General features: G+C 68.2%; 122 protein-coding genes, 2 tRNA genes and 2 pseudogenes (1 of these 126 cut by a window edge). 66 read left to right on the top strand and 60 right to left on the bottom strand.

Features of this window, described 5'->3' with window-relative positions; translation table 11 throughout:
* The 3 genes in view from NO345_RS07100 to NO345_RS07090 are tightly spaced (at most 49 nt apart) and all read right to left on the bottom strand, a layout consistent with a single transcriptional unit that may run on beyond the window.
* Positions 1–756, bottom strand: the 5' portion of a protein-coding gene (locus NO345_RS07100) for an AIR synthase family protein (protein WP_256297822.1). Its footprint begins 255 nt before the window's first position; the window shows 756 of its 1,011 coding nt (coding positions 1–756); it begins with the start codon at positions 754–756; the stop codon falls past the left edge of the window.
* A 49-nt stretch (positions 757–805) separates the two neighbouring features.
* Positions 806–1,207: an arsenate-mycothiol transferase ArsC gene (locus NO345_RS07095; protein WP_256297820.1), complete on the bottom strand. Its 402-nt coding sequence runs from the start codon at positions 1,205–1,207 to the stop codon at positions 806–808.
* Positions 1,204–1,626, bottom strand: a complete 423-nt coding sequence (locus NO345_RS07090) for an ArsR/SmtB family transcription factor (protein ID WP_256297819.1) — start codon at positions 1,624–1,626, stop codon at positions 1,204–1,206. Before NO345_RS07090 ends, NO345_RS07095 begins: the two co-directional genes overlap by 4 nt.
* A 202-nt stretch (positions 1,627–1,828) precedes the next feature.
* On the opposite strand from NO345_RS07090, the gene psmA reads away from it, so the two are divergent.
* The 3 genes from psmA (at position 1,829) to NO345_RS07075 (ending at position 3,863) form a co-directional block, all read left to right on the top strand.
* Positions 1,829–2,575, top strand: coding sequence for an archaeal proteasome endopeptidase complex subunit alpha (gene psmA / locus NO345_RS07085; protein ID WP_256297817.1), 747 nt, complete (start codon positions 1,829–1,831; stop codon positions 2,573–2,575).
* Positions 2,572–3,261, top strand: coding sequence for an archaeal proteasome endopeptidase complex subunit beta (psmB, locus tag NO345_RS07080; protein WP_256297815.1), 690 nt, complete (start codon positions 2,572–2,574; stop codon positions 3,259–3,261). Before psmA ends, psmB begins: the two co-directional genes overlap by 4 nt.
* Before the next feature lie 161 nt (positions 3,262–3,422).
* The gene (locus tag NO345_RS07075) at positions 3,423–3,863 is read left to right on the top strand and encodes a hypothetical protein (RefSeq protein WP_256297813.1); all 441 of its coding nucleotides are present in this window, start codon (positions 3,423–3,425) and stop codon (positions 3,861–3,863) included.
* Positions 3,864–3,911: 48 nt separating this feature from the next.
* Here NO345_RS07075 and NO345_RS07070 read toward each other — a convergent pair whose 3' ends face one another.
* From NO345_RS07070 to NO345_RS07060, 3 genes are all read right to left on the bottom strand, one after another.
* Positions 3,912–4,778, bottom strand: a complete 867-nt coding sequence (locus tag NO345_RS07070) for a DMT family transporter (RefSeq protein WP_256297812.1) — start codon at positions 4,776–4,778, stop codon at positions 3,912–3,914.
* Between the two features lie 141 nt (positions 4,779–4,919).
* Positions 4,920–5,510 carry a 50S ribosomal protein L15e gene (locus tag NO345_RS07065; protein ID WP_256297810.1) on the bottom strand — a complete coding sequence of 197 codons (591 nt, stop codon included), beginning with the start codon at positions 5,508–5,510 and terminating at the stop codon, positions 4,920–4,922.
* Between the two features lie 158 nt (positions 5,511–5,668).
* A complete protein-coding gene (locus NO345_RS07060) occupies positions 5,669–6,214 on the bottom strand; it encodes a hypothetical protein (RefSeq protein WP_256297808.1) in 546 nt (181 codons plus the stop codon).
* 149 nt (positions 6,215–6,363) lie between these two features.
* Between NO345_RS07060 and NO345_RS07055 the strand changes: the two genes are divergently transcribed.
* Together NO345_RS07055 and NO345_RS07050 are read left to right on the top strand one after the other, a co-directional pair.
* A complete protein-coding gene (locus tag NO345_RS07055) occupies positions 6,364–7,188 on the top strand; it encodes a helix-turn-helix transcriptional regulator (protein ID WP_256297806.1) in 825 nt (274 codons plus the stop codon).
* A 160-nt stretch (positions 7,189–7,348) separates the two neighbouring features.
* Positions 7,349–7,951 (top strand): OsmC family protein, encoded by a 603-nt coding sequence (locus NO345_RS07050; protein ID WP_256297804.1) that lies wholly within the window; start codon positions 7,349–7,351, stop codon positions 7,949–7,951.
* 34 nt (positions 7,952–7,985) lie between these two features.
* Here the strand turns inward: NO345_RS07050 and NO345_RS07045 are convergent, their stop codons facing one another.
* Positions 7,986–9,800 (bottom strand): ribosome biogenesis/translation initiation ATPase RLI, encoded by a 1,815-nt coding sequence (locus NO345_RS07045; protein ID WP_256297802.1) that lies wholly within the window; start codon positions 9,798–9,800, stop codon positions 7,986–7,988.
* Between the two features lie 3 nt (positions 9,801–9,803).
* Positions 9,804–10,142 carry an EMC6-like membrane protein gene (locus NO345_RS07040; RefSeq protein ID WP_256297800.1) on the bottom strand — a complete coding sequence of 113 codons (339 nt, stop codon included), beginning with the start codon at positions 10,140–10,142 and terminating at the stop codon, positions 9,804–9,806.
* A 113-nt stretch (positions 10,143–10,255) separates the two neighbouring features.
* On the opposite strand from NO345_RS07040, the gene NO345_RS07035 reads away from it, so the two are divergent.
* From NO345_RS07035 to npdG, 4 genes are all read left to right on the top strand, one after another.
* Positions 10,256–10,549, top strand: coding sequence for an ArsR family transcriptional regulator (locus NO345_RS07035; protein WP_256297798.1), 294 nt, complete (start codon positions 10,256–10,258; stop codon positions 10,547–10,549).
* Positions 10,550–10,669: 120 nt separating this feature from the next.
* Positions 10,670–11,191: a hypothetical protein gene (locus tag NO345_RS07030; RefSeq protein WP_256297796.1), complete on the top strand. Its 522-nt coding sequence runs from the start codon at positions 10,670–10,672 to the stop codon at positions 11,189–11,191.
* Between the two features lie 90 nt (positions 11,192–11,281).
* Positions 11,282–11,689 carry a hypothetical protein gene (locus tag NO345_RS07025; RefSeq protein WP_256297794.1) on the top strand — a complete coding sequence of 136 codons (408 nt, stop codon included), beginning with the start codon at positions 11,282–11,284 and terminating at the stop codon, positions 11,687–11,689.
* A 138-nt stretch (positions 11,690–11,827) separates the two neighbouring features.
* On the top strand, positions 11,828–12,496 hold the full coding sequence (gene npdG, locus NO345_RS07020; RefSeq protein WP_256297792.1) for an NADPH-dependent F420 reductase: 669 nt from the start codon (positions 11,828–11,830) through the stop codon (positions 12,494–12,496).
* A 75-nt stretch (positions 12,497–12,571) separates the two neighbouring features.
* Here the strand turns inward: npdG and NO345_RS07015 are convergent, their stop codons facing one another.
* On the bottom strand, positions 12,572–12,841 hold the full coding sequence (locus NO345_RS07015) for a thioredoxin family protein (protein ID WP_256297790.1): 270 nt from the start codon (positions 12,839–12,841) through the stop codon (positions 12,572–12,574).
* 125 nt (positions 12,842–12,966) lie between these two features.
* Between NO345_RS07015 and NO345_RS07010 the strand changes: the two genes are divergently transcribed.
* From NO345_RS07010 to NO345_RS06985, 6 genes are all read left to right on the top strand, one after another.
* Positions 12,967–13,128 (top strand): preprotein translocase subunit Sec61beta, encoded by a 162-nt coding sequence (locus tag NO345_RS07010; RefSeq protein WP_256297788.1) that lies wholly within the window; start codon positions 12,967–12,969, stop codon positions 13,126–13,128.
* A gap of 80 nt (positions 13,129–13,208) precedes the next feature.
* Positions 13,209–13,817, top strand: a complete 609-nt coding sequence (gene pdxT, locus NO345_RS07005; RefSeq protein WP_256297787.1) for a pyridoxal 5'-phosphate synthase glutaminase subunit PdxT — start codon at positions 13,209–13,211, stop codon at positions 13,815–13,817.
* A gap of 39 nt (positions 13,818–13,856) precedes the next feature.
* Positions 13,857–14,306: a bifunctional nuclease family protein gene (locus tag NO345_RS07000; RefSeq protein ID WP_256297786.1), complete on the top strand. Its 450-nt coding sequence runs from the start codon at positions 13,857–13,859 to the stop codon at positions 14,304–14,306.
* Between the two features lie 35 nt (positions 14,307–14,341).
* Positions 14,342–14,626, top strand: coding sequence for a phosphoribosyl-ATP diphosphatase (gene hisE, locus NO345_RS06995; RefSeq protein ID WP_368407870.1), 285 nt, complete (start codon positions 14,342–14,344; stop codon positions 14,624–14,626).
* 100 nt (positions 14,627–14,726) lie between these two features.
* On the top strand, positions 14,727–15,839 hold the full coding sequence (locus NO345_RS06990) for an N-acetylmuramoyl-L-alanine amidase (RefSeq protein WP_256297784.1): 1,113 nt from the start codon (positions 14,727–14,729) through the stop codon (positions 15,837–15,839).
* Positions 15,840–15,936: 97 nt separating this feature from the next.
* Complete coding sequence (locus tag NO345_RS06985; protein WP_256297783.1) at positions 15,937–16,905, top strand: NOG1 family protein; 969 nt, start codon at positions 15,937–15,939, stop codon at positions 16,903–16,905.
* Here the strand turns inward: NO345_RS06985 and NO345_RS06980 are convergent.
* Positions 16,902–18,278 carry a TIGR00341 family protein gene (locus NO345_RS06980; RefSeq protein ID WP_256297781.1) on the bottom strand — a complete coding sequence of 459 codons (1,377 nt, stop codon included), beginning with the start codon at positions 18,276–18,278 and terminating at the stop codon, positions 16,902–16,904. The two genes, NO345_RS06985 and NO345_RS06980, sit on opposite strands and share 4 nt — an antisense overlap.
* Positions 18,279–18,473: 195 nt before the next feature.
* Entirely contained in the window at positions 18,474–18,746 is a 273-nt protein-coding gene (locus NO345_RS06975) for a hypothetical protein (RefSeq protein ID WP_256297780.1), read from the bottom strand.
* Positions 18,747–18,837: 91 nt separating this feature from the next.
* On the opposite strand from NO345_RS06975, the gene engB reads away from it, so the two are divergent.
* Both engB and NO345_RS06965 read left to right on the top strand, forming a co-directional pair.
* A complete protein-coding gene (gene engB / locus NO345_RS06970) occupies positions 18,838–19,455 on the top strand; it encodes a GTP-binding protein EngB (RefSeq protein ID WP_256297778.1) in 618 nt (205 codons plus the stop codon).
* Between the two features lie 40 nt (positions 19,456–19,495).
* Positions 19,496–19,942, top strand: coding sequence for an NUDIX domain-containing protein (locus NO345_RS06965; RefSeq protein ID WP_256297776.1), 447 nt, complete (start codon positions 19,496–19,498; stop codon positions 19,940–19,942).
* Positions 19,943–20,175: 233 nt separating this feature from the next.
* Here NO345_RS06965 and NO345_RS06960 read toward each other — a convergent pair whose 3' ends face one another.
* Positions 20,176–21,435 (bottom strand): eIF2B alpha/beta/delta subunit family protein, encoded by a 1,260-nt coding sequence (locus NO345_RS06960; protein ID WP_256297774.1) that lies wholly within the window; start codon positions 21,433–21,435, stop codon positions 20,176–20,178.
* A 131-nt stretch (positions 21,436–21,566) separates the two neighbouring features.
* Between NO345_RS06960 and NO345_RS06955 the strand changes: the two genes are divergently transcribed.
* Together NO345_RS06955 and NO345_RS06950 are read left to right on the top strand one after the other, a co-directional pair.
* On the top strand, positions 21,567–22,328 hold the full coding sequence (locus NO345_RS06955; protein WP_256297772.1) for a coenzyme F420-0:L-glutamate ligase: 762 nt from the start codon (positions 21,567–21,569) through the stop codon (positions 22,326–22,328).
* Positions 22,321–23,310 (top strand): 5,10-methylenetetrahydromethanopterin reductase, encoded by a 990-nt coding sequence (locus tag NO345_RS06950; RefSeq protein ID WP_256297770.1) that lies wholly within the window; start codon positions 22,321–22,323, stop codon positions 23,308–23,310. Before NO345_RS06955 ends, NO345_RS06950 begins: the two co-directional genes overlap by 8 nt.
* On the opposite strand, the gene NO345_RS06945 is transcribed toward NO345_RS06950, so the two are convergent.
* Entirely contained in the window at positions 23,261–23,494 is a 234-nt protein-coding gene (locus NO345_RS06945; protein ID WP_256297768.1) for a DUF8024 family protein, read from the bottom strand. The genes NO345_RS06950 and NO345_RS06945 overlap by 50 nt on opposite strands.
* 72 nt (positions 23,495–23,566) lie before the next feature.
* Between NO345_RS06945 and NO345_RS06940 the strand changes: the two genes are divergently transcribed.
* The 5 genes from NO345_RS06940 (at position 23,567) to yciH (ending at position 28,681) form a co-directional block, all read left to right on the top strand.
* On the top strand, positions 23,567–23,830 hold the full coding sequence (locus tag NO345_RS06940; protein WP_256297766.1) for a DUF7573 domain-containing protein: 264 nt from the start codon (positions 23,567–23,569) through the stop codon (positions 23,828–23,830).
* Positions 23,831–24,031: 201 nt separating this feature from the next.
* Positions 24,032–25,024 carry an AAA family ATPase gene (locus tag NO345_RS06935; RefSeq protein ID WP_256297764.1) on the top strand — a complete coding sequence of 331 codons (993 nt, stop codon included), beginning with the start codon at positions 24,032–24,034 and terminating at the stop codon, positions 25,022–25,024.
* Entirely contained in the window at positions 25,021–26,028 is a 1,008-nt protein-coding gene (locus NO345_RS06930; RefSeq protein ID WP_256297762.1) for a DUF58 domain-containing protein, read from the top strand. Before NO345_RS06935 ends, NO345_RS06930 begins: the two co-directional genes overlap by 4 nt.
* Positions 26,025–28,304: a transglutaminase TgpA family protein gene (locus NO345_RS06925; protein WP_256297760.1), complete on the top strand. Its 2,280-nt coding sequence runs from the start codon at positions 26,025–26,027 to the stop codon at positions 28,302–28,304. The genes NO345_RS06930 and NO345_RS06925 overlap by 4 nt, the downstream gene beginning before the upstream one ends.
* 83 nt (positions 28,305–28,387) lie before the next feature.
* On the top strand, positions 28,388–28,681 hold the full coding sequence (gene yciH, locus NO345_RS06920) for a stress response translation initiation inhibitor YciH (protein WP_089733931.1): 294 nt from the start codon (positions 28,388–28,390) through the stop codon (positions 28,679–28,681).
* Between the two features lie 46 nt (positions 28,682–28,727).
* Here the strand turns inward: yciH and NO345_RS06915 are convergent, their stop codons facing one another.
* The 8 genes from NO345_RS06915 to NO345_RS06880 all read right to left on the bottom strand — a co-directional run bounded on the left by NO345_RS06915 (position 28,728) and on the right by NO345_RS06880 (position 34,104).
* Positions 28,728–29,066, bottom strand: a complete 339-nt coding sequence (locus NO345_RS06915) for a rhodanese-like domain-containing protein (RefSeq protein ID WP_256297753.1) — start codon at positions 29,064–29,066, stop codon at positions 28,728–28,730.
* A gap of 184 nt (positions 29,067–29,250) precedes the next feature.
* On the bottom strand, positions 29,251–29,787 hold the full coding sequence (locus NO345_RS06910; RefSeq protein ID WP_256297751.1) for an NUDIX hydrolase: 537 nt from the start codon (positions 29,785–29,787) through the stop codon (positions 29,251–29,253).
* Positions 29,780–30,157 carry a hypothetical protein gene (locus NO345_RS06905; RefSeq protein WP_256297749.1) on the bottom strand — a complete coding sequence of 126 codons (378 nt, stop codon included), beginning with the start codon at positions 30,155–30,157 and terminating at the stop codon, positions 29,780–29,782. Before NO345_RS06905 ends, NO345_RS06910 begins: the two co-directional genes overlap by 8 nt.
* 37 nt (positions 30,158–30,194) lie before the next feature.
* A complete protein-coding gene (locus NO345_RS06900; protein WP_256297747.1) occupies positions 30,195–30,608 on the bottom strand; it encodes a DUF5809 family protein in 414 nt (137 codons plus the stop codon).
* A gap of 24 nt (positions 30,609–30,632) precedes the next feature.
* Positions 30,633–31,055, bottom strand: coding sequence for a DUF5810 domain-containing protein (locus NO345_RS06895; RefSeq protein WP_256297745.1), 423 nt, complete (start codon positions 31,053–31,055; stop codon positions 30,633–30,635).
* A gap of 41 nt (positions 31,056–31,096) precedes the next feature.
* Positions 31,097–31,570, bottom strand: coding sequence for a ribosomal protein S18-alanine N-acetyltransferase (gene rimI / locus NO345_RS06890; RefSeq protein ID WP_256297743.1), 474 nt, complete (start codon positions 31,568–31,570; stop codon positions 31,097–31,099).
* Positions 31,567–32,055, bottom strand: a complete 489-nt coding sequence (locus NO345_RS06885; RefSeq protein ID WP_256297741.1) for an HPP family protein — start codon at positions 32,053–32,055, stop codon at positions 31,567–31,569. The genes rimI and NO345_RS06885 overlap by 4 nt, the downstream gene beginning before the upstream one ends.
* Before the next feature lie 75 nt (positions 32,056–32,130).
* The gene (locus NO345_RS06880; RefSeq protein ID WP_256297739.1) at positions 32,131–34,104 is read right to left on the bottom strand and encodes an aconitate hydratase; all 1,974 of its coding nucleotides are present in this window, start codon (positions 34,102–34,104) and stop codon (positions 32,131–32,133) included.
* Positions 34,105–34,258: 154 nt separating this feature from the next.
* Between NO345_RS06880 and NO345_RS06875 the strand changes: the two genes are divergently transcribed.
* On the top strand, positions 34,259–34,738 hold the full coding sequence (locus NO345_RS06875) for a deoxyuridine 5'-triphosphate nucleotidohydrolase (protein WP_256297737.1): 480 nt from the start codon (positions 34,259–34,261) through the stop codon (positions 34,736–34,738).
* 24 nt (positions 34,739–34,762) lie between these two features.
* Here NO345_RS06875 and NO345_RS06870 read toward each other — a convergent pair whose 3' ends face one another.
* The 3 genes from NO345_RS06870 to NO345_RS06860 all read right to left on the bottom strand — a co-directional run bounded on the left by NO345_RS06870 (position 34,763) and on the right by NO345_RS06860 (position 36,789).
* Positions 34,763–35,563 carry a hypothetical protein gene (locus NO345_RS06870; protein WP_256297735.1) on the bottom strand — a complete coding sequence of 267 codons (801 nt, stop codon included), beginning with the start codon at positions 35,561–35,563 and terminating at the stop codon, positions 34,763–34,765.
* A gap of 94 nt (positions 35,564–35,657) precedes the next feature.
* Positions 35,658–35,993, bottom strand: a complete 336-nt coding sequence (locus NO345_RS19785) for a CHY zinc finger protein (RefSeq protein ID WP_256297733.1) — start codon at positions 35,991–35,993, stop codon at positions 35,658–35,660.
* Positions 35,994–36,138: 145 nt separating this feature from the next.
* Positions 36,139–36,789 (bottom strand): helix-turn-helix domain-containing protein, encoded by a 651-nt coding sequence (locus NO345_RS06860; protein WP_256297731.1) that lies wholly within the window; start codon positions 36,787–36,789, stop codon positions 36,139–36,141.
* A gap of 295 nt (positions 36,790–37,084) precedes the next feature.
* Between NO345_RS06860 and NO345_RS06855 the strand changes: the two genes are divergently transcribed.
* Positions 37,085–38,530, top strand: coding sequence for an MATE family efflux transporter (locus NO345_RS06855; protein WP_256297730.1), 1,446 nt, complete (start codon positions 37,085–37,087; stop codon positions 38,528–38,530).
* A 5-nt stretch (positions 38,531–38,535) separates the two neighbouring features.
* On the opposite strand, the gene NO345_RS06850 is transcribed toward NO345_RS06855, so the two are convergent.
* The 8 genes from NO345_RS06850 to NO345_RS06815 form a co-directional block, all read right to left on the bottom strand.
* Positions 38,536–39,321, bottom strand: coding sequence for an HpcH/HpaI aldolase family protein (locus NO345_RS06850; RefSeq protein WP_256297728.1), 786 nt, complete (start codon positions 39,319–39,321; stop codon positions 38,536–38,538).
* Positions 39,322–39,464: 143 nt separating this feature from the next.
* Positions 39,465–39,537, bottom strand: a tRNA-Arg gene (locus NO345_RS06845).
* A gap of 157 nt (positions 39,538–39,694) precedes the next feature.
* A tRNA-Arg gene (locus NO345_RS06840) sits at positions 39,695–39,826 on the bottom strand.
* A 102-nt stretch (positions 39,827–39,928) separates the two neighbouring features.
* A complete protein-coding gene (locus NO345_RS06835) occupies positions 39,929–41,350 on the bottom strand; it encodes an MATE family efflux transporter (RefSeq protein ID WP_256299546.1) in 1,422 nt (473 codons plus the stop codon).
* A gap of 78 nt (positions 41,351–41,428) precedes the next feature.
* Entirely contained in the window at positions 41,429–43,933 is a 2,505-nt protein-coding gene (locus tag NO345_RS06830; protein WP_256297726.1) for an efflux RND transporter permease subunit, read from the bottom strand.
* A gap of 2 nt (positions 43,934–43,935) precedes the next feature.
* Complete coding sequence (locus tag NO345_RS06825) at positions 43,936–47,823, bottom strand: COG1361 S-layer family protein (protein WP_256297724.1); 3,888 nt, start codon at positions 47,821–47,823, stop codon at positions 43,936–43,938.
* A gap of 201 nt (positions 47,824–48,024) precedes the next feature.
* A complete protein-coding gene (locus NO345_RS06820; RefSeq protein WP_256297722.1) occupies positions 48,025–48,603 on the bottom strand; it encodes a 2Fe-2S iron-sulfur cluster-binding protein in 579 nt (192 codons plus the stop codon).
* A 73-nt stretch (positions 48,604–48,676) separates the two neighbouring features.
* Complete coding sequence (locus NO345_RS06815; protein WP_256297720.1) at positions 48,677–49,087, bottom strand: ribbon-helix-helix domain-containing protein; 411 nt, start codon at positions 49,085–49,087, stop codon at positions 48,677–48,679.
* A 234-nt stretch (positions 49,088–49,321) separates the two neighbouring features.
* Here NO345_RS06815 and NO345_RS06810 point away from each other — a divergent pair, with 234 nt between their 5' ends.
* From NO345_RS06810 to NO345_RS06800, 3 genes are all read left to right on the top strand, one after another.
* Complete coding sequence (locus NO345_RS06810; RefSeq protein ID WP_256297718.1) at positions 49,322–50,662, top strand: APC family permease; 1,341 nt, start codon at positions 49,322–49,324, stop codon at positions 50,660–50,662.
* A 23-nt stretch (positions 50,663–50,685) separates the two neighbouring features.
* Positions 50,686–51,855: a 3-hydroxyacyl-CoA dehydrogenase gene (locus NO345_RS06805; RefSeq protein ID WP_256297716.1), complete on the top strand. Its 1,170-nt coding sequence runs from the start codon at positions 50,686–50,688 to the stop codon at positions 51,853–51,855.
* Positions 51,856–51,970: 115 nt separating this feature from the next.
* On the top strand, positions 51,971–52,177 hold the full coding sequence (locus tag NO345_RS06800; RefSeq protein WP_256297714.1) for a hypothetical protein: 207 nt from the start codon (positions 51,971–51,973) through the stop codon (positions 52,175–52,177).
* 109 nt (positions 52,178–52,286) lie between these two features.
* Here the strand turns inward: NO345_RS06800 and NO345_RS19780 are convergent, their stop codons facing one another.
* From NO345_RS19780 to NO345_RS06785, 3 genes are all read right to left on the bottom strand, one after another.
* Complete coding sequence (locus NO345_RS19780; protein ID WP_256297712.1) at positions 52,287–53,939, bottom strand: thiamine pyrophosphate-binding protein; 1,653 nt, start codon at positions 53,937–53,939, stop codon at positions 52,287–52,289.
* 229 nt (positions 53,940–54,168) lie between these two features.
* Positions 54,169–55,080 (bottom strand): decarboxylating 6-phosphogluconate dehydrogenase, encoded by a 912-nt coding sequence (locus tag NO345_RS06790; protein ID WP_256297710.1) that lies wholly within the window; start codon positions 55,078–55,080, stop codon positions 54,169–54,171.
* 300 nt (positions 55,081–55,380) lie between these two features.
* Entirely contained in the window at positions 55,381–55,557 is a 177-nt protein-coding gene (locus tag NO345_RS06785; protein ID WP_256297708.1) for a hypothetical protein, read from the bottom strand.
* Between the two features lie 150 nt (positions 55,558–55,707).
* Here NO345_RS06785 and NO345_RS06780 point away from each other — a divergent pair, with 150 nt between their 5' ends.
* The 4 genes from NO345_RS06780 to NO345_RS06765 all read left to right on the top strand — a co-directional run bounded on the left by NO345_RS06780 (position 55,708) and on the right by NO345_RS06765 (position 57,471).
* On the top strand, positions 55,708–56,145 hold the full coding sequence (locus NO345_RS06780; RefSeq protein ID WP_256297706.1) for a PaaI family thioesterase: 438 nt from the start codon (positions 55,708–55,710) through the stop codon (positions 56,143–56,145).
* 69 nt (positions 56,146–56,214) lie between these two features.
* Positions 56,215–56,556: a DUF6199 family natural product biosynthesis protein gene (locus NO345_RS06775; protein WP_256297704.1), complete on the top strand. Its 342-nt coding sequence runs from the start codon at positions 56,215–56,217 to the stop codon at positions 56,554–56,556.
* 75 nt (positions 56,557–56,631) lie between these two features.
* Positions 56,632–56,811 (top strand): DUF7535 family protein, encoded by a 180-nt coding sequence (locus NO345_RS06770; protein WP_256297702.1) that lies wholly within the window; start codon positions 56,632–56,634, stop codon positions 56,809–56,811.
* Between the two features lie 63 nt (positions 56,812–56,874).
* Positions 56,875–57,471 (top strand): hypothetical protein, encoded by a 597-nt coding sequence (locus NO345_RS06765; RefSeq protein ID WP_256297700.1) that lies wholly within the window; start codon positions 56,875–56,877, stop codon positions 57,469–57,471.
* A 9-nt stretch (positions 57,472–57,480) separates the two neighbouring features.
* Here NO345_RS06765 and kynU read toward each other — a convergent pair whose 3' ends face one another.
* Together kynU and NO345_RS06755 are read right to left on the bottom strand one after the other, a co-directional pair.
* Positions 57,481–58,779 (bottom strand): kynureninase, encoded by a 1,299-nt coding sequence (gene kynU / locus NO345_RS06760; protein ID WP_256297698.1) that lies wholly within the window; start codon positions 58,777–58,779, stop codon positions 57,481–57,483.
* A gap of 576 nt (positions 58,780–59,355) precedes the next feature.
* Positions 59,356–59,535, bottom strand: a complete 180-nt coding sequence (locus NO345_RS06755; protein WP_256297696.1) for a hypothetical protein — start codon at positions 59,533–59,535, stop codon at positions 59,356–59,358.
* Between the two features lie 118 nt (positions 59,536–59,653).
* Here NO345_RS06755 and mutS point away from each other — a divergent pair, with 118 nt between their 5' ends.
* The 3 genes from mutS (at position 59,654) to NO345_RS06740 (ending at position 64,262) form a co-directional block, all read left to right on the top strand.
* Complete coding sequence (mutS, locus tag NO345_RS06750) at positions 59,654–62,290, top strand: DNA mismatch repair protein MutS (protein WP_256297694.1); 2,637 nt, start codon at positions 59,654–59,656, stop codon at positions 62,288–62,290.
* Positions 62,291–62,643: 353 nt separating this feature from the next.
* The gene (locus NO345_RS06745; protein ID WP_256297692.1) at positions 62,644–63,072 is read left to right on the top strand and encodes a universal stress protein; all 429 of its coding nucleotides are present in this window, start codon (positions 62,644–62,646) and stop codon (positions 63,070–63,072) included.
* Between the two features lie 101 nt (positions 63,073–63,173).
* Positions 63,174–64,262 carry a sensor histidine kinase gene (locus tag NO345_RS06740; protein ID WP_256297691.1) on the top strand — a complete coding sequence of 363 codons (1,089 nt, stop codon included), beginning with the start codon at positions 63,174–63,176 and terminating at the stop codon, positions 64,260–64,262.
* A 78-nt stretch (positions 64,263–64,340) separates the two neighbouring features.
* On the opposite strand, the gene NO345_RS06735 is transcribed toward NO345_RS06740, so the two are convergent.
* Complete coding sequence (locus NO345_RS06735) at positions 64,341–65,138, bottom strand: alpha/beta fold hydrolase (RefSeq protein WP_256297689.1); 798 nt, start codon at positions 65,136–65,138, stop codon at positions 64,341–64,343.
* 114 nt (positions 65,139–65,252) lie between these two features.
* Here NO345_RS06735 and NO345_RS06730 point away from each other — a divergent pair, with 114 nt between their 5' ends.
* From NO345_RS06730 to NO345_RS06715, 4 genes are read left to right on the top strand one after another with little or no spacing between them, the layout of a single operon-like run.
* Positions 65,253–66,350 (top strand): DHH family phosphoesterase, encoded by a 1,098-nt coding sequence (locus NO345_RS06730; protein WP_256297688.1) that lies wholly within the window; start codon positions 65,253–65,255, stop codon positions 66,348–66,350.
* Between the two features lie 57 nt (positions 66,351–66,407).
* The gene (locus NO345_RS06725; protein WP_256297686.1) at positions 66,408–67,088 is read left to right on the top strand and encodes a hypothetical protein; all 681 of its coding nucleotides are present in this window, start codon (positions 66,408–66,410) and stop codon (positions 67,086–67,088) included.
* Between the two features lie 58 nt (positions 67,089–67,146).
* Entirely contained in the window at positions 67,147–67,416 is a 270-nt protein-coding gene (locus NO345_RS06720; RefSeq protein WP_256297684.1) for a type II toxin-antitoxin system HicB family antitoxin, read from the top strand.
* Positions 67,417–67,668 (top strand): type II toxin-antitoxin system HicA family toxin, encoded by a 252-nt coding sequence (locus NO345_RS06715; protein ID WP_256297682.1) that lies wholly within the window; start codon positions 67,417–67,419, stop codon positions 67,666–67,668.
* Positions 67,669–67,694: 26 nt separating this feature from the next.
* On the opposite strand, the gene NO345_RS06710 is transcribed toward NO345_RS06715, so the two are convergent.
* The 6 genes from NO345_RS06710 to NO345_RS06685 form a co-directional block, all read right to left on the bottom strand.
* The gene (locus NO345_RS06710) at positions 67,695–68,615 is read right to left on the bottom strand and encodes a carbohydrate kinase family protein (RefSeq protein ID WP_256297680.1); all 921 of its coding nucleotides are present in this window, start codon (positions 68,613–68,615) and stop codon (positions 67,695–67,697) included.
* Positions 68,616–69,041, bottom strand: a complete 426-nt coding sequence (locus NO345_RS06705) for a DUF5807 family protein (protein WP_256297679.1) — start codon at positions 69,039–69,041, stop codon at positions 68,616–68,618.
* Between the two features lie 388 nt (positions 69,042–69,429).
* Positions 69,430–70,029, bottom strand: a complete 600-nt coding sequence (locus NO345_RS06700) for a flagellin (RefSeq protein ID WP_256297677.1) — start codon at positions 70,027–70,029, stop codon at positions 69,430–69,432.
* A 3-nt stretch (positions 70,030–70,032) separates the two neighbouring features.
* Positions 70,033–70,611: a flagellin gene (locus NO345_RS06695; RefSeq protein WP_256297675.1), complete on the bottom strand. Its 579-nt coding sequence runs from the start codon at positions 70,609–70,611 to the stop codon at positions 70,033–70,035.
* A gap of 219 nt (positions 70,612–70,830) precedes the next feature.
* A complete protein-coding gene (locus tag NO345_RS06690) occupies positions 70,831–71,277 on the bottom strand; it encodes a DUF7500 family protein (RefSeq protein ID WP_256297673.1) in 447 nt (148 codons plus the stop codon).
* A gap of 41 nt (positions 71,278–71,318) precedes the next feature.
* A complete protein-coding gene (locus NO345_RS06685) occupies positions 71,319–71,894 on the bottom strand; it encodes a flagellin (RefSeq protein WP_256297671.1) in 576 nt (191 codons plus the stop codon).
* 436 nt (positions 71,895–72,330) lie between these two features.
* On the opposite strand from NO345_RS06685, the gene NO345_RS06680 reads away from it, so the two are divergent.
* From NO345_RS06680 to NO345_RS06640, 9 genes are all read left to right on the top strand, one after another.
* Positions 72,331–73,437 (top strand): FlaD/FlaE family flagellar protein, encoded by a 1,107-nt coding sequence (locus NO345_RS06680; RefSeq protein ID WP_256297669.1) that lies wholly within the window; start codon positions 72,331–72,333, stop codon positions 73,435–73,437.
* Between the two features lie 2 nt (positions 73,438–73,439).
* A complete protein-coding gene (arlF, locus tag NO345_RS06675; protein WP_256297668.1) occupies positions 73,440–73,871 on the top strand; it encodes an archaellum stator protein ArlF in 432 nt (143 codons plus the stop codon).
* A 1-nt stretch (position 73,872) separates the two neighbouring features.
* Complete coding sequence (gene arlG / locus NO345_RS06670) at positions 73,873–74,322, top strand: archaellum stator protein ArlG (protein WP_256297666.1); 450 nt, start codon at positions 73,873–73,875, stop codon at positions 74,320–74,322.
* Positions 74,319–75,047, top strand: a complete 729-nt coding sequence (gene arlH, locus NO345_RS06665) for an archaellum protein ArlH (RefSeq protein WP_256297664.1) — start codon at positions 74,319–74,321, stop codon at positions 75,045–75,047. Before arlG ends, arlH begins: the two co-directional genes overlap by 4 nt.
* Position 75,048: 1 nt before the next feature.
* Positions 75,049–76,713, top strand: coding sequence for an archaellum flagellar ATPase motor FlaI (gene flaI / locus NO345_RS06660; protein WP_256297662.1), 1,665 nt, complete (start codon positions 75,049–75,051; stop codon positions 76,711–76,713).
* Position 76,714: 1 nt separating this feature from the next.
* Positions 76,715–78,433, top strand: coding sequence for an archaellar assembly protein ArlJ/FlaJ (arlJ, locus tag NO345_RS06655; protein ID WP_256297660.1), 1,719 nt, complete (start codon positions 76,715–76,717; stop codon positions 78,431–78,433).
* Between the two features lie 93 nt (positions 78,434–78,526).
* Entirely contained in the window at positions 78,527–78,967 is a 441-nt protein-coding gene (locus NO345_RS06650; protein ID WP_256297658.1) for a DUF5518 domain-containing protein, read from the top strand.
* A 107-nt stretch (positions 78,968–79,074) separates the two neighbouring features.
* A complete protein-coding gene (locus NO345_RS06645) occupies positions 79,075–79,518 on the top strand; it encodes a FlaD/FlaE family flagellar protein (protein WP_256297656.1) in 444 nt (147 codons plus the stop codon).
* 295 nt (positions 79,519–79,813) lie between these two features.
* The gene (locus NO345_RS06640; protein WP_256297655.1) at positions 79,814–80,314 is read left to right on the top strand and encodes a PadR family transcriptional regulator; all 501 of its coding nucleotides are present in this window, start codon (positions 79,814–79,816) and stop codon (positions 80,312–80,314) included.
* On the opposite strand, the gene NO345_RS06635 is transcribed toward NO345_RS06640, so the two are convergent.
* The 3 genes from NO345_RS06635 to NO345_RS06625 all read right to left on the bottom strand — a co-directional run bounded on the left by NO345_RS06635 (position 80,311) and on the right by NO345_RS06625 (position 81,596).
* Positions 80,311–80,745, bottom strand: coding sequence for a DUF7112 family protein (locus NO345_RS06635; RefSeq protein WP_256297653.1), 435 nt, complete (start codon positions 80,743–80,745; stop codon positions 80,311–80,313). The genes NO345_RS06640 and NO345_RS06635 overlap by 4 nt on opposite strands.
* Positions 80,746–80,886: 141 nt before the next feature.
* A complete protein-coding gene (locus NO345_RS06630; protein WP_256297651.1) occupies positions 80,887–81,303 on the bottom strand; it encodes a 30S ribosomal protein S6e in 417 nt (138 codons plus the stop codon).
* 74 nt (positions 81,304–81,377) lie between these two features.
* Positions 81,378–81,596, bottom strand: a complete 219-nt coding sequence (locus tag NO345_RS06625) for a hypothetical protein (protein WP_256297649.1) — start codon at positions 81,594–81,596, stop codon at positions 81,378–81,380.
* Positions 81,597–81,692: 96 nt separating this feature from the next.
* On the opposite strand from NO345_RS06625, the gene NO345_RS06620 reads away from it, so the two are divergent.
* Positions 81,693–82,025 (top strand): WNWW family protein, encoded by a 333-nt coding sequence (locus NO345_RS06620; RefSeq protein WP_497007329.1) that lies wholly within the window; start codon positions 81,693–81,695, stop codon positions 82,023–82,025.
* On the opposite strand, the gene NO345_RS06615 is transcribed toward NO345_RS06620, so the two are convergent.
* Positions 82,022–82,978 carry a sodium:calcium antiporter gene (locus NO345_RS06615; RefSeq protein WP_256297645.1) on the bottom strand — a complete coding sequence of 319 codons (957 nt, stop codon included), beginning with the start codon at positions 82,976–82,978 and terminating at the stop codon, positions 82,022–82,024. The genes NO345_RS06620 and NO345_RS06615 overlap by 4 nt on opposite strands.
* A gap of 207 nt (positions 82,979–83,185) precedes the next feature.
* Between NO345_RS06615 and NO345_RS06610 the strand changes: the two genes are divergently transcribed.
* Positions 83,186–84,418, top strand: a complete 1,233-nt coding sequence (locus NO345_RS06610; RefSeq protein ID WP_256297643.1) for an MBL fold metallo-hydrolase — start codon at positions 83,186–83,188, stop codon at positions 84,416–84,418.
* A 21-nt stretch (positions 84,419–84,439) separates the two neighbouring features.
* Here NO345_RS06610 and NO345_RS06605 read toward each other — a convergent pair whose 3' ends face one another.
* Both NO345_RS06605 and NO345_RS06600 read right to left on the bottom strand, forming a co-directional pair.
* Complete coding sequence (locus tag NO345_RS06605; RefSeq protein WP_256297641.1) at positions 84,440–85,453, bottom strand: hypothetical protein; 1,014 nt, start codon at positions 85,451–85,453, stop codon at positions 84,440–84,442.
* Positions 85,454–85,497: 44 nt separating this feature from the next.
* Positions 85,498–86,343, bottom strand: coding sequence for an alpha/beta fold hydrolase (locus tag NO345_RS06600; RefSeq protein WP_256297639.1), 846 nt, complete (start codon positions 86,341–86,343; stop codon positions 85,498–85,500).
* 126 nt (positions 86,344–86,469) lie between these two features.
* Between NO345_RS06600 and NO345_RS06595 the strand changes: the two genes are divergently transcribed.
* Complete coding sequence (locus NO345_RS06595; RefSeq protein WP_256297637.1) at positions 86,470–87,243, top strand: class I SAM-dependent methyltransferase; 774 nt, start codon at positions 86,470–86,472, stop codon at positions 87,241–87,243.
* A gap of 105 nt (positions 87,244–87,348) precedes the next feature.
* Here the strand turns inward: NO345_RS06595 and NO345_RS06590 are convergent, their stop codons facing one another.
* Entirely contained in the window at positions 87,349–88,314 is a 966-nt protein-coding gene (locus NO345_RS06590) for a cation diffusion facilitator family transporter (RefSeq protein ID WP_256297635.1), read from the bottom strand.
* Positions 88,315–88,719: 405 nt separating this feature from the next.
* Between NO345_RS06590 and NO345_RS06585 the strand changes: the two genes are divergently transcribed.
* Entirely contained in the window at positions 88,720–89,559 is an 840-nt protein-coding gene (locus tag NO345_RS06585) for a VOC family protein (RefSeq protein ID WP_256299545.1), read from the top strand.
* A 129-nt stretch (positions 89,560–89,688) separates the two neighbouring features.
* On the opposite strand, the gene NO345_RS06580 is transcribed toward NO345_RS06585, so the two are convergent.
* The 8 genes from NO345_RS06580 to NO345_RS06545 form a co-directional block, all read right to left on the bottom strand.
* On the bottom strand, positions 89,689–90,765 hold the full coding sequence (locus NO345_RS06580) for a LeuA family protein (protein ID WP_256297633.1): 1,077 nt from the start codon (positions 90,763–90,765) through the stop codon (positions 89,689–89,691).
* A complete protein-coding gene (locus NO345_RS06575) occupies positions 90,762–92,096 on the bottom strand; it encodes a CaiB/BaiF CoA transferase family protein (RefSeq protein ID WP_256297631.1) in 1,335 nt (444 codons plus the stop codon). The genes NO345_RS06580 and NO345_RS06575 overlap by 4 nt, the downstream gene beginning before the upstream one ends.
* A 39-nt stretch (positions 92,097–92,135) precedes the next feature.
* Positions 92,136–93,266 (bottom strand): ABC transporter ATP-binding protein, encoded by a 1,131-nt coding sequence (locus tag NO345_RS06570; protein WP_256297629.1) that lies wholly within the window; start codon positions 93,264–93,266, stop codon positions 92,136–92,138.
* Positions 93,266–94,141 carry a carbohydrate ABC transporter permease gene (locus NO345_RS06565; RefSeq protein WP_256297628.1) on the bottom strand — a complete coding sequence of 292 codons (876 nt, stop codon included), beginning with the start codon at positions 94,139–94,141 and terminating at the stop codon, positions 93,266–93,268. The genes NO345_RS06570 and NO345_RS06565 overlap by 1 nt, the downstream gene beginning before the upstream one ends.
* Positions 94,141–95,049 (bottom strand): carbohydrate ABC transporter permease, encoded by a 909-nt coding sequence (locus tag NO345_RS06560; RefSeq protein WP_256297626.1) that lies wholly within the window; start codon positions 95,047–95,049, stop codon positions 94,141–94,143. The genes NO345_RS06565 and NO345_RS06560 overlap by 1 nt, the downstream gene beginning before the upstream one ends.
* Positions 95,050–95,068: 19 nt before the next feature.
* Entirely contained in the window at positions 95,069–96,379 is a 1,311-nt protein-coding gene (locus NO345_RS06555; protein ID WP_256297624.1) for an ABC transporter substrate-binding protein, read from the bottom strand.
* A gap of 70 nt (positions 96,380–96,449) precedes the next feature.
* Entirely contained in the window at positions 96,450–97,124 is a 675-nt protein-coding gene (locus NO345_RS06550) for a helix-turn-helix domain-containing protein (RefSeq protein ID WP_256297622.1), read from the bottom strand.
* Positions 97,125–97,352: 228 nt separating this feature from the next.
* Positions 97,353–98,309: an oxidoreductase gene (locus tag NO345_RS06545; protein WP_256297620.1), complete on the bottom strand. Its 957-nt coding sequence runs from the start codon at positions 98,307–98,309 to the stop codon at positions 97,353–97,355.
* Between the two features lie 119 nt (positions 98,310–98,428).
* Here NO345_RS06545 and NO345_RS06540 point away from each other — a divergent pair, with 119 nt between their 5' ends.
* Both NO345_RS06540 and NO345_RS06535 read left to right on the top strand, forming a co-directional pair.
* Positions 98,429–99,112: a nucleotidyltransferase domain-containing protein gene (locus tag NO345_RS06540; protein WP_256297618.1), complete on the top strand. Its 684-nt coding sequence runs from the start codon at positions 98,429–98,431 to the stop codon at positions 99,110–99,112.
* A gap of 3 nt (positions 99,113–99,115) precedes the next feature.
* Positions 99,116–99,616, top strand: a complete 501-nt coding sequence (locus tag NO345_RS06535; protein WP_256297616.1) for a DUF8154 family protein — start codon at positions 99,116–99,118, stop codon at positions 99,614–99,616.
* 165 nt (positions 99,617–99,781) lie between these two features.
* On the opposite strand, the gene NO345_RS06530 is transcribed toward NO345_RS06535, so the two are convergent.
* Entirely contained in the window at positions 99,782–100,564 is a 783-nt protein-coding gene (locus NO345_RS06530; RefSeq protein WP_256297614.1) for a methionyl-tRNA formyltransferase, read from the bottom strand.
* A gap of 151 nt (positions 100,565–100,715) precedes the next feature.
* Between NO345_RS06530 and NO345_RS06525 the strand changes: the two genes are divergently transcribed.
* From NO345_RS06525 to NO345_RS06475, 11 genes and pseudogenes are all read left to right on the top strand, one after another.
* Positions 100,716–101,579 carry an undecaprenyl-diphosphate phosphatase gene (locus NO345_RS06525; RefSeq protein WP_256297612.1) on the top strand — a complete coding sequence of 288 codons (864 nt, stop codon included), beginning with the start codon at positions 100,716–100,718 and terminating at the stop codon, positions 101,577–101,579.
* Positions 101,580–101,692: 113 nt separating this feature from the next.
* Positions 101,693–102,097 (top strand): hypothetical protein, encoded by a 405-nt coding sequence (locus NO345_RS06520; RefSeq protein ID WP_256297610.1) that lies wholly within the window; start codon positions 101,693–101,695, stop codon positions 102,095–102,097.
* 122 nt (positions 102,098–102,219) lie between these two features.
* Positions 102,220–102,750, top strand: a complete 531-nt coding sequence (locus NO345_RS06515; protein ID WP_256297609.1) for a DUF7342 family protein — start codon at positions 102,220–102,222, stop codon at positions 102,748–102,750.
* 3 nt (positions 102,751–102,753) lie between these two features.
* Positions 102,754–102,996 (top strand): annotated as a pseudogene (locus NO345_RS06510) (hypothetical protein); the annotation flags it as partial.
* Between the two features lie 97 nt (positions 102,997–103,093).
* Positions 103,094–103,381 (top strand): amphi-Trp domain-containing protein, encoded by a 288-nt coding sequence (locus NO345_RS06505; RefSeq protein ID WP_256297605.1) that lies wholly within the window; start codon positions 103,094–103,096, stop codon positions 103,379–103,381.
* Between the two features lie 200 nt (positions 103,382–103,581).
* A pseudogene (locus tag NO345_RS06500) lies at positions 103,582–103,797 on the top strand (hypothetical protein); the annotation flags it as partial.
* Positions 103,798–104,109: 312 nt separating this feature from the next.
* Positions 104,110–105,243, top strand: a complete 1,134-nt coding sequence (locus NO345_RS06495; protein WP_256297601.1) for an ABC transporter substrate-binding protein — start codon at positions 104,110–104,112, stop codon at positions 105,241–105,243.
* Between the two features lie 30 nt (positions 105,244–105,273).
* On the top strand, positions 105,274–106,383 hold the full coding sequence (locus tag NO345_RS06490) for an ABC transporter ATP-binding protein (protein ID WP_256297599.1): 1,110 nt from the start codon (positions 105,274–105,276) through the stop codon (positions 106,381–106,383).
* Entirely contained in the window at positions 106,380–107,288 is a 909-nt protein-coding gene (locus NO345_RS06485; protein WP_256297597.1) for an ABC transporter permease, read from the top strand. The genes NO345_RS06490 and NO345_RS06485 overlap by 4 nt, the downstream gene beginning before the upstream one ends.
* Position 107,289: 1 nt before the next feature.
* On the top strand, positions 107,290–108,153 hold the full coding sequence (locus NO345_RS06480) for an ABC transporter permease (protein WP_256297596.1): 864 nt from the start codon (positions 107,290–107,292) through the stop codon (positions 108,151–108,153).
* Positions 108,154–108,316: 163 nt separating this feature from the next.
* Positions 108,317–108,721 carry a winged helix-turn-helix domain-containing protein gene (locus NO345_RS06475; RefSeq protein ID WP_256297593.1) on the top strand — a complete coding sequence of 135 codons (405 nt, stop codon included), beginning with the start codon at positions 108,317–108,319 and terminating at the stop codon, positions 108,719–108,721.
* The last annotated feature ends 144 nt before the right edge of the window (positions 108,722–108,865 follow it).

Here is a 108,865-nt window from a genome sequence, read left to right as displayed (position 1 = left end):
CGTGACGGGCGTCGCCGCCGACTCCACGTCGATGCGGACGCCCGCGCCCCCGGCGAGTTCGACGAGCGCGCCGGCCAGCCCGCACTCGGTCGCGTCGTGCATCGCGGTGACGGGGCCGCTCGCCGCCGCCAGGAGCGCGTCGCGGACGTGCTCGGTCGAGGGCAGGCGCTCGGCCTGCCGGGCGAGCAGGTCGTCCGGGAGGTCGATCGCCTCGGGGAACAGCGCGGCGAACAGCGCCGTCGCCTCCACCGCGGGCCCGTGGGTGACGAGCAGGTGGTCGCCGGGTCGTGCGCCGTCCGGGCGGATCACGTCGTCGTGGTCGCCGACGCCGAGGACCGTCGCGCCGCCGACCCAGGGGAACGAGCAGCCGGCGTACCTGGCGGTGTGTCCCGTCAGCACCGTGGTCCCGAGGTCGTCGAGTTCGTCCGCCATCGTCCCCCAGACGGTCGCGAACTCGTCGTCGCGCAGCTCGGGCGGGAGCGAGAACGAGACGGCGAGGTGGCTCGGTGGAACCCCGGAGACGGCCACGTCGGCGAGGACGACGCCGAGCGCGAACTCCGCGGCGCGTTCCCAGCCGAGACCCGGCAGAAGGGAGACGGGGTCGGTCGCCGCGACGACGGCCTGCCCGCCCACGTCGAGGACGCCGAAGTCGACGCCGTGTCGGGGGCCGAGCGCCACGTCCTCCCGGTCGGCCCCGAGGTTCGGGTAGATCACCTCGTCGAAGAACGAGCGGTCTATCTTCCCGCGGTCTGTCATCGCCCGGAACTACCGGGCGGGGGTGGAAAGGCGTACCGTTCGGCCGCCGTCAGCTCCCCTCGAGTTCGTCGAACAGCGCCACGACCCGTCGCTCGACCTCGTCCCGGATGTCGGCGACCTCGTCGGGGGACCTCCCGTCGGGGTCGGTGAGGTCCCAGTCGCGCACGTCGACCGTGGTGTCGAGCGAGAGCGTCGAACAGCCCATCGTCGCGACCACGTCGCAGGATTCGAGCTCGTCGTCGTCCACCTCGCGGGGCGTGCGGTCCGAGAGGTCGATGCCCACGTCGGCCATCGCGTCGACGACCTCGTCGTGGACGTGGTCGGCGGGGAGCGTGCCGCCGGTGACGATCTCCCAGTCGAGGCCGCGACGGTCCCGCTCGCGCTCTGCGAACGCGGTCGCCATCTGGCTGCGGCCGGCGTTCTGCACGCAGACGAAGCCGAGGGTCGTCATTCGGAGCCACCCCCAGCCCCGGTGGTTGTGTCGTCGGACCCGGGAACGACCGCCGCGAGCAGCGCCTCGGCGCGGTCGGTCGTCCGGTAGTAGCGCCAGCGCCCCTCCTTCCGGCGGGCGACGAGCCCGGCGTCGGTCAGCGTCGATAGCGCGTGGCTCACCGCGCTGTCGCTGACGTCGACGAGCGGTTCGAGCTCGCAGACGCAGAGTTCGTCCTCGGCGGCGTCGAGCAGCCGCACGATGTCGAGCCGCGTCTCCGTCGAGAGCGCGTCGAAGACGGCGGTGTCGGTCGGTGTCCGGTCGAGGGTCGCCCGCTCGCGGACCGCGTCCAGTTCCCGGATCCGGGCGTCGACGTCGCCGTCGCAGCAGCTCCCGCGTTCGTCGGTGATGAGTCGTTCCAGCCGCTCCGTCGTTGCCATATTCACAGATGAACAGCTGTTCATATGAGTGTTCGGGTCGGTGTCGACCTCCCGGTGTCGCGACGCACTCGCCCTTGCCGAGTGCAACGTCGTTATGGGGCTGGGAGACCTGGGTGGAGATACGCAGTTGTCCCCACCCCGCCGCCGGGGAGTACAAAAAAGTACTTAAAAACACGTCGCTAACTTCAGGTTAACGCAGACAATGCAAGGTCAGAACCAGCAGCAGGCGTACGACCGAGGGATCACTATCTTCTCGCCGGACGGACGTCTCTACCAGGTCGAGTACGCACGCGAGGCCGTCAAGCGCGGCAGCGCGAGCGTCGGGATTCGAACGCCGGAGGGCGTCGTCCTCGTGGCCGAGCGTCGCAGTCGCTCGCCGCTGATGGAGCGCGACTCCGTCGAGAAGCTCCACAAGATAGACGACCACGTCGGCATCGCGAGCGCCGGGCACGTCGCCGACGCCCGCCAGCTCATCGACGTGGCCCGCCGGCAGGCGCAGGTCAACCAGCTCCGCTACGGCGAGACCATCGGGGTCGAGACGCTGACGAAGACCGTCACGGACCACATCCAGCAGTACACCCAGACCGGCGGCGCGCGACCGTTCGGCGTCGCGCTGCTCGTCGGCGGCATCGACGACGGCGAACCCCGCCTCTTCGAGACGGACCCGTCCGGCACCCCGTACGAGTGGAAGGCCATCGCCATCGGCGGCAACCGCGAGGAGATCCAGGGCTACCTCGAGAAGGAGTACGACGACGACCTCACGCTCCAGGAGGGTATCGACCTCGCCATCGAGGCCATGGCCGTCGGCGAGGAGGACGGCTTCCCGCCGGAGGGACTGGCCATCTCCACGATAGCGACCGAAAGCGGTGAGTACCGGACCCTCGAACTGGACGAGATAGAGAACCGTCTCGCGGAACTCGACCTCCTCACGGAGGGTGACGACGAATGAAGCTCGACAACACCGACCCCTACGAACCCGAACTCGGCGCGTCCGAGTGGCGAGAACAGGCCGGCGACGAACAGAACGTCAACAAGACCGGGACGACCACCATCGGTATCGCGACCGACGGGGGCGTCCTCATCGCGACCGACCGCCGGGCCAGCCTCGGCGGCCGCTTCGTCTCGAACAAGCAGGTCGTGAAGGTCGAGGAGATCCACCCGACCGCGGCGATGACGCTCGTCGGCAGCGTCGGCGGCGCACAGTCGTTCATCAAGTCCCTCCGCGCCGAGGTCAACCTCTACGAGACCCGCCGCGGCGACGACATGAGCATCGAGGCGCTCGCCACGCTCGCGGGCAACTTCGCCCGCGGCGGTCCGTTCTTCGCCATCAACCCCATCCTCGGTGGCGTCGACGACGAGGGCAGCCACGTCTACTCCATCGACCCCGCCGGCGGCGTCATGAAGGACGACTACACCGTCACCGGCTCCGGGATGATGGTCGCCTACGGCCTGCTCGAGGGCGAGTGGCACGAGGACATCGAGATGGACGAGGCCCGCCGCCTCGCCGCCCGCGCCGTCCACAGCGCCGCGGAGCGCGACACCGGCTCCGGCAACGGGCTCGTCCTCTGTGAGGTCACGGCGGACGGCGTCGACATCACCGAGTACGACGGCTTCCCGGACGAAGACGAGCTGTAAGTCGACGAGCCGTCCCGCGTCTTCTTCGAGTCGCCCGACCCCAGCAGCGACGCTGCCACGAGCGGACCTTCGGTTAAATCCCTAGCCAAGCTGGATAGGGCCACCCCACGGTAAGATGCTTGGCTGCACGTTGAATGAGCGCGAGCGGCGTTCGGTCCACCATGGAACGAACCGAACACGACGTTCGCGGTACACTCGACACGGCCACGGACCTTACGCTCGCGTTCCTCGGCATCGTCGTCGTCGCGTTCCCGACCGCCGCGCTCGCGGACGGGATACTCGGGGACCCGCTCGGCCCAGGCGTGCTCGCCCTCACGGCCGCGGTCGGCGTCCTCGGTGCCGCCCTGTTCGTCGACCGCGGGTGGTCACACCGCAGCTTCGCCCGGTTCATCGGTCTCACCGTCGTCAGCATGCCGTTCTGGCTCCTCGGCGTCGGCACGATGATGTCGCTCCTCGGCGTCGAGGCACCGGCCGGGAGCCGCGAGCCGTTCCTGCTCGCGTGGCTGTTTGGCCTCGCCACCGCGTACGTCCGCGTGTACGCCGACCGCGTCGACCTCCCGACCATCGACGAACACGGCGAGTCGGCCGACGGCCCGTCGTGAGTGGTGACCCACGGACTGGTTCTGTGCCGGGAGTGGCGCGCCGCTGGCTCACCCGAGCGTGATGAGCGCGACGCCCGCGATGGCGACGCTGGCGGCGGCCAGCCGGAGCCGGAAGTTCGGCTCCTCCAGCACGACCCCGCCGAGGAGCACCGCGACGACCGCCTGCGCGTTGACGATGGGCGAGGCGACGCTCGCGGGCAGCGTCGTGAAGGAGAGCGAGATGACGTGCTGGCCGACCGCGACGACGGCCCCGAAGGCGACGAACTTCCACCAGTCGGCGGCCATCGCCGCCCGGTCGAGCTTCGGGAGCGCGAGCGGGACGACCCCGACGAACGTGGTGACGAGCATGACGACGACGAACGCGGCGGGGTCGACGCCAAGCTCCTGCAGCACGACGCGTTTCCCCACGTCGACGACCCCGAACGTCGCCGCGCTGAGCAGCGCGAGCTGGGCGGGACGGGCTCGCACGGCCCGCTCGAGCGGCTCCAGCAGCGTGCCGGGCTCGTAGTTCACGAGGTAGAGCCCGAGCGTGACGACGACGATACCCGTGATCTGCACCGTCGAGAGGCGTTCGTGCAGGACCAGCACCTCGATGGGCAGGACGAACGCGGGGACGACCTTGCTGATCGGCGCGACGTAGCTCACGTCACCGGTCGAGAGCGCCCGGAAGAACGCGAGCAGCGCGACCACGACGCCGACCGAAACCGCCAGCGACGCCACGAACCCGGGCACGGTCGTCGGCACGGGCGGGCCGTCCGTCGTCGCCACGGCGACCGGGAGGTACCAGACCACGGCGGCGGCGTACACGCCGAACATGTACACCGACGCCGGGTACGCGGCGAAGTAGCGCTTCACGCCGAACATGTAGGCACCCAAGAGGACCGCCGCGAACAGCGCGAGGGCGATACCGTTCACGCTCAGGCCTCTCGCCCGGGCCGGGATGAACCGACCGGTTCCGGCAGTCGGTCGTGGGTGGCTGCGGGCACGGACGTGCTGCCACGGCGACCGGCGCACGCGTCGCTGGTCGGTCCGCGAAACCGAAAGAAGGTGGCGTGGTTACTTGCCGCGGCCGCGACCGGAGGTGTTCGAGGGACGGGTGTGCTCGGTACCCTTGCCCTTGAACGTCAGGCCACGGTTCTGCTTGCCGGCGCTGGTGAGGCCGCGGAAGGCGCGACCCGTGTGGCTGTCGTCGCAGATCCAGCCGAGGTCGTCGTCGTTCTCGATGGCCGGGTGCTCGGGGTCGACCATGATCACTTCGTGCCACTTCTGGGAGCCGTCCTCACCGACCCAGTAGGAGTTGAGCACGCGCAGGTTCGGGTACTTGCGGGCGCAGCGCTCCTCGGCGATGCGCTGGATGTTCTTCCGGCGGCCGATGCGGTTGACGCCCTGGCGCTTGGACCGGCGGCCGGCCTTGTGGCGCTGCTTGCGGGCGTTCCCCTTGCGGACCGAGACGCGGGCGACGACGACGCCCTGCTTGGCCTTGTAGCCCAGCTCGCGGGCCTTGTCCAGCCGGGTCGGGCGGTCGACGCGTTCGATCGCGCCCTCCTGTCGCCAGTCCTGTTTTCGTTGCCACTGCAGCTCGGCGAGCTTCCCGTCGTCCGGGTCCCGCCAGGCTTCCTTGATGTGGGAGTAGAAGCTTCGTGCCATGTGTGTATCACCACGGGCGTTGTCCGGTTCAGTTCGCGTCGGCGAACCACATTCCGATGACCTGTTGTGCGCAGGTGCCCGCTGGAGCCCGTCCGCCAGCGAGTTACCCGAAATTCTCCACTGAGGGGGTTAAGGGCTTCGAAAGCCGGTCGCGGTACTCACGCCGTCGAGACCGTCCAGCAGTCCTCCGAGAGCGCTCGGCCAGCGGGGTAGCCACGCAGTTCGCGGACCAGCGTGTCCCCCCGAAGCCGGTAGGTGACGCGGTGGGCGGTCGCGTCGGCGGGCTGCTCGGTCGCGGTTCCGGTCCGCGTGGGCTCGACGCCCTCGACGGCCATGTCGACCTCGTAGCCGTCGTCCGCCGCCGTGGTCTCGGTGACACTGATGGAGGCGATGGCCGCGTAGCTGTCGTCCGTCGCCACCACGTACACCTCCTCGAACTCGCGGAGGTAGTCGACGACGGACGACTCGGTGAGGGCCGCCGGTCGGGCCGGGAGCCCGTCGATGTCCGGTTCCGTCGGGCAGTTCTCGGTGAACGAATCCGCGCTGGTCGCAGTGGCCGTGTCGGTCGGCGTCGCGGTCCGGTTCGTCGCCGGGTCCGGGCTGTTCGTCCCGTCACCGCCCGATTCGCCGTCGCCGAGACAGCCGGTGAGGGTGGCGCTTCCGAGCGCGGTCGCGGTCGCTGCGAGGAGGGCGCGGCGTCGCATGGTCGAACCGTCAGTCTCGCCCGGTAAGTGTCTTGAGGGGAGGGGTGCAACCGCGCCCCGTTCGGGGTGACCGGTCAGCCACACACGCCCGCACCCAGCTCCACAGACGGTTACCCAACAGTTTTTGACGCGCTGGGCGTAGCCAGAGTATGGAGATAGGTACCAACCCACATGGCATTGGCGATAGGTCGATCGCGGACGTCGCCTACCTCGCACGGTCGGCGCACCGCATCCCCACACTCATCGTGCTGACCGACCGACCGCGCAGCCGCTCCGAGCTCTGCGAGCTGGCGAACGTGTCCTCGTCCACCATGCGACGGACGCTGGGCGAGTTCGAGGACCGGCTCTGGGTCCGCAAGGACGGCTACCGGTACGTGGCGACGCGGCTGGGCGAGGCCGTCGCCGACGGCGTCGCGGAACTGCTCGAACGGCTAGAGACGGAACGGAAGCTGCGGGACGTCTGGCACTGGCTCCCCGACGTTGTCGCCGGGCTCCCGGTCGAGAGCTGGGCCGAGCTGACCGTGACGGTCGCGACCCCCGACTTCCCGTACCGACCGGTGAACCGGTTCGAGTCGCTCCTCCGGGGGACGGAGACGCTGCGCTGTATCCGCCCCGAGGTCGCCCTGATGGAGCCCTGTTTCGACGTGCTCTGCCGACGGGTCGACGACGGGCTGGACACGACCATCGTCGACCGACTGAACTGCCACACGTACTTCTGCTCGACGTATCCCGAGCGCTGTACCGAGCTGTTGGAGCGGGAGAACTTCACCGTCCTCGAACACGACGGCCTCCCACCGTACGGAACCGCGCTGCTCGACGACCGCATCGCCATCAGCTGTTACGAACGGGAGAGCGGGACGGTCCAGGCGCTCGTCGACACCGCGAACCCGACCGTCCGGAAATGGGCACGGGAGGTCTACGAGCGCCACAGCAGCGAGGCCAGACCGTTCGAACCCGCACCGCTCGCCGGCTGATGCCGGAACGATAGGGCGTGCCGTCCCGGCAGTCCCCGACTCGCCGGCAGTCCGTAGCACGTTCGCAGTGACCGCAGGGCCGGGACCCCCCGCCGAGATCGCGCGAGCTAACTACAACCGCTCGAGGGCCGTAGCTCCGCTTGCCGGGAGGCGACAACACATGACCGACGACCAGCAGCTCATGCACGGAATCGACCTGGAGACACTCGGCGAGTTCGCCGAGCACGCGGCCACCGAGCCCGAGGCGGTCCAGCTCGGACTCGGCGCGTCGGCGACCTACGAGGGGACGGCGGCCCACAGCCTGGCGAAGATAGATTCGTACGAGCTCGGCGGCGACACCATCGCCCGCGAGACCCGCGAGTACACCGTCCCGTACGGCGGCTGGAAGGAGGTGCTCGACGCAGGCGGGTGGGTCGGGGCGACCGACCGGATCGAACCGGTCGAGGCGGCACTGTCGGCGCTGGCAGCCTGCATCAACGTCGGTATCACCATCAACGCCGCCGCCAACGGCGTCGAGATCGACCACCTCCGGACGGACGTCCGGACCGACTTCGACCCCGCGGTCCTGTTCAGTCTCGCGGAGCTCGCCGAGGCCGACTCGGTGTTCCAGAACCTGACGGCGGAGGTCGAGATCGAGGGGCCGGACCTCGACCCGGACATGGTCGACGAGTGGGCCCGGCGGGCCCCCGTCTACACGCTCGTCTCCCTCGCACAGGACGTCGAGGTGAGCCTCGAGACGCCCGTCGAGGCGGCCGACGACTGAACGGAGACCGACGACGCAGCGGACCGGTCCCGGCTCAGGCCGAGTAGTAGTACTCGCCCTCCTCCTTCTGCTGCTTGTCGAGCTGCGAGTCGGGCTTGTTGACGCGTGGTCGTTTCGTGCGCTCGTCCCGACGAAACGTCACGTCGAGGTTCGCGAGGAACTCGTTCATCCCCGAGCGCATCGGCTGGGGCGTGCCGGCGTGACCGTGCTCGGCGGGCTCGCCGTCGAACACCATCAGCCGGTCGGCGAGCAGGTCGATCATGTAGATGTCGTGGTCGATGACCATGACGGTCGCGTCCTGGCTCTCGGCGTAGCGCCGGATGGCGCTGGTCGCCTGGACGCGCTGTTCGACGTCGAGGTGCGCGGATGGCTCGTCGAGCAGGTAGAGGTCGGCCTCCTCGGAGAGACACGCCGCGATGGCGACGCGCTGGCGCTCGCCGCCGGAGAGGTCCTCCAGGTTCTGCTCCATGATGCGTTCGAGCTGGAGCGGCTGGGCGATCTCGGTGTTCCAGTACGAGGAACCGAACTGGTCCGTGATGGACATGAGGAACGTGTCGACGCGCATCGGCTGGTCGATCTCGACGTACTGCGGCTTGTAGGAGATGTCGAGCCGGAAGTCGAGCTCGCCCTCGTCCGGTTCGAGGCTGCCGTTGAGCAGCTTCGCGAGCGTGGACTTCCCGATGCCGTTCGGGCCGACGATGCCGAGCACCTCGTTCTCGTGGACGGTGCCGCCGTCGACGGTCAGCGAGAACTCGCCCTCGCCGTAGCTCATCTCGAGGTCGGGGTACTCGACGAGCACCTCGCCCTTCGCGACGGTGCGCGGGGCGTGCTCCTCGAACTGGATGGCGTTCGGCCGGATGCGCATGTTCTCGTTGTCGAGGTAGCCCTTCAGGTACTCGTTGATGCCGTTCCTGACGGATTTCGGGTCCGTGACGACACCGTACGCGCCGGGCTCACCGTAGGCGACGTGGAGGTTGTCCGCGAGCAGGTCGAGGATGGCCAGGTCGTGCTCGACGACGAGCATCGACCGGTCGCCGTCGGCCGCGAGGTCGCGGATGAGCCGCGCGGCGGTGACCCGCTGGCCGATGTCGAGGTACGGCGTGATCTCGTCGAGGAAGTAGAAGTCGGCGTCCCGGGCGAGCGTCGCGGCCAGCGCGACGCGCTGGAGCTCCCCGCCGGAGAGGTCGCCGATGTGCTGGTCCATCACGGGCCGGATGCTCAGCCGGTCGATGATGGCGTCGAGGTCGCCCCGTTCGTCGGTCGAGGCGAGCAGCTCGCGGGTGGTGCCGTCGAACTGGTTCGGGATCTGGTCGACGTACTGGGGCTTGCGGGCGACGCTGACGTCGCCGTCGCGGAGCTCGCGCAGGTACGCCTGCAGCTCGGTGCCGCGGTAGCGGTCGAGCACGTCGTCCCACGCCGGCTCGGTGCCGTAGTTGCCGAGGTTCGCCCGCATCTCGCCCGCGAGGATGCGCACCGCGGTGGTCTTCCCGATGCCGTTCGGGCCGAGGATACCGGTGACCTGTCCCTCCTGTGGGGCCGGGAGCCCGTACAGCGAGAAGGCGTTCTCGCCGTAGCGGTGTGCCGGCTCGTCGTCGAGCTCCTGGGGGAGGTTGATGATCTCGATGGCGTCGAACGGGCACTTCTCGACGCAGATACCGCAGGTCTCGCCCAGACAGATCTCCTCGGAGATCCGCACCTGGTCGGGTTTCCCCTCCATGGCGTCCTCGCCGCGGAGGGTGATGCACTCCTTGCCGGTGCGGTTCGGCGGACAGAAGTTCTTGCACTCGTAGTTGCAGCGGTCGGGCTGGCAGCGCTCCAGGTCGACCACCGCGATGCTGTCGTCGGCCATGGTTCACCCCGGCTGCTGCGCGCTGAGCATGATTCCCCACGTCACGAACCAGAAGGAGAAGGTCATGAACGCGATGAACAGGAAGTCCTTCGCCCCGAAGTCGTCCTTGTAGACGCCGAGCAGCCGCTGGAGGAGCGGCTGGACCGCGATGGCGAGGATGACGACGAGCTGTGCCGTCTGGTTCTGGGCCGCGATCGCCGCCGTCTCGGCCCCCGCGGTGAGCGAGGCCGAGACGAAGGCACCGGCGACCCCCGCCCCCGCCGACAGGGCGGTCCGCGTGACCGTATGAAAGTGCTGGTCCTCCGAGTCTGCCGTATCGGAGCCAGCCGTATCGGTAGCCATGTTCGTGGGTGTGTGAGCGCCGGTAAAAAGGCGTTCGCTTGTCTCCCGTCCTGGCAGGTGTCCGGCGGAGTCGTTGGGGTGAACTTTAAGGTCGTGGCGGTTTTCGATTCGTAATGATGAGCACAACCGGGGAGGAACTCGAGGAGCTACCGCCCAGCGCCAAGCTCGTGTACAAGGTGCTCGAATACGACGGGCCGCTCACCCAGAAGCAGATCGTCCAGGAGTCGATGCTCTCGGCCCGGACGGTCCGGTACGCACTGGAACGGCTACAGGAGATCGACCTCGTCAACCAGGACGTCTACTTCGCCGACGCTCGACAGAGCCTCTACGAGATCGAGGAGGAGAAGGTGGCGGCCGACGGCGGCGAGGCCGACTGCAACGAAGCCGAGCCCTGCTGCGCGGAGTAACGTTCTTCGACGCTCGTTCTCGAAGCACCGACCCGTCAGTTCCAGCGCCGCCGCCAGCGTCGGCCGTCGCGTCGCCGTCCGGCCACACCGACTTTATCGGAGGCGAGCGACGGTCCGGCTATGAGCGATGGTGACGGTGGACCGCCGTCGGGCGAGGACGGGCACGTCGGCGGGCCAGCCGAGCACGGAGACGAGGAGCCAGTCGGGGACGCCCGGTCGCCGGCGACGGACCCCCGGGCACCGGAGCTGGCGAACCCACGACGCCGGCTGGTGGTCGTCGGCGTCGTCGTCCTCATGCTCGCGGCGAGCATCGGCGGCGTCGCCTGGGCACTCACGCAGAGCCCGGACGGGCCGGTCGAGGCACCCGACGTGGCGTTCGATCTCTCGGTCCAGGCCGACGGCTCGGCGACGCTCGCGCACGCCGGCGGTGGCTCGCCCCGCGCGGGGAGCCTCGTCGTGGCGGTCGACGGCGACCGGGCGACGTGGGCCGACCTGCGGTTCGACACCGGCCCCGACGACCGCGTCACGGCGGGCGACTCTGTCACCCTCGTCGGCGTCGAGTCCAGCCAGACCGTCACCGTGTACTACGTCGAGGACGGGCAGGAGGTCCCGCTCGCGAACGCCACCGTCACCGCAGCGTGAACGGGGCTGCCGCCGTGACCGGCCGTCGTCCCGGCCCGGCCACCGGCCGGAGTCGAACCGCCTTTCGTGCTCGGGGACGGTAGCCTGCCCATGAACGTCAAGCGCATCGCCGTCGTCATCGTCTTCCTCGTCATCGGGAGCGTCATCGCCGGCACGCTCCAGTCGACCACCATCGCCGGCATGTCCGAGGCACAGCGCACCGCCCTCGGCATCGCGTTCTCGACCCCCGTCGGCATCGCCGTCTTCGCACTCGTCGCGAGCACGTTCGACACCGACGGCTACCTCGCGGAGCGCTCCTGGGCCGGCAAGTTCGGCGACCTCGTCTTCGTCGAACTCGCCGCCGTCATCGGCGCGCTCGCCACCGCCACCGCCCTCGAAGGCGTGATCCCGAGCGTCGCGGGCTGGGCCGGTGCCGGACTCGGCTACTTCGCCGCGTTCTTCACCTTCCTCTGGCGTGCCAGCGAGTACAACGAGACGCCCGCGCGGGACGGGGAGTAGGCGGCGAGACGAAGTTTTTCGAACTGTTCTCGCCAGTGTTTCTCGCGGACGCCCCGTCACCGGCGACCACCTCCCCGTTTCACACGTTCACCTGCCGACTCCGAACCCTTATTCACGGTCCGGGTCCACGACACGGGTATGCGAATCGCACTGCTCGGTGGCACGGGCGATATCGGCCAGGGGCTCGCGCTCCGCTGGGCCTACGATACGGACCACGAGGTACTGATCGGCTCGCGCGACGCCGAGAAGGCACGCACCGCCGCGGAGTCGTACGAGACGGAGCTCGACAGCCGGGGTGTCGACCGGACGGTGAAGGGCTTCGCGAACGAGATGGCGGCCGACCGTGCGGACGTCGTGGTACTGGCCGTTCCGCCGTACCACGTCGGTGACACCGTCGATTCGGTCGCGGAGAAGCTGGACGAGGACACCATCCTCGTCTCGCCAGCGGTGGGGATGAAGGGCGACGAGGACGGGATGCACTACCACCGTCCCGGTGCGGGCAGTGTCACCGCCATCGCGGCGGAGGCAGCGCCGGACGAGATCTCCGTGGTCGGCGCGTTCCACAACCTGTCGGCGGACCGGCTGGCCAACCTCGACGTGGAGCTGGACCTCGACACGCTGGTCGTCGGGGACGACCCGGACGCGAAGGACATCGTGCGCCAGCTCGCCGACGAGTTAGAGGGGCTGCGCTCGCTCGACGCCGGCCCGCTCGCCAACGCGGCGGAGGTCGAGAGCGTCACGCCGCTGGTCATCAACATCGCGCGCTACAACGACGGCATGCACGACGTCGGCGTGAAGTTCGAGTAGCGGGGGCTGCTGTTGCTCGCGGGAATCGAGACGTCGAAAAGGGGCACGGTGCCCCGACCACCACCGTCGGCGCGGTTATGCGCCGGCCTTCTCGAGGGCGTCCTCGAGATCTTCGCGCTGGGTGACGCCGACGAAGCGCTCGACGACGCCGTCGTCGTTCTCGACGATGAGCGTGGGAAGCGAGCGGACCTGGTACTCGTTCGCGACGTCCTGCTCCTCGTCGACGTTGATCTTCTCGACCTCGAACCGATCGGCCCAGTCCTCCTCGAGCTCGTCGAGGATGGGGTCCTGCGTCTTGCAGGGGCCACACCAGTCGGCGTAGAAGTCCTTGAGCGTGACTGCCATAATCGCACGAGTGTTCCCTCGCTGCGCGCATAAGGGTTTGGTTCGGCGAGGTGCGTACACGACCGCGGTGGCGATGCGAGGACGGTGTCGAAAGGTTTAGACGGGCACGGCGACGAACGGCTCGTATGAGCAAGGGAGAGAACACCGGTGGGCTGATGTCCAGCGCCGGGCTCGTCCGCTACTTCGACGCCGAGGACCGCAACGCCATCCAGATCGACCCCAAGACGGTCGTCGCGTTCGGCGTCTTCTTCGGCGCGCTCGTGATGGTCCTGCGCGTCGCGCTGTAGGTCGGACACCGCCGTCTCGAACGCCGGCAGCGTGACCCTGACTCGCGAGGCTTTTCCTTCGGCACCCGCTAGAGCGGGATATGACACTCGTCGCTGGCGTCGTCGCCGTCCAGGGCGACGTCTCGGAGCACGCCGACGCCATCCGCCGGGCCGGGGAGGCCCACGGTGAGGACGTCACGGTGCGCGAGATACGCGAGTCGGGTATCGTCCCGGACTGCGACCTGCTGCTCGTCCCGGGCGGCGAATCCACCACCATCTCGCGGCTGCTCCACGAGGAGGGAATCGCCCCGGAAATCGTCGCCCACGTCGGGGCCGGCAAGCCGATGCTGGCGACGTGTGCCGGACTCATCGTCGCCTCGCGCGACGCCAAGGACGACCGCGTCGAGACGCTCGACCTCGTCGACGTGAGCGTCGACCGGAACGCGTTCGGCCGGCAGAAGGACAGCTTCGAGGCTCCGCTCGACGTCGAGGGCCTCGACGAACCGTTCCCGGCCGTCTTCATCCGCGCGCCGGTCATCGACGAGGTGGGCGACGATGTCGAGGTGCTGGCGACGTGGGACGACCGCCCGGTCGCGGTGCGCGACGGCCCCGTCGTGGCGACCTCGTTCCACCCCGAGCTGACCCCCGACGTCCGTGTCCACCGGCTCGCGTTCTTCGCCGACGCCGAGGCCGAGCCCATCACCCGCTGAGAGCGGGGACTTTTCTACCTCGGTCCCCTCCGTCCCGCCATGAACGCAGCCATCGACGCGGTCCGCGTCGCCGGAACCCGCGACGGGCCCGTCCCCGTGGTCGTCCTGAGCGTCGAGGACGCCGAGGACGTGGTCCCCATCTTCATCGGCTTCGAGGAGGCCATCGCCATCGCGCGCGGCCTCGACGCCGAGGACATCGGCCGCCCGCTGACCCACGACCTCCTGCTCGACGTCGTCGAGGAGCTGGGTGGCCGGGTCACCCAGGTCGTCGTCAGCGCGGTCGAGGACGGCACCTACATCGCGGACCTCCACGTCGCCACCCCGCGGGACGACGTTGTCGTCGACGCCCGCCCGAGCGACTCGCTCGCACTCGCCGCCCGCACGAACGCCCCCATCGAGATCTCCGAGCCAGTGTTCCGGGACAGCCGCCGCGACGCCGACGAGTTCGCCGAGCTCGACGACATCCGCGAGGTGACGGAGTTCGCATGAGCGGTGACGCCACGGAGACGCCCGACGACGGCTCGATGGACGACGTGCTCGACGAGCTGTTCGCCGTCGTCGAGGACCGCAAGGAGAACCTCCCCGAGGGCTCGTACACGACCAGCCTGTTCACCCACGAGAAGGGCGAGAACGCCGTGCTGGAGAAGCTCGGTGAGGAGGCCACCGAACTCGTCCTGGCGGCGAAGGACGACGACCACGACGAGCTGGTCCACGAGAGCGCGGACATCGTCTACCACCTGCTCGTCCTGCTCTCGATGAAGGACCTGGACGTCGACGACCTGCGGGCCGAGCTCGCGGAGCGACGCTGATGGTTTGGTAACCATAAGAGATTTCCACTAGAAACTTTCGTCAACCGAACTGGTGTTCAAAAAGTTTCTTGCCCCCTCCCCTGGCACGGCATGACGTGTCATGACAGGCAACAGGCGACAGTTCCTGCGGGCGACGGCTGCGTCCCTCGGCGCACTCGCGCTCTCGGGCATGGCGGCGACGACCGCGACGGCAGCCGACCCGGCCGACGACTGGCAGCCAGCCGACCCGAGCAACTACTCGAACGCGAGTCGGAGCGCCTCGGACGTCCGCTGGGTGGTACTGCACACCATCGAGGGGAGCTACGAGGGCTGCATCAGCTGGTTCCAGAACCCCGACGCGAACGTCTCCTCGCACTACGTGGTCGGCAACCAGGCGAACCAGATCACGAAGATGGTGAACGTCGAGGACGTGGCGTGGACGCAGGGCAACGGGCCCTACAACGACACCGGCGTCTCCATCGAGATGGAGGGCTTCGCCAACCAGACCGACTTCAACGACAACATCTACCAGCAGACCGCCGACGTGGTCCGGCACGTCTGCGAGACGTACGACGTGCCGATGCAGCACCCGACGTACGACATCGCGCCCTGCTCCGCGTACGACGGGCAGGGCGGCGTCATCGGCCACGAGCAGATCCCCTCGCCGTACGACTGCTCGCAGGTCACCGACGGGAAGGTCGACCCCGGCGACACGTGGGACTGGGACTACTTCATGTCGCTCGTGACCGACGGGAGCGGCGGCGGTGGCGGTGGCGGCGGCGACCCGACCTTCGCCGACGGCGACATCGTCCACAACACGACCGACCTGAACACCCGGGAACAGCCCGCCACGAGCGCGACGCTCGTCGACACGTTCCCCGCCGACACCACCGCCGAGGTCGTCAACGGCCCCGTCGAGGCGGACGGCTACACCTGGTGGGGGCTGCACTGGCTCGACGCCGACGTGTGGGGCTGGTCCGTCGAGACCTACCTCGAAGCCGGAGGAGGCGCGACGTTCCACGACGAACAGGACGTCCAGACGACCGCCGACGTGTGGGTCCGCGAGCAGCCCGGACTCGACGCGCCGAAGGTCCAGGTGATGCCCGCGTACACCGGCGGCAACATCGTCAACGGGCCGGTCGACGAGGACGGCTACACCTGGTGGGGCGTCCACTTCGACGACGGGACCAACGTCTGGGCGTGGTGCCCCGAGGAGTGGCTGGCCGCGGTGTAGAGCGCGCCCCCGGAGCGGCGCGCACCCGCCCACCGACGCTCTCCGCGAGCGAACCCACAAGGAACGCCTTATACGTCCGCGCAGACAACGTGTGACCATGATTTTCGAGAACCTCCCGACGACCCCCCGGTCGGAGGAGCTCATCGACAAGGCGTTCTCGCGGGCGGCCCGCTCGGGGCGAGCCAAGTCCGGGCACGAGGCCCAGACCTCGATGCTCCAGACGGCGTCGAACATCCTCTCCGACAACATGGAGAACGTCGTCACGGCCTGGCCCGACTTCGACACGGTCGACCCGTTCTACTACGAGCTCGCCGACGCCATCGTCGACGTCGACGAACTGCGGCAGTCGCTCAGCGAGGTGAGCTGGGCGGCACGCAAGACCGCCGAGATCCGCTCGGAGTACGAGGGCCGGATGCGACGCAACGACGTCGACACCGCGCGCAAGCTCCGCAAGCAGGCCTTTGCTCGGCTCGCCGACGTCGTCGAGGAGGTCGAGGACGACCTGCTCCGCATCGGCGAGGCACGCGACGACCTGAAGACCCTTCCCGACATCGACCCCGACGCGCCGACCATCGTCGTCGCCGGCTACCCGAACGTCGGCAAGTCCTCGTTCGTCAACACCGTCACCCGGGCACGTGGCGAGACGGCGTCCTACCCCTTCACGACGAAGGGCATCGGCGTCGGTCACTTCGAGCGCGACCGCATCCGCTACCAGGTCGTCGACACTCCGGGGCTCCTCGACCGGCCCGCCGACGAACGCAACGACATCGAACAGCAGGCCATCTCCGCGCTCACACACCTCGGTGACTGCCTCCTGTTCATGGTCGACGCCAGCGGCGACTGCGGCTACCCGCTCGACGCACAGCTGGCGCTCCGCGACGCCGTCGCCGACGACTTCGAGGACGTCCCGCTGCTCACCGTCTGCAACAAGTCCGACCGCTCGCGCGACGTCGACGCCGACCTGTACATGAGCATCACCGAGGACGAGAACGTCCAGGGGGTCCTCGACGCCGCCGTCGAGGCCGTCGACTACGAGCTGGAGCTGCCGTTCGAGGAGTCGAACTAGGCCAGCCGCGCGAGAATCTGGTTCTGCACCGGGGCCGCAGGGAGCGACGAACGGCGCGGCTCCGTCGACCCGTGCCCACGCTCCGACACCGTCACCGCGTCGATGTACCGCACTTCGACGACGAGCCCGTCACCGTTCTGGAGCATCGCCGCAAGCCGGTCCGGAAGCTGCGGGTACGCCTGTCCGGGCGGCCTCGCGACCGTGACGACGATACGTTCCGGCCGTGGGTCGAACGCACGCTCGTAGACGTTCTCCTCGTGGACGAGTTCGACGTCGACCAGCGTCGCCTCCGGGTACTCGTCGACGGTCTCCTCGATGCCGGCTCTCATGTCGTCCTCGATGGCCGCCGTCGTGTAGGACATGTAGGTCACGCCGCCGAGGAACACCGAGAGCACCGCGATGGAGGCGACGAGCACCGCGATGCGCTGGAGCGTCACGGTCCGGGCCTCGTCCGTCCGGAACCACTGGTCGGGGCGGTAGCCCGCGTACCAGAGCGTCGCGGTGCCGGCGAGGTTGATAGAGAGGACGTTGACGAGCACCAGGACGCTCGCGCCGAGCACCACAAGTGGGAGGCCGTAGGCGATTCCGATGCCGATGACGGCCGTCGGCGGGATGAGCGCCACCGCGATCATGACGCCGACGAGCGACGCCGAGACGCCGGACCGGAGCGAGGTCGCCCCCGCGACACCGGCCCCGATGGCGACCGCGAGCGAGAGGAAATCCGGGAGCAGTCGCTCGCGGACCTGCCCGATTCCGGTCACGTCCATCGGCGGGATGAGGTGTACCTCCTTGAGCACCACCGCGAAGACGGCGGCGGCGAGGATGGCCACGACGACCCCGAGGAGCTGGAGCCGTGCCCCCCGCGTGAACAGGTCACGGTCGTCGAGAACGGTGCCGACGCTGGCCGCCATCGCCGGGCCGATGAGCGGCGCGATGACCATCGAACCGACGACGACGGCCGCCGAGTCCAGCAATATCCCGGCGGTGGCGATGACGGCGCTCACGACGGTCAGCAGGACGTACGTCGAGATATCCGGTGCCATCTGCTGCGCCTGGGCCTTCAGCTCCTCGCGCGAGATGCGGCCGCTCGTCTCCTCGTCCTCGGCGTACTCATCGCTGAGCCGCTCGAACTTCTGCGAGACGACCGTCTCGGCGTCGAGGACGACCGTGTAGGACTCCCGCTCGATACCCGCCTCCCTGAGCCGTTCGAGGATGGGTTCGACCGCCTCCGTCGGGAGCGGGAACGAGACGACCGCGGTGTACTCCCGACCGCTCACCTCGTCCGTGAGCGCGTACTCGACGCCCGCGTCGTCGAGCGCGTCGAGGACGGCCCGGCGCTTGCCCGCCGGAATCATGACCTGGACGAGTCGCACGTCACCTTCGACGCAGAACGAGCAGAAAAATCCCGTGGGTCAGGGGAGTCGGAGCTACGTCACGTGATGTGGATGGCGAGCAGGCGACGCACGACCGCCCACCGGACGACGCGTCGCACACCCGCTCGGCGTCCGGTGGCGGCAGGTCAGAGCACGCCGCTTTTGGCCCCGCGTTCCCGGATAAACCCTCGCCCATCAGGCCCACGACGCGACGTACCGCTTCCAGAACCGGAACAGCACGCGAACCGCGGCGAACGCCTGTCCGTCGCGGTGGAACCGGTACGTGCTGTACGCCGTGACGAGGAGACCGACGACGGCACCGACACCGAAGCCGAGCAGCGCCACGCGGACGGACCACGGGACGACGCCGAGGGAGAGCAACGAGAGAACACCGAACGCGATGCCGAAGGAGAGACCATCGAGGAACCCGAACGCGAGTGCGGCGACGTGGTCCGCTGCGGAGGCCATGCTCGCGCTGTCGAACGCGGGACACGTCACTCTGTGGGACCGACGCGGCCGACGAGACACCCTTTTGCCCCTCGGGCGGATACGGACGTCCATGTTCGAGAACCGTCCGAACTGTGCCCACGAGGTCGTCTTCGTCGGGCGGTCAAACGTCGGCAAGTCGACGCTCATGCGCGAGATCACCGGCCACTCCTTCGACACCGGCGGGAAACCCGGCGTCACCCGCGAGCCCAACCACTACGACTGGTCGGCCCACGACTTCGTCGTCACGGACCTGCCCGGCTTCGGCTTCATGTCCGGCGTCGAGGCCGACCGCCGCGAGGCCATCAAGGACGACATCGTCGCCTACCTCGAGGAGTACGCCGACAACTTCCTCGCCGCCGTCCTCGTCGTCGACGGCAAGAGCGCGGTCGACATCATCGACCGTCACACCACCGAGGACGAGGTCCCCTACGACGTCGAGATGTTCCACTTCCTCCGCGAACTCGGCGTCCCCACGGTCGTCGCCGTCAACAAGATGGACAAGGTCGACGACCGCGACGAACGCCTCGACGACCTCTGTGACCGCCTCGGCCTCCACCCCCCGTGGCAGCAGTGGCAGGACATCGTCGCCCCCATCACGGCGAAACAGGGCCGCATCAACGCCCTCAACGAGGCCCTCCGCGACCACCTCCACGCACAGAACCACGACGAGCTCTTCCAGTACTTCTGAGCCGACGGGGCTAACTACCCCCGTCGGAAACGAGGCAGTGATGACAGACGTGCCACACTACGTCGTCAACGTCGAAGCTGCGATTTACCGCGACGGCGACTACCTCCTCGTCGAGCGCGCTGCCGACGAAGACCACGCGAGCGGCCAGCTCGCCCTCGTCGGGGGCAAGGTCGAGGGGACCGCACACGAGACCGGCACCTTCGAGAGCACCATCCACCGCGAGGTCCGCGAGGAGGTCGACGTGGGCGTCACCGACCTCACCTACGTCCAGAGCAACGCGTTCGTCGCCGACACCGGCGCGGAGTGCCTGAACGTCGTCTTCCTCGCACGACACGACGAGGACGAGCCGGTCGTCGCCGCCCCCGAGGAGGTCGCCGCCGTCCACTGGCTCGCGCCCGGAGCCGTCGAGAGCCACCCCGACTGCCCGGAGTGGACCGCCGCGTTCGTCTCCCTCGCCGAGGAGCGACGGCAGTCACTGGGCTGGTAGCGTCTCGCAGAATGGGGCGGCTCGGATTGAGTGCCTCGTCACACGGGGCTCGGTGGGGGTAACCCTCGTCACCGCCGCCCGCCCGGAACTAGTCGGACCGACGGTTTCTCACTTGCGACTCCGGCCGACGGTTGAAGTACGAGAACGCGACCAGCACCGGCATCACCTGACGAACAGCCCACGACGGTCGAGGCGGGTGTGCGACGAGCCGTCGTGTGTAGCCGAGTCGCCTGTCAATCACGCCACTCGGAGAGTGCCGACAGTTCGTCGGCTACGGCGTCGACGTCACCGGGAGAGAGTTCGCCGCGCTCGGTGACGAACGCGTCGACGAGGTGAGCAGGGGTCTCGTCGAAGACCGGGTTGAACACCGAGACGGGGGCGTCACCGTCGTACACCGCCGAGCGACGGCCACTCTCGACGTTGACCGACGGCTCGGTGTGGATCTTGTCGGTCGACGCGACGACGTAGCAGGGCACCTCCTCGTGAGCGGCCGCGACGGCGGTCGTGCGCGTACCGACCTTGTTGACGACGACGCCATCGGGGAGGATGGTGTCGGCACCGACGAGCACCGCGTCCACCTCGCCGTCGACGATGGCCTGCGCGACGGCGGCGTCGGGCAGCAGCGTGACGGGGCAGTCGCCGACGAGTTCTTCCGCGACGCCGACGCCTTCGCCGCCGGGCTCGGACGTCGCGACGAGGACCTCTTCGGGATCGCCCTCCGCGAAGGCACGGCGGACGGTCCCCGACCGCGACAGCGTGAGGACGGTGCGGTCGCTGACGAGCGCCCCGGCCCGCACGGCCGCGTCGGTGTCGGCGGTGACGGCGCGGTGGATGCCGTCGGTCGCCGCCTCACGCACTGACGCGACGGTCCGGTCCGATTCGGCGAGGGCGCGGTTCACCCTGTTGTGCAGGACCGCCATGCTCGGTCGCGAGCGGGAGAGCCGCCGGCCGAGGTCGGCGAGCTCGTCCCACGCGTCGGCGTCGGACCCGTCCTCGGCGACGAGCGTCGCGGCCCGGTCGCGCAGCACCTCGAGCGCCCGGATGGAGAGATACGACGCGCCGTGCTCGTCGTCGGCGGTGACGCTCCGGACGGAGGGGGCGACGCGTTCGTAGGTGGGCCACAGTTCGGGCACCACGTCGCGCTCGAACATCGCCGTCGGCGGGACCCACTCGAAGGCGTCGTGCTCCTCGCTCGTCGTCACCTCGCGCGTCGTCACGTCGAAGAGGAACGGGTGGACCACCCACGTGCGGTCGAGGTCGTCGTCGTCGACCCGGACGGGGTTCCCGGCCCTGGCGAGCGTCCGCTCCGTCCCGTCGATGCCCGTCTCCTCGTCGATCTCGGTCTCGACCTGTGTCTCCGGGTCGCCCTCGGCGTAGCCGGAGACGCCGCCCCAGCGTCCCCGGTACGTCCCGACGGCGTCGCTCCGCCGCAGCAACAGCACCTCGCCGTCGTGCCGCAGGAACGCCGTCACGACGTGCGTCTCCTCGCTCATGCGTCGATGAACGCAAGCCAACGGTGTGAGTGTTGTCATCGCGTTCGATTCGGGGAGGGCGGTGACAGCCGACACGGGCGGGGCTTTCCACCACCGGGGCGCTTTTGTCCGGGCCTCCGGAACGGACTGGTATGGAGCTACTGGCGGTCCCGGACGTGCCGGAGATACGCGAGGGCGACGACCTCGCGGCCGTGATACCGGAGCGGTTCGACCTGCGTCCGGACGACGTGGTGGTGGTCGCGTCGACGGTCGTCTCGAAGGCGGAAGGACGGTTCGCAGAGCTCGCGGACTTCCCCGACGGCCCCCGGGCCCGCGAGATTGCCGGACGGCTGGAGGACATCACGGGCGACGAGAAGGACCCGCGGTTCGCACAGGCCGTCCTGGAGGAGTCGACGGAGCTGCTGATGGAGGCCCCGTTCCTGCTCACGGAGACGAAGTTCGGCCACGTCGGCGTCAACGCGGGCATCGACCGGTCGAACGTGCCGGGCCACGACCTGCTGTTGCTGCCGGAGCGGCCGAGCGAGAGCGCCGCCCGCATCCGGGAGGGGCTCCCGCACGGGAACCCGGTCGTGGTTACTGACACGTCGGGGCGGCCGTTCCGGCACGGACAGGCCGCCGTCGCCGTCGGCTGGGACGGGATGCCGGGCAACCGGGACTGGCGCGGCGAGCACGACCGCGACGGCCGCGAGCTGGGAGTCACCGTCCAGTGCGTCGTCGACGAGCTCGCCGGCGCGGCGAACCTCGTCGCGGGCGAGGGCGACGGCGGCAAGCCTATCGTCGTCGTCCGTGACTGGGCGTTCGGCGACCACGACGGGCACGACTCGGTGTTCCGGGACGTGGACAGCGACTTCGTCAGGCAGGCGCTGCGGGGGTGGGAGTTCGACGATGCGTAGACTCGGCATCGAACTCACGCCCGAGCACCCGACCGCGGAGATCGTCGAGACGGCCAAGGCCGCCGAGGACGCGGGCTTCGACACGGCGTTCGTCTCCTCGCATCACTTCAACCGCGACCCGTTCGTCGTCGCCGACCGGGTCGGGCGGGCGACCGACCTCGACGTCGGGCCGGGGGTGGCGAACCCGTACGAGACGCATCCGGTCTCGCTGGCGACCCGGATGGGGACGCTCGACGAGACGACGGACGGGCGGGCCGTGTTCGGTATCGGTGCGGGCGACCGCTCGGCGCTGTCGAACCTCGGCTACGAGCACGACCGGCCGCTCCGGCGCGTGCTGGAGACGTTCAAGGTGGCACAGCGGCTCTGGAACGGCGAGCAGGTCGACCACGACGGCACGTTCACCGCCCGGAGCGCCGAGCTGAACTTCGACGTGGGCGAGGTGCCGGTGTACGTCGGCGCGCAGGGGCCGCACATGATCCGGATGGCGGCGAAGCACGCCGACGGAGTCCTGCTCAACGCCTCGCATCCGCGGGACTTCGAGTGGGCGGCCGATCGTGTCGCGGAGGGGCTGGACGAGCGCCCCGACTCCCGCGGCGAGTTCGACTTCGCGGCCTTCGCGAGCGTCAGCGTCGCCGAGGACGAGGCGGCGGCACGTGCAGCGGCTCGACCGCCGGTCGCGTTCATCGCGGCGGGTGCCGCGGAGCCGGTGCTGGACCGCCACGACGTCGACCACGAGGTCGCCGCCAGGGTCGGCGAGCACCTCTCGGCGGGCTCGTTCGACGACGCGTTCGCTGCAGTGACAGAGCGGATGCTCGATGCGTTCTGTATCGCGGGGACGCCGGAGCAGGTCGGCGCGCGGATAGCGGAAGTGTCGACCTACGCGGACAGCTTCGTTGCCGGGAGCCCGCTGGGGCCCGACCGGTCGGTCGCGCCTACGCTCCTCGCGGGGGCTCTCGGGAGAGCGAGCGGGCGAGACCGCTGAGGAGGCCACCGGCGGCCAGCAGGCCGAACGCACCGGCTGCAAGGCCGGTCAGCACGGCACCGACGGCCATCAGCGCGATGGAGAGCGGGTCGCCGTTGGCGGCGACCTGCCCGAAGCCTTCGACGAGCTGCTCGACGTTCGCGACCGGGTCGGTCTGGAGTGCGACCGTCTCGATACTGAGCATACGCGACGGTTCGAGCGGGAGTACTTGGTTCTGTCCGTTGCCCTCAAGGGTGTTCCACCCGTACGAGAGACCATGACACGAGACGCCTCGCTGACGGAGTTCGGGGTCGGCGGGGACGACGAGGAGCCAGCGGACGGCACCACAGGTTCGGAGAGCCCCGACGGCGAAGCGACAGCGGAGTCCGGAACCATCGGCGGTCGCGACGCTCCGGATCCGGTCCGGCCGACATCGCGCTGGAGCGTCGACCCCCGGCCGTGTACCGACTGTGGCTCCCAAATCCAGCGTGCGTGGACCGAGGACGGCCGGCTGCTCTGTAGCGACTGCAAGGACTGGTAACCAGCCGGTAACCTTTGGCAGAGAGTAGCACGGCAACGTTACAAGTCCGGGAATGCTACACGTGCACACACATACCCGGCGAGGTCACCAGCGACCGGACACTAAAACCGCGACTATGGGCAACAAAAAAACTATCCCGTTACCCCACCCAGACCGAGGTAGCAGCCCTCCAGACGGACACGAGCGGTCGGAAGCACCACCATGACGGACGCCAACACTCCAGACGCTTCACACCAGCCGAGTCGACCAGAGACCACCACGGACGCACTCCCCGTGGACGAGGCCGCACAGGTCAGTCGCGACGTCCTCGCCAACGTCGAGGACGTCATCGTCGGCCACCCGGAGGAGATCGAGCACGTCTTCACCGCGATCCTCGCCCGTGGCCACGTCCTCCTCGAGGACGTCCCCGGCGTCGGGAAGACGATGCTCGCTCGCGCCATCGCGGCGTCCATCGACTGTTCGTTCAAGCGCGTCCAGTTCACGCCGGACCTGCTCCCCTCGGACATCACCGGGGTCAACGTGTTCAACCAGAAGACCCGGGAGTTCGAGTTCCAGAAGGGACCGGTGTTCGCGAACATCGTCCTCGGTGACGAGATCAACCGTGCGCCGCCGAAGACCCAGTCCGCACTCCTCGAGGCGATGGAGGAGGAGCAGGTCACCGTCGACGGGACGACCCGGAAGCTCCCACAGCCCTTCACCGTCATCGCGACCCAGAACGCGGTCGAGCCGAACCGCACCTACGAGCTCCCGCTCGCCGAGGTCGACCGCTTCATGAAGAAGCTCAACCTCGGCTACCCCTCGCAGGCCGAGGAGTCCGAGATGCTCGCCCGCGTCGTCGGCGACCACCCCATCGACTCGCTCGCCCCCGTCACCGACATCGAGACCGTCAGGCGCGCCCGTCGGACCGTCGCCGAGGTGACGGTGAAGGAGCCCGTGCGGAACTACGCGACACGCATCTCCGAGTTCACCAGAGAGCACGCGAAGCTCGGTGTCTCCCCGCGTGGGACCATCGCGCTCCTGCGTGCGGCACAGGCACGTGCGGTCCTGCGCGGTCGTGGCTACGTCATCCCCGACGACATCCAGGCCGAGGCACCGCGCGTGCTCTCCCACCGCATCAGGCTCGCCGCGAGCGGCCCCCGTGACCAGGGCGTCCAGGTCGTCGAGGAGGCCATCGAGACCGTCCCCGTCGAATGAGACTCACCAGACGCGGCATCGGCGCGGTCGTCCTCCTCGTCGTCACCGTAGCGATGGCGGTGCAGTTCGGGTCGCGTCAGCTCGGTGCCATCGTCATCCCGGTCGTCGTCGCCTGTCTCGGCGCGGTCATCCAGATCGCCCTCACCGGCCGTCCAGAGGTCGAGCGCGTCGTCCCCGACGCCGGCCACATCGGCGAGACCAGACCCGTCCGGCTCCGCTTCGACGTCTCATCGCCGGTCGCCGCACGCGTCGTCGACGAGACCCCGTCCGCCCTCGGCGCGACTGGGAACGTGTTCGATACGACCGTCGGCGACACCGTCCTCGAGTACGACGTCGAGTACCTCGCCCGCGGCGAGCACGAGCTCGGCCCGCTCACCGTCACGGTGACCGACGTGCTCGCGCTCGCGAAACGCACCTACAGCTACAGCATGTACGACTCCGTCCTCGTCTACCCCCGCGTGTACACCCTCACCGGGTCGACCAGACACGACCTGAACCTCCTGCCCGAAGGCGGCTTCGACCACAACCGCGAGGAGTTCGACCGGCTCCGGGAGTACGACCGCGGCGACTCGCTGCGCGACGTGCACTGGAAGTCGAGCGCGAAGCGCCCCACCGACGACCTCGTCGTCAAGGAGTTCCTGGCCGAGACCGACCTCGGTGACGTTCGCATCGCCGCGGAGGCCGCCGACGGCTGGGACGACGACATGGCAGAGGCGGCCGCGAGCATCGCGCTCTACCTGCTGGACAACGGCATCGCCGTCGGCATCGCGACCCCGAACGGCGAGCTCGAGGTCGCCGCCGGCGCGGACCAGCGCGAACGCCTGCTCAGCCTGCTCGCGACCGTCGGCCCCGGACAGGTTCCCGAGCACTACCGCGAGGAGGCCGACATCCGCATCACCGCGAGCGAGGGCACCGCCGTCAGCGTCCGGATGCAGGACAGCGAGGTGCCGTTCGAGCAGTTCGTGAGCGACGACGTGCCCTCGAGCCGCGAGGTGGCGGCATGAGCGCACCGACCGCCTACCGCGCCCGGAACGAGAGCGAGATCGACGACTCGGTCGACTGGTTCCGGCTCTGTGCCCTCGGTGGCCTCGCCGTGATGACCGCGACCTGGGTCGCGGTGCTGTACGACCTCACCATCACGCTCGGCGGCTCGATACCGCTGCTGCTGCTGGTGACCGGCTCCATCGCGCTCGCCGCGGTGCTCTCGCGGCTCATCGGCGAACGGGTCGCCGCCCTCCTCACGGTAGGTCTGCTCGTCGTCTCCTACGGCTCGTACATCCTCTCGACGCCGAACGGCCTGGAGCTGCTCGTCCAGGCGTGGGACAAGATCATCGCCGACTCCATCTCGCTGCTGACCGGGCTGACCATCCTTCGCCTGCGCGAGGCACAGCTCTGGGTGCTCGGGTTCGCGCCCGCCCCGGCCTTTTTCTCGTGGTACCTGGCGTTCCGGCGGCGGTACGTCCTCTCGGCCGTCGTCGGCGGGCTGGCGTTCCTCGTGCTGGTGCTGACCGGCGACGCCGCCACCGCGTTCAACGGCGGCTGGCTCCAGCGCGGGATGCTGTTCGGCGCGACGCTCGGCGGCATCGCGATGGTCGGCTTCGGCGAGCTCGAACGCCACGGCGGCTCGGTCCTGCAGGCGGACGTGCTCGTCATCCTCTTCACGCTCATGCTCATCGGGTCCGCCATCCAGCTCCCGTTCACCGGCACGGCACTCCGGCTCGTCGACGGCGGACCGACGACCGTCGAAGGCAGCCTGACGAGCTCGCCCGGCGAGACGGTCATCCAGGGCGACATCGAGCTCTCCCCCGAGGTCCGGTTCACCGTCACCGCGGACGACCCCGAGTACTGGCGCGTCGGTGTCTACGACCGCTTCACCGGCGGTTCGTGGCTCAGAACCGGACAGTCCCAGGCGTACAGCGGACAGCTGGAATCACCACCGGGTGAGACGGAGACGGTCTCACAGCTCGTCCGGATGCACTCCCGGACGAACGTGATGCCCGCGGCGAACCAGCCCGTCCGGGTCGAGGGACAGGTCCGCGAGTACACCCAGGTGACCGGCCACGGCAGCCTCCAGTCCACCGTCACGTTCCAGCCCAACGACACCTACCGCGTCGTCAGCGAGGTACCCGACGCCGAGGAGTCGACGCTCCGGAACGCCGGCACCGACTACCCTGCTGCGGTGCGGCAGGTGTACCTCACCGACGACAAACAGCCGGACTTCTCGAACGAGTTCGAGTCGCGCACCCAGGATATCGTCGACGAGGCCGGCGCGGAGAACCCCTACGAGACCGCCGTCGCCATCGAGGACTGGCTGGAGGAGAACAAGGAGTACTCGCTCGACGTGAACCGGCCGAGCGGCAACGTCGCCGAGTCGTTCCTGTTCGAGATGGAGCAGGGCTACTGCGTCTACTACGCGACCACGATGACGATGATGCTCCGCGCACAGGACATCCCGGCCCGGTACGTCGTCGGCTACACGCCAGGCCAGCAGGTCGACGAGAACCAGTGGGTCGTCCGCGGGCTCGACTCGCACGCCTGGGTCGAGGCGTACTTCCCCGACGTGGGCTGGGTCAGGTTCGACCCCACCCCCGGCGGCCCCCGGAGTGACGCCGAGGTCGCGACCATCGAGGAGGCCAGAGACGGTGGCGACGGCCAGATAGACGTCGGCGGGAGCGAGGACGCCCCGCTGACGACGACGACCGCCATCCCGACCAACCGGCCGACCGACAACGGTACCGACGGGAACGAGACGTTCCGCGACCCCGACCTGCCGGGCGTCGGCTCCGACAACCTCGGTGGCCCCGTCAACGGCACCGGCGCGACGCCGGGCGCGACCGTCGGTGAGACGGAGGGCGGCGACGGTCCGGACGGCTTCACCCCCGAACAGCAGCGCTACGCCGCCTTCGGGCTCGTCGCGATGGTCGGCCTCGCCGCCGGTGCCCACCGTGCGGGCGCGACCCGGGCGGTCCACCGCGCCGCGAAGCTGCGCTGGCAGGGGACGAGGCGCGAGCCCGAGACCGACATCGAGCGTGCCGTCGAACGGCTCGAGCTGATGCTCGAACGTCGCTACAGCCCGCGGAAACCGAGCGAGTCGCCGTCGCAGTACGTCGAGCGGCTGTCCGTCGCCGGCGTCGACAGACGTGCCGACCGCGTGGTCGAACTCCACGAGAAAGCGGTGTACGGCCCCGGCGTGAGCCGGGAGGAGGCGAACGAGGCCATCGAACTCGTCGACGAGATGGTCCGCTCGAACACACCCATCCTCCGTCGGTTCGCCGGGTGACCGGCACCACCGCCGCGACGCCCGATTTGTTGCGCACCCACCCGATAGTGTTTAATATGGCGAATTCGTAGGTCCAACCTGTAATGTCGGAAGTCTGCTCGACGTGCGGACTGCCCGAGGAACTCTGCGTCTGCGAAGACGTTGCCAAGGGCGACACTGAGATAACCATCCGCATTGACGAGCGAAGATACGGTAAAGAAGTAACGGTGATAGAAGGGTTCGACGCGAAGGACGTCGACCTCGACAGCCTCTCGTCGGACCTCAAGTCGAAGTTCGCCTGTGGGGGCACCGTCGAGGACAACCACATCGAACTCCAGGGGAATCACTCGGGCCGCATCGAGGACTTCCTCCGCGAGCGCGGGTTCAACGTCGCCTGACCCAACGGCTTCGCTTTTCCGGCTCTCTCGGCGTCGAGCGGCCGCGCTAGAACGGCGTGTCGCCCGCCTCCTCGGCGCGCTCCAGCTCCCACTCCCAGGCGGTGAGCCCGCCGGCCATGCTCTCGACGGTGCCGTCGAACCCCTCGTAGGAGGCGATGAGCCGGGCGGCCTGCACGCTCGACTTGCCGTGCGGGCACACCGTCACGACGTGGTCGTGGCCCGCGACGAGCTCGACCTCGGTCGGGAGCCGCTGGAACGGCAGGTTCGTCGAGCCGGGGATGTGCCCGCGCTTGAACGCCAGCTCGTTCCGGATGTCGACGACGAGCGGGTCGTCGCCGTCGTCCAGTCGCTCCTTTACCTCGTCGGGTCGGATCTCGCCGTCCATCGTCACGAGTGTACGCCCGGACGGAGGTAAGCCTGCTGGACTGCGAGGGTTCAAGACAGAAGGGGCGGCCAGACGCGGCGATGCAGTGACGACGGCCCGCGTCGGCCACGGCGGGTGTGCAGCGCACCGGCGCGGGAGTAGCGAGCGCCGCCTGTCCGCCCCCCAGACCAGCGCCAGGAGTGCCCTACAGCAGGCCCTCCTCCTTCGCGAGCAGCACGCCCTCGACGGTCGCGTCGTTCGTCGGCGGTGCACGCGCCCGGTCGAGTGCCTCGTCGACCGGCACGGTCCGCACCGTCAGGAACTCGTTGCTGTCGAGCTCGCGCTCGGCCGGCTCCAGCCCCTCCGCGAAGACGATGCCGCGACGGTGCCGGAGCACGCCGGTCGAGCACCAGAACTCCTGGAGCAGCGACACCCCCGCGGGGTCGAAGCCCGTCTCCTCCCGCAGCTCGCGCGCTCCCGCGGTCGTGTACGACTCGCCGTCCTCCACGATGCCCGCCGGTAGCTCCAGCTGTGTCTCGCGGATGGCCGGGCGGTACTGCTCGACGAACAGCACCTGGTCGTCGACCACGGCGACGACGACGACCGCGTCCGGCAGCTCCGCCCAGTAGTACCGCTTCTCGCTACCGTCGGGCTGTGTCAGGAGGTCGTAGCCGCCGGTGTACCAGCCGGTCTCGTACTCGGCGACCGACTCCTGCAGCGTCCACTCGTCGGGATCACTCATCGGTCTCCCGTGTGAGTTCCAGGCGGTAAACCGTGCCGTTGTGCTGGACGAAGGCCACGTCGTCGTCGACGGCGTCGGGCGAGCGCGTCCGGAGCGCGCCGAACTCGTCGAACGGCGAGTGGGTGAACGCCCCCTTGATGCCGACCGGACCCTCGTAGTAGCTCCCCGACCGGCCGTCCTCGAGCGCGGCGGACAGGTACGGGTACTGTCGCTCGGAGAAGTTCGTCACGTCGACCGTGGCGTGGTCGCTGTCGACCTCGGTCGCCGTCACGTAGTACGGGTCGCCGCTCGCGAGGAGGGAGGGCAGCGCACCGAGCGCCAGCAGCGCGAGGACCAGCCCGACCAGGAGCAGCAGGTAGCGCTGTCGCATACGCGGCGGTTGGGACGGGACGAGTAAGGGGGTTTCGTCACAGCCGCTCGTGGTAGATCCGCCCGAGCGCCTGCCGGCGGAGCGTGTCCACCGCGGCGTCCTCCTCCGCGGCGAACGTCGCGGCGACCGCCTCGTCGGCAAAGGGTGCCACGTGCCAGGCGACGTTCCCGACGTGTTCGCTTCCCGTCTCGTGGACCTCGCCGTCGAACTCGTCGGCCCAGTCCTCGTACTCCTCGCGGGTGCCGACGTGGACGGCGAGCTCGGCCGCAAAGAGCACGTCGCGGGCCGTCTCCACCACGTCCGCGTCGACGCGCTCGCGGTACTCCTCGCGGTCGAAGCGCATCGACTTCGCGACCTCCTTGACGACGAGCTGTGCGGTCGGCCCGACCCCCTCGTACACCTCGCGAGCGGTCTCCTCGGTCTCGGGGCGCAGCTCTCCGACGGTGTGCATACCTGAACAGGGGACCGGGAACGGTTACTCGCTTTCGGTGTCGGTCTCGCCCGCCGCGTCCTCGCGTTCGGTTGTGGCGTCCTCGCCGTCCTCGTGCATCTGCCGGGTCAGCTCTCTGGCCTCCTGCAGAACCTCCTCGTGGTCCGCCGTGGCCGGCCCAGGGTGGCTGTCACGGACGCCCTCGGCGACCGCGTCCTCGAAGCTGCCGTGCTGGTGGTCGTGGCCGTCGGTCGTGTCCTCGAACACCTGCTCGAACTCGGTCTCCGGCACCGCCTCGGCGACGACCGGCCCGAGCGCCTCGGGGCTCGAGGACTCCCACTCCGGTGCGTGCTCCGCGAGCCAGTCCTCGTGTGCGTCCCCGTGGAGCATCGCGGTGAACGCGAGGTGGTTCGCCAGATGCTCGGCGTCAGCGTGTGGCACCGAACAGACCGGACACTCGTATCCCATGTGCGTGGGCAAGTGTTCGGGAGGAAAGCCCTTTGCGCTTCTCACAGGTCTCTGACCATCACGAGCGCGTCCTCGCCGTCGTCGTAGTACCGGGGGACGCGCCGGAGCGCCTCGAACCCGAAGTCCTCGTACAGCGAGCGGGCGGGCTTGTTGCCGACGCGGACCTCCAGCTTGACCGAGGTGGCGTTCAGGGTCGCGAGCGTCGCGAGTGCCCGCGCGAGCAGCCGGCGACCGATGCCCTCGCCGCGGCGCGACTCGTGGACCGCGAGGTCCTTGACGTGGCCGAGCGAACGCCCGTGGTTCGGGATGGTGTCGGCGACGACGTAGCCGGTGACCTTCCCCCCTTCCGTCGCGACGAGGAACCCAGGCTCGTCGAGGAACCGCTGGAAGGCGTCGAACGGCCACGGCTGCGGGAAGACGGCCTTCTCGATGCGGAAGACGGCGAGCAGGTCCGCGTGCTCGGCCCGCCGGATGTGGAGGTCGTCGTCCTCGGCGTCCCGTGTGACGGTCGTCACGACCCGACGGTACGGCCGGCGCGATTATCAATCACGTGGGTGCCCGCCCGGAAGGCGGCGTAGAGGAGACAGACGCCGAGGACGATGACGGCCACGTCGACGACGGTCGCGAGCAGCCCCAGCGCGACGATGAGCGTGGTCGCACACGCCGGCGGGTGGACCGTCCCGGTCGCACGCATTCCGACCGCGGTGGCCGCGAGGGCGAGCACGCCCGCGAGTGCGACACGACCCTGCGCGGGGGCGAACGCCGCGGCCTCGGTCTGGACGACGAGACCGACGGCGACGGCACGGTGGGCGAGCAGCCCCGCGAGCGCGCCGACGACGTGGCCACCGACGACGCGCCGGGGGCCGGGGTCCTGCCCGTTCGTGAGCACGAACGCCGTCGGTCCGAGACTCGGGAAGACGAACGCCGCACCCGAAGCCCAGGCGACGGCGGCCGGGATCGCGAGCAACAGCCCGGCCAGTGCGTGCTTCGGGGAGTCCATCGAACCGGTGTTGTCACTCGCCCGTGTTGAGCGCGTCGAAAGAACGAGGTCGGTGCTGCAGTCGCGAGTGCGAGCTCAGTCGTCCGCGGGGGCCGCGCCGTCGCCGCCCTGGGCGCGCTGCTTCGTCCACGGGAGCTTGCCGCCGACCGCGAGCATGTCGCGCTCGCGCTCGGAGGCGTCGAGCGTCGCGGTGAACTCCCAGTCGTCGTTCACGCTGACCGTGAACTCCTCCTGGCCGGACTCGACGCCCTCGCGGATGTCGTCGACGACGGTGAGCTCGTCGCCCTGGTCGATCTTCGCGTAGGCGTCCTCGTCGATGATGAACGGGACGATGCCGAAGTTGAACAGGTTCGCCTTGTGGATGCGGGCGAAGCTCTGTGCGAAGACGGCGTCGATGCCGAGGTACATCGGACACATCGCGGCGTGCTCGCGCGAGGAGCCCTGGCCGTAGTTCTCGCCGGCGACGAGGACGCCACCGTCGGCGGCCTCGGCGCGCTCGGGGAACGTCTCGTCGATGCGGGTCAGGGTGAACTTCGCGTACTCCGGGATGTTCGACCGGTACATCAGGGCGTCCGCGTTCGCGGGCGTGATGTGGTCGGTCGTGATGTTGTCCTCCATCTTGAGGAGGTTCTCACCGGAGAGCTCGGCGTCGAGTGCGTCCTTCAGCGGGACGTCCTTGATGTTCGGGCCCTTGACGAGCTCGTCGTCGACGGCCTCGTCGGGCGTGATGAGGTCGGCCTTGGAGCCGTCGTACTCGTCGGGGAGCTCGAAGCCGGGGTCCTCGAGGTCGCCGAGCTCGTCGGCGAGGTCGCGCGGGTCGATGATCTCGCCCTTGAGCGCGGCGGCGGCGGCGACCTCCGGGGAGCAGAGGTAGACGGAGTCGTCGTCGATGCCGGAGCGGCCCTCGAAGTTGCGGTTGAAGGTGCGCAGCGAGACGGAGTCGCTGGCGGGGACGTGGCCGATGCCGATACAGGCACCACACGTCGCCTCGGAGAAGTTGACGCCGGCGGCCATCATCTCGGCGACCCAGCCGTCGCGGGCGAGCATCTCGCTTGCCTGCTTGCTGCCGGGCGCGACGATCATCTCGGTCTTCTTGTTGATCTCGCGGCCCTCGACCATCTTCGCGGCCGGGAGGATGTCCTCGTAGCCGCCGTTCGTACAGGAGCCGATCATGACCTGGCTGACCTCGACGCCCTCGACCTCGCGGACGGGGACGACGTTGTCGGGCATGGACGGCTCGGCGATGAGCGGTTCGAGGTCGGAGAGGTCGACGACGATCTCGTCGTCGTACTCGGCGTCCTCGTCGGGACCGATCTCGACGAAGTCGCCCTCGCGGTCCTGGCGGGCGAGGTAGTCCTTCGTCTTCTCGTCGGTCGGGAAGATGGAGGAGGTCGCGCCGAGCTCGGTGCCCATGTTGGTGATGGTGGTCCGCTCGGGCACGGAGAGCGTCTCGACGCCCGGCCCGGTGTACTCGAGCACCTTGCCGACGCCGCCTTTTACGGAGAGGCGACGCAGCATCTCGAGGATGACGTCCTTCGCGGTCGCCCACGCGGGGAGCTCGCCCTCGAGTCGGACGTTGACGACCTCGGGCATCTCGATGTAGTACGGCGCACCGCCCATCGCGACGGTGACGTCGATACCGCCCGCGCCGATAGCGAGCTCACCGAGTCCGCCCGGGGTCGGCGTGTGCGAGTCCGACCCGAGCATCGTCTTGCCGGGCGCGGCGAAGTTCTCCTTGTGGACGTTGTGGCAGATACCGTTGCCGGGGCGAGAGAAGTGTGCCCCGTAGGTGCCGGCGGCCGACCGGAGGAAGCGGTGGTCGTCCGTGTTCTTGAAGTCGAACTGGTATGTCTGGTGGTCGCAGTACTGCGCGGCGATCTCGGTCTGGACCTCGTCCAGCCCCATCGCCTCGAACTGCAGCCAGACCATCGTTCCCGTCGTGTCCTGTGTGAGGACCTGATCGATCTCGATACCAATCTCCTCGCCGGTTTCGAGTTCCCCCTCGACGAGGTGGTCATCGAGAATCTTCTCTGTAAGCGTCTGTCCCATAGCAAGGTGAAGTTCGGCCGCCCGCGACCATAAATCCCGCGTGTTTTGGATGGACGACCGTGCGGTTTTCGGGGCCGTGGCTGTCGATTCGCGCAATCCTTGCCGGCGCGGAGAAACGGCAACACCTTTGCCGGTATCGGACGGGCGTCGGAGTATGTACCGTTCCGGGCAGTTCGTCGCGGAGCACGTGTCGCCGACGACCGACGACCAGGTCCAGCCCAACGGCGTCGACCTCACCGTCGAGACCGTGTTCGAGCAGCGCGAGCCGGGGCGCATCCGGCACGAGGGCAAGGAGATCGGCGAACGGCAGGAGATCGAGTCCGAGCAGTACACCGACGAGGGGACGCCGACGTACTACCTCGAGGCCGGCACCTACGTCGCCCGCTACGGCGAGCAGATCGCCATCCCGTCCGGCCACGTCGGCTTCGTCTACCCGCGCTCGTCGCTGATGCGCAACTCCTGCATGCTGAACACGGCGGTCTGGGACGCCGGCTACGAGGGACGCGGCGAGGGCCTGCTACAGGTCCACCACGACGTCGAGATCGCCGAGGGGGCGCGCATCGCCCAGCTGGTGCTCGCCGAGGCCGAACACGTCGAGGAGTACGACGGCAGTTACCAGGGCGAGAACCTGTAGCGCGGCGGAGCGCGACCGCTGCGGTTACAGCGCGAGGTTCGCGTCGGAGCCGTTGCCCGCCATCCCCGCACACGGCCCGTTACCGTTGCTGCCGACGGCGGCCCGTGGTAGCTCGATGGGGTGGCTCGTGTTGAAGTCGGAGAAGCGCATCGAGACGGTGAGATCGACCTCCCGCCCGCTGGCGAAGTAGGTCGCGTTCATGTCAGACCGGAGGAGCCGTTTGGACTCCGTGTCGACGTACTGCGTGTAGGTCACGCCGGTGAACTCGACGTCGGACCCGGTGTCCCCGAGCAGCGTCTGTACGGCATCGTCGCTCGGCTCGACGACGATGACGTGGACGTCCTGTCCGCGGTACGTGTCGTTGGAGAGACGCGCGCTCGAGCTGTTGAGGAGCTCGGTGAGCACGCTGACGTTCGTCCCCGAGCGCCACGGGCTACGGTCGACGGTGGACTGCTCCCAGCTACCGCCGAGTTCGAGGCACTGCTGTTCGCCGAAGACGTAGGCGGTCGAGCCCTGTCTGGTCCGCGAGGAGTTCGTCCGGACGGTCGTCACGCTCTCGGAGACCATCCGCTGGGCGGCGACGTCGACGGTCCCGCTGGACTCGGTCACCTGCTCGTTGTCCTGGAACTCGACGGCCGTCACCATCGAGTAGTTGTACGAGTCGATGGACGCCATCTCGTTGGCGACCTCGCTCCGGATCTCCTGTCCCTCGCCGGGGCCGTCGCCGTCCTGGTCGCCGGGACCGCCGCCGATGGCGGTGCAGCCGGCGAGCGCGACGAGGAGGGCGAGCGCGAGCGGGACGAGGACGTGGGTTCGTGTGGACATTGCGGGTCGGTCGTTGCGGCGAGGGTTGCGGCCACGTCGCTACAACCTTTTTGGTCCGACCTCGCCGTCGGGGCGATCACCGGCGGATGGGGGACTACTGCCCCTCGAAGTACAGGTGGTGGTGGGCCGCACAGCCCGGGTTGAACGCGCCACCGCAGTCCGCACACGTTCCGGGCGCGGCGAGGTACTCGTTCGCGGTGAGAGTCGCACCGCAGCGGCCACAGAGCGCCGCGACCTCGTCGAACCGGTCGCGTGGCCACGGCTCGCGGGCGTGGTCGGTGACGGCGTCGTGGCACTCGAAACAGGGGAAGAAGCGTCCGCAACAGCCAAAGCGCAGCGCCAGCACGTCGTACTCCTCGTCGTAGTGTACACAGCGCGTCTCGGCGTCGACCGAGACGCCGAAGACGTGGTGCTCGGCGATTCGTCGCACGGGGAGAACGTGGGGCGGCGACGACACCTCTCTTGCGGTTCGTGGCGTCTCCGTGACGGCGCGAATCGGGGCGTTCCAGACGAGCAGCCCGACACTCGGTCGAGTGCGGCGGGGACCGATAACGGACCCGCCGACGAACGAGCTGCTACTCCTCGATGTGGTCGGAGAGCGTCTCGCGGACAAGCGTCTCCATGCCGCGCCGCAGACGTTCGGAGGCGGCCTGTCCGGAGACGCCGACCTCGTCGCCGAGGCCCCGGAGCGTGGTCTCCCGGGGGATGTCGAAGTAGCCGACATCGACGGCCCGGGAGAGGATCTCGCGCTGGGCGGGCGTGAGGTCGGCGTCCGCCGTCGTCCGGCCGACCTGCCCGCTGTGGATGGATTCGACGGTCACCGACAGCTCCGCCGCCTCGCAGGCGCGACGGAACGAGCCGAACGCGTCGCGGTCGGGGAACAGCATCTCCATCGTCCAGCCGGAGTCGTCACAGGTCGCGTCGACGAGGACGCCGTGGAGGTCTATCAAGCGGGCGTACAGGTCGACACAGGGGACGTTCTCGGGGACGACGACGCAGTAGAGTCGCTGCGAGCGCTCGTTCGCGAGGACGGTGAACGTCTCGACGGTCGGGTCGAGCGCCAGCGCGTCTTCGAACTCGTCGAGCGACTCGCCGCGCGCCCAGAAGACGACGCGCAGCGGGACGGTCGGCGAGGAGTCGAGCTTCTCGATGTCGAGACTGAGGTCGGGGACGGCAGAGAGGGCCCGGTCGAGGAGTGGGGAGTCGAGAGTGAATTGGACGAACATTAGCGTGGCTACCGGCGGGAGTCAGCAGTGGATGCGCGCTGCAGTCGGACCACGGTTCCGTAGTCGGAAGGACATGACGTAGGTGTGACCACTACTACTCGCTGGAGGTCATACCCATATATCAATGGTGCCTGAATATACAGGTTTTTCGTTGGTTTCCGCCGGGAGTGCTGAACCCGGGGCAGTGTATCAAAACACCAATAGTTGAACTTTCGAGGCGTGTCCTTGGATAGAACACAGAACCCGATTGCCGGTGAGACGCAACTCATTTGTTTCGGTTCGAAATAGGTACCGTGTGTACCGTCCGCCGAACCCCGTGCGCCTTTGCATCCTCTGGATCGGGCTCGCGCTGGCCCGCCTCGGCCTCGTCTCCCGTGAGCACGTGCGCCGGACGACGGACCTCGCGTGGCCGCGCATCGTCACGGGTCTCGCGCGGATGTCGAAGAGCGCCGTCGACGTGGCGATGGTCGGCGTCGCCGTCGGCCGCACCGCCATCGCCGGCGTCGGCTTCGCCTCCCCGTACTGGGGTGTCGCCTTCTCGCTCGGCGGCGGCTTCGCCGCGGGGACCATCGCCCTCGTCTCACAGCGCTTCGGCGGCGAGGCCTACGACGAACTCGGCGACGCAATCCGGGCGAGTGCGCTCCTCGTCGTCGCCGTCACCCTCCCCGTCACCGTGCTGTTCTGGTCGATCCCGTTCGAACTCGTCGACCTGCTGTCGAGCGAGGCCCGACCGACCGAGCTCGGCGGAGCGTACCTCAAGATCCTCGCCCTCGGGGTCCCCTTCGCCGGGCTGAACCTCGTCGGGAGCCGCATCTACATCGGCCTCGACGACGCCTGGACGCCGATGGTGCTCCGGGCCGGTGGAGCCGTCACCAACATCGCCCTCAACGCCGTGCTCATCTTCGGGCTCGGTCTCGGGGTCGAGGGCGCGGCGTGGGGCACCGTGCTCTCGAACGCACTCATCACCGGCGTCTTCGCCGTCGCGCTGGCCGCCGGCCGGCTCCCCCTGCTCGGCGACCTTCCGGTGCAGGTCTCGCCCACCGGCTCCTACGCCGTCCTCGGGGACCTCCGCGACCTCGTCCGCATCGGCCTGCCCGTCGTCGGGCGCAACCTCGTCTGGACCGTCGCCAAGTTCCCCATGCTCGCCATCGTCGGGCTGTTCGGCTCGACGGTCGTGGCCGCGTACGTCATCAGCCGGCGCATCTGGGGCCTGATGAACACGCCGGGCTGGGGCTTCGGGCTCGCCGCCAGCAGCCTCGTCGGGCAGGAACTCGGCGCGGGCGACGAGGCCGCCGCGGAGTCCTACGCCCGCGACATCGTCGCGTTCTCCGTCGCCACCTACGCCGTCGCGGCCGTCATCGTCGCCGTCTTCGCCGAGCCCATCGTCGGGCTGTTCGTCGACAGCCCGAGCGACACCGCCATCCCCGTCGCACGGGGGCTCGTCTACGCCGCCTGCGTCGCCGTCATCGCCGGCGGCGTCAAGGCCGCGACCGCCGGCCCGCTCGACGCCAGCGGCGACACCCGCTGGCCGTTCTACAGCCAGGCGATCGGGATGTTCGGCGTCGCCATCCCGCTCGCGTACCTCGGGGCGGTGACGCCGCTCGGCATCTGGGGACTCTACCTCTCCTTCCTCGCGGAGACGATCGTCCCCGCCGCCATCAACTACTGGCGGTTCTCCACGGGCAAGTGGAAGGCCATCAGCCGCGAGTACCGCCCCGACCAGCCCGTCGCCGACGACTGACCTCCTCAGCCCCACTCCTCGTCGTACGCCGACAGCAGCCGCTCGTTCCCCGCCCGCAGGAAGCCGGCGTCGTAGCCCATGACGCCGAAGTCGAAGCCCAGCTCGGCCCACGTCCCGAACCGGCCCGGGTCCGTCGCGAACACGCCGACCGGAATCCCAGCCTCCTCGGCGGCCTCGACGACCGTCTCGACGGCGTCCTCGAACGCGTCGGCCCCGTACTCGAGCGGTACGTCGAGCGCCACCGAGAGGTCCGCCGGCCCGACGAACAGCGCGTCGATGCCCTCGACGGCGGCGATCTCCGCGGCGTTCTCGAGCGCCGGCAGGGTCTCTATCTGGACGATCCTCGTGAGCGCGTCGTCCGCCCCGTCGAGGTACGCGGGCAGGTCCGCGCCGAACCCGGAGGCCCTAGTTCCCGCGGTACCGCGGATGCCCTCGGGCGGGTACGTCGACGCCGCGACCACCGCCTCGGCGTCCGCGGCGGTGTCGATTCTGGGCACCATCAGCCCGCCGACGCCGGCGTCGAGTGCCCGCTTGATCACCACCTCGTCGTTGCCCGGCACCCGGACCAGCGGGACGGTCTCGCCCGGCGCGGCGTCGATGCCCCTGACGAGGTCGCCCAGGTCGGAGACGTCGGTGGGGGCGTGCTCCATGTCCACGCAGACGAAGTCGTAGTCGTGCCTGGCCGTGAGCTCGGCGACCTCGCCGTGCGGGATGGAGACCCAGCCGCCAGTTACCTGCTCGCCGCTCCTGAACTGGTCCTTCAGTCGGTCGAATCGCTGGAGGCGTTCCATGCCGGGCGTTCGGAGAGAGGTGTGAAGGGTGTTTGGCTGGCGGTAGGTATGCAGGAAAACGGACCCGACGGGACTCCCGCGAGTGAGCGTTAGCGAGTGAGTGGGAGTCCCGTCGGGAGAGCGACCGAAGTGAAACGAGGGAACGGACCCGACGGGATTTGAACCCGCGACATCTTGGTCCGGAACCAAGCACTCTGTCCACTGAGCTACGGGCCCTCACCTACGCATAGCCCACCCGCTGTGATAACCGTTGTGAACTGGACATTCTGCCGGTATCGGGGATATAAGACAGCAACATAAACCCGACGGGACCGAGGGAACGCGGAGCGTTCGCGGGGGTCGTCGGGGGACCGACCGAAGTGAAACAAGGGAACGGACCCGACGGGACTCCCGTTCGCTCGCTGGCGCTCGCTCACGGGAGGTTGTCAGAGCTTGCTCTGACAGAATTTGAACCCGCGACATCTTGGTCCGGAACCAAGCACTCTGTCCACTGAGCTACGGGCCCTCACCTACGCATAGCCCATCCGCTGTGATAACCGTTATGAACTGAGCAATCCCCCAGGTTCGGAGCGCTTCGAACGGGCTCAGCAGAGGGTATCGGAACCGCTCACTCCTCGCCGGCGGCGGGCGACGGCGACTCGCCGACGCCCTTCTCGATGTACGCCTCCTTCCAGGTGCCCCGGGTGAACCAGAGTGCGGCGGCGATCCCCCCGACGATGTTGCCGAGGGCCATGCCGGTCCAGAAGCCGTCGGGGCCGAGGCCGTAGCCGGTGAAGTCGGTGAACGGGACGGTCCCGATGAGTGGGATGGGGTCGAACGCGAGGACGCCGACGGTGGCGACGCGGCCGATCCAGAGCGCGACGAGTGAGAACGCGAGCGCGGTCTTGGTGTTACCCGCGCCGCGGTAGGCCCCGAGGACGACCTGGAGGACGCCGATGAAGGCGAACTCGAAGGCGCGGACGCGGATGTAGTCGGCGCTGTAGTCGATGGTGGCGGTGGCGTTGTCGATGTTCTCGTTGACGAAGGCGTTCACGAGCGGTTCGGGGAAGAGGTAGACGACGACGGCGACGACGAGGAGGATGCCGGCCGCGACCGTGGCGGCGAGGTGGACGGCGCGCTCGGCGCGGGCGGCGTTGCCGGCCCCGAGGTTCTGGCCGACCATGGTGTTGGTGGCGCGGCCGAGTCCCATCGCGGGGAGGAAGATGAGCGAGGCGATGCGGTTGCCGAGGCCGTAGGCGGCGACGACGGGCGGCGCGAACAGGACGATCATCGCGGTCAGCGTGACCATGGCGAAGGCGCTGGCGGACTGTTCGAGCGCGGTGGGGACGCCGAGGCGGACGATGTCGCGGACGACGTCGAGGTCGGGTCTGAGGTGGGAGACGTCGACGTCGGGGCCGGCGTCGGTGAAGAAGAGGATGTAGATGCCGAGGATGGAGCCGAGCCCGCGGGAGGCGACGGTGGCGATGGCCGCGCCCTGGATGCCGAGCTGGGGGACGGGACCGACGCCGAAGATGAGGATGGGGTCGATGACGACGTTGACCGCGACGCTGGCGAGCATGACCCGCATCGGGGTCTTGGTGTCGCCGTAGCCGCGCATGACCGACGAGAAGACGAAGAAGCCGAACATGAAGACGATGCCGAGGAAGAACACCTCCATGTAGTCGGCTGCGAGCGGGATGACGGCCTCCTTGGTCTCCTGCTGGCTGGGCAGGGCGGCGAGCATGTCCTCGGTGAGGAGGTAGCCGACGATGCCGAGCCCGATGGCGAGCACGGAGACGAACGAGAGGGTCTGCCCCGCGACGCGGCCGGCGGAGTGGTCGCTGTCGGCCCCCGTGTACTGCGCGACGAGGATGCTCCCTGCTGCGGTGAACCCGCCGGCGAGCGAGATGAGCAGGAAGATGAGGGGGAAGGCGAGGCTGATGGCGGCCAGCGCGTCGGTGTCGAACTGGCCGAGCCAGAACGTGTCGGCGATGTTGTACGTGACCTGGAGGAGCTGGAGGGCGACGATGGGCCAGGCGAGCCGGAACATCGGTCGCACCAGTCCGCCCTCCGTGATGCTGTCGGACGGCTGAGTGCTCACTGTCCTTCGAAACGAAACAGATCGATTTCAATCTGTTGAATCGGGGCGAGCGGTGTGAACGAAACCCGTCCGGCTGGCGTGGAGGTCGGCCCCGGTGAGCCGACCCCAGACGACCAGTGCGGAGGGCGTGACGACGATGGCGGTGAGGTAGGAGTAGAACACGCTGAGTGCGGTGAGCAGGCCGAACTGACCGAGGACGGGCGTGATGGCGAGCACGAGCACGCCGGTCCCGGCGGTCGTCGTGAGCATGCTCCCGGTGAGCGCGCCGCCGGTGCCCCGGACGGTGGCGTCGATGGCGGGCAGCACCGCCGCGCGTGCCTCGAACTCGTCGACGAACCGGTGGACGATGTGGGCGGAGTAGTCGATGCCGAGCCCGAGCGTGATGGAGAGGATGGTCGCGGTGAGCGCGTTGAACGGCACGCCGAAGAAGCGCATCGACCCGGCGATGAGCCCGAGCGTCACCGCGATGGGGACGAGGTTGACGACCCCGAGGGAGGGCCGCCCGGCGAGCAGCTGGTAGACGACGACGAGGAAGACGGCGGTCAGCGCGAAGGCGATGACGAGGCTCCGGAGGGCGGACGCGAGGATGGTGTCGGCGATGTCCTGGAAGACGACCGTCGCGCCCGTCGCGGTCGCCTCGAACCGGAAGCGGTCGGCCTGCTCGCGGGCGTCGGCCGTGATCTCGGCCTGCTCGGCGTCGGCCTCGACGGTGTAGACGATGCGGGTGCTCCGGAAGTCCTCGGTGAGGAAGCGTCGCGCCTGGTCGCCCGACTCGGAGTCGAGCAGCACCTCGTACACCCGTTCGAGGTTGCGCTCCGGGATGCCGTCGTCGTCGGGGTCGTTCCGGTCGACGAGCCGGCGGAACGACTCCGAGCGGTTCTGGTGCGTCCGAATGACCCCGAGGATGCTCTCCGAGCGGGCCTCCCGGTTCTCGGTGACGAAGGAGTCGGGCGGGTCGCGGTTCGCGCGCTGGATGGCCTCCAGCGCGTCGTTCCGGCGCATCGGCCCCTCGACGTAGACGACGACGGTGTCGTCCTCGGCGGCGGCGAAGTTCGCCTCGAGGAAGTTCGTCGTCCCCGTCACGGTGTACTCGCCGGGTGCGAACGGCTCCGGCAGGTCGTCGAGGAACGCCGCCGTCTCCTCGGGCGGGAGGAAGTCCTCGTCGGAGAACGAGGTGTCGACGCCGGTGCCGTAGTAGCCGGTGCCCGCCGTCAGCGCGGCGACGAGCAGGAGGAAGACGACGGGGGCGCGTCGGGCGACCTCGATGCCGACCGGAAGGATCGCTCCGAGCGCGGAGCCCTCCTGTGCGAGCGGGCGCTGGCTGAACTGCGGGATGGGCGTCCGGGCGACGATTCGGTCCGCGAACACCTTCGCGGCCGGGAGGAACACGCCGAAGATGCAGAACGTGAACGTGATGCCGACGGCGGCGACGATGCCGAACTCGCGGATGGGTGCGAGTCCGCTCGTCACGTTCGACGAGAAGCCGATGACCGTCGTCGCGGTGACGATGCCGAAGGCGACGAGCAGCTGGCGCGCCGCGACCCGCATCGACGCCTCGATGCCCGTGCCGGTGACGCGCTCCTCGCGGTAGCGGTTGATGGTGTGGATGCCGAAGTCGATGCCGACCGCGAGCAGCAGCGGCGGGACGGCGATGAGGAGCTGCGAGAAGGCGATGTCGGCCAATCCCAGAAAACCGATGGTCCAGACGAGCGCCATCGCCAGCGACACCAGCCCGAGCAGCAGGTCGACCAGGTCGCGGTAGGCGACGACGAGGAAGACGAGGATGAGCAGAACCGCCGCCGGGACGACGATGAGCAGCGAGTCGCCGATGATGGTCGAGAACTCCTCGGAGAGGATGCCGGCCCCGAAGACGACGATGTCGCCGCCGCCCGCCTCGACGACGCGCTCGGTGCGGAGCTGGATGTCGGTCAGCGGGCTGGTGCCACCGGCCCCCGCCGTCGACTCCAGCCCCGCCGGGATGCGGTGGCGCACGACCGTGATGGACGCCGACGCGCTGGCGGACTGCGCGTTGAAGTCCTCGCTCAGCGACGCCGTAAAGCCCGGCGACGCGGCCGCCCGCCGGACCGCCCTGTCGATCTCGCGCTCGGTCGCCCCCTCGACTGCGCGGACCTCGGCCTCGAGTCCGCTCGCCTCGGGGTCGAGCGTCCGTGCGACGGTCCGGGCGGGGCTGGCGATGGACGACACGCGGAGCGACTCGCGGTCCTCGATGCGTTCGAGCGTTCGGAGCATCCGCAACAGCTCCTCGCGGGCCAGCACGTTCCCCGACCGGTGGATGAGCTGGGTCGTCCCCTCGTCGGGCTCGAACACCGGCTGGAAGTCGCGGTTCACCCGGTCGAGGGCGACCTGCGCCGGGCTGTCCTCGGTGAACTGCTCGGTGCCGGCCTCCGTCGAGACGTTCCCGAGCCCCGCCGCGAACAGCAGGGTCACGAGCAGGAAGACCGCGACGACGGCCCCAGGCCGGTCGACCACGAGGTCGGCGACCCGGTCCGTGGCGGCGTCGACCCGCGACACCGTCAGTCGCCCCCGTCGGGTACGTCGTCCCCGTCGGGCTCGTCGTCCCCGTCGCCCGTGCCGTCTGCCCTGTCGGCTGCTCCGTCCTCCCCGCTCGCGTCTCCGAGCCCTGCGCCGTCCGTATCGTCATCGGCGGCGGCGTCGCGTCCACCGTTCGTCTCCGCCTCGTCGTCCTCGCCGTCGGACTCCTCCGCGGCGCGGCGACCCCACAGGAACAGCCCGACGAGGAACAGCACGAGCACGACCACCAGCACGACGGCCCACCACGGGAAGCCGTCCCCCGGCGGCTGTGCGACGGTGACGGGCACGGTGAGGCTCCGCGAGAGCTCCGTCTCGCCGTCGGGCTGCTCGTACTGGAAGTCGATGGAGAGCGGGTAGTCCTTCGTGACGGCGTCGCCCGCCGCGGACACGCGGAACTGCAGTTCGACCGTCTCGTTCGGCGCGAGCCGGTCGACAAACGCCTGGTCGTCGGGTACCGACAGCGGCTCGTTGGCGAACAGCTTCGCGTTCACGTTCCGGACGACCTGGTCGCGGTTGTTCGTCACGAGCAGCGTCACCGCCCGGGTGCCGCCGGTCGGGACGGTCGCGTTACCCGGTCTGACGAGGAACGCGTCGCGCTGCCCGGCGACGGGGACGGCCGCGACGAGCGGGTCGCTCCGTCTCGCCTCGTCGTCGGCGTTCTGGTACACCACCCGGACGGTGAGCCGGCGCGGCGTGCTCTCGGCGTCGGAGACGACCGACGCAGGAACCCGGAACGACGCGTTCTCGCCGGCCTCGAGCGTCCCCACCGAAATCTCGGCCTCGTCGAGGACGACGGTCTCGCTCCGCGTCGACACCTGCACGGCGGCCTCGAAGGCCGTCCCCGGGCCGACGTTGCGCACGAGCCCGGTCACGTTGCCGTCCTCGCCGACGCGGAGCGTGCTCCGCACGTCCGCCAGCGCGAACCGCTGCTCGTCGAGCGGTTCGACGCCGAGCGTCCGGGCCTCCGAGCGGCGCTCGTCGCCGTCCTCGTCCTCGTAGTTCACCGAGACCGAGAGCGGGTACTGCTGGACGTCGGTCGCGTTCGTCGACGTGACGGTGAACGCGACGGTGCGCTCCTCGTTCGGAGCCCAGTCGCCGACGAACCGGCTCCCGTTCGCGGCACGGCCGACGAGCAGCTCGCCGCTTCTCGTGGCGAGGGTGACGACGGCGTCGCTGGCGGCCTCGGCGTCGGCGTTCGTCAGCGTGAGTTCGAGCGTGCCCTCATCGCCGACCTGCACCGACGAGTCCACGTCGACGACCTCGAACGCCGGGACGCGCTCGTCGACGGCGAACTGCTCGGCGAGCGTGTCGCTCCGCCGTGGCTCGTTCTCGTCGGTCTGGTAGGAGACGACGAACGAGAGCTGTCGCGGCACCGCCTTCGCGTCGCGGGCGACCCGTACCGGAAGCTCGACGGTCGCCGACTCGTCCTCGTCGAGGTCGCCGACGGGGTACTGGCTCACCTGCGGGACGACGCCCGGGTCGTCGCTGGTCAGCCGGACGACCGCGTTCTCGACGTCGCGTGGCCCCTCGTTGGTCACCGTCGCGGTGACGGTCCCGTCGTCGCCGACCTGGAGGTTCGCGTCGGCGTCGGTGAGCTCGAAGGCCTGTGCCTCGTCCGGCTCCACACCGAAGCGGAACGGGTCGCTCCGCCGTCTGTCGCCGTCCGCGTCGTCGGACGAGACCGTCGCAACGAACGGGTACGGCTGTTCGTCGGTCGCGTTCGTCGGGGTGACGGTGAACTCGACCTCGCGGGTCTCGTTCGGCTCCCACGCGCCGACGAAGCGGCTCCCGTTCGGGGCGCGACCGACGAGGACCTCGCCGCTGGCGGACTGCAGGGTCACCGTCGCGTCGTCGAGGGTGCGGTTCTGACGGTTCCGCAGTTCGAGCGTCACCGTCCCCGCCTCGCCGACCTGGAGGTCCGAGTCGACGTCGACCAGCTCGAAGTCGTCGCGGAACTCACGTACCTCGTACGTGCCAAGCAGCGGCGTGCTTCGCCGAGGGTCGTCGTCCCGATTGCGGAACTCCACGACGAACCGGAGCTGTCGGTCGCCGGGCTCCACCGACCGCGCGACCGAGACCGGCAGCTCGAACCCGACCGACTCGCCCGACCCGAGATCGCCGAGGACGACCGACGCCTGCTGTGGTTCGATCCCCGGTGGCGGGTTCACGAGCCGGACGACTGCCCGCTCGGCGGTCTGGGGGCCGCGGTTTGTCACCTCGCCCTCGACCGTGCCGTCCGCGCCGACCCGGAGGGTCCCGGAGGTGTCGTCGAGCCGGAAGCGCTGCTCGCTCCGCGGCCGGACGCCGATGCGGAGGTCGTCGGCGACCTTCGCCCGTCCATCCTCGTCCTCGTAGCGGACCGCGAGGTCCACCGGATAGGGCTCGGTGATGCTGTCGTTCGTCGTCACCACCGAGAACTCGACGGTGCGCTCCTCGCCGGACTCCCACTCGCCGACGAACCGGGTGGCGTTCGCGCTCCGGCCGAACAGGAGGTCGCGGTTCAGCGACGACGCCGAGACGACGGCGTCGGTCAGGTCCTCGTCGCCGGTGTTCTCGAGGGTCACCGCGAGCGTCCCGCGCTCGCCGACCTGCACGCTCGTCTCCACGTCGGTCACCTCGAAGACGGCCGCCTCGTCGTCGACCTCGACGGTCCCCGTGAGCCCGCGGCTGGCGACCCGGTTCCCCACCTCGTCGCGGTACACCACGACGAAACCGAGCTGGTACTCGCCGGGCTCGGCGTCGGGCGCGACGGCGACGGGGAACTCGAAGCCCTCCGCCTCGCCGTCGTCGAGGTCGCCGAGGACGAACTCCGTCCGACGGGGCTGGATCGCCGCCTCGCTGCTCCGGATTCGGATGACCGCCTCCTCGGCGTCGTCGGGGCCGCGGTTCTCGACCTCGCCCTCGACCGTGCCCTCGGCCCCGACCCGGAGATCTCCCTCGACGCCGCTCACGCGGAAGCGCTGCTCGCTGCGTGGCTGGACGCCGATCCGGAGCCCCCGGACGGCCCGGGGTTCGTCGTCCTCGTTCCGGTAGTCGACCGAGAGCGCGACCGGGTACGGCTCGGTGACCGACTCGTTGCCGAGCGTCACCGAGAACTCGACGGTACGCTCCTCGCCCTCGTCCCAGTCGCCGACGAACCGGCTGGCGTTCGGGCTCCGCCCGAACAGGAACTCTCGGTTCAGCGACGACGCCGAGACGACGGCCTCCGTGAGGTCCTCGTCGCCGACGTTCTCGATGGTCACCGCGAGCGTCCCGGTCGAGCCGACCTGCACGTCGGTCTCGATGTCCGTGACCTCGAACACCTCGGTGGCGTCGACGACGCCCGCGCCGCCGTCGCCACCGTCTCCTCCGCCGTCACTATCACCACCGTCTCCTCCGCCGTCACCACCACCGCCACCGTCTCCTCCGCCGTCAGCGCCACCATCTCCTCCACCGTCTCCATCACCGTCATCACCGCCACCACCGACCGCAACGGTCAGCTGGAGCGTCTTCGTGTACGCCGTCCCGCCCGCAGTGTACGTCAGCGTGAGCGTCAGCGAGATGGACGTGCCGGCACCGGGCGGGACGCTCGCCACGTCGAACGAGAAACTGTGCTCCGTGCCGCCCGCCCACGTTCCGACGTGGGGCTCGTGGTCGCCGGTGTCGGCCTCGGCCGAAGAGAGCGCCGCCGTCACGTCCGCGACGGCCCCACCGGTGTTCTCGACGGTGACCGTGAGCTGCCCGCCATCGGCCTCCGTGACCGAGCCCTCGACGCCGACCAGCTCGAAGCGGTCGCCGATGTCGGGAGCCGGGTTGTCGGCCACCGTGACGGCCGACGCCGGCGCAGCGAGCACGAGGAGGAGAACGACAAGGACGACCCGGCGGTTCATCGGGCTACAGGCACCTCTCCGACCCGTCCGACCCGACGGCGGGGTTCACGCATCGACGTGGGGAGACACGCCGAATGCGCCCTTTGTAGTGAAGCGTATACGAGGGAGAAGTCCGGCGTTACTCGGTCAGTGACCGCCTACGCCGTGACTGTCGGAACTGGTTTGCACCGCGACGAACGGAGAAGAACGTGCGTCGACCGACTACGGCGTCTCGTTGGTCTCGAGCGTGAACTCGCCACGCGGGTAGGCGACGCAGGTGAGCACGTAGCCGTCCTCGAGTTCGGGCTCGTCGAGCATCTGCTGGTTGTCGTGCTCGACGAAATCTCGGGAGTCACCGTCGGCGATGTGACCACCACAGGAGACACACTGGCCCTCGCGGCAGGCGTAGGGCAGGTCCCAGCCCTCGTCCTCGCCGGCCTCGAGCAGCGTCTCGTTGTTGGCGACGGAGATGGTCTCGCCCTCCTTCGTGTACTCGATGTCGAAGTGCTCGATCTCGTCCTCCGGGATGTCGGCGGGGCTCGTCGACTCCTCCTCCTCCGCGCCCTCCTCGAGCTCCGCGCCGGCGTCGCCCGCGCCGACGGCACCGACCGCGCCGCCGCCACCGATGGAGCGGTTCATCGGCTCGGGGAAGTCGGTCTCCGGGACGGTGCTCGCCCGATGTTCGAGGACGTCCTGCGAGATGTCCTCGTTGGGCTTCCAGGACGTACCACGCACGAGATGGAGCGTGACGGCGATGACCGTCAGGGAGAGCCCGATAGCGATTCCCAGTTCGTTAGCCATATGCGAGACGGTTGGAAGTACGGGTTTAATTCAGTTGTGATTGCTCGCGCCCGTGTGGCGTCGCCGTCCGCTCTCACTCCCGACCGGGACGGTCGACGCCGTACTGGTGGCAGTACAGTTCGAGCAGCTCCTCCAGCAGGAGTGCATCGCGCGAACTCGTCGCGTAGTGGTGGTCGATGAAGTCCTCGGCGTCACTCGGATTGCCGCGGACGACGAACCGCCGCACGGTCGCGACCGACTCGAAGAAGGGGAGGCCGGACTCGTGGTCCTCGGCGGACTCGATGATCTGGTCCTGCGGGAACACGTCCGCCTTGATGTCCTCGAAGTCGACGGTCGAGGGCTCGTAGCTGTCCGAGAGCTGCTCCAGGATGTACTCCGAGGCGAAGCGGTAGAACTCGGACTTGCTCTCGAAGACGCCCTCATCGACGAGGGACTCGATCTCCTCGACGGTCGACTCCGAGAATCGGACCGTGCTCTTTACCATACCCACTCATGTTAGCGAAGGGGTAATAAATCGACCGACCGTCCAGCACCGTTCTCCACCCGCTGTGGCCGTGCTGCACCGATCTCCGGGAGCGGCGTCGGACGTGCGTCAGACAACCGTCACAGCCCGGACGGCCACCGAGACTATTTGTGGCGGTGCTCTGATAGAGAAGGACATGCACGCGGGGGCGGCACCGAGACTGCGACAGCCACGACACGCGGACGGCGGGGTGCGATGACAGACGACGACACGACCGTCGGGCTCTTCCAGGCCGTCGCCATCGAGGTCGGGCTCATCGTCGGTGCGGGGCTGTTCTCGCTGACCGGCGTGGCGACCACGCTCGCCGGGACGGCGGTCCCGCTGTCGTACGTGTTCACGTTCACCGTCGTCGCGATGAGCCTCGTCCCGACCGCCGCACTGGCCGCCGCCCGGCCCGTGACGGGCGGGAACTACTGGTACCCGAGCCGGCTCTGGTCGCCCGTCGTCGCCTTCTTCACCGCGTGGGGGCTCTCCATCAGCATGTTCGGCGGCGGGCTACCGGTGTACGCGCTGAGCTTCGGGCGCTACGTCGACTCGCTGACACCCGTGAATCCGGTCGCCATCGGCGTCGTCGTCCTGACCGCCTTCTACCTCGTGAACCTCGCCGGCATCGACGTGGCCGCCGGCGTGCAGGCGCTCCTGTTCGTCTCGCTCGTCGCGAGCCTCGTCGTGTTCGTCGTCGTGGGCGCGCCCGCCGTCGATACCACGAACTTCGAGCCGTTCCTCTCGACCGGCGTCGGCGGGATGTTGACGGGTGCCGGCGTCCTCTACTTCGTCTGCCTCGGCGCGAACTTCATCGTCGACCTCGGCGAGGACGTGCAGTCGGCGACGGTCACCATCCCGCGGTCGCTCGCAGTGAGCATCCCCCTCGTGTTCGTGCTCTACGTCGGCACCGCGCTCGTCGCCGTCGGCAGCGTCGGCGCGGCCGGTCCGGGGTCGATGGCCGGTGCGACGCTCTCGGTTCCCGCCGAGGTCGCGCTCCCGCCCGCCCTCTCCGCGTTCTTCGTCGTCGGGGGCGCGCTGTTCGCCATCGCGACGAGCATCAACGCGGTGTTCATCATCGCCCCGAAGTACATGGTCGTGCTCGCCGACGACGGCTTCTTCCCGAGCGCGCTGGCCCGGACGAACGACCGCTTCGGCACGCCGCACTGGGGACTGACGCTCGTGTTCGCCCTCTCGCTCGCGTCGCTGGTCAGTCCGCTCCCCGTCGCGGACCTCGGCTCGCTGCTGGGCTTCGGTGGCATCGTCCTCATCGTCCCGATGATGGTCGCCGCGGTCCGGTTCGTCCGCCGGCATCCCGAGCGCTACGCGGCGACGCCGATTCCCGTCCCGGCGCGGATGACCGTCGGCCTCGCCGTCGCCGCGGTCTGTGCGAACGCCGTCCTCCTCGTCCTGCTCGCCAGTCAGAGCCCGCTGCTGTTCGCTTCGTGGGCGGGCCTCACCCTCCTCGGCGGCGGCGCGTACCTGCTCGCTCGACGGCGCTACCTCGCCGACCGGGGCACCACCCTGCTGTCGGGGTTCGACGGGGAGTTTTAACCCCCGCCCTCGTGCGAGGTGACATGACGAACGACACCACGGACCACGCGGGCGACGGCCCCACTGGCGACGGCCTGCGGACCGGCGTCGTCGGCGCGGGCGTGATGGGCCGCGACATCGCCGCACTCCTCGCCAACGGCGGCCACGCGGTCACCCTCGTCGACGTGGACCCCGACGCGCTGTCGGCCGCCGAATCGTACCTCGAAACCGAGGCGGGCGCGGCACTCACCGACGCCGGGCTGGTCGACGGCGACGCCAGCGACCCCGACACCCTCGCGGACCGCATCGACTATGCCACCGACCTCGACGTACTCGCCGACTGCGGCTTCGTCGTCGAGGCCATCAGCGAGTCGCTCGACGCGAAACGGGGGGTCCTCGCCGAACTCGAGGCCGTCCTCTCCCCCGACGCCGTCGTCGGGACGAACACCTCCTCGCTCACCGCGAGCGCGGTGGCCGCCGAGGCCGACCACCCGGAACGGGTCGTCCTCTTCCACTTCGCCAACCCCGCCATCCCGCGCGACGTGGTGGAGATCAACGGCGAGTCCGCCAGCGAGGACGCGCTCGCACTCGCCGAGTCCGTCGCACGCGACATGGGCAAGACGCCGTTCCGCCTCGGGACCGAGCGCCGCGCGAACGGCCTCAGCCGGCTCTCTGCCGCCATCAAGTGCGCCGGCACGTGGGAACTGCTCGACGCCGACGCGGCCGCCATCGAGGTCGGCGCGCGGAACATGGGCTTCCCGCGCGGCCCGCTGGCGTTCGTCGACCTCATCGGCATCGACATCCACCTCGCGACGGTCGACAACCTCGCCGTCGAGTACGGCGGTCGCTTCGACCCACCCGAACCGGTCCGCGAGCGCATGGAGACGATGGTCGCCGACGGCCGCGCCGGGGCGAAGGACGGCGAGGGCTTTTTCATCTGGCAGGACGGCGAGGCCGTACTCCCCGACGTCGAGTCGCCCCACGACGTCCAGCCCATCGTCGCCGCGCTGGTGAACGAGGCCCACCGGATGGTGGGGGACGGTGTGGCCGACCGCGAGACGCTGAACGAGATCCTCAAGCGCGGGAGCGGCGGGGCCATCGGCCCGTTCGACATCGAGGGGATGGTCGGCGGCGACGTGCTCCGTGCCGTGCTCGAAGCGCGGTACGCGGAGACGGGGGCGGGCGTGTTCGAGCCCGCTGAGTCGCTGGGGTAGGGTCTGCCGGGAGAGCAGTCCGTCACGTGGCGTGCCTGACGACGACCAGCATCACAGCGGCGGGAAATGTGCTACGGAAGCGAACATTTATTACTCCTTAGAATAACGCCACGATATGAAGTACTGGCTGCACTGGATCCTGACGGTCGGCATCATCATGGCGAGTACGGCGTGTACGCTCTCGCTGGCCATGCATCCCGAGTTCGCACTCTGGTTCATGGCACTGGCAGCCGGTCTGTACATCGTCGCCCGCACCCTCCACCGGGAAGACTCCTCGGACATGGCGAGTCGGCCATCCCGGACCGCCGTCGCTCACACCTGACCGACGACGCGCTCCCGTTCCCTTCTGATAGACGCAGCCGCTGCAGGTGACGTGACTACCGGGTCAGCCGGCCACAGCGCTGAATCGCGAGACCACCGTCCGGAGTTGCCTAGTCCGCGATGACGGGTGGCACCGCACCGGGATCGACCTGCACGTCGAGCAGCGTCGGGCGGTCGCGCGCCAGCGCGTCGGTCAGTTCGCCGGCCAGTTCTTCGGGGTCAGTCACCACCGAACCAGCACAGCCGAAGCCACGCGCCACGGCGGCGTAGTCGGTCTCGGGCTCGAAGTCGGTCGAGATGTCGACGCCGTAGTTCGTCAGCTGGCTCGCCTTCGAGGACGCGAGCGACTGGTTGTTCCAGACGACCACGACGACCGGCAGGTCGTCCCGGACCGCGGTCTCGAGATCGGAGATGTGGTAGCCGATGCCGCCGTCACCCGACACCGCGACGACGGGTCGCTCGGGGTCGGCCGCTTTCGCACCGATGGCCTGCGGGAGCGCGCAGTTGATGCCGTCGCTGCCCCGCGCCTGGATGTAGCCGACGCCGGGCTCGCGCACCTCGTAGAACGCGCCGGTGAAGAAGCCGGGGAACGACGTGGCCGAGACGAGCAGGCCGTCGTCCGGGATGGCGTCCTGCAGCTCGCTGACGATGCGGGCGGGGTCGATGGGCGTCCGGTCGCTCTCCAGCCGGCCGGCGTACTCCCCGCGCCAGGTCTCGCGGTCGGCGGCGACCTGCTCGATTCGGTCGCGGCGGTCCGCGAACTCCGCCGGGTCGACGGCCTCGCAGAGGGCCTCGACGGTCGCCCGGATGTCGGCCTGCACCGCCACGTCGGCGTCGTAGTTCCGCCCGAGCCAGTGCGGGTCGAGGTCGACGTGGGCCATCGTCGCGTCCTCGGGGACGAGCGACCAACCGACCGTCGACAGCTCGCCGAAGCGACAGCCCAGTCCGACGATGGCGTCGGCGTCCTCGACGAGGTCGTTCGCCACCTCGCAGAAGCCCCAGCGACCGACGACGCCCGCGGCGTAGGGTTCGTCCTCCGCGACGACTCCCTTCCCGTTCATCGACGTGACGACGGGCGTGTTCGTCGCGTCGGCGAGGTCGCCCACCGCGCCCGCCGCGCCCGCCCGGAGCGCCCCCTCGCCCGCGACGACGACGGGCCGCTCGGCGTCGGCCAGCACGTCGGCGATGGCCGTCACGTCCGCGGGTGACGGCGCAGGTCCGCCGTCGTCGAACCGGATGTCGACGCCTGCGCCCGACCCCGACTCGCTCTCCGCGGCGAGCACGTCCTCGGGCAGGTTCACGTGCGTCGGCCCGGGGACACCGGTGACGGCTTCGCGTGCGGCTGCCCGGACCGCCTCGACGACCCGCTCGGGCGACTCGGGGTCGTAGCTCGCCGCGACGTGCGGCTCCAGGATGGCCTCGTTGTCGGCGTCCTGGATGGCCTCCCGGCCCCGGAACGCACGGTCGTTGTCGCCGGTCAGCGCGAGCACCGGGCTCGACGCGCCGTCGGCCTCGGTCAGCCCCACGCCGGTGTACGCCGCGCCGGGGCCGCCGACGCCGTCACAGACGCCGAGCGAACCCGTCACGCGGGCGTAGCCGTCGGCCATCATCGCCGCGCTGGCCTCGCTACGGGGGTGGACGTGCCGGATGTCCGAGCCGGCGAGCGCCGCGTAGTACGGCTCCATCTGCTCGCACGGGAAGCCGAAGACGGTCGAGACGCCGCTCTCCTCGAGCGTCGCCACCAGGTCCTCTGCCGCGGTCACCGTCGAACACCCGTCACGGGAGTTGCTGTCATACTACACGGAGCGCAGGGACCCGTGAAAAGTGTACCTCTACCATCTTTTTTCCGCTCGGGTTCTCGCTGCGCTCGAACCGCTCGCGCCAAAAATATGGATGAAAAAGGCCGCGGCTCACTTCGTTCGCCGCGGTGAAACGCCGGCCTGCGGCCGCCGTACGTCCACTGCACCGCGACAGCACGACGACGCGATGGGCTCACTCCTGCCGCGCGACCTCGTGCCGCCCGAAGCCGTACCGGAGCCGGTTGGCGAGTCGCCGGGAGAACCGCCCCGACTCGGGCGCACGGGAGCCGAACCGCTCGGCGAGCGACTGGTAGATGAGCGGGACGGGGACCTCCTGCTCCAGCGCCTCCTGCACGGTCCAGGTGCCCGTCGAGCCCCCGGCGACGTGGTCCGCGACGTCGCCGAGTTCGTCCTCGTCGGTGGCCTCCTCGCGGAACGCCTCCTCGCAGAGTTCGAGGAGCCACGACCGGATGACAGCGCCGTTGTTCCAGGTGTGGGCGACGGCTTCGAGGTCGAGGTCGTACCGGCCGTTCGCGAGCAGCTCGAACCCCTCGCCGTAGGCCTGCATGAGCGCGTACTCCACGCCGTTGTGGACCATCTTCACGTAGTGCCCGGAGCCGGCGGGACCCATTCGGTCGTGGCCCCCGGGGCCGGTCGCGACCGCGTCGAAGACGGGCGAGAGCTCGTCGTACGCCCACTGCGGGCCGCCGACCATCAGCGAGAAGCCAAGGTCTGCCCCGGCGGGGCCGCCGGAGGTGCCGCAGTCGAGGTAGGCGGCGTCGGTCTCCTCGGCGCGGCGCACGGAGTCCTCGAAGTGGGAGTTGCCGCCGTCGACGACGATGTCGTTGCCGTCGAGTCGGGGCTCCAGGTCCGCGAGCGCGGCGTCGACCGGTTCGCCCGCGGGGACCATCAGCCAGAGACGCTTCTCGTCGCCGAGTTCCGCGGCGAGTTCGTCGACGGAGTCGACGGGTGTTGCGCCCGCGTCGGCCGCCGCGGCGACGGCCTCGTCGTCGAGGTCGAACGCGACCACGTCGTGTCCGGCGGCGAGTGTTCGGTCGACCACGATGCGGCCCATCCGCCCGAGGCCGAGTACGCCCAGTTGCATGGCCGAAGGTGCTCGGGGAGACACCGTAGGGGTTGTGATTGTCGGTCGCGGCCGGGGTCAGTCGTACACGCCGACGGCGAACCGGGACAGGATGTAGACGAGCACCCCGAGCGAGGCCGACACGCATCGGCTGAGAGCTAGTCGCCAACGGGGAGCCGTTGCTGTCCTGAGGGAACGGATTCGGGTCCGGAACGGCGAGCAGAAGCGGGAGCAGCAGAAGCAGCCGCTACGACGGGCTGTCGACGGACGGCGTGGACGGTACCGGACGTCGTGTGGGAAGCGGGCGAAGCCGTTTCGACATCACACTGCCTCCTCGACCGGGACGGCCACGGTGGACTGGATCCACGCCGTGGAGCGCCCCTCGTCGAACAGCAGGACCTCGCCGTCGCCGACGTCGATGGCGACGTACGGGCCGAAGTCGACGGCGTCGACTCCGACCCTGTCGTGTCCCCGGTCCGGGTTCGGTGCAGCAGCCATTGTGTACCTCGTCACCACGTTGGTCCCCGAACACGATAACTGTTAGCATACCACAAGTTCGTGTGTGGTGACCGCACGACCCCGACACACTGAAGACACGTTCCTCGTCGTTGGCAAAACGGTATGGTCGAGGCCGCGCAACGGGACTCCATGACCGTCAACGCGATCTTCGACGCGATGCCGTACGCGAAGCACCTCGGCATCGAGATGGAGGAAGCCGAGGACGGCTTCGCCCGGGGTCGCCTCGAACTCGCGGAAGAGCACTCCTCGGTCCCCGGGAAGATCGTCGCCCACGGCGGCGTCGTCCACTCCTTCGCCGACCACGTCGCCGGCGCGGCCGTCATCTCGCTGAACTTCACGCCGACGCCGACCATCGACATCCGCATCGACCACCTCGCCCCGGCGACGGCGGACCTCGTCGCCGAGGCCGAGGTCGTCCGCAACGGCGGCGACATCGCCACCGTCGACTGCGACGTGACCGACGTGACCGGCACCCGCGTCGCGACCGCCCGCGGCGTGTTCAAGACCGCCGGCGGCGACGGCGGCTCCGCGTGGACGGACAGCCCCGAGGAGTTCGACCTCGACTGAGCCGCGACCGAGCCGGCGGCCCCACCCGGTTTGGTCGGGGTTTTTCTCGCTGGAGGTACAACTCCCGGTATGCTCGGCTCCCCGAAACTCCGGAAAGCTATCGCCGCCGCGACCGCCGCACAGGGACTTCTCAGCCTCCTCTTCCCGAAGCGCATGGCCAAACTCGGCTCCCGCCTCCTGCTCGGCGCGAGCCACGAGAACACCGGCGAGCTCGAACCCCGCGACTGGTACGTCGACTCCACCCGTGCCTCCGGCCTCGGGATGCTCGTCGGCGGCCTGTTCGGCTACATCCTCGCCGACCGCGCCGACGACAAGGCTGCCGCCGCTGCCGCCGTCGAGGACGCCGAAGCCGGGGATCGCGAGGCCGACGACGAGGACGACGGCCCCGTGATGGTCGATATCGACGAGTAGCCGGTTACCAGCTGTACACCAGTTTCAGCCGCCGAACGGGCCACTTTTCCCGTTTTGACGCGTACCTATACTACCATGTCAACCGTCGGCAAAAGCGTCGGGATGCATCCGGATGCGTCGATGAGCGCCATCGGCTACATCATCGCGGCGCTGCTGGCGCTCATCCTGCTCCCGCTCGCGCCCATCGTCCTGTTCGTGTGGCTCGCCATGAAGATCACCGAGGGCGCACGCGGCGAGGGTGAGGAAACGGTCTGAGCACCACACCGCCCTGCACCGACAGGGCACAGCTTTTTCAGACTATCGCCTTTCGCTGTTCCCATGCCCTCCCCGACGACGTGCCGTCGGACACTGCTCGGAGCCGTCGGCTCGGCGGTGTTTGCCGGCTGTACGACGTTCGGCGCACAGGAGGACAGTACCGCGATTTCTCGAATCGTGGACCTCGAAACCGAGTCTAGTTCGTCCGACCTCCCGTTCGACGGTGAGATACTCACCGCTGGAAGCACCGATGAACCGCCACGAATCCGCGTCGTCCTCGAAAACAGAGGTGCGCCGACGGGCGGCAGCTTCGGCTCGACACCACCGTTCTCGACCCACGGTGCGACCAACGACGACGGGGTCATCGCTTCGTTGATTCCGGCGAACAGGGAGATAGTGGTCGGGAACACTACCACGATGTTCCCCGACGAACCGACCGAGCACTGCTGGCGACTCAACACCGCCCCCGGCTTCGAACTGCGCAGCGACTACACCGAACTCGACAACGGTGGCACACTCGCCACTGAGTTCACGGTGTGGGTCGGACCCGACGAGCAGTGCCTTCCAGCAGGCGAATACTCGACGTCGTTCGCACCGGAAGAAGGCGAAGGCACCGACCCGCTGGTCGAACTGACGCTCTCCTTTGCCGTCGAATCGTAGTCCGTCGATTCACGTCACCCCGCCCGACTCGCGCTCGTACTGCACGTACACCTCGTCCTCGACGATCTCGACGAGGTCGTCCACCACCGACCACACCTCCGCGAACGTGACGTAGTACGGCGACGGCGCGACCCGGACCACGTCCGGCGGCCGGTAGTCCACGACGATGCCGCGGTCGCGCAGCGCCTCGCTGATGCGGTAGCCCTCGGGGTGTTCGAGCGCGACGTGGCCACCCCGACGGTCGGGGTCCCGCGGCGTCCCGACGGAGAAGCCGTGCTCGGCGAGCCGTGCGTCGGTCAGCGCGACGAGGTACTCCGTCAGCGCGACGGACTTCTCGCGCAGTGCGTCGATCCCTGCATCCTCGACCACGTCCAGCGCGCCGTCGAGCGGTGCCGCGGCGAGCAACGGTGGCGTGCCGATCTGCCACGCGCCGGCGTCCCCGGCCTGGTCGTACGTCGTCCGCATCTCGAACATCGTCGCCTTGTCGTTGCCCCACCAGCCCGCCAGCGCGGGCGGCGAACCGAAGTGCTCCTCGCTGACGTACAGTCCCGCGAGCGCGCCGGGACCGCCGTTGAGGTACTTGTACGAGCACCAGACCGCGAAGTCGACGCCGTTCGCGTCGAACTCGTGGGGGACCGCGCCGACGCTGTGGGCCGCGTCGACGCCGAACAGCGCGCCGTGCTCGCGGGCCAGCTCGGCGATGGCTCCCACCTCGAGCAGCTGGCCGGAGCGGTAGAGTACCGTCGGGAGGAAGACGATGTCCACGTCGTTCCCCTCCAGTGCGGCCTCGAGGTCCTCGACCGTCACGGTGCGCCCGTCGCTGCTCTCGGCGACGACGAGGTGGTCGTCCGGGTCGAGCCCGCGCTGGCGGAGCTGGGCCCGGATTGCGTAGTGGTCCGTCGGGAAGTCGAGGTCGTCGACCAGTATCGTCTCCGCGCCGTAGGCGTCCAGCATCGTCCCGATCAGGGTGTGGATGTTGACCGTCGTCGAGTTGCCGACGACGACCTCGGACTCCTTCGCGCCGACGAGCGGTGCGAGCCGGTCCCCGAGCCGTTCCGGGTAGTGGAACCAGTCCGGGTCGGCCTCGCCCCAGCCGCGGATGGCGAGGTCGCGCCACTCGTCGACGACCCGGGAGAGCGCCGCCTCGGCGTCTTTCGACATGAGCCCCAGCGAGTTCCCGTCCATGTAACGGTCGCCCTCGGGGATGTAGAACCGCTCCCGGAGCGACGCGAGCGGGTCCTGCTCGTCCAGTTCCTCGGCGAAGGCGCGGTCCGTCGGCGGGTCTGCGGGGAGTTCCGGCGTCGGCATGTTGGCTCTGGATTCGCGAGGAACCGTGAACTAGCTTTGGTCGGCGGCGACGGTGTCGACCACCGAAAACCATGGGATTCACCCAGCCGGTATGAGCGCCCCAGGTTTACGAATATTGTAAACTCTAGCTTGCGACGATACCGAATCAGATGGGTGGCGCGCGGACGTGTGCTGCGTGCCGAGCCTGCGAGGCGCACAGCACACGCTCGCGCGAGGGACGAGAAGCGCAGCGGAGCGAGCACCGGTCACGAAACACGTGCATTTCGTGAGCCCGCCGGAAATCAGAGATTTCCGGAGAGGCAGGAGGCTGGGGAGGCCCGAGGTGCGGTGCTGTGCGGTCGGGTGGGACTGAAATGGGCGACCGGTTCGATAGGCGAAACGACGCAAGCACCGCAGGTACGAGGAGCGTGGTTCGAGAGAGCGAAGCTCTCTCGTCATCACGAAAGACGCCGGAGGCGTCTTTCGAACGACAGCGAGTTGCAGCCATCGAACCGGTCGGGGCTTTCTGGCTGTTGTCGTGACCAGATAGTCCCACGAAAACCAGCGTTTCTGCTGAGGCATCGAAGACAGAGACAGTCAGTAGCCCATCGACGCGACGGCGAACGTCCCGACGACGAGCGCGACGGCGACGGCCCCACCCTGCAGGAACGCCACGTCGGTCGGAACGCGCAGCAGCATCCCCATCCCGGCGGTGACGCCGAAGGCGACGACGGCGTTGGCGAGCGCGCGGACGAGTCGGTTCGGGTCGCCGGCCATACGACAACCACCTCGCGGAGGTGGCTAAAGGGCTTCGGCAGGCCGAACGCGACACGGACCACCAGCGACCGACGCGGAACCCGCAGGGTTTTACTCCGTCTCCCGACCACTACCTGCCATGACAGAGGCGACGGGCATCGTCGGGGAGTTCCTGGGGCTGAAAGAGGAGACTGCAGCCGACGTGCTCGCGATGCAGTGCGGTGACTTCTACGAGTTCTTCGCGGACGACGCCGAGCTGGTCGCCGACGAGCTGGACCTGAAGGTGAGCCAGAAGTCCAGCCACGGCTCGTCGTACCCGATGGCGGGCGTGCCGGTCGACGACCTGACGCCGTACCTGAAGGCGCTGGTCGAGCGCGGCTACACGGTCGCCGTCGCGGAGCAGCACGAGGACGGCGGCGACATCCATCGCGAGATCGAGCGCATGGTGACGCCCGGTACCCTCCTCGACGTGGCCGGTGTGGACGCGCAGTACCTCGCCGCGGTCGTGCGGGCGGACGAGGGAGACGACGCCACCTACGGACTCGCGTTCGCCGACGTGACGACCGGCCGGTTCCACGTGACGACGGTCGACGGGACCGACGCCGCGCTCACCGAGCTCTACCGGTTCAGCCCCGTCGAGGTGCTCCCCGGCCCCGACGTGCGGAACGACGGCGACCTCTGCGACCGGATCGAGGAGCGCACCGGCGCGCGGCTCTCGCTGCCCGACGCGGACTCCTTCGCCCCCGGGAAGGCGAGCCACGTCGCCCGCGACCAGTTCGGCGACGACACGTTCGCGACGCTCGGTGTGGGCGACCTCGGCGTCCGCGCCGCGGGCGCAGTCCTCGCGTACGTCGACGAGACCGGAACGGGCGTGCTGGCGTCGATGACCCGGGTCCAGCCCTACCACGGCGGCGAGCACGTCGAACTCGACGCGACGACCCAGCGCAACCTCGAACTCACCGAGACGATGCACGGCGACCGCGCGGGCAGCCTCTTCGCGACGGTCGACCACACCGTCACGAGCCCGGGCGGTCGGCTGCTGAAGGAGTGGCTCCAGCGACCCCGACGCGACCGGGGCACGCTCGAAGAACGGCAGGCGAGCGTCGCCGCCTTCGCCGCCGGCGCGCTCGGCCGCGAGGAGATTCGCGAGGTGCTGGATTCTGCCTACGACCTGGAACGGCTGGCGGCGAAGGCGGTCGGTGAGAGCGCGGACGCGACGGACCTGCTCCGGGTGCGGGACACGCTGGGGGTGCTCCCCGAGCTCGTCGAGGCCGTCGAGGCCTCGTCGCAGCTCGCGGACTCCCCCCTTCCCGACATCCTCTCGCGGCCGGACCGGGCGGCCGCCGCGAACCTGCGGGAGGAGCTCGCCGACGCACTGGTCGAGGACCCGCCGAAGACGACGACGCAGGGCGGGCTGTTCCAACGGGGCTACGACGACGAGCTCGACGAACTGCGCGAACGCCACGAGGCCGCACAGGCGTACTTCGACGAACTCGCCGACCGGGTGAAACGCGAGCACGGCCTCAGCCACGTCACCGTCGACCGGAACAAGACCGACGGCTACTACGTGCAGGTCGGCAAGTCGGCTGCGGACGGGGTTCCGGAGCACTTCGAGCACGTGAAGACGCTGAAGAACTCGAAGCGGTTCCGGACCGAGGAGCTCGCCGAGAAGGAGCGCGAGCTGTTCCGGCTGGAGGAGCAGCGCGGCGAGCTGGAGGCCCGGCTCTTCGACGAGCTCCGAGAACGGGTCGCGGCCCGGGCCGAACTCCTGCAGGACGTGGGCCGGACCGTCGCCGAGGTCGACGTGCTCGCGAGCCTCGCGACCCACGCCGTCTCGAACGACTGGACCCGCCCCGAGCTGACCGAGGGCCGCGGGCTGGACGTCACCGCCGGCCGCCACCCCGTCGTCGAGCAGACCGTCGAGTTCGTCCCGAACGACTGCCACATGGACGACGAGCGCACGTTCACCGTCGTCACCGGCCCGAACATGAGCGGGAAGTCCACCTACATGCGACAGACCGCGCTCATCGTCCTGCTCGCGCAGGTCGGCAGCTTCGTGCCCGCCCGGGAGGCCACCGTCGGGCTGGTCGACGGTATCTACACCCGGGTCGGCGCGCTGGACGAGCTCGCCCAGGGCCGCTCGACGTTCATGGTCGAGATGCAGGAGCTCTCGAACATCCTCCACTCCGCCACCGAGGACTCGCTGGTCATCCTGGACGAGGTCGGCCGCGGCACCGCCACCTACGACGGCATCTCCATCGCCTGGGCCGCCGTCGAGTACCTCCACAACGAGATCCGCGCGAAGACCCTGTTCGCGACGCACTACCACGAGCTGACCGGCCTCGCCGAGCACCTCGACCGCGTCCAGAACGTCCACGTCGCGGCCGACGAGCGCGACGGCGACGTGACGTTCCTCCGGACGGTGCGGGAGGGCCCGACCGACCGCTCCTACGGCATCCACGTCGCCGACCTCGCCGGCGTCCCCGGGCCGGTCGTCGACCGGGCGCGCGACGTGCTCGACCGGCTCAGACAGGAGAAGGCCATCGAGGCCCGCGGCAGCGGGGGCGGCGACGGCGACGGCACCAGGCAGGTCGTCTTCGACCTCGACAGCGGGACGATGACGACCGCGGACGGCGGCCGCGAGCCGGAACCGGCCATCGACCCCGAGACGGCGGCGATTCTGGACGAACTGGACGACATCGACGTGGACCGCACCTCGCCCGTCGAGCTGATGCAGCGCGTGCAGGAGTGGCAGGAGCGATTGCAGCGGGAGTGAACGGCGGCGACAGCACCCGTTTTTCCGGGTGGCGCGCGGCTGTCTCGGAATCGCAAGCGATTCCGACGGCCAGTGAGAGCTTGCGACCGAGCGAACCGGCTGGGGAGGTGTGAGGCGCGGTGCGGTGGGTGGGACTGAAAGGGACCGACTGCTCGACTACTGCGGCTCGTTGCGCTCCTCGTACCTGCGGTGCTTACTTCGCCTCGAACGTCGAGCAGTCGGGGGCTTTCTGGCTGTTGTTGATACCAGCGAGTCCCACGACAGCCGAGCCAGCCCTCTCGCTCCAACGCCAGCCACAGACTGCTGACGGAAATGTCCGCAGATTTATGCCGTCAGCCGGAAAACCCCAGACCATGTTCGACACCGTCGTCATCGCCACCGACGGCTCCGAGAGCGTCAAACGAGCGGTCGCGGTCGCTCTCAACCTGGCAGAGCGCTTCGACGCGACGGTCCACGCGCTGTACGTGATCGACGCGAGCGAGGTGGAGTCCTCGCCCGAGTCGGTCCGGGACCAGTTCCGCGAGGCGCTGGAGGAGAGCGCGGAGGACGCGCTGACGGAGGTCACCGCGGACACCGACCTGCCGGTGCAGACGGCCGTCCGCGAGGGCCGGCCGGCCGCCGAGATCTGTGCGTACGCTCGCGAGGTGGACGCCGACGTCGTGGCGACCGGCACCAGGGGCCGTCACGGCGAGAACCGGTTCCTCATCGGGAGCGTCGCCGAGCGCGTCGTCCGCACCTGCGAGAGCCCCGTGCTGACGGTGCGCCAGCTGCAGGAGGCGTAGGCCGGTTCCGGCCAGCGTGTCCGGCTCACCCGGCGTCGGGAGGTCGTGAGAGGGGCTGTTTCCCCCATAGCTACATTAACAGGTGGTGACATGAATCGGGTATGACCGGGGTCTTCGACCGACATCCCTCCCTGCCGGTCGTGGGACTCGGTGTCGGGTACCTGGTGGCCGCAGCGGTCCACCTCGTCGGTGGAGGCAACGACGGCGTCGCGACAGCGGTCGAGGCGGTGCTCCTCGGACTCCTCGGGACGGCCCTGCTCTACGGGGGCGTGCGACTCTCCCGGCTCGATCTCGACACGCACGACGGCCTCCGGGTGTTCTTCTGGGTCCTGGGTTCGGGCCTCGTCGGCCTCGTCGTCGCCACACTCCTCATCAAGATGCAGCAGCTCGATGGCGTCGAGCTCCAGAACATCCCGGTCCTGCTGGTGACGGCGTCGGGGGCAACCGCCATCGTCGGACTCGGCGTCGCGGAGTACCGGGAGCGCCTGTGGAACGAACGGAAGACCCTCCGCGAACAGACGGACTACACCACCAGACTGCACCGCCGACTGTCCGTCCTCAACCGCGCCCTCCGCCACAACCTCCGGAACGAGACCACCGTCATCCGAGGGTACACCGAGTCGCTGCTCGACACCGAACCGAGGGACGATTCGAGAGCCACGTTGCGGACCATCCGCAAGCACACGAAGAACGTCGAGCGGCTCGGGAACCAGGCGAAGCGGCTCAACCAGGTCTGGGAGAACGAGTTCACCGACGAACTCGACCTCACCGAGGTGGTCGAGGGTAGCGTGGAAGACGTACTGGCAGAATACGATGACGCAACCGTCACCACCGACCTGCCGCCGTCCGCCCCCGCCGACGTGCATCACCGGTTCGACTTCGCGGTGACAGAAGCCGTCGAGAACGCCGTCCGACACAACGACCCCGGGACCGATGTCCGGGTATCGATCGACCGGGATCCGCCGGACACCGTCACCGTGTCCGTCTCCGACACCGGCGATGGCATCCCCGAGGACGAACTCGACGCCATCCGTGAGGGAAGCGAGGACTCCCTCGTCCACGCCTCCGGGCTCGGCCTGTGGCTGATGTACTGGACCGTCACCATGTCGAACGGCGACCTCTCGTTCGAGCGGAACGAGCCACAGGGGACGGTCGTCGAGATGACCGTCCCCGCTACCGAGGCGAACTGACGCTGCCGAACCGGCGACGGGGGACCCGTCGTCCGAGTGCCGTGCCGGGGGTGCGGCAGCTGCAGAACGCCGCTGCGGTCAGTTCGCCACCCCGTACAGGAACGCCCTGAGCTCGGCCCACGCCGCGTCGTACTCGTCCCAGAAGACGTGGTGGCCGGCGTCGGGGATATGGACGAGCCGGCCGTCGGGGAGCGCGTCGGCGATCGCCAGGTCCTCGGCTCGCTCCTCGGGCTCGGTGTCCCGCTTCAGGACCAGCGTCGGGGCCGCGATGTCGGGGAAGGCGTCGGGCGTCATCTCCAACTCCGTCCCGTACACGCCGGCGACGTTGGGACTCAACTCTTTGTTTGCGACGGCGACCCGTCGTGCCCGTTCGTCGGCCAGTTCCTCGTGCTCCGCGGCGATCTCCGCGACCGACTGCTCTGCGAGCCCCGCGACGCGCTCGCGGACGAACTCGGCCATCTCCTCGGGGGTCATGTCGGGTTCGCCACGCCAGGCGTCGGGGTCCTCCAGCACGACGGCGCGGGGGAGTTCGGGGTACCGGGCGGCCGCCCAGGCGATCGTCGAGCCGCCGGCGGAGTGGCCGAACAGGATTGGGTTCTCGAGTTCGAGCGCCTCGACCAGCCCGACGAGGTCGGCCACGCGGTCGTCGATGCCGTAGCCCCAGTCCGGGCCGTCGGAGCCGCCGTGGCCTCGAGCGTCGTAGGCGACGACGTCGAAGGATTCGGCGAGGTCCTCGACGAGTGGAATCCGACAGCGCGCGTTCTCGTAGAAGCCGTGGGCGACGACGAGCGGCGGTCCCTCACCGGTGCGGTGGTACTGGAGGTCGACGTCGTTCGCGTGGACGGTATCGGTCGTCCAGCCGTCGGGGACGTCCATGCCGCGACTGGCGCGAGCGTGGACCGAAAAACCACCGATGGTGCAGGCACGGGCACGACCCCGCCCCGCCCGGGAACCGGCGGCTTCTTCCCGCTCCCCCCACTCTTCCGGGGTATGAACGAGGAACTCATCGCTGACGAGGACATGCCGCTGGCCCGCAAGTCGGTCCTGCCGGGCACCGGCTTCTTCGTCCCCGACGAGGTCGACGACGAGCGACGCGAGCGCGAGGCGATGTCCGCACTGGAGGGGAAATCGGTGGCCGTGGTGGCCGACCCCGATGCCGACGGACTGGCCTGCGTCGCGCTGCTCCGGGAGGCCTTCGGCGAGGCCGGACTGATCCCGGCCAGTCCGCACGACCTGGAGGAGGGCATGGAACTCGTCGCCGAGTTCGGCGAGCCCGGACTCGACGTGTTCGTCTGCGACCTCTGCCCGGACAGGTTCGAGTACGTCGAGGCGGAGCTCGACATGCTGCTCGAGACCGCCGACAGCGTGCGCTGGTTCGACCACCACCAGTGGGACCCCGAGGTCGAACAGGCCGTCCGCGACGCGGGCGTCGACCTCGTCGTCGGCGACGGCGAGGAGGAGTGCACCGCCGACGTGGCCGTGCGCTCGCTCGACTACGAGTTCGACGACAAGTTCGTCGACCTCGCCGCGGTCACCCGCGACCACGACCTCTGGCTGCGCGAGGACGAGCGCAGCGGAGACCTCGCGGACCTCGCGTACTGGCTCGAACCCGACGAGTACGTCGACATCGTCGCCAAGGGGGGCGCGGACCTCCCGCCCGAGGCCGAGAAGCTGCTCGCCGAGCGCCGCGTCGAGAAGGAGGCGCTCATCGAGAAGGCCGTCGACCGCGGCGAGATCCGTGAGGTCAACGGCTGGACCGTCGGCGTCACCTACGGCCGCTGCTCCCAGAACGAGGTCGCCGAGGCGTTTCGCGAGCAGGGCGCGGACGCGAGCGTCGTCGTGAAGCCCGCCGGCTCCGCCTCAATCCGAGGCACCGACGAGTTCGAGCGCTGCCACGAGGTCGCCGCGCAAGTCAACGGCGGCGGCCACCCCAAGGCCGCCGGCTGCAAGCCCGACATCTACGGCGACATGCTCGACTACGCCCACCACTGGACGACCCGCGGCGCGACCGCGAAACAGGTCATCCTCGACGGCTTCCGGAACTTAGAGCCCGAGGACGACGACGAGGGCGTCGAGACCGAGCGGTAACGGTCGCGGTTTCGTTCTCGGGACAAGACAGTTATCCTATCGGTGAGAACCGCTTGTATGGACCGCCGCCGCCTCCTCGCCAGTCTCGGACTGGTCGCTCTCCCGGGATGTTCCGCACTGGATGGTTCGGAGACAGAAGCCGAGACGACGAGCGCCACGACCACAACGCCCACCGAGACGACGGCAGCGCCGACCGCGACACCGACCGCAGAACCGACAACCACCGTCGAACCACCGGACTCCATCGCCGACGCGAACATCTCCTTCCACGTCGAGAAACTGAGCGAGGCGACTGCGGAGCACCCGGCGGAGATAGAGATCGGCGTCACGAACGAGGGACGACCCCGGGACCTGAACTTCATCGGCTCCGCGCCGCTGTCGGCACCGTTCGTGGGTGGCGGGCCAGAATCCGAGGGACTGCTCCTGCATCCACACGACATCCACAATTCGTTCATCAACGACGAGGACGGCGACCGCGAGGCCAACGTAGTCCCGGACTCGCGGGATGGCGAGTGCTGGAACCGGATCGATGTTCCGTCCAGCCCGCCGAACAACGCGTTCCAGATAACACTGGGCAAGGCCGAGACGTTCACCAACACCTATTCCGTGCTCGTCAACAGCCCCCGTGGCTGTGTCCCTGCGGGCGAGTACACCTTCGAGAGCGAGTTTCAGATACCCGACGATGACCTCGTCGAGTTCACTTGGGAGTTCTCGCTGACGTATCCGGTGACGGTGTAGGCCGTCGACTCCGAACTCGGCCGAACGTTTATCCCACAAAACGGCCAAACTTCCGGTGATGGCCAGTTCGACGCGGGACGGCGACGCTCACGACGACGAGATTCGTCTGTGGCGCGAGGACGGCTGGTGGATCGCCAAGGACGTCGAGACTGGCGTGACGACGCAGGGCGAGTCCCGGGGCGAGGCACTCGACAACCTCGACGAGGCCGTCGCCCTTCACCGGGGAGAAGCGGGGCACGAACCGAGCGAGGAGGAGCTTCGTGAGACGGGAATCGAGCCCGAGGACAATACGACTGGCGACCAGGAACCGCCGGACGTGCTCGAATAGATGGGCCGGCGGACGTTCTCCGGCAGGGAGGTCGTGAAGGTACTCGTAAACACCGGTGGCTTCGAGTGGCGACGAACGACCGGTGACCACGCACAGCTGTACTACGAGCACCCGACGAACGAGGACGACAGGCGACAGGTTACGGTTCCGTTGCACGGCGAACTGCGGACAGGGACACTCCGTGAGATAGCCGAGCGTGCAGGTGCGAACGACTTCGACGAGTTCTGCGACTGGCTCGACCGGAACGCGTAGCGAACGCAGGTTGTGTTCGCGGGGAATCAGAGTCGCTCCAGCACCGTCTCCCGCCCCGGCAACCCGCCACGGGCACCCTCACCGAGGCAGTTCTCCGCCGCCACGGCGGCCGCGAACCGCCCCGCCTCGGCCGCCGGTTTCCCGTCGAGAATCCACGCATCCACCAGCCCGGCCGAGAAGGCGTCGCCGGCACCGGTCGTGTCCACCGCGTCGACCCGAAACGCGGGGACCTCCACCACGTCGTCACCGTCCAGCAACAGCGCGCCGTCCTCGCCACGCGTCAGGGCGGCCCGCGTGACCCCGCGGTCGCGCAGTTCCGCGGCCGCCTCGCGCCCGTCGCAGCCGAGATAGGAGCGCAGGGGCACCTCGCTCGATACGAAGCAGTCCACCACCGGGAGCAGGTCGTCGATGGTCGCCGGCTCCGTGCCACGGCCTTCGAGTTCTTCGAGTGGGCCGGCGAGGTCGAAGACGATGGGCGGGAACGCGTCGTCCGCTCGGGCCGCTTGGACGAGACGCGAGACGACCCTGTCCGGCGCGTAGGCGCTGGTGAACACCACGTCTGCATCGCGGCAGTAGTCGAGGGCGGCGTCGTCCAGCCGGAGCTTCGGGATGCTCTCGCCGCCCGCGATTATCATCCGGCGGCCGTCGTCGTCCCGGAGTATCATCGCGTAGCTGGACCGTTCGTCGCCGCGGGCGACGTGGCTGGCGTCGATGTCTTCGGCAGCAAGCGAGTCGAGAATGCGGTCGCCGTCGTCGTCGTGCCCGATGCGGCTGACGACGCCGGCGTCACGGCCGAGCCGGGCGCAGGCGGTGGCGACGTTCGCGGCGACGCCACCGGCCGCGAGTCGTTCGTCGCGGGCGAACGCGCCGCCGTCGGGTTCCGGCAGGTTGGTGACGGGGTAGATGCGGTCGAGCAGGGCGCTGCCGACGGCGACGACGGTGGGCATCTACCGGGAGCCGGCGACCCACTTCTGGCTGTACGCCGCCCCGCAGGAGCAGCGGGCGTAGGCGTGGATGACGTCGCCCTCCTCGTAGAGGCCGCCGACCTCCTCGTTCTGCTCCTCGGCGAAGGCGAAGACGTACTCGACGTGGCCGTCGTCGCACTCCGGGCAGTCCCCGGCGGTGAGGTTCGGCGCGATGGTGCCCTCGGTGCCCATGGCCTCCTTCGCGAAGTTCATCGCGTCGGCACCGGTCGCGGCGGTGAACGCGTTCCGGCCGCTGTCGCCGTCGACCACGACGACGATGCCGTCGGCGACGCGGTCGCCGTACTTCTCGAGCCGGCCGACGTCGTCGACGAAGCTGTCGGCCAGGTAGAGTGCGATGTCCTCGGGCAGTTCGCCCGCCAGAAACTGCTCGCGGCGTGTATCGCTCATGGTCGGGGTACCGTCTCGACCGATAAAAAGCACGCGAGTCGCCCCGAGTGGGAAGGTCGGGGCGTGCTCGCAGCCGGATCCGCGTTGCCTCGGGTGTGGGATACACCACAGTGGGGTGACCCCGGCGGCACGTCGCCGCCGGCGTCGGATCGCGTTGCCTGGATCGATGCGTCGGGAGGACGCCTCGTATCCTTCGTTGGGATGGTTACCGCGCTGTACCGTTCCGGGCGAGTCTACGAGCGCATCCCGTGAGGGACGCGTCGAGCGGTCCTCGTCTCCGGTCGATGTCACCGGCGCATCCCCGGTCCAGTGTGAGACCGGAGGGGATGCGCCCGCAGACGTTACTCGGAGCCGACGAAGCTGAGGTGGGAAGTCTCAGCGTCGCCCCTTAGACCGCCACGTAGTCCTGGTCGGAGATCGTGTCCGGCACGTTCACGCCGTACACGGTCGTCGCACCGGACTGGTCGACGAAGCGGATCGTCGCTTCCTCGCCCTCTTCGAGCGAGTCGCCGAGACTGGCCATCGAGACACCGACGACCTTGCGCTCCGAGGACTCGGAGAGCACGACGTCCTGCGTGGTCGCGTTGAGGTACGTCGAGGTGTCGCCGGTGTTCGCCACGACGAAGTTGGTGCTGCCGTAGCTCTCGGCGAACGTCAACGTCTCCGAGATGTCTTCGGTCGTGACCTCGATGGTCGCGTCCTCGAGGTCGATGTCGCCGGACCCTGCGGACTTCATGACCGAGAAGTTGAGGTAGGCGACGTTGCCACCGCTGACGTTACCGCTCGCGGAGACGACCGAGATCTGGTTGGACACCTGGGACTGTGAGTCCTGCCCCGTGTCGGAGGCGGTGGACTCGAGCAGCCCGGCCGTGTTGATGAGTACGCCCGCGGCGACTGCCGCGACGAGCACCATCGCGATGAAGATGATCAGCGTGCCGATGCCGACCTGCCCGCGGTCGCCGTCGTTCTCGGTGATGTCTGCGAACATGGATTAGACCTCCACGAACGTCTCACCGGCGATGCTGTCGGGCACGTTGACGCCGTAGATGGTCGTCGCGCCGGACTGGTCGACGAAGCGAACGGTCGCTTCCTCGCCCTCGTTGAGTGCGCCGTCGACAGCGGTCACGTCGAGCTCGATGCTCATCCGTTCGCTGGTGTTCGTGAGTACCAGGTCACCGTCGCCCTTCAGCGAGCTCTGGTTGAAGTGCGTCGCGTTAGCGACCGCGCCCTGCGTCAGCGTCTGGGACGCCGAATCCGACTGGTACTCGATGGTCGCGTCTGCGAGGTCGATGTTGTCCGACCCCGCCGACTTCTTGACCGTGAAGGTCAGAATCTCCACGGAGCTGTCGCCGTCGGTGTTCTCACCGACTGCCGTGACCACGTCGATCTGGTTTGAAACCTGTGCCTGCGAGTCCGCGCCCGTGTCGGACGCCGTGGACTCGAGCAGCCCGGCCGTGTTGATGAGCACGCCGGCCGCCACTGCGGCGACGAGCACCATGGCAATGAAGATTATCAGGGTGCCGATGCCCACCTGACCGCGTTCGTCGTTGTCTGTTACGTCCACTATCATTGGTTTACGTGGGGATGCGCCCCGAGTGGTCCAATGGTACCTACTACTATCAAGGCCTGTATGGTTTCGAGAGCCGTTTCGGTCCTCGACTCACGACTCGATACGGCGCGGGAAATGAGACGGTAATCGTACTGCTGTCTATCGAAGCAATGGCTCCCGCGTCAGCAACAGCATCGCTACCGACCGGAGAACAGCACCGCACAACTACCATTTTAGTTACTATACTTCCAACGGCGACGCGTCCAGCAGTATCCGGAGCGTCTCCTCGGTGTCCAGCTCGTCGTCGAGCTCGTCGGCGTACCACGTCAGCAGCGCCGTGAACACCTCGCGCACGTCGTTCGAGCGGATCTCCTCGTGGGCGACGCCGTCGTCGGTCTTCACCGCGATGTCGACGCCGTATCGCTCGTCGGCGTCCGCTAGCGCGTCGGCGGAGACGGCGGCCCCCGGTGGGCCACCGGACCCGTCGGTCGCCAGCCCGGCGAGTGCCGGGTCGACGTCCGGAAGTCGGGTCCCACCGCCGTGCGATCCCGCAGACGGACCATCGCTCGCCGAGACGACGAACCGACCGTCGCCGAGGTCCGTACAGCGGTCCTCGTCTGGGGTCAGCTCCTCTGGCGAGAGGATGCCGTCGGCGCGTTCGTCCGTGTGCTTCGTGCGTTCGTTCATTGGTTTGTGTGTGCCCCACGTGGGGGCACTGGTTCCTCCCATCAGACGACGACGTACTCCTCGTCGGATATCGACTGCGGGACGTTGACGCCGTAGAGCGTCTTCGCGCCCGACTGGTCGACTATCTGGAGCATCGCCTGTTCGCCCTCGGGGAGGTACGTTCCTTCGACTTGATCGTCAGTGACGTCGATGGAGACGCGGATGCGGTCGGATCGGTCGTTCAGCGTCGTGTTCGAGTCGCCGCTCATGTTGATGAGCGAGACTGCCGAGTCGTCGGACGACAGCGTGACTGCTGCCGAATCCGAGACCCACTCGAACGACGCCTTGCTCAGGTCTATGTCGCCGGCACCGGCCGCCTGCATCAAGGTGAGGTTTACCTTGTCGACGCCGGTGCCATTGGCGTTCACCTCGCCGGTCGCGCTGACAGCGACGATGTGATTCGAGACCTGTGACTGTGCGTCGGTACTCGTGTCCGACGCCTTCGCTTCCAGCATGCCTGCCGTGTTGATGAGCACGCCAGCTGCGACAGCCGCGACCAGGACCATCGCGATAAAGATGATCAGGGTCCCGATGCCGACCTGCCCGCGGTCTTCATCTTGTGGTTCCGTTACGTTCATCGGTAATTCACCCCGTGCGAGCAGCTCACTCGCGTCCTCGCGGACACGACCAGCTACGCGTGGCCCAGCCGGGCCAGCCGGGGGTCGGCGCGACGCGATCCAGAGAGAGGCGTCTGCTGCCGACCGCCGCCAACGTCGTTCCCCGTCGTGGGGTGAGCCGATTCCTCGCATCACAGCGTGGGGAGTGTTCCCCGTGGAGGACGACGACGGTCGTGACTATCAAGACCGGTATGCGCTCAGGGTCTGTTTCGACCGTCGACTCAGGCCTCGATACGCGGGCCGACTCGGCCGACGAAGGCGTCCGTACCAATATACCGACATCCGTCCTACGAGGTAGCAGTGACTGCTGGGAGTACAGCGACCGTCGGCGTGCCCGCCTTCGACCGCGGGAGCGACCGCGCCGGACGTGCACGAGTCGACACCGAGAGGGACACCAATGGGGCTTCGAGACGTACTCGCTGACTTCCTCAGCTCGGAGGGGCCACAGGGCGGCTCCGAGTCCGAGGCCGACGACGAGGAGGACGAAGCGGAGACGTCGCCCGACCCGAGCTTCGACGTCCCGCTCGAGGACCTGGACCAGGAGGAGCAGATCGAGAACCTCGAGCACCGGATCGACTCGATGCAGGAGGACATAGAGCGCAGCAGCTCCCAGATCGAGTCGATACAGAGCTCCCAGGAGGAGGTCGCCGACCGCGTCGAGGACGTCAACGGGACGGTCCGACAGCTGCTCGGCATCTACGACCAGCTGACCGCCAGCGCGAACCCGTTCGTCGAGGGCGGGAGCCGGACCCGGATGGACGACGACGTCGAGGGGTTCGGCCTCGGCGGCGAGCCCGAGCCCGAGGACGCGACGGGCGAGATGCCCCCGGCCGAGGCGGTCGAGAACGAGGCCGAGCCGGCGGCCGACGAGGATGGGGACCCCGAACCCGAGGAACTCGCGGACAACGAGGTCGTCGTCGAGGCGACCGACCCGGGCGACGAGGACGCCGTCTCCTTCGACGACCTGAAGGCGGGGAACGAGTCGAGCGACGACGAACGCGAGCAGGGCGACGACGGCCAGCAGGCGGTCCAGACCCAGCGAGAACAGGAAGATGACAATACAGACGACACCAGACTGGAGGTCGAACCACTCTCGGACGAGGCAGCACAGATGAGCGACGCAGCAGAGGGGTCGCGCACGTACGACCGGGCGTCGAGGGAGTCCCGTGCCGGGACGCGCGAGGCACGCTCGGACGCCACCCTCCCCAGCCTCGCGGACACGTACGCGACGGACATCCTCGTGTTCGAGTGGCTGACCGACCTCGTGACGAGCGCGGGGCCGGCCGCGGCGCTGCGGGCCATCGCGTACTACGAGGAGATCGGGTGGATCTCGCCCGAGGTGAAGGCGTACCTCGAAGACACGCTCTCCGGCCCGGACCTCGACATGACCGTCGACCCGAGCCGCGACCCGAACGAGCTGAACGCGGAGGACCACGCAGAGAGCTACGAGTACATCATGAAACTGGACGCCATCCAGCAGACGATGGACGACACCGGACTGTAACCATGGGATTCAGCACGAGTGGCTCGGTCGCCATCCTGTTCGTCGGCCTGCTCGTCTGTCTGAGCACCGTCTACCCCGTGATGGAGACCGCGAACGAACGGGTGACGGAGGCGTCCGAGGCCCGCGACGACCGCGTACTCGACCAGGCGAACACGGCGGTGAACGTGACCGACGTGGGCTACAACGCCTCGACCGACACGCTCGTCGTGAACGTCACCAACACGGGGTCGACGACGCTCTCGGTCGATGGCACCGACCTGCTGCTGGACGGGGGCTACGTGACCGGGGCGACGACCCGCGTCGAGGGCGACCCCGGGCGGACCATCTGGGTGCCCGGCGAGCAGCTCCAGTTCGAGCTGACCGGCGTCACCGCCGGACCGGCCCGGGTCAAGCTCGTGACCGAGAACGGCATCGCCGAGACGGAGGTGCTGTGAGATGGCGAGCAGCTCCGTCTCGAGCATGATCCTGTTCATCGCGGCGATGCTCGTCGCGGCGAGCGTCGCCGGGACACTCGTCACGAGCGTCGGCGACGTGAGCGGCTCCATCGACGCCAGAAGCGCGGACGCCGCCCAGACCATCGACACGGAGATAGACGTCATCTCCGACCCCGGCAGCGACGCGGTGTACGACGGCTCCACGGTGACGCTGCTCGTGAAGAACACCGGCAACGGGCGGCTCTCGGCCGACGCCTCGAAGCCCGACGTGCTGGTCGACGGGCAGTACGTCGGCGCGAGCGACCGGACGCTGAACGTCGTCGGCGGTGGTTCGGAGTGGATGCCGGGCGACGTGATCCGACTGGAGCTGACCGTCGACCTCGACCCCGGCGAGCACCGGGTCGTCGTCATCATCAACGGCGACAGGGAGGTGTTCGAGTTCAACGTATGAACGACTACTACTCGCTCGGCCTGACCGACTCGGACCGCGTCAACCACGCCTTCGGGGGCGGTATCCCCGAGGGCAGCGTCGTCCTCGTCGAGGGCGTCGACGGCGCGGGCAAGTCGGTCATGAGCCAGCGCATGGCCTACGGCATCGCCAGCGAGGACGCCTACGTCTCGTACATCTCGACGGAGCTGAACGCGGGCGAGTTCATCACGCAGATGCACTCGCTGTCGTACGACGTCGTCGACCAGCTGCTCGGCGGCCGGCTGCTGTTCCTCAACGCGGACGTCGACACGCACCGGAACGGCAGCCAGCGCGAGCTGCTCGCACGGCTCACCGAGCCGAGCCTGCTCTGGCAGGGCGACGTCGTCGTCGTCGACGCGTTCAGCGCGTTCCTCCGGAACGACCCGCGGTACGACGCCATCAGCGGCGTCGGCGACGAGGACCACGCGATGGAGTCCGTGCTGACGTTCCTGGAGGGGATGACGAGGAAGGGCAAGTCGGTCGTGCTGACCGTCGACCCCGACGCCGTCACCGAGCGCGGGCTGATGCCCATCCGGAGCGTCGCGGACGTGTTCCTCCAGATCGAGACCGAGACGGTCGGGCAGGACATCCGGCGGACGGCCCGCGTGCGTCGCTTCGCGAACATGCAACGGCCCGTCGACGACAGCATCGGCTTCAACGTCCAGCAGGGACGGGGGATCACCATCGTGAACCGGACGGTGGCCTGAGATGGCGGAGTACGGCACCGGCCGGATGACGACCGAACTGCGGGAGGCGAGCGAGGAGCACGGTCACCTCGCGGACCACCTCGCGGAGTTCAGCGCGGAGTTCGGCGAGTACCCGACGCTCGTGCCGGACCCCGGCGACTACGAGTCGGACCGGCCGAACGTCTGCTATCAGGTCTCCGAGGAGGTGTTCGTCCACGTCTTCGGCGACCTCGGGATCGACACGACGTACTACTGCATCGAGCCACAGCTCGACCAGGAGCAGCGCGAGGTGTACGCGCAGGTCCGCCAGCGCATCCTCGACCGCTCGGTCACCCGGCCCGCACCCTCGAACGACGACGAGTTCGAGGAGCACATAGACACGCTGCTGGGCGAGGTCGTCAGCGTCGGCGGGGCCATCAGCTCCTCCGTGGGCGGGCTGCTCGGCGGCTCCATCACGGTCGACCCGGACACGTACGAGTCGCTGCGCTACCATCTCCAGCGCGACATCGTCGGCCTCGGCCCGCTCGACCCGGTGATGCAGGACCCGGAGAACGAGGACATCCACGTCATCGGTCCGCACCAGTGCTACACCGACCACGGCACGTACGGCATGGTCGAGACGAACGTCGACTTCGGCGGGCTGGAGTCGTTCCAGAACTGGATCCGGAACATGGGCGAGCGGATGGACACGCCGGTCAGCGACTCCCACCCCATCATCGACTCGACGCTGCCCGACGGCTCGCGTATCAACATCATCTACTCCGACGACGTGTCGGTGCAGGGGCCGTCGCTCACCATCCGCCAGGGCGAGGAGATCCCGCTGTCCATCTTCCAGATCACGAAGTGGGGGACGCTGAGCCCCGAGCTCGGCGCGTACCTCTGGCTCTGCCTGGAGAACGAGCAGACCGTGTTCGTCGTCGGCGAGACGGCGTCGGGGAAGACGACGACGCTCAACGCCTCGCTGTCGTTCATCCCGAACGACTCGAAGATATACACCGCCGAGGACACCGCCGAGGTGAAGCCCCCACAGGAGACGTGGCAGCAGCTGCTCACCCGGGAGGGCTCGGGCGACAGCAGCTCCGACGTCGATATGTTCGACCTCGTCGCCGCCGCGCTGCGTTCCCGTCCCGACTACATCATCGTCGGCGAGGTGCGTGGCGCGGAGGGGCAGATGGCGTTCCAGGCCGCCCAGACCGGCCACCCGGTGATGCTCACCTTCCACGCGAGCGACATCGTCTCGATGATCCAGCGGTTCACCGGCGCACCCATCAACGTCCCCGAGACGTTCATGGACAACTGCGACGTGGCGCTGTTCCAGAACCGCGTCAAGCAGGGCGACAAGGTGCTTCGGCGGGTCACCTCGGTCCAGGAGATCGAGGGCTACTCCGACTACGAGGACGGCGTCATCACGCGGCAGGCGTTCAACTGGGACCCCCGCGACGACGAGGTCGAGTTCACCGGGCGGAACAACTCCTACGTGCTGGAGGAGCAGATCGCGACGCTGCTCGGCTACACCGACACCCGGCTCATCTACGACGAGCTGGACAAGCGCGCCGAGCTCATCCGCCGGGCCATCGACGCCGACATCCTCGGCTACCACGAGGTCAACGACTTCATCGCCGACTACCAGCGCGACGGCATGGAGGGTATCCCCATCGACACCGGGGGCCTCGGCGGGACCATCTGAGATGTCCACCGCGAACCCCTCGGGCGACATCAACGCCCGCACGATGCTCTCCTCGGTCCGGGAGGCGTACCGGCGCATGGAGATGTCGGCACGGCGGTACGTGCTGCTCATCGTCGTTCCCTCGATCCTGTTCATGGTCGGGAGCGTCGCCGCCGTCTTCGTCGTCGGCCTCCCGCTGACCATCGGCGGCCCGGTGATACTGCTCGGGGTGTTCGCGGTGTTCGCCGCGCTCGTCTACCCGAAGGCGGTGCAGGACAGACAGCGCAAGCAGATCCGCCAGCGCTTCCACCTGTTCCTGACCCACATCACGGTCCTCTCGATGACCAACATCAACCGCATCGAGATCTTCCGGACCCTCGCGGAGGAGGAGGAGTACCAGGCGCTCGCCGAGGAGATGGGCTACCTCGTCGCGCTCGTGGACACGTGGAACCAGAGCCTCGACGACAGCGCACGGATGCGGGCCAGACAGGTGAACTCGCCGCTTCTGTCGGACTTCCTGGAGCGGCTCGCGTACACCGTCGGTGGCGGCCAGCAGATCAGCGAGTTCCTCATCGACGAGCAGGACTCCATCATCCAGCAGTACGTCATCCGCTACGAGGCGGACCTGAACAAGCTCGACGTGATGAAGGAGCTCTACCTGTCGATGATGCTGTCGACGGCGTTCGTGCTGGTGTTCGCCATCGTCCTGCCCGTGCTCGTCGGCATCAACCCGACGGTCGCGGTCGGCGGCGTCATCTTCATGTTCGTCGTCGTGCAGGCGGGCTTCGTCTACGCCATCCACGCCGTCTCGCCGTACGACCCGGTGTGGTACATCCAGGAGACGGCTGGCGACTACCCGCTCCAGCGTGCGAAGCCGGCGCTCGTCGCGGGCGGCGTGCTCTCGCTCGTCGCGTTCGTCGTCGTCGGCGGTATCCTGCTCGGCTACCTGCCCGTCGAGAGCGACGTGCTGCCGCTGCCCATCATGGCGGCCATCCCGGTGACGCCGCTGCTCATCCCCGGCTGGCTCGTCCGCCACGAGGAGAAGAAGGTCAAAGAGCGCGACAGCGAGTTCCCCAGCTTCGTCCGCGCGCTCGGTGCCGTCGAGTCCGTCAAGCAGACCTCGACGGGCAACGTGCTGGAGTCGCTCCGGCGCAAGGACTTCGGCGCGCTCACGCACAACATCGACAACCTCTACAAGCGCCTCGCCATGCGGGTCGACCCCACGCGCTCGTGGTCGCTCTTCGCGGCCGAGACCGGCTCGTACCTCATCCAGAAGTTCGGCGACATGTACGTCGAGGGCCGCCGGATGGGTGGCGACCCGAAGATGCTCGGGCAGGTCATCTCGCGGAACCAGAGCGAGGTCCTCAAGCTGCGCGAGCAGCGCCAGCAGGCGACGACGACGCTCATCGGTGTGCTGTACGGACTGACCGCCGCGTCCGTGTTCTCCTTCTTCGTCGGGCTGGAGGTCGTCGAGATGCTGATGACCATCGTCGAGGACATGGACCTGCAGGCGAGCCAGATGAGCTTCCTGCTGTCGACCGAGCAGTACGACGTGGAGGTCATCGAGTTCCTGCTCATCCTCACTATCGTCCTCAACGCGCTGCTCTCCTCGATCATGGTCCGCGTGGCCGACCGCGGCCACATCCTCTCGGGCTACGTCCACTTCGTCGCGCTGACGTGGACCGGCGCGCTGACCGCCGTCGTCACGAAGGTCGCCGTCGACGCCCTCATCTCCGTCTGAGACGGGGGAACGCCCCGCAGCGAGACGGGGCACAGTTTCCGACTCGGAAACTCTCCCTCGTCTTATACGTCTGCGCAGGGCATCGTTCCAGCCATGACCGAGACCCTCCACCGCGACCGACAGCACGCCTGGACGTTCGCCCTCGTCGGCGGCTTCGTCGCCGCAGCGCTCGTCATCGGCAACAACCTGTACACCGGGCTCGACACCGAGCTCTCGCTGAACGGCGTCCTGGTCGGTGGCTTCGTCACCGGCTTCCTGGTCGCTCGAGCGTCGGCCAGAACCGACGTCGGCCGTGCCGCCATAGGTGCGGGCCTGCTCGGTGGCTCCCCGGCGCTCGCCTGGTTCCTCCCGCCGCTCGTCGACTTCGTGGTCTCGGGCGACGATACGGTGTCGTACTCCCTCCTCGAGGCCGCCTTCGTGCTGCTGTTCGTCGGGGTCCACCTCGTCTTCACGGCCCTCATCGGACTGCTCGGGGGGCTGGTGGGTCGCTGGGTGTTCGAGCACCAGTCGCTGGTCGGTGCGACCCACGGCTGACCGTCGGGCGACGGACCCACCGGAGAGAGCCGGATTCGGGCGTCGACTCACGCCTCGAAACGGCGAGCACCTTTATACGGGTACCGTCCCTCGCTACGGACAAGCGGATGTCACTGCACGCCGAGAAACCGTACCTGCGCTCGCTCTCGCAGGGCACCGAGGGGATGGAGGCCACGATGGAGTGGGCTCGCTACCTCGGGGAGACGTTCGGCACCAGCGGCGCGCTGAACTGTCTGCGCTACTACGAGCGCCTCGGCTGGATCTCGGAGGGCGTCGCTCGCTCGATGACGACGTACATCCGGGGGCTCTCGCTCCAGGAGATCCACAACAAGAAGTACGACGAGCCGGCGACGCTCGAGTACCCGCTGGAGACGCTCTCGGGGACGCCCTTCGGCACCCACGCCCGGTCGCTGAAGTACATCGCGTCCATCGCGGGCGACGACCTCGAGGAGCACCTGATGCTCGCCCGGCTCGCCGAGCGCCGCGTCGAGAAACAGATCGGGGACCGCTCGGTCCGCCAGGAGGTCGTCGAGGCGATCGGCGACGACTGAAACCAATGCACGTTTCCTGATATGTTGCGGTCAGAGCCATCAGTAACTCGGTCGAACGTGGCTCACCGGTTCCTGCCGAATTAGCCCACGTAAAACGTTTTTCGGCCATTTTTCGTCCGTCGTAAACATCGCCACGAACTCAGCTAATATTTTGTCATTAGAGAGGGGTTGGCCGTTTGACTTATTAGTCATGCATCCATCGAACGGAGTAGTACCCGAACGGGCCCCGATGACCGTTGGTGGCGGTCGGTGTGGCGGGCCGAATCGGAGAACGCCAGAAGGTGACGACTGACCGATGCGAAACAACAAGGATACCAGTTCGGTGTTCAGCGACCTCACGGCCGCTGCGACCGACGACGATAGTGGCGAGCAGTACGAGCTGACCATCGGGTCGGCCGAGAAGGTGGACGAGAAGTCCGTCGAGCGCGAGCTCGACGAGATGCTCGAATCCGTCGAGGACGCGCTCCCGACCGCCGAGGCGGAGTTCGACGAGGAGATCATCAAGGAGAACCTCGACGAGGTGCTCCTCATGCTCATCTCGCTGCGCGGCGAGACCCACGGCAAGGAGCTCATCTCCGACCTCACGCGCCTCTTCGACGCACAGCTCAGCCCGGGTACGGTCTACCCCGGCCTGCACAAGCTCGAGGAGGACGACGTGCTCCACATGCACAAGAAGGTCCGCACGAAGGAGTACTCCATCAACGACGAACACGAGGTCCGCATGAGCGTCGAACGCACGATGCTCCAGCACCTCGCCTTCGGCTACCTGCTCTACTCCTTCCTCCCCCGACTCTAGTCCTCGAGATCCGAGGCGATGGACGCGAGACTCCCGTCGGGTTGCTCCAGTGCGTCGTACACTGCACGGCCTCCCGGGGCCCGCAACCCGTACTGGAACCCGTCCTCGACGACGTCGACCAGCACCGACCCACCAGCGCCGCGGCCGTTGGCTTCACACCAGTCCGTGAGGTGGTTCTCTCCCTCACCGGGGTTCCGCGCCGCCGACGGCGTCTCGAACACGCCCGAGATGAGTAGCTCGTCACCCGTCAGCGACGACTCGATGCGTGCGAACTGTTGCTCGCCGTCGAGCACCACCCGAACGACCTCGTCGACCGGAAACTGCGCCGCCTCCTCGGCCGGAAGCTCCAGCTTCAGTCGCCCGGTCGCACCGTGCTTCGCGAGCTTCGCCCGTACCGTGGGCACTGCGTCGGAAGAAACCCGATCTGCCATGTGCGCTACTCGTTCGCCACGCCGGATGTACCTGTCGCTCGCGGCGTAATGGGCGCAAGAAGTGTGTCGCTGTCACCGCCGCGCGCCGAGGGTGTGCCCCTCAGGAAACCTACGACGCGGCCGTGACGGGACCCGTTCGGATTACTCCTCGTCGTCTTCGTCGGCGTCCTCCTCGACCAGACCGAGGAGCGACTCGACGGACTCGTCGCCGCGGCCGACGATCTTCGCGTTGATCTGGCTGGTCTCGTCGGAGACCTGCCGCCCACGGATGGTCAGCCGCTTGCGCTCGCCGGACCGGGACGGGTTGTAGCCGACGCCCTGCTCGCGCATCAGGACCTCCTCCACGTTCGCGCCCTCGATGTCCTCGCGCATCGGCCGCCCGGCCTCGTCCGAGCCCCCGGTCAGCAGGAGCGTGTAGCCGTCGAGGCCGACGGCGTCACCGTCGACCTCCTCGCCGAGCTCCTTGCCCATGAACCGGTTCGCGTCCTGTTCCTCCGCCTCGAGCTGGTACGATGCGCCCGAGTCCGGGTCCGCAACGACGACGTTGAAACTCGCCATAGTGGATACGAATCGTCGGTGGGCGTTCAAAACTCCGTCGAAACGGGACCGAACGGGTCGAGCAGCCGTTCGCTTCAGCCCATCCGGGCGACGTCGACGACGAGCGATTCGTCGACCAGTATCCACTCGGTCGCCGCCGGCCGGCCGTCGGAGCCGCGGGCCATGAACGTGACCGTCCCGGCGGTGGGGTCGGTGGCGACCCCGATGCGGGAGCCGATGGCCCCGTCGACGACCTCGTGGGGGTCCTCGTCGGTCGTGGAGGTAGTCCGGTCACGTTCGCTGATATCCGTCATGTACCCGGACGGACGGGCTCCGGATACATAGGGTAGTGACAGCTGTTTCACGTCCTGAAACCACCCGGGTCCGACGCCCGGCTGACGGCCGACTGACTGCCCACCCGAAGACCGAAAGCCTCCGGGCACGAACGCCACGCCATGGAACCTGGCCGTCTGGAGCTCAGGCTCGAACGGGAGTTCGGCGGCGAGGCCCACGTCGTCGTCCGCGAGGCGCTCGACCTGCGCGACTCCGGTCGGTACCACGACGATGCCGGCCACGACCTCACCGCCGACGTCATCGTCGACAACCTGCGCGACGCCCCGCGGGGTGACGTGGTCGACCGGTGGAACTGGTGGCTCGGCTCGCTCGCGATAGCGCACGGCCCCGAGTACAACCAGTTCACGGTGCGGCGGAACCCACGCGACCGGGAGAACGGCACGTTCTAGCCGAGCAGGCCCAACGCCCACCTGGCGAGTTCGGACGCGGTGAACACCGCACCCTCCAGTCTCGAGAGCACGCGACCGGTCCACAGCGCGGCGACCATGACCGCCGTGACGGCGAGCAGCCAGCCGAACGTCTCCAGTGCGACCGGGCTCACCGAGAGCGGCCGCACGAGTGCGCCGACGCCCAGGACGGCGAGCACGTTGAACACGTTGCTCCCGACGACGTTCCCGATGGAGACGCCGAGGCTCCCGCGTCTGAGGGCGACGAGCGAGACGGCGAACTCGGGCGTCGACGTGCCGGCCGCGACGATGGTGCCGCCGATGACCCACTCGGAGACGCCTGCACCCCGCGCCAGCGCCGACGCCGCGCCGACCAGCGCGTCGCCGCTCACGAGGACGACCACGAGCCCGACGACGAGCAGGAGCGGGTCGCGACCCGGGAACGTCAGTCGACCGGTGATGTCGCGGACGACGGCCGCGTCGGGCTCGGGCGGGCTCTCGTCGGTCCGGCTGTGCAGCAGGTAGCCGGTGTAGGCGACGAACACCACGACGAGCACCGCGCCCTCGGTGCGGGTGACCAGCTGGTCGAGCACGACGAATCCGCCCAGCAGCGTGCTCGCGAGCAGCATCAGGCCATCGCGCCGGACGAGTCCTCCCTCGACGGGGACGACGCGGATCAGGGCGACGACGCCCAGGACGAACGCGAGGTTGTAGATGTTCGACCCGAAGACGTTCCCGACGGCGAGGTCGCCCAGTCCCTCGAGCGCGGCGTCGACCGTCACCGCGAGCTCCGGCATCGACGTGCCCGCCGCGACGACGGTCAGGCCGATGGTGAGCTGCGAGAGGCCGACACCCCGTGCGAGCCTGACCGCCGAGTCGACGAGCAGTCGCGCCCCGAGCCCGAGGCCGACGACGGCCGCGACGACGATGCCGAGCTGGACGAGCGTGCCTGCCATCGGTCGTTGTCGGAGTGACGGCGGCCACGGGAATGAGCGTTGGGGGGACGGCGTCGAAGGACCGTCGTCGCCCGTCCATCCGTGGCTGCTGGAACCGGATACCCGGATCCAGAACAGCCAGTTCCGAAGTCGCCTATTTTGGATTCGGGTATCCGGGTCGAAGCCGACGGACCCAAACCCCTCGCCCGCATACGGGACCGCAATCGAATGGAGATACGGTTCCTCGGTGGGGCGCGCGAGATCGGGCGGAGCGCCATCCTCGTCGACGGCTCGCTGCTGCTCGACTACGGGATGGCGTCGGGCAACCCGCCGCAGTACCCGGTGGACCGACCCGACCCCGAGGCGGTCGTCGTCTCCCACGGCCACCTCGACCACGTCGGCGCGGTGCCGTCGCTCCTGTCGGGCGACGAGCGCCCGCCCATCCACTGGACGCCGCCGACCGCCGAGCTGGCGCGGGTGCTCGGCCGGGACACGCTCAAACTGCACGGCGGGAGCTACGACTGCCCGTTCACCGAGGCGGAGCTGAAGCGCATGACCGAGGTCTCACGGACCCACGGCTACCAGCAGCCGTTCGAGGCCGCGGGCTACGAGGTGACGTTCTTCGAGGCCGGGCACATCCCCGGCAGCGCGCACGTCCTGGTCGACGACGGCGACACGCGGCTCCTCTACACCGCCGACTTCCACACGGAGGACCAGCGCCTGCTCGCCGGCTCGCGCGCCCGGCCCGACGCCGACGTGGTCGTCGTGGAGTCGACGTACGCCGACACCGAGCGCGAGTCCCGTGCCGCCATCGAGCACCGGTTCGTCGAGAGCGTGAAGTCGACGGTCTGGGAGGGCGGCACCGTCGTCGTCCCCGCCTTCGGCATCGGCCGCACGCAGGAGGTGCTCTGCGTCCTCGGCGCGCACGACGTCGACTGCTACGTCGACGGGATGGGCAAGGGCGTGACGCGAATGTTCCAGCGCCACGACGGCTTCGTCCACGACCCCGACACCCTCCAGCGCGGCGCGTCGAACGCCCGGTTCGTCACCGGGAAACCCGGCCAGCGCGAGCGCATCGCGGAGAAGAACACCGTCATCGTCACCACGTCGGGGATGCTCCACGGCGGGCCCGCGATGACGTACGTCCCGGAGATCCGGTCGAGCCCGACGAACAAGGTCGCGTTCACCGGCTTCCAGGTTCCTGGGTCTCCGGGGCACGAACTGCTCGAACGCGGCCGGGCCGACTTCGACGGGCGCATCCTCCCCGTCGCGGCCCGGACCGAACAGCACGACTTCTCCGCCCACGCCGACAGCGACGGGCTCTGGGAGTTCCTGCGGTCGTACCGCGACGCGCAGGTCCTGGTGAACCACGGCGACGACTGCGAGGACTTCGCCGCAGAGCTCGTCGCCGGCGGCTTCGACGCGAGCGCGCCGACGCTGGACGAGACCGTCGAGGTGTAGGCAGGCGGTCGTGCCGACCGCTCACGCGAGGACGAGCAGGTCGAACAGGTACCAGTCGCCGCCGTAGGACGCGACGGCGTTGCGGAAGCCGACGCGTTCGTCGTAGCTGTCGTACGACTGCAGGTCGTCGCCGATGCCGAGCCGGTCGACGACCGTCGAGAGCCCGTCCGAGAGCGGCGGCTCCTCGTGGTAGCGGTCGCCGGGCTCGCTCTCGACGGCGGTATCGAGCACGTCGCGGGCGGCGTCGGAGAGCGCGTCCCGGTCGAACCGGGCGTCGGGGACGGTCTCCTCGACGTACGAGTCGAGCGCGTCCCGCGACGTGGCGACCTGCTCGACGGCGAACGTCCGCTCGGGCACCGTCACGGTTCGTTCCTCGACCACGACGCGGTAGGTGCTGCCGGAGTAGTCGACGTAGTCGAACGGTGGTTCGGGGACGAGTTCGCTCGCCTCCGGGTCCATATCCTGATGGTACTCGACCGGGCGGAGGCCGTCGATGTCTGGTTCGCCGAGGAAGCCGTCGTTGTCCGCGTAGACCGCGTCGAGGGCGGCCTGCAGTATCTCGCGGTCCCGCCCCACGAGTCCGAACGGCTCGCCCGCGACGGTCGCGGAGTCGGGCGGTTCCTCGTCGGTCCGCTGGACCGCGAACAGCCACCGCTCGCGCTCGACCTGTCGCGTCGCCTCCGTGGTCACCTCGTGGTAGGCTTCGTCGCGCTGGAGGAACGTCGGCCTCGGTCGGGTCGCTGTCCCCCAGTCGTCGGGGCGGACCAGCGGCCACTGGACCGCGGTGGCGCTGCCGGTCTCGAACAGTTCGGCGAGCCAGTCGCGCTTCGTCTCGGTGTCGTAGTCGATACGGGTCTCGGCGCGGACCGCGACCGGGTCGTCGACGAGGAACTCCTCGGCGAGATCGGGGACGTCGTGGACGATCAGCCGGTAGCCGCTCGCGGAGCCGAAGCTCAGGCAGCCGGCTCCGGCGGTCGCGGCGAGACCGGCGACCGCGCCGGTACGCTGGAGGAGGGAACGGCGGGAGCAGGGCATCGTGTCAGATTCACGGACCGGCCGGTAAACGTCTTGTGTTCCGCTCAGCCGGCGAGAAAGTCGACGACGGGGTCGAGCTGTTCGTCGACGTTCAGCCCCGGTGGGTGCCCGCAGTCGAGTTCGAGCAGCTCCGTCTCGGGCCGTCGCTCGAGCATCTCCTCGACGGTCGGCTCGGTGAGCACGTCCGACTCGTGTCCCCAGATGACGAACGTCGGCAGGGCGAGCGCCTCCCAGTAGCCCCAGGCCGCCTCGGGGTCGGCGTTGCTCGAGAGCAGCGCCTCGACGATGCGCTCGTCGTAGTCGCGGGTGACCCGTCCGTCGTCGCGCCGTCGTGCGCTCGTGAGGGTGAACCGCCGCCACTCCGCGTCGGTCTGGGCGTTCATCGTTCCGTAGGTCTCCCGGTACCATGCCTCGAGTTCGGTGTAGGTGTCGAACGCGGGCGGGTCGGTGAGGTAGTCGACGATGCGCTCGATGCCCTCCTCGGCGTGGACGAAGACGGGACCGATGTCGTTGCAGACGAGGTGCGAGAGGGTGACGGCCTCGTCGTCGTCCGCGAGCAGCATCCCGAGCAAGCCGCCCATCGAGGTGCCGACGTAGCGGATCTCCTCGCGCTCGAACGTGTCGCAGAACGCGCGGAGCGTGCCGAGCAGCCCCTCCCACGAGTACTCGGTCTCGGGGTCGTCGGCCCACTCGCTCAGGCCGCGGCCGGGCATGTCCGGACAGACGACGCGGTATCCCTCGCCCACGAGCCGGCGCGCCAGCGGGTCGAAGTCGCGGCCGTTGCGCGAGAGCCCGTGGACGCAGACGACGAGCGGGTCGTCGGCGTCGCCCCAGTCTGTGTAGTGTACCTCGGTGCCGTCGACGGTGACGAAGGCGTCGGTCCGGGTCATGACAACACACACCGTGTAATCGAGTATAAACGGTTGCGTTAACGGTCGGTTTCGGTTCGCCGACACCGGACACGCCCGGACTGTCGGACCGGACAGCACTAAGCCGACGGGGCGACAGGCGAGCGTATGAGCCAGCGAGACGACGGGAACGAGTGGTCGGCCGACGACTACGACGGCGGGCACGCGTTCGTCTTCGAGTACGGCGAGGGCGTCGTCGACCTGCTCGACCCCGAACCGGGCGAGCGAGTGCTCGACCTCGGCTGTGGCACCGGCCACCTGACCGCCAGCATCGCCGAGTCGGGTGCGGCCGTGGTGGGCCTCGACGCCGACCGGGCGATGGTCGGCGAGGCCGCCCGCAGCTACCCCGACCTGCGGTTCGTGCAGGGGGACGCCCGGCAGTTCGCCTTCCGGGAGCCGTTCGACGCGGTGTTCTCGAACGCGGCGCTGCACTGGATCCACGAGCAGGACGCGGTGCTCGACTCCGTCGCCGACGCGCTCCGCCCCGGTGGCCGGTTCGTCGCCGAACTCGGCGGGGCTGGCAACGTCGCGTCCATCGTCGGCGCGGTCGAGGATGTGGCAGCCGAGCGGAGCTACGAGGTCGAGAACCCGTGGTACTTCCCGAGCGTCGGCGAGTACGCGAGTCTGCTGGAGACCCACGGCTTCGAGGTGCGATACGCGACCCTGTTCGACCGGCCGACCGAACTCGACGACGGCGAGGCAGGGCTGGCCGGGTGGCTCGGGATGTTCGGCGACGGGTTGCTCGGGCCGGTTCCAGAGGACGAGCGCGAGGCGCTGGTTTCGACGGTCGAGGACCGGCTCCGCGACGAGCTGTTCTCGGACGGGACGTGGACGGCGGACTACCGCAGGCTCAGGGTGGTCGCGCGGTGCGTCGCGGACTAGCAGTCAGACGAAGTGCGAGAGACGGGGGCGCGTACTCAGGAACCCAGCACGTCCGTCAGTGTGACGTCGGGGAGCCAGTGCACGCGCTCGTGTGGCGGAATACGGTCACAGCTCCGGCTCGATGTACACCAGCTTCACTCGACCGTCGACGTCGGACAGTGCCTGCTCGATCTGCTGGACAGCCTCGTCGATGTCGCCGGTCACGAGCTCCGGGTCGAAGCTCACGTCCGCCGTGACGAGTACCTTCCCGGTCCCGATGAACATCGTCCGGAAGTCATCGAGATGGACGACGCCCGCGTGGGACTCGACGGCCGTGCGCAGCTCCCGCTCGACGTCCGCGGGGAGACTCTCGCCGATGATGAGCCGCTTGTTCTCGATCGCCAGTGCCACCGCGAACGTCATGAGGAGAACTCCGATCACGACTGCGGCGGCGGCGTCGTAGGCGGGGTTCCCGGTGATACGTGTCGCAACGATCCCGAAGAGCGCGGTGAGGAGCCCCAGCAGTGCGACCGCATCCTCCGTGAAGGCAGTCAGCGTCGTGATGTCGCTCGTATGGCTAAACGCCTGGCGATAGCCCGACCAGTCGTAGACCTCCATCTGGCGTCGCAGTTCGGCGTTCGCCTTCGAGAGGGCGTACACCTCGAAGACGACCGCTCCGAGCAGGATGGCGACCACGATGTAGAACGGGTCCACCGGTGCCTGCAGATCGATCGTGACCCCGAGAAACTGCGCGGAGCCAGTTTCGATCTCGTGCCCGCCGGCGCGCAGTTCCGCGACACCGTGCGTGAGGCTCTTCCACCCTGCGGCCCCGAAGAGCAGCACCGAGACGAGGAACGCGTAGAAGAACTGGGTCTTCCCGTGACCGAAGGGGTGGGCTCTGGTCGCCTGCTGTTTGCTGCCTCTGATCCCGACCAGAAGCAGGACCTGATTGCCCGTGTCGGAGATGGAGTGGTAGGTCTCGGCGAGCATCGCTGGACTCCCGGTCAGCAAGAACCCGCCGAATTTCAGCACCGTGATACCGGCGTTAGCGAACAGTGCCGCGATCACGACGCCGGTACTTCCAGCAGCCATCTTCCAGAGGGATGGGGCACGCGAACGTTTCAAGTCGTCAGTCTTCACAGTGGACCGGGTTGTGATTATGTGAGGGACGGGTCGGTGCACTCGGTCACCGTGTCGCGAGTCGGTAAGGACGACGGGCTTCCACTTCGACCCCACCGCCTCCACCGCCCAACTCCGTTACAGGCGTCCGCCGTACGCCGTTCCACATCGGACTGGTCCGTGCCATCTGCCGCCGGTGGTTGGGTGGGCATTACCTGGTCACACTACTGTCGCCTGAGATATACGTGGGTTTGGCTCCAAACGATATACTGTAATGGAACGACAGCACGCGACGGTGCCTGTGACCGACGACCAGCCGGAGGCGGCGGTCTGATGGAGCGGCGAGCGAACGCGGCGAACACGTCACATCGGTCGACCATGCACTCGAACGGAGAGACACTGCCCCCGGAGACCCGTATCGGACGGACTGCACTCACGGTGTCGAAGCTCACGGAGATGGCCGACTTCTACCAGGATATCGTCGGGCTCACCGTGCTCGGTCGCTCCGACACGACCGCGGTCCTCGGTGTCGAGGAGACCCCGCTGCTCGTGCTGGAGCACGACCCGGATGCGCTCGGTCGACACCGGTCGGGGGCGGGGCTCTTTCACAACGCGTTCAGAGTCCCCTCTCGTGAAGCGCTGGGTGACGCGTTGGCACGTGTTCGTGAGCGCTGGCAGCTCGGTGGCGCATCCGACCACGGCGTGAGCGAGGCACTGTACCTGACTGACCCGGAGGGGAACGGAATCGAGATCTACCGGGATTACCCGCGCGAGGAGTGGCCTCGCGGCGACGACGGGACCATCCGTATGGGCACGTATTCCCTCGATCTCGAACCGCTGAGAGCCGCTGCCGCTGGCGAATCGGGACTCCCTGCTGGGACGGATGTGGGACACGTCCACCTCGAGGTATCCTCACTCGAGGAGTTCAGAGCGTTCTACGTGGATCGCGTCGGGTTCGAGGTGCAAACGGAGGTACCGGCCGCATCCTTCGTCTCTGCCGGCGGATACCACCACCACCTCGGGGCGAACACGTGGCACCACCGGTCCAGACCAGTCGACGGCAGGGGACTGTCCTGGTTCGAGGTGGTCCTTCCCGACGCGGACGCACTGGACGCGGTCCAGGATCGAGTCGCGGAGGGTCGGTACACGGTCACCGGGACTGACGACGGGATCGCCGTCACAGGACCAGACGGGATCGAGATGCGGTTCCGAGCCTGAACGGTCCGTCTCGCGCCGTTCAGCCCGCTCTTCTGACACCGGGCTCAGCCGGGCGAACAACCAGTGGTGGATACGCATCCACACCGCCCGGCAGTTCCGCCCGCGAGAACAGCGAACGGGCGAGCGTCGTCACGCCACCTCGCCGGCCAGCGCCACCGCCGCCTCCAGCGACAGTTCCTCCTCGACGTCGTCGAGCCGGTCGAGCAGTGCGCCGACGCGCTCCTCGGTCGGCTCCCTGCCGGCGCGTTCGAGGAGCCGACGAGCGGCCCCCGTGCCGGTCGCGCTCCCGAACAGGAGCCGGCGCTGGCCACCGAATCGGGCGGGGTCGAACGGCTCGAACGTGGCCGGGTCGTCGAGCATCGCGGCGGTGTGGAGCCCGGACTCGTGGGCGAACACCTCGTCGCCGAGCAGCGCCTTGGCGGGCTCGACGTCCTCGTCGAGCGCGTCGAGGACGGCCCGTGCAGTCGGGAGCAGTCGGCGCTCGTCCACGTCGAGGGTGAACGGCTCGTCGCCGACGACGGCTGCGGCGACGACCTCCTCGAGCACGGCGTTGCCCGCGCGTTCGCCGAGGCCGGCGACCGACACGTCGGCACGGGCGACGCCGAGGCGTGCGGCCGCGAGCGTGTTCGCGGTGGCGACCCCGAGGTCGTCGTGGAAGTGGACGCCGAGGTCGTCGAGGCTCGTCTCTATGGCTTCGAGGTGGTCGACGACACCAGCGGGCGTCCGGCCGCCGACGGTGTCGGCCATGGTGTACAGCTCGGCGTCGATGGCGTCGAACAGCGCGTCGAGGTCGGCCGGGTCGGTCCGGAAGCCGTCCATCGCGTCGAAGTGGACCTCGACGCCGTGGTCGCGGGCGCGGTCGGCGACCGTGACGACCGTGTCGAGGAGCTCCTCGCGGGATCTCCCGAGGACGTGTTCGAGCTGGCGGTCGCTCGTCGGCGCGAACAGGTTGACGACGTCGACGCCGGCGTCGATGGCGGCGTCCACGTCGGCCGGCACCGCACGGGCGATGCCGGTCGTCTTCGCGTCGAGGTCGACCCGCTCGCAGACGCGCCTCGTGCGGTCGTCGGCGACGGGGAAGCCGACCTGGATGTAGTCGACGCCGAGCGCGTCGAGTTCGCGGGCGGCCGCGACCTTCTGGTCGACGGTGTACTCGACGCCGGGACGCTGTTCGCCCTCGCGCAACGTGAGGTCGAGCAGCTTCATATGACGCCCTCCTCGCGGAGTCGGTCGACCGCCTCGTCGTCGTAGCCGAGCGCGTCGAGGACCGCCGTGGTGTCCTCGCCGAGTTCGGGCGGGTCGGTGGACTCGACGCGGTCGAAGCCGGTCGCCCGCGCGGGGAACCGGGGCGTCGCGATGCGGCCCCCGTCGCCCTCCGTCGCGCGGACCTCGGCGAGCGCGTCCGTCTCGTGGAGGTGCGGGTCGGCACAGACGTCGCGGGTGTCGTTCACCGGGGCGACGGGGACGCTCGCCGCCTGCAGTCGCGAGACGATCTCCTCGGCCGGGAGCTCCTCGCACCGTGCCTCGACGATGGCGTGGAGCACCGTACGGTTGTCGAGCCGGTCGGCGAGTTCGGCGAAGCGCTCGTCGTCCGCGAGGTCGAGGTCGAGCGCGTCGCAGAACCGCCGCCACGCGCGGTCCGAGGACGGCCCGATGAACACCCACTCGTCGTCGGCGGACTGGAAGACGTCGTAGGGGGCCCAGCCGGGGTGGCTCGCGCCCATCGGCTCGGGCACGTCGTCGTACGCCTGGGTGTACGCGAGCCAGTAGCCCATCAGGGCGACCGTGCTCTCGAACAGCGGCACGGTGACGTGCTGGCCCTCGCCGGTCGCGTCGCGCTGGCGCACCGCGCCGAGGACGGTCACCGCGGCGTACAGCGACGCGACCATGTCCGAGAGGCTGGTGCCCGAGCGCACGGGCGGCTGGCCGGGGTGGCCCGTCACGCTCATCACGCCCGAGAGCGCCTCGGCGACGGGGTCGAGCGCGGGGAACGACTCGTACGGCCCGGGGTTGAACCCCTTGATGGAGCAGTAGACGAGCTCGTCGTTCACCGCGGATAGGTCCTCGTAGCCGACGCCGAGGCGGTCCGCGGTGCCGGCCGCGAAGTTCTCGACGAGCACGTCGGCCTCCTCGACCAGCTCGTAGAAGATGGCCCGCCCATCCTCGGATTTCAGGTCGAGCGCGACGCCGAGCTTGTTCCGGTTGACGTAGTTGAACGAGCTGTTGCCGATGGGGCTCGAATCGCGGACGGCGTCGCCCCGTCCCGGTGATTCGACCTTGATGACCTCCGCGCCGAGGTCGGCGAGCACCATCGAGCAGAACGGGCCGGCGATGATGTGCCCGAGTTCGAGCACCGTCACGCCCGACAGCGGGCGGCCGTCCTCACCCGGCAACAGGCCGGGGGCGACGCGGCCGCCGTCGGCCCGGAGGCGGTGACCGGGGGGTGGCTGCTCGGCTGTGCTGTGGCGACGCTCGGTCCGCTGACCTCGTTCGTCGGCCGACGCGCTCTCTGCAGGGGGATTGGGTTCGTTCGTCATCGTGGTTGTAAGGTGGGTTGGGAGACTGTACCGGTGGTGTCACTGGGGCTGTGAGGGCCGCTCGCTCGGGAACGCGTCGCCGTGGCAGATGGTCCGGCCGTCGTCGCCGAAGACGAACAGGTCCGCGGGGTCGAAGCCGACGACGAACTCGTCGTCGTGTGCGACGTCGCCGAACGCGGCCGAGACGGCGTCGACCGCCGTACCGTCGGGTGTGTGGCCGTGGACGACGAACTCCGTGCCGAGCTGTTCGACGACCTCCGCGACGATGCGCAGCTCGTAGGTGCCGCCGTCGGGCGAGAGGTACTGCGGGCGGATGCCCAGCGTGACCGCCTCGCCGACGCGGTCGGCGAACTGGTCCTCGGGCGCGGCGACGGCGAAGCCATCGCCGGCGAGGACGAGCCCCTCGTCGGTCCGTTCGACGGTCGCGGGCAGGAGGTTGGTCGACGGCGTGCCGATGAACTCGGCGACGTACGCCGAGACGGGGTCGTCGAACAGCTCTCCCGGGGGCGCGAACTGCTCCAGCCGACCGTCGTTCAGCAGGATGACCTGGTCGCTCATCGTCATCGCCTCCGTCTGGTCGTGGGTGACGTAGACGACGGTGGCGTCGAGCTCCTGGTGGAGCCGCTGGACCTCGACACGGAGCTCGGCCTTGAGCTTCGCGTCGAGGTCGCTCATCGGCTCGTCGAGCAGGAGCACGTCGGGGTCCTGGACGAACGCCGAGCCGAGCGCGACGCGCTGTTGCTGGCCGCCCGACAGCTCGGCGGGCATCTTCTCCAGCTGTTCGGTGATCTGGAGGGTCTCCGCGGCCTCGTCGATGCGCTCGTCGCGGACCTCCTTCGACACGCCCTGTACCTTCAGCCCGTAGCCGATGTTCTGCCGGACGGTCATGTGGGGGTACAGGGCGATGGACTGGAACACCATCGCGCAGTTGCGCTCCTGTGGCGACTGGTCGGTCACGTCCTCGTCGCCGAAGGAGAGGCGACCCGAGGTCGGCGTCTCCAGCCCGGCGATCATCCGGAGCGTGGTCGTCTTGCCACAGCCCGAGGGGCCGACGAGCGTGGTGAACGACCCCTCCGGGATGGAGAGGGTGAGGTCGTCGACGGCGACGTGGGTCGCGCCGGCGGTGCGGTACTCCTTGCGAACCGTATCGAAGTGGATTGGACGTGCCATTATTCGAGCCCTCCGACGTTGAAGCCCTGGAGCAGGTAGTTCTGGAGGAAGACGGCGATGAGGAACGGCGGGATGCAGATGAGCAGCGAGACGGCCATCGTCTCGCCCCAGCCGATGGTGACGCGGTCGAGGAACAGGCTCGCCCCGACCGTGATGGTGTACATCTCGTCGCTGCTCATGACGACGCGGGACATGGTGAAGTCGTTCCACGCGACCGCAAAGGAGAAGATGGCCGCGGAGATGTAGCCCGGCCGTGCGACCGGGAGCACCACGTCCCAGACGGTGCGGGTGCGACTCGCGCCGCGCACCCAGGCCGACTCCTCCAGCGCGATGGGCACCGTCTGGAAGTACTGCCACATGAGCCAGATGGTGAAGGGCGCGGAGATGGCGGTCAGGCCGAGCGTCAGCGCGAAGTAGCTGTCGAGCATGCCGAGCGTGTAGAAGATGACGTACAGCGGGATGGCGAGCACGATGGGGCTGAACATGTACGAGAACAGCACCGCGCGTGCCGCCACGGTCTTGCCGGTGAACTCGAAGCGCGTGAGGCCGTAGCCCGCGGCGACCGCGAGCGACGTCGACAGGAACGTCGAGCTGATGGTGACGATGAGGCTGTTCGTGAAGTAGCGGACCGTGTCCGTCTGCTCGAGCAGCACCTCGAAGTTCCGGAACGTCAGGTCGGTGATCAGCAGGTGGACGTCGCCGCCCGCGAAGACGGTCGTGGGGTCCTGGACCGCGACGGCGACCATCACGTACACCGGGATGGTGACGAAGATGGCGACCGCCAGCGCGACGACGACGACCGAGACGCGCTTGATGCGCCGCTGGAGGTGTTGCGGGACGATGGAGCCGGCCTCACCTTCGCCGAGGCCCAGCATCAGTGCGCCACCTCCTTCTCGGGTTCGAACACCTTGAAGTAGACGACGGCGACCCCCGCGAGCAGGAAGAACATGATGCCCGCCATCGCGGTCGCGCCGCCGAAGTTCACCTCGTTGAACGCGAGCTCGTACACCCGGATGGGGAGCGTGGTCGTCGCGTCCAGCGGGCCACCCCTCGTGGAGAGGTAGATGATGTCGAACTTGTTGAACATCCAGATGCCCCTGACGAGCAGGATGATGAGGATGGCCCCCCGGAGGTGCGGGACGGTGATGTCCCGGAACGACTGCCACGGCGAGGCACCCTCGACGCGGGCGCGCTCGTAGAGGTTCGGGTCGATGGCCTGCAGCCGCGCGAGCAGGATGAAGAACGCGAACGAGCCGAACTTCCAGACGCTCGTGATGGCGACCGCGGGCATCGCCCACTCGACCGTCGAGAAGAACGCGATGGGTTCGCTCACGACGCCGTAGTCGACGAGCCACTGGTTGATGACGCCGATGTTCGGGTCGAACAGGAACTGCCAGATGAAGATGACCACGAGCGTCGGCAGCAGGTACGGGAAGATCATCATCGTCCGGAGGACGCTCCCGCCGCGGATCTCCTGGTTGACGACGAGCGCGAGCGCCAGCCCGATGATCAGGCTGAACACGGTCGTCGACACCGCGTACAGCACGCTGTTCCAGAGGAACAGCAGGAAGTCGCCGCTGGTCAGGATGGCGGTGTAGTTGTCGAGGCCGGCGAACGTCGGCGACGTCGTCGGGTTCTCGAACAGGCTCATCCCGAGCGCGTACAGGATTGGGATGGCCCACACCAGGGTGAAGAACGCGACGAGGGGCAGGAACGTGAGCCAGAGCAGCAGCCGCCGCTCGTCGAGGTCGGCGAACGGCTGCCTGAGGGTCGACGTGCTCATTGTGGCTGGACGACGGGATTCAACCCTGCAGCCCCCGCAGTTCGCTCGCGACCCAGTCGACCGTCTCCTCCGGCGAGCGGCCCCCGACGAGCAGCTGGTCGGCGGACTGCCCGAGCAGTTGCTGACCGTAGGCGTCCGCGGCGACGATGTTCGGCGCGCCGTCCCGGCCGGTGGCGAGGACGGTCGTGAACGCGTCCCAGTTGTCGCGGACGAGGTCCATCACCTCGGGGTGTTGCTGGATGGTCTCGTTGTTCTGCACCGCCTCGCTGTCGAGGCCCTCCCGGGTGGGCGGGAACTGGAACAGCGGCGCGGAGAGGATGAAGTCCATGAACCGCTCTGAGCTGCTGAAGAAGTCCACGAACTCGCGTGCGCCCTCGGTCGCGTCGCCGTCGTTCCAGACGACGTGTCCCTCCATGTACGCCCACCACTTGTCCTGTGCCTTCCCGTCGGGGACGGGGAACGCGGTGGGCGAGAGGCTGTCGACGAGGTCCGGCCGGTTCGCCTGGATGGTGAGGATGGGCAGGCCGCCGACGCTCATCGCGGCCGCGGCGTTCTCCTGCTGGAGCGCGGCGATGGCGTCGCCCCACTCCCAGCCGGAGCCGTTCGGTGCGTACTGCGCCATCGTCTGGAGCCACTCGTACGTCTCGACGGCCGCCTGACGGTTCCCGTCGTCGTCGATGGTCACCTGGATGTCGTCGGCCGGGCCGTCGTAGATGTTCACGTCGTTCTGCCACAGCGTCTGTGTGACCATCGTGTCCGCGTTGTTCGTCTGTCCGGACTGGACGACGTAGCCGTTGATGTCCTCCTCCTCGGAGATGCGCTGGGCCTCCGTCTGCCAGGTCTCCCACGTCGTCGGGTTCTCCGGGTAGAGGTCGTTGCGGTACCAGCCCATCAGCGGCTCGACCATCGTCGGGACGAAGTAGGACTCGCCGTCGACGTTCACCGGGTCGGGCAGGCCCGTCCCCTGCACAACGTCGCTTACCTGTGCCGCCTTGCCGTCGCGCTGGTAGCGGTAGGCGTCGGCGGACGTGTCGAAGATGATGTCCGGTGGGTTCCCCGCCGCGCGCATCCGCTGGAGCTGTTCGTCGGTCGAGGTGCCCTTCGACGTGTAGGTGACGTCGACCGTGTAGTCGTACTCGTTCTCGAACTCGGAGATGATCTGGTCGATGATCTCCCGCGAGTCGCCCCGGTCCGAGAGGTACTTGATCTCGTTCGAACCGCCGCCCGAACCGCCGCCGGTCAGTGAGTCGATGCACCCCGCGAGTGCGACCGTCGTGGCTGCGCCGGTCGCGGTCAGCAGCTGCCGCCTGGTCGATTGGTCCCGTGCCATGAGAACCGATAACACGGTAGATGGGGGAGCCAGTTCGCCCTTCACTTGTTGGCTCTTTAAGTATCCCCGGTCAGTGTGCGCCGTGTTCGACCGGGTCCGGCGGGCGCTCGACCGGCGGCGGGCTGCCGGCCTCGCCGCTGGCGTCGAGCGCGCTCCGCAGCAGCCGGGACTCGGCCTTGCGGAGGTGCTCGAGGAACGTCGAGTGCGTGATGTCGAGCTGTGCCGCGAGCGTCTCGGCGTCCGTCTCGCGCGGCCACTCGTAGTAGCCCGCCTCGATGGCCAGCCCCACGACCTCCGCCTGTCGCTCCGAGAGCATGGCCTCCGGGGCGCGATACGGCGTGAGTCGGGCGAGCTCCACCGACCCGATCTCCCGGAGTTCGGAGACGATGTTCCGCAGGTCGTCGCGCCGGAACACCACGATGTCGAACGTGCGCTGGCTGCCGCTGACCCGGTCCCACCACTGCATCATGCCGTGGTTCTTCCGGATGATGGGCAGCGCGCCGCAGGAGCGCTTCGTGAGCTGGATGTGGGTGTCGTCGACGCGCTCGACCTCGGGGACCTGGTCCGACGCCTCGAACGCGGCGATGAACTCCTCCACCCGCTCGCCCGCGTCGATGACGAACGCGATGTGCTCGTCGTCGAGGACCTCCTCGTGCTTGACCGCGAAGGAGGTGTCCCACCGGTTCGTCACCTCGCTCAGCACGCACTCCGTCTGGATATCGATGTAGAGCTTGGCCCGGTACATACCGAGGGTTTCGCATGAACGATAATCAGCGTTGCCCGCGTTCGCGTCGCACGTCTATCCTGAAGCGGCTGGCGGGCGCTCCGTCGGACGCCACTGTTCGCATCGGCGACGCAGCTCGCGACCACCGGTAGTACGGGGGACGTGGGTACGGCCCTCGCCGGCGACCCCCTGCAGACCGGCAGCCTGCTGGGACTCGCCATCGTCTCGCTGCTGCTGTGACGGCCGGGGTCAGTCCTCCGCGACGACCGGCTCCCCGAGCGCGTAGGTGACGCCCGTCAGCGCCTCGGAGACCTCCCAGAGCCGCTGTGCGCTCGGCTCGTCGTGCGAGCGCTCGCTCGACTCCTGCACCGCGGGATAGCCGCGCATGTCCATGAGCCCGCCCGGGCCGACGTACTCGCCGCCCTCGATACCGGGATGGGTGGCGGCGTACACCATCGGGAGCGCGCCGACGCGCGGCGACTGGCCGACGACGGCGTTGGCGACGCGCATCATCGCGAGCCGGAGCCACGAGCCGCTCGCCTCGGGGCCGCGGTACTGGAGGTTCGTCGACGAGTAGCCGGGATGGCAGCCGACGCTCGTCACGTCGTCGACACCGACTGCGTCGAGTCGCCGGTCGAGTTCGTACGCGAAGAGGAGGTTCGCGAGCTTCGACTGGGCGTAGGCGTCCCACCTGTCGTAGCTGCGCTCGCCGTGGAGGTCGTCGAACTCCATCTCGCCGCGCTCGTGCAGGCCGCTGGACTGGCTGACGACCCGGGCCTCGCCCTCGCTCGCCCGGAGCGCCCCGAGCAGGTGCCCGGTCAGCGCGAAGTGCCCGAGGTGGTTCACGCCGAACTGGGTCTCGAAGCCGTCCGTCGTCTCCGAGCGCGGGATCGCCATCACGCCGGCGTTGTTGCAGAGGACGTCGACCGCGGCGTAGTCGTCGCGGACGTCCGCGGCGAACGACGCCACCGAGTCGAGGTCCGCGAGGTCGCACTCGCGCACGTCGAGGTCGGCGTCGGGGACCGTCTGGCGCACCTCGGCGGCGGCAGACTCGCCCTTGCTCGTGCTGCGGCAGGCCATCACCACGGTCGCGCCCGCGTCGGCGAAGTGCTTCGTCCCCTCCAGCCCGAGGCCGCTGTTGGCCCCGGTGACGACGACCGTTCGCCCCGACTGGTCCGGCACGTCCGCCGCAGTCCAGTTGCTCATACTGGATTCCGTTTAGGAGGGCAGGCAGTCAAGGCTGTCGGCGAGCGCGGACCGTCGTGCCGTGAAGGGGAGACACCCAACCCAAACACTTTTGCACATTATGCAAGTAGTTGCAGTATATGCAAGAACGGGCCAAGGTACTGCTCGACTTTCCATTTCCGGAGGAGCGAGTCTTCCGATATCAGGCGATGCAAGACATCCTCCACCACCTGATGAACGAGCCATTCGAGGCGTACACGCAACAGGAGTTAGCCACCAGAACAGGTGCCGATATCTCGACGGTCTCACGCTCCATCGCGCTGCTTGAACAGCTCGGTGTCCTCGATATCAGCGATGGGAAGCCGGCTCGAATCGCGATCGACCAGAGCCATATCGAGCGTTCCGACCCCATCTTCTCGGTTCCACAGGAGGAGTTTCGTGACCCGATTCAAACGTTCCTCGAAGGGCTCACGAGCCGGGTAGATGACTCCAGGGAGGTCGAGGGAGTAGTCGGCGTCATCCTCTTCGGAAGCGTCGCCCGGGGAACTGCCGACCGAGGGAGCGATATCGACCTCTTGCTCATCGTGGAGGGCGACGGAACGTACGGACGCCGCATCGGGTCACAGATTGCCAGAGACCTCGAAGAGCGCCGGTTCGATGGCGACCGGTACCAGTTCGAGGTGCTCGTCGAGACGACAGAATCGGCCAAATCACACGGCGAGAAGTTACGAGAGATATTCGACGAGGGAATCGTGTTGAAACGGAGTGATAGATTACCGGACGTCCGAACGGCAGTGTACGCGGACGAACGGGGTGACGACTGAGCGATGCCGATCACCCTGGACGATATCGAGCCCACACTCACCGACGCAGAAACAGCGTTCCGTCACGGTGGACAGACAGCCGAGGACGGACTGGGCGTGTCGTCTGCGGAGCTGGTACAGCTCCGCAAGGCGTGTCGGTCACTCTCCGGTGCGGATCAGTTACTCGACGATGGGTACTACACGTTGACCGTCGAAGCTTCATTCACCTCGATTGAGAAGACGTTCATGTTCTGGCTGATCGAGGAGGGGCATCAGGACCCCAGCAACCCACCACAGTCACACACGACGGCCATCAACCGAAGTGCGGAGGTTGGATTCGTCAGCGCAGAGCTCGCGTCGCGATTGGACAATCTCTGGAGAGAGAACCGGGCACAGACGTACTATCAGGATGGGAAGGCGACCCGGGAACGAGCCGAGGCGATGCTCGAATTAGCGAATCGAATCCATAGACGGTGCATCAACATCGTCGGGCGTCGCCATGAGTGTCGCTGTCAACTCGGTTAGACGTCACCCCCCTGTTCGTCCCGACTGGTCCGGCACGTCCGCCGCAGTCCAGTTGCTCATACTGGACTTCGCTTGGGACGGCAAGCAGTCAAGGCTGTCGGCGAGCGCGGACTGGCTCGTGAGAACACAGCCACGGCGCGACAGCGAGTTCCACCCGGACGGCTGTCAGAACAGCGACTCGTAGTTCGTCCTCGTCAGGTAGACCTTCTCGCCGCCCAGACGGGTGTAGGCGGGCTCGAACGGCGGGAAGTCGAGCGCGCGGATCCGGTCGTACACGGCGAGTTCGTCGCCGTCGACGAGTTCGTCGAGGGGGATCTCCTTCGCGCCGTCGAGGCTGTCCTTCGCGTAGAAGTACCGCTCACCGTCGTACTCGGACTGGGGGGTCCCCATCTCGAGGACCTCGCCCGAGACGAGCTTCGGCAGCATCTCCTCGAACAGCTCGATGGATCGCTCCCGGACCTTCTCGTAGAGCGTCCGGCTGGTGTCGGTCTCGGTTATCTCGGCGAACCTGCGGTCGATGATGTCGCCCGCGTCGACCTGCTCGGCCATGAAGTGCATCGTGGTGCCGTGCCTCCAGTGGTCGTCCTCGCGAGCGTTCAGTATGGAGTGACTGAACACGTTACTCCCCCGGTACCGCGGGAGTTCGGCCTGATGGAGGTTGATCGCGGCCTCGTCGGGATGGTCGAGCAGCTCCGGCCCGAGGATGTTGGGGTAGTAGACGCTGAGCAGGTAGTCGAACTCGTAGTCGAGCACGTCCCGCTCGTCGGCGATGGGCAGCACGTCGTAGCCGAGGTCGTGCGCGAGCCGGTTGACCGAGCCGTCCCACCAGTGCTCCTCGTCCTCGGGGTACGTGACGACGACGGGGACCGAGACCGCCTCGTGGGCGTGGAGTCGTTCGAGGCAGGCCTCACCGAGCGGGTGGCTCCCGAAGAACGCGACGTCGATCATTGTAGGAACCGGTTCGGAGCCATCGCACATAGCTAGGTGGCAGCTACCGCAGGCCGGCACCCGGCCGGAACGGCCCGTCCGGGTGCTCGTGGGCGGGCCCCACAGGGACGCAACCGAACGGGCTTTGTATCACCGGACTGGACGGCGCTGTATGGACTCGGAGGTCCTCGTCGCGCTCGTCGTCGGTGTCCTCCAGGGCATCTTCGAGTGGTTGCCCGTCTCCAGCGAGGGCAACGTCACGGTCGTCCTGACCGCACTCGGGAGCGAGCCGGAGGCCGCGGTCCAGTACTCGCTGTTCCTCCACGTCGGTACCGCGCTCGCCGCCACCGTCTACTACCGCGACACGCTCGCCGACGTGGGCTGGACGCTGCCCGAACTGCGCCCCGACGACCCGTTCCGCGACGAGACCGCCACGCTCTCCTTCCTCGTGCTGGCGACGCTCGCCTCCGGTATCGTCGGCATCGCCGCCTACCTCGCCATCGAGGGGCTCGTCTCCGAACTCACCGGCGGCGCGGCCGTCGCGCTCATCGGCGTGCTGCTCGTCGTGACCGGCATCCTCCAGCGCGTCGCCGGCACGGGCGACGCCGACCGCGACGAGACGCCAGCGCCCGACGGCGGCGTCGCGGGCCACCGCGAGACGCCGACCGCCGTCGACGCCGTCCTGGTGGGCGCGCTCCAGGGCCTCGCCATCCTCCCCGGCGTCTCCCGGTCGGGGACGACCGTCAGCGCGCTGCTGCTGCGCGGCTACGAGGGCGAGGCGTCGTTCCGGCTCTCGTTCCTGCTGAGCGTGCCCGCCGCGCTCGGGGCCGGTGTGCTCGCCGTCCTCGACGGCGGCGGGCTCCCCACGCTCTCGCCGGTCGCCGCGCTGCTCGCGCTCGTCGTCGCCGCCGTCGTCGGCTACCTCACCATCGACGCGCTGATGCGGGTCGTGAAACGGGTCGCGTTCTGGGGCGTCTGTGTGGGCCTCGGGGCGCTTGCGATTGTGGGCGGCGGGCTGGCGATACTGCTGGCGTAGCGACACCGCGTGATCGGCAGAGAACGGCAGTTTCGAAACCCGACGAGAGAGCCATGTGATAGATCGACATACCAGCTGCATAGCTAAGTCTGTCCTCGAAGAACGCTGGAAACATGGGACTCTACGACCGGCTGACCTTCGAAGACGGGCTCGACGTGGATTTCCCAGATATCGACGGCGACCCCTACGGACTCACGTGGCAGACGAAGTCGATCAGCCGACACCATCCGCAGCTTGACCACTACAGGGTCACGGCCGACGGTCGTCTCTTCAGACAGGACTGCGAGTACGAAACCGTCCCCGAAACGGAACGGCCACTCTACGACGTCGAACTCGAAGGCTTCGAGAATCCGCTCGATGAGATGGCCGGAAGCATCCAGAGGGTTCACCACGGTTGGATCGACGTGGAGTACCACGGTCTCTTCGAGTTCCACACCTCCATCGATGGGGACTACATCAGTCTCGAGGCGAAGTTCACTGACGGATTGCTCGTCGCGATTCGAGACAACCAGGGGTAACAGACGTTCCGCATTCAGGACGCCTCCTGACGACCAACCCCACGAGTCGGTCCCGACAGCATTAGTTCGTTATAGAACGAAGCACCTCAATCTATATTAATACAGGCCGAGAACTGTGAGACATGACCGACGAGGAACCAAGCCTCGTGGAGCGACAGACCACAGGCGAGGACCGCGTCCGAATGGTCGCCCGTCAACTCTCGGAGCCACGGACGGCGAACTGGATCGCCTCCGAGGCCGAGTGGTCACACGGGCCGACGAAGCGCGTCCTCGAACGACTGGTCGAAGACGGGGTTCTGCACCGGGACGACAGCGGGACGCACACGACGTACTCCCCGGACTATCGTCGGCAGGCGATGCAGGAGGCGATGCGGCTCCGCGACGGGGCGCAGACGGTCGAGGAGCTGACCGACCGTCTCGCGGAGATGAAAGACCGCATTCGCGAGTGGGAGGACGAGTTCGGTGTCGAATCCCCGAACCAGCTCCGCGCGACGGTCGCCGAGAGCCACGTCGGACCCGACGAGGAGAAGCGTCGGAGAGACGTCGCACGTGACTGGGACCACCTCCAGCGTCGCATCCAGATCGTCGGCTTCGCGATCCGAGAGTGGGACTTCCTGGCACCGACCGCTGACCGTGCCGAAGCCAACAACTGACGAATGGCCGTCCAACACCCGGGTGGCGACCCGAACGCCAATCTGTACGCACAGCTCAAGCGGGATGTCCTCGACCGCGTCCCACAGATAACGGCCGTCGAATACGTTCCGGACGAGGTCGAAGCGAAGCAGTTGCGAACGACGTTCGACCCTTCTCGACTCGAACCCCCGACTGGTCCAGAGCTCCCGGAACTAGTCATCGGCTGGTACAGACAGACGCCGCACGACTGGTTCCGGGTCAACTGGCTCTGTTGAAATCCTATTAGTTCGATACTATCTGCGGTGAAACAGCCGGTGAGTGGGGTTGCGTATTTATCGGTGCGGGCTGTGTACTATCTCCTGTATGCCTGAAGAAGTTCTGTTCAAATCGGAGAGTGTCCAGAGTCGAGAAGAGATTGCATCGTACCTCCGGAAAGTCGCGGACAATCTCGACAGCGGCAACGCTATCAAGCTGAAAGCAGGCTCCGAGTCTGTAACGCTGAATCCTCCTGCCCGACCGACCTTCGAAGTCAAAGCTGAACGCGAAGGCCCGGCTGGCAACATGACTGAACGAAGTATCGAGTTCGAACTCGAATGGGACGAGAACGACGGTCAGGAGAGCAGCGGAAGTGATCAGTTAGAAATCGAGTAGTCACACCGCACGTTCACCGAACGAGTGATTCGCCCGTTTGCGGTGAACTAGACGCAACCGTTGTGCTGGATAGATGCTTTGTATGTCGGCGGCGTTCTTGACAGGTGGGAAGCAGTTCAACAAGGCAATCGGTACGTGAGGTTCCTGTACGTACCGATTATCCCCAAATCTGTCACGGATTGAGGATTTCAACAGAGCCGGTCAACTACAGCGACACGAGCACCGGGTTCCACGCCGGCTGGCACCAGGACGAAGACCACACCGAACTCGGTCGAGCCCACTTCCAGTACTCGGCCGACGACGAGGAAGACCGGTGGGGAGTCACGTTCGAACACCAGACGCCGTCGCTGATCCTCTGGGAAATCGTCGAGGACCTTCTGGAGGAAGTACTTCCGAGATACGCGTCGGGGGTCTGAGGCGGGCGCGTCACAGGACGATCCGAGAGGCCATCGAACGTGGGACTACTGTTTTGTCGCTGGCTGCTGTCTCTCGAAGTATGGGAGATCGCGCCTGCTACCGCGAGTTCTGCCCCGACTGCGACGCCCAGGTCACCATCGTCGACGAGGAGTGTCCCGACTGCGGGCGGTCGCTCGTAATCGACTGAGGAGGCCGTTTCAGTGGTGACGGCCACGGACACCGGCGAGACGGGAGTAGCAGCATCCGCTTCTCCGAGACCCCCTCTCATGAGAGGTCACATGGTTATACCGAGAGGTACGCATTGACTTCCCATGTCACACATGAACAAGGCCAATGGTGGGTCCAGTCGTAGCGCGACCAGTCGACGCGGGCTGCTCGGGGCACTCGCCGGCGCTGGCACCGCATCGCTGGCCGGGTGTATCAATGCGTTCGGCGGTGGAGGCGGGACTGCAGACGAGATCGTCCTCCAGATGGAGGGTGGAACCATGCTGGACGCGCTGGAGTCGGAGGCGTTCGAACCGTTCGAGGAGGAGTTCGGGACGACCGTCGAGGTCGCCCTCCGGAGCAGCCAGCAGAGCGGGTACGCACAGATCAAGGCGGGCCAGGCCGAGGTCGACATGGCGAGTGTCCCACCGTTCACGCTCTACAACGGGACCATGGAAGAGGTCTGGGAGCCGATCGACCCGTCCGAGATCCCGAACTACGAGAGCAACGTCCTCGACCCGCTGAAGAACCCGATCTTCGACCCGGGCGAGCAGATACACGGCGTCCCGCACGCCTACGGTACCGTCGGGATGGCGTACAACAACGAGGAGCTCGACGACCCGACGTCGTGGAGTGCGATGTGGGACGAGGCGTACTCGGGCCACGTCGCCCCCGAGGGCTTCGGCTTCATCCGCGTGTTCACGACCGCCCTCGAGATGGGGATGGACCCCAACGACATCGGGGCGGAGAGCTCCTACGATGAGGCGATCGAACAGATCTGGCAGCGCGTCGCCGAACAGCAGGACCTCGTCGTCACGAACTGGACGAGCGGCGACGAGCTGGGACGGCTGTTCACGTCGACCGACGCCTGGGTGGGCGAGGCCTGGGGCAACGTCATCTACGGGGCGGTGCAGGACGGGAACGACCACCTCAGCTACGTCATCCCGGACGAGGGAGCGTACGGCTACACCCAGAACCACGCACTCGTGGAGGGGATCGAGGACGACAAGCGGGAGGCGTGCCTGGAGTTCATCAACTTCCTCCTGCGGGACGAGATCCTCAGGCCGGTCGTCGAGAAGCTCGGGCTGCCGCCGTCGACCAGCGTCACCTCCGACACCATCACGGGCCTCTACGACTACGACCCGTCCGGCGGCGAGGGGCTGAAGTTCCCCGACGTGGAGTACATCAACGAGCACAACGACGAGTGGTCCCAGCGGTGGGAGGAAGTGCGTGGGAACTGACCGGACCCCGAAATCAGAGGGTGACACGACATGGCATTTCTGGAGCTAGACGAGATACGGAAGGAGTTCGGCGACCTCGTCGCGGTGAACGACGTGTCGCTGGACATCGAGGAGGGACAGTTCGTGACCATCGTCGGCCCGTCGGGCTGTGGGAAGTCGACGATCCTCCGGTCGATCACCGGACTGGAGACGCTGACAGACGGCGAGATACGGCTCGAGGGCGAGGACATCACGGACCTGCCGCCGTACCGACGCAACATCGGGCTGGTGTTCCAGGACTACGCGCTGTTCCCGCACAAGACCGTGTTCGAGAACGTCGCGTTCGGTCTGAAGATGCGCAACGCCCCGGAGGAAGAACAGCGCGAGCGCGTCGAGGAGATGCTCCGGATGGTGAACCTGGAGGGCTACGAGGAGAAGTACCCGGAGGAGTGCAGCGGCGGTGAGCAACAGCGCATCGCGGTGGCACGCGCCATCGCGTTCGACCCGGACCTCGTGCTGATGGACGAGCCGCTGTCGAACCTCGACAAGAACCTCCGGACGAGCATCCGGAGCGAGCTGCGGCGCATCCAGGAGGAGACGGGGGTCACGACGGTCTACGTCACGCACAACCAGAACGAGGCGCTGTCCCTCGGCGACAAGATCGCCGTGATGAACGACGGGCGACTGGAGCAGTTCGATGCGCCAGAGAACGTCTATCGGGGGCCGGAGACGCGCTTCGTCGCGGACTTCCTCGGCCGGTCGACGGAGGTCGTCGGGACGTACCGCAGGGAGAACGGGCGCGCAGTCGCCGAACTCGCGGACGGCGTCGAACTGCAGGTCCCCGACGACGAGGAGCTTGCCCCGGGAGACGCGGTGTCGCTGTTCCTCCGCGACGAGAAGCTGAAACTCGTCGACGGCACCGAACCGGAGACCAACGTCATCGAGGGAACCATCGAGTCCGTCGACTACCGGGGCCGCGACATCAACTACTTCATCCGCGTGCCCGAGCTGGACCAGACGCTCCAGGTGAGCCACATCGCCGACCACAGCGAGGAGGTCTTCCACGAACTCGGTGACACCGTGTCGATGCACATCGAGCCAGCGAACGTCACGTGTCTGCCGGCCGGGGACGCACCCGTCGCCGAGCAGGGCGAGCCATGAGCACGGAGCGTGCACGCTTCGGGAAGGTGCGAGACCGCGTGATGGAGAGCGACCTGGTCAGACTCCTGCTCTCACCGGGGCTGGGGATCGCCTGGGTCCTCCTGTTCCTGTTCCTGCCGATGACGGTCATCGTCGTCATCAGTTTCTCCGTGCCCGGCGACTTCGGGAACGTCATCTACGAGTTCACGCTCGCGAACTACGAGCGGTTCTGGGAGGCCGACGTCTACAAGAACATCATCCTCGAGTCGCTCGTCTACGGTGTCGTCGTGACGCTCCTGGCGCTCCCGCTGGGCTACACCGTCGGCTACTTCCTCGGCCGGTCGAAGACCGACTGGAAGTGGGTGCTGCTCGGGCTGGTCGTCCTCCAGTACTGGGTGCCCTTCATCATCAGGACGTACGCGTGGATCATCGTCCTCTCGAACAACGGCGTCCTGAACGGGCTCCTCCTGGACCTTGGCGTCATCGCGTCGCCGCTCGACATCATGTACACGGACTACAGCATGATACTCGGGCTGACCGTGAGCCTGCTGCCGTTCATGATACTGCCCGTCTACGTCTCCGTCAGCACCATCGAGGAGGACCAGATACACGCCGCGAAGACGCTCGGGGCGACGGACTTCCGGGCGTTCCGCGAGATCACGCTCCCGCAGTCGCTTCCCGGCATCGTCTCGGGGATCCTGTTCGTGTTCATCATCTCCGCGGGCGCGTTCCTCGCGCCGACGCTCCTGGGTGGCCCCAGCACGCGGATGATCGCGCCGGTCATCGAGACGGTGTTCATCCTCGACTTCAACTGGCCGTTCGCCGCCGCGCTGTCGCTCATCTACTTCGCCATCATCGGCGTCCTGCTGTACTTGTTCACGCGGCGCGTCGACCTCGAAGAGGCGCTGGAGACGGGGGTGGCCTGACGTGGCGACCGAAACCGACGCCGTGACCCAGGGCGAGACGGACGTCGACGCCGAACGGGGCTACTTCGGGATCACGCTCTCGACGCGGACCAAGTGGAACCTCATCCGCGCGGTCACGGTGTTCGTCTACGTGCTGATGCTGCTGCCGCTCGCGGTCATCGTCATCAACTCGTTCAACCCGTCGCGGCTCGGGAACTTCCCGCCGTCCTCGCTCAGCCTCCGGTGGTACGAGGCGCTGCTCGCGGACACCCGGATGCTCCGGGCGCTCTGGAACAGCTTCCAGGTCGGGGTCGCGGCCGCGCTCGGGGCCGGCCTCGTCGGGACGCTCACGGCGATGGGGTTCGTCCGCAACGACTTCCCCGCGCAGGACGCCCTCGTCATCGTCATGCTGTCGCCGCTGCTCATCCCGCCCATCATCGTCGGCGTCGCCTCGACCATCTTCTTCGGCCAGATCGGTCTCGAGCGGTCGCTCGCCTGGCTCATCGTGATGCACACGCTGCTGGGGCTCCCCTACGCGTTCCTCATCATCCGCAGCCAGCTCTACCTGTTCGACGAGACCCTGGAGGAGGCCGCGAAGACCCTCGGTGCCAACCCGGTGACGACGTTCCGCGAGGTCACCTTCCCGCTCATCTCGCCGTCGATCCTCACCGCGATGGTCATCGTCTTCGTCATCTCGTTCGGCGAGTTCACGGCGACGCAGTTCTGGGTGAAACGGACCACGACGACCGTCCCGGTCGTCATCTTCTCGATGCTCCGGACGAGCATCAGCCCGCAGATCGACGCGCTCGCGACGGTGATGCTCGTCATCACCATCGCCATCCCGCTGCTCGTCCTCGGGATCCGGCGGTACCTGCTGGGGACCTGAGTCCTCCCGTTTCGGGTGGGAGACCGACATCTCAACACAAGAACTCGGCATCGGCCATCATCGTCTCACTAATTATGGACTTCTGGGCTTGGTCAATGGATTCGGAATCGTACGAACTGACCGAAACAGATTTATTATACAATCGGCTACATCTGGGTACATTATGCCGGTGCTCCTCGAAGACCACGACTCCGAACTCAACCTTCGTCCGGGAACCACGAAGTCAGATATCGTGGCGTACCTGTACCAGAATCCCAAATGGGGATACTCCCCGCAGGACCTCACGGAAGCCCTCGACATCCCCAGAGGGACTGCCACAACCACACTGAAACGTCTCTACGACGACGGCTACATCGGCAAAACAGACGACGGCTATTACTACGCTCTGAGCGAACGGGACGACATTCGCCGGTACGTCTCTAGTCTCAACCAAGTAGATCGGATGTTCGGTCACCACCGCGATGCGGACGCCAATCCCGAAGAACCCGAGAAACAAATCGGTGAGGGTCGCACTGATGAGGAACTCGATGCAGAACTCGAAGAGCTGGAAGACGACTTAGATGATTGACATTCTCCCCGCCCTGAACAGTAGACGCCGAATCAAATCGTTCTCGGAGTTGAACCTCTCCACTGATTCGGTCTCGCAATGAGTTTCGGAATATCTCTCGACGAACTCTGTGGAGACCGAGCGAGGGAACGCCGCCGAACGTAG

The sequence above is a fragment of the Haloarchaeobius salinus genome (assembly GCF_024464185.1).
Classification (GTDB): domain Archaea; phylum Halobacteriota; class Halobacteria; order Halobacteriales; family Natrialbaceae; genus Haloarchaeobius; species Haloarchaeobius salinus.
This window is presented reverse-complemented; position numbering and strand designations above follow the sequence as displayed.

Bases quoted from the DNA above. Each gene is read 5' to 3' on its own strand.
- NO345_RS06910 (WP_256297751.1), bottom strand. From the start codon at position 29,787: ATGAGTGATCCCGACGAGTGGACGCTGCAGGAGTCGGTCGCCGAGTAC.
- NO345_RS07060 (WP_256297808.1), bottom strand. From the start codon at position 6,214: ATGCGACGCCGCGCCCTCCTCGCAGCGACCGCGACCGCGCTCGGAAGC.
- NO345_RS06610 (WP_256297643.1), top strand. From the start codon at position 83,186: ATGGAGATACGGTTCCTCGGTGGGGCGCGCGAGATCGGGCGGAGCGCC.
- NO345_RS07000 (WP_256297786.1), top strand. From the start codon at position 13,857: ATGAACGCAGCCATCGACGCGGTCCGCGTCGCCGGAACCCGCGACGGG.
- pdxT (WP_256297787.1), top strand. From the start codon at position 13,209: ATGACACTCGTCGCTGGCGTCGTCGCCGTCCAGGGCGACGTCTCGGAG.
- NO345_RS06870 (WP_256297735.1), bottom strand. From the start codon at position 35,563: ATGTCCACACGAACCCACGTCCTCGTCCCGCTCGCGCTCGCCCTCCTC.
- NO345_RS06555 (WP_256297624.1), bottom strand. From the start codon at position 96,379: ATGGCACGGGACCAATCGACCAGGCGGCAGCTGCTGACCGCGACCGGC.
- NO345_RS06560 (WP_256297626.1), bottom strand. From the start codon at position 95,049: ATGAGCACGTCGACCCTCAGGCAGCCGTTCGCCGACCTCGACGAGCGG.
- NO345_RS06860 (WP_256297731.1), bottom strand. From the start codon at position 36,789: ATGTTCGTCCAATTCACTCTCGACTCCCCACTCCTCGACCGGGCCCTC.
- NO345_RS06800 (WP_256297714.1), top strand. From the start codon at position 51,971: ATGAAGTACTGGCTGCACTGGATCCTGACGGTCGGCATCATCATGGCG.
- NO345_RS06705 (WP_256297679.1), bottom strand. From the start codon at position 69,041: ATGAGCGATACACGCCGCGAGCAGTTTCTGGCGGGCGAACTGCCCGAG.
- NO345_RS06790 (WP_256297710.1), bottom strand. From the start codon at position 55,080: ATGCAACTGGGCGTACTCGGCCTCGGGCGGATGGGCCGCATCGTGGTC.
- NO345_RS07030 (WP_256297796.1), top strand. From the start codon at position 10,670: ATGAGCGATGGTGACGGTGGACCGCCGTCGGGCGAGGACGGGCACGTC.
- NO345_RS06630 (WP_256297651.1), bottom strand. From the start codon at position 81,303: ATGGCGAGTTTCAACGTCGTCGTTGCGGACCCGGACTCGGGCGCATCG.
- NO345_RS07055 (WP_256297806.1), top strand. From the start codon at position 6,364: ATGGAGATAGGTACCAACCCACATGGCATTGGCGATAGGTCGATCGCG.
- NO345_RS06540 (WP_256297618.1), top strand. From the start codon at position 98,429: ATGCAAGAACGGGCCAAGGTACTGCTCGACTTTCCATTTCCGGAGGAG.
- NO345_RS06525 (WP_256297612.1), top strand. From the start codon at position 100,716: ATGGACTCGGAGGTCCTCGTCGCGCTCGTCGTCGGTGTCCTCCAGGGC.
- psmA (WP_256297817.1), top strand. From the start codon at position 1,829: ATGCAAGGTCAGAACCAGCAGCAGGCGTACGACCGAGGGATCACTATC.
- NO345_RS06960 (WP_256297774.1), bottom strand. From the start codon at position 21,435: ATGAGCGAGGAGACGCACGTCGTGACGGCGTTCCTGCGGCACGACGGC.
- NO345_RS06570 (WP_256297629.1), bottom strand. From the start codon at position 93,266: ATGGCACGTCCAATCCACTTCGATACGGTTCGCAAGGAGTACCGCACC.
- yciH (WP_089733931.1), top strand. From the start codon at position 28,388: ATGTCGGAAGTCTGCTCGACGTGCGGACTGCCCGAGGAACTCTGCGTC.
- NO345_RS06955 (WP_256297772.1), top strand. From the start codon at position 21,567: ATGGAGCTACTGGCGGTCCCGGACGTGCCGGAGATACGCGAGGGCGAC.
- hisE (WP_368407870.1), top strand. From the start codon at position 14,342: ATGGACGACGTGCTCGACGAGCTGTTCGCCGTCGTCGAGGACCGCAAG.
- NO345_RS06850 (WP_256297728.1), bottom strand. From the start codon at position 39,321: ATGGAACGCCTCCAGCGATTCGACCGACTGAAGGACCAGTTCAGGAGC.
- NO345_RS07050 (WP_256297804.1), top strand. From the start codon at position 7,349: ATGACCGACGACCAGCAGCTCATGCACGGAATCGACCTGGAGACACTC.
- NO345_RS06930 (WP_256297762.1), top strand. From the start codon at position 25,021: ATGAGACTCACCAGACGCGGCATCGGCGCGGTCGTCCTCCTCGTCGTC.
- NO345_RS06770 (WP_256297702.1), top strand. From the start codon at position 56,632: ATGTCAACCGTCGGCAAAAGCGTCGGGATGCATCCGGATGCGTCGATG.
- NO345_RS06505 (WP_256297605.1), top strand. From the start codon at position 103,094: ATGCCTGAAGAAGTTCTGTTCAAATCGGAGAGTGTCCAGAGTCGAGAA.
- NO345_RS06885 (WP_256297741.1), bottom strand. From the start codon at position 32,055: ATGGACTCCCCGAAGCACGCACTGGCCGGGCTGTTGCTCGCGATCCCG.
- NO345_RS06615 (WP_256297645.1), bottom strand. From the start codon at position 82,978: ATGGCAGGCACGCTCGTCCAGCTCGGCATCGTCGTCGCGGCCGTCGTC.
- NO345_RS06585 (WP_256299545.1), top strand. From the start codon at position 88,720: ATGCACTCGAACGGAGAGACACTGCCCCCGGAGACCCGTATCGGACGG.
- arlJ (WP_256297660.1), top strand. From the start codon at position 76,715: ATGTCCACCGCGAACCCCTCGGGCGACATCAACGCCCGCACGATGCTC.
- NO345_RS06535 (WP_256297616.1), top strand. From the start codon at position 99,116: ATGCCGATCACCCTGGACGATATCGAGCCCACACTCACCGACGCAGAA.
- NO345_RS07035 (WP_256297798.1), top strand. From the start codon at position 10,256: ATGATGAGCACAACCGGGGAGGAACTCGAGGAGCTACCGCCCAGCGCC.
- NO345_RS06875 (WP_256297737.1), top strand. From the start codon at position 34,259: ATGTACCGTTCCGGGCAGTTCGTCGCGGAGCACGTGTCGCCGACGACC.
- NO345_RS07040 (WP_256297800.1), bottom strand. From the start codon at position 10,142: ATGGCTACCGATACGGCTGGCTCCGATACGGCAGACTCGGAGGACCAG.
- NO345_RS06595 (WP_256297637.1), top strand. From the start codon at position 86,470: ATGAGCCAGCGAGACGACGGGAACGAGTGGTCGGCCGACGACTACGAC.
- NO345_RS06550 (WP_256297622.1), bottom strand. From the start codon at position 97,124: ATGTACCGGGCCAAGCTCTACATCGATATCCAGACGGAGTGCGTGCTG.
- NO345_RS06625 (WP_256297649.1), bottom strand. From the start codon at position 81,596: ATGACGGATATCAGCGAACGTGACCGGACTACCTCCACGACCGACGAG.
- NO345_RS06490 (WP_256297599.1), top strand. From the start codon at position 105,274: ATGGCATTTCTGGAGCTAGACGAGATACGGAAGGAGTTCGGCGACCTC.
- NO345_RS06565 (WP_256297628.1), bottom strand. From the start codon at position 94,141: ATGCTGGGCCTCGGCGAAGGTGAGGCCGGCTCCATCGTCCCGCAACAC.
- NO345_RS06965 (WP_256297776.1), top strand. From the start codon at position 19,496: ATGACAGACGTGCCACACTACGTCGTCAACGTCGAAGCTGCGATTTAC.
- NO345_RS06590 (WP_256297635.1), bottom strand. From the start codon at position 88,314: ATGGCTGCTGGAAGTACCGGCGTCGTGATCGCGGCACTGTTCGCTAAC.
- NO345_RS06975 (WP_256297780.1), bottom strand. From the start codon at position 18,746: ATGGCCTCCGCAGCGGACCACGTCGCCGCACTCGCGTTCGGGTTCCTC.
- NO345_RS06605 (WP_256297641.1), bottom strand. From the start codon at position 85,453: ATGCCCTGCTCCCGCCGTTCCCTCCTCCAGCGTACCGGCGCGGTCGCC.
- NO345_RS06915 (WP_256297753.1), bottom strand. From the start codon at position 29,066: ATGGACGGCGAGATCCGACCCGACGAGGTAAAGGAGCGACTGGACGAC.
- NO345_RS06805 (WP_256297716.1), top strand. From the start codon at position 50,686: ATGACGAACGACACCACGGACCACGCGGGCGACGGCCCCACTGGCGAC.
- NO345_RS07095 (WP_256297820.1), bottom strand. From the start codon at position 1,207: ATGACGACCCTCGGCTTCGTCTGCGTGCAGAACGCCGGCCGCAGCCAG.
- NO345_RS06735 (WP_256297689.1), bottom strand. From the start codon at position 65,138: ATGGACGTCCCCGACGGCTGGACGACCGATACCGTCCACGCGAACGAC.
- NO345_RS06715 (WP_256297682.1), top strand. From the start codon at position 67,417: ATGGGCCGGCGGACGTTCTCCGGCAGGGAGGTCGTGAAGGTACTCGTA.
- NO345_RS07090 (WP_256297819.1), bottom strand. From the start codon at position 1,626: ATGGCAACGACGGAGCGGCTGGAACGACTCATCACCGACGAACGCGGG.
- NO345_RS06650 (WP_256297658.1), top strand. From the start codon at position 78,527: ATGACCGAGACCCTCCACCGCGACCGACAGCACGCCTGGACGTTCGCC.
- NO345_RS06695 (WP_256297675.1), bottom strand. From the start codon at position 70,611: ATGATAGTGGACGTAACAGACAACGACGAACGCGGTCAGGTGGGCATC.
- NO345_RS06475 (WP_256297593.1), top strand. From the start codon at position 108,317: ATGCCGGTGCTCCTCGAAGACCACGACTCCGAACTCAACCTTCGTCCG.
- NO345_RS06835 (WP_256299546.1), bottom strand. From the start codon at position 41,350: ATGTTCCGGCTCGCCTGGCCCATCGTCGCCCTCCAGCTCCTCCAGGTC.
- NO345_RS06730 (WP_256297688.1), top strand. From the start codon at position 65,253: ATGAACGAGGAACTCATCGCTGACGAGGACATGCCGCTGGCCCGCAAG.
- NO345_RS06820 (WP_256297722.1), bottom strand. From the start codon at position 48,603: ATGGCTAACGAACTGGGAATCGCTATCGGGCTCTCCCTGACGGTCATC.
- NO345_RS06545 (WP_256297620.1), bottom strand. From the start codon at position 98,309: ATGAGCAACTGGACTGCGGCGGACGTGCCGGACCAGTCGGGGCGAACG.
- NO345_RS06985 (WP_256297783.1), top strand. From the start codon at position 15,937: ATGATTTTCGAGAACCTCCCGACGACCCCCCGGTCGGAGGAGCTCATC.
- NO345_RS07015 (WP_256297790.1), bottom strand. From the start codon at position 12,841: ATGGCAGTCACGCTCAAGGACTTCTACGCCGACTGGTGTGGCCCCTGC.
- NO345_RS06685 (WP_256297671.1), bottom strand. From the start codon at position 71,894: ATGAACGTAACGGAACCACAAGATGAAGACCGCGGGCAGGTCGGCATC.
- NO345_RS06785 (WP_256297708.1), bottom strand. From the start codon at position 55,557: ATGGCTGCTGCACCGAACCCGGACCGGGGACACGACAGGGTCGGAGTC.
- NO345_RS06680 (WP_256297669.1), top strand. From the start codon at position 72,331: ATGGGGCTTCGAGACGTACTCGCTGACTTCCTCAGCTCGGAGGGGCCA.
- NO345_RS07025 (WP_256297794.1), top strand. From the start codon at position 11,282: ATGAACGTCAAGCGCATCGCCGTCGTCATCGTCTTCCTCGTCATCGGG.
- NO345_RS06635 (WP_256297653.1), bottom strand. From the start codon at position 80,745: ATGGCAGATCGGGTTTCTTCCGACGCAGTGCCCACGGTACGGGCGAAG.
- NO345_RS06900 (WP_256297747.1), bottom strand. From the start codon at position 30,608: ATGCACACCGTCGGAGAGCTGCGCCCCGAGACCGAGGAGACCGCTCGC.
- NO345_RS06740 (WP_256297691.1), top strand. From the start codon at position 63,174: ATGACCGGGGTCTTCGACCGACATCCCTCCCTGCCGGTCGTGGGACTC.
- NO345_RS06580 (WP_256297633.1), bottom strand. From the start codon at position 90,765: ATGAAGCTGCTCGACCTCACGTTGCGCGAGGGCGAACAGCGTCCCGGC.
- NO345_RS06905 (WP_256297749.1), bottom strand. From the start codon at position 30,157: ATGCGACAGCGCTACCTGCTGCTCCTGGTCGGGCTGGTCCTCGCGCTG.
- NO345_RS06815 (WP_256297720.1), bottom strand. From the start codon at position 49,087: ATGGTAAAGAGCACGGTCCGATTCTCGGAGTCGACCGTCGAGGAGATC.
- engB (WP_256297778.1), top strand. From the start codon at position 18,838: ATGTTCGAGAACCGTCCGAACTGTGCCCACGAGGTCGTCTTCGTCGGG.
- NO345_RS06515 (WP_256297609.1), top strand. From the start codon at position 102,220: ATGACCGACGAGGAACCAAGCCTCGTGGAGCGACAGACCACAGGCGAG.
- NO345_RS06940 (WP_256297766.1), top strand. From the start codon at position 23,567: ATGACACGAGACGCCTCGCTGACGGAGTTCGGGGTCGGCGGGGACGAC.
- kynU (WP_256297698.1), bottom strand. From the start codon at position 58,779: ATGCCGACGCCGGAACTCCCCGCAGACCCGCCGACGGACCGCGCCTTC.
- NO345_RS06520 (WP_256297610.1), top strand. From the start codon at position 101,693: ATGGGACTCTACGACCGGCTGACCTTCGAAGACGGGCTCGACGTGGAT.
- NO345_RS07045 (WP_256297802.1), bottom strand. From the start codon at position 9,800: ATGGCCGACGACAGCATCGCGGTGGTCGACCTGGAGCGCTGCCAGCCC.
- NO345_RS06925 (WP_256297760.1), top strand. From the start codon at position 26,025: ATGAGCGCACCGACCGCCTACCGCGCCCGGAACGAGAGCGAGATCGAC.
- NO345_RS06710 (WP_256297680.1), bottom strand. From the start codon at position 68,615: ATGCCCACCGTCGTCGCCGTCGGCAGCGCCCTGCTCGACCGCATCTAC.
- NO345_RS06825 (WP_256297724.1), bottom strand. From the start codon at position 47,823: ATGAACCGCCGGGTCGTCCTTGTCGTTCTCCTCCTCGTGCTCGCTGCG.
- NO345_RS06600 (WP_256297639.1), bottom strand. From the start codon at position 86,343: ATGACCCGGACCGACGCCTTCGTCACCGTCGACGGCACCGAGGTACAC.
- NO345_RS06725 (WP_256297686.1), top strand. From the start codon at position 66,408: ATGGACCGCCGCCGCCTCCTCGCCAGTCTCGGACTGGTCGCTCTCCCG.
- NO345_RS06755 (WP_256297696.1), bottom strand. From the start codon at position 59,535: ATGGCCGGCGACCCGAACCGACTCGTCCGCGCGCTCGCCAACGCCGTC.
- NO345_RS06700 (WP_256297677.1), bottom strand. From the start codon at position 70,029: ATGTTCGCAGACATCACCGAGAACGACGGCGACCGCGGGCAGGTCGGC.
- NO345_RS06720 (WP_256297684.1), top strand. From the start codon at position 67,147: ATGGCCAGTTCGACGCGGGACGGCGACGCTCACGACGACGAGATTCGT.
- NO345_RS06530 (WP_256297614.1), bottom strand. From the start codon at position 100,564: ATGATCGACGTCGCGTTCTTCGGGAGCCACCCGCTCGGTGAGGCCTGC.
- NO345_RS06950 (WP_256297770.1), top strand. From the start codon at position 22,321: ATGCGTAGACTCGGCATCGAACTCACGCCCGAGCACCCGACCGCGGAG.
- NO345_RS06645 (WP_256297656.1), top strand. From the start codon at position 79,075: ATGTCACTGCACGCCGAGAAACCGTACCTGCGCTCGCTCTCGCAGGGC.
- arlF (WP_256297668.1), top strand. From the start codon at position 73,440: ATGGGATTCAGCACGAGTGGCTCGGTCGCCATCCTGTTCGTCGGCCTG.
- NO345_RS06945 (WP_256297768.1), bottom strand. From the start codon at position 23,494: ATGCTCAGTATCGAGACGGTCGCACTCCAGACCGACCCGGTCGCGAAC.
- arlH (WP_256297664.1), top strand. From the start codon at position 74,319: ATGAACGACTACTACTCGCTCGGCCTGACCGACTCGGACCGCGTCAAC.
- NO345_RS06895 (WP_256297745.1), bottom strand. From the start codon at position 31,055: ATGGGATACGAGTGTCCGGTCTGTTCGGTGCCACACGCTGACGCCGAG.
- NO345_RS06935 (WP_256297764.1), top strand. From the start codon at position 24,032: ATGACGGACGCCAACACTCCAGACGCTTCACACCAGCCGAGTCGACCA.
- NO345_RS06765 (WP_256297700.1), top strand. From the start codon at position 56,875: ATGCCCTCCCCGACGACGTGCCGTCGGACACTGCTCGGAGCCGTCGGC.
- NO345_RS06495 (WP_256297601.1), top strand. From the start codon at position 104,110: ATGTCACACATGAACAAGGCCAATGGTGGGTCCAGTCGTAGCGCGACC.
- NO345_RS06640 (WP_256297655.1), top strand. From the start codon at position 79,814: ATGCGAAACAACAAGGATACCAGTTCGGTGTTCAGCGACCTCACGGCC.
- NO345_RS06880 (WP_256297739.1), bottom strand. From the start codon at position 34,104: ATGGGACAGACGCTTACAGAGAAGATTCTCGATGACCACCTCGTCGAG.
- NO345_RS06780 (WP_256297706.1), top strand. From the start codon at position 55,708: ATGACCGTCAACGCGATCTTCGACGCGATGCCGTACGCGAAGCACCTC.
- NO345_RS06775 (WP_256297704.1), top strand. From the start codon at position 56,215: ATGCTCGGCTCCCCGAAACTCCGGAAAGCTATCGCCGCCGCGACCGCC.
- NO345_RS06990 (WP_256297784.1), top strand. From the start codon at position 14,727: ATGACAGGCAACAGGCGACAGTTCCTGCGGGCGACGGCTGCGTCCCTC.
- mutS (WP_256297694.1), top strand. From the start codon at position 59,654: ATGACAGAGGCGACGGGCATCGTCGGGGAGTTCCTGGGGCTGAAAGAG.
- NO345_RS07065 (WP_256297810.1), bottom strand. From the start codon at position 5,510: ATGGCACGAAGCTTCTACTCCCACATCAAGGAAGCCTGGCGGGACCCG.
- NO345_RS06690 (WP_256297673.1), bottom strand. From the start codon at position 71,277: ATGAACGAACGCACGAAGCACACGGACGAACGCGCCGACGGCATCCTC.
- npdG (WP_256297792.1), top strand. From the start codon at position 11,828: ATGCGAATCGCACTGCTCGGTGGCACGGGCGATATCGGCCAGGGGCTC.
- NO345_RS06745 (WP_256297692.1), top strand. From the start codon at position 62,644: ATGTTCGACACCGTCGTCATCGCCACCGACGGCTCCGAGAGCGTCAAA.
- arlG (WP_256297666.1), top strand. From the start codon at position 73,873: ATGGCGAGCAGCTCCGTCTCGAGCATGATCCTGTTCATCGCGGCGATG.
- NO345_RS06485 (WP_256297597.1), top strand. From the start codon at position 106,380: ATGAGCACGGAGCGTGCACGCTTCGGGAAGGTGCGAGACCGCGTGATG.
- flaI (WP_256297662.1), top strand. From the start codon at position 75,049: ATGGCGGAGTACGGCACCGGCCGGATGACGACCGAACTGCGGGAGGCG.
- psmB (WP_256297815.1), top strand. From the start codon at position 2,572: ATGAAGCTCGACAACACCGACCCCTACGAACCCGAACTCGGCGCGTCC.
- NO345_RS07075 (WP_256297813.1), top strand. From the start codon at position 3,423: ATGGAACGAACCGAACACGACGTTCGCGGTACACTCGACACGGCCACG.
- NO345_RS07010 (WP_256297788.1), top strand. From the start codon at position 12,967: ATGAGCAAGGGAGAGAACACCGGTGGGCTGATGTCCAGCGCCGGGCTC.
- NO345_RS06575 (WP_256297631.1), bottom strand. From the start codon at position 92,096: ATGACGAACGAACCCAATCCCCCTGCAGAGAGCGCGTCGGCCGACGAA.
- NO345_RS06810 (WP_256297718.1), top strand. From the start codon at position 49,322: ATGACAGACGACGACACGACCGTCGGGCTCTTCCAGGCCGTCGCCATC.